This window comes from Microvirga terricola, assembly GCF_011777495.1.
Classification (GTDB): Bacteria; Pseudomonadota; Alphaproteobacteria; order Rhizobiales; family Beijerinckiaceae; genus Microvirga; species Microvirga terricola.
Map to the genome: position 1 here is coordinate 1 of NZ_JAATJS010000008.1, position 115,343 is coordinate 115,343.

Here is a 115,343-nt window from a genome sequence, read left to right on the forward strand (position 1 = left end):
GTGCGGCCGCGCCTTGTGTACGCGCGGATCGAACGCCGCGAGTTCGCCGCGCATCGCTTCGAGCGAGAGGCACATGGCGATGTCGGCGTGTTTCAGCAGCTGGCGCGCATCGTGCGTGGCGAGCGCGCCGAGCGCGAGCGATGTGGTCGAGCCGTTGATGAGGGCCGAGGCATCCTTCGCGCCGAGGTCGAAATCGGGATCGAACCCGGCCTTCGCAATGGCTTCGCGCGCGGGCAGGCGCTTGCCCTTATAGATCATCTCCGCTTCCGCAAAGCCGCAGACCGCACCGGCCATATGCGCCAGCGGCGCGAGATCGCCGGACGCGCCGACCGAGCCCTTTTGCGGAATGACGGGATGCAGGCCCGCATTGAGGAAGGCGATGAGCCGCTCGACAAGTTCGACGCGCGGGCCGGAATAATTGGAGGCGAAGGCATTGGCCCGCAACAGCATCATGGCGCGCGTCACGTCCTCGGCAAACGGCTCGCCGACGCCAGTGGCGTGCGCATAGACGGTTTTGCGCTGATAGGCCGCCATGTCGGCGATCAGCACGCGCTGGTCCTTGAACAGCCCGACGCCGGTGTTGAACGCATACATCAGCGGCGCATCGTCATGCATCCAGGTGCGGTCGATATAGGCCCGCGTCGCCGCGATGCGCTCGCGCGCTTGCGGGTGCAGAACCGCTTTCTCGAAGCGCCCCTTGCCGTTGGCGCGCGCCACGCGCACCACGTCGCGAATCTTAAGCTTAGCCCCGTCGACCTTCACCGGCATCGATACTTTCCCAACTCAAACTTCTTCACTGACGAGAACTGTTTCCTCGAATGGAATCCTTGTGTCGGCAACGAAGCAGGCGACGTTCTGCCCATCACTCTGTCGCATAAGCTCAGGCCGTTCCTTCCAGCAGCGGTCGGTGGCGAGACCGCAGCGGGGATTGAACGCACAGCCCGGCGGCGGATTGATGGGGCTCGGCACCTCGCCGCCAAGCGGCTTGCGGTCGCGATTGGGATCTTCGAGGTTCGGGATCGTATCGATCAGAAGCTTTGTGTAGGGATGCTGCGGATTGGCGAAGATCGCATTCGCCTCTCCCTCTTCCACGATGCGGCCGAGATACATGACCGCGACGCGGTCCGACATGTGTCGGACAACCGACAGATTATGACTGATGAAGACGTAGGTGAGGCCCAGTTCCTGCTGCAGCTTGCGCATCAGATTGAGAATTTGCGCCTGAACCGATACATCCAACGCCGAGGTCGGCTCATCGCAGACGAGGAATTCCGCTTCCGTTGCGAGCGCGCGCGCGATCGAGATGCGTTGACGTTGGCCACCGGAGAATTCGTGCGGATACTTCTCCCCGTCCCGCGGCGACAGACCAACCAACACCAGAAGCTCATCGACACGATCCCGCGTTGCGTCCTCGCCGGAGCGAAGGTTCAAGGTGCGGATCGGCTCGGCGATGATGTCGCGGACACGCCAGCGCGGATTGAGGCTGGCATAGGGGTCCTGAAAGATCATCTGGACCCGAGGACGCCCACCTTCTCCCGGAAAGCGGATCTCTCCGCTGGTCGGTCGATGAAGCCCGACCAGCAGTCGTGCCATGGTTGACTTGCCGCAGCCCGACTCGCCGACGAGGCTTACAGTCGTGCCGCGTTTCACCTCGAAACTGACTCCGTCCACAGCCCGCAGCGTGCGCCTGGGCTGACGTTCGATGAGGCGGTTCAACAGAGGCGCGGACACATCGAAAAGGCAGGTCACCTTATCCGCGACGACCATGATTTCAGCATTCTCAGGCGTCGCCATTCACCCCTCCCTGATGAAGCCAACAGGCAGCCGACATATTTTCTCCCACAGCCGCGAGCGGAGGACGCTGCTTCGCGCATCGGGGCCCGGCAAAGGAGCATCGTGGATGGAAGGCGCAGCCCTGTGGCATGGAATCGAGTCGCGGCATCGAACCGTCGATTTGGTTTAGGGCTTCGGCCCTGATCTTCAGGCTGGGGATCGAATTCATCAAGCCCTGCGTGTAGGGGTGGCGCGGGCGCTGAATGACATCGAGTGCCGGCCCGATTTCAACCACGCGTCCGGCATACATGACGGCGACGCGGTCCGCGGTCTCCGCGATGACACCCATATCGTGCGTGACGAGGAGGATTGCGGTTCCGTTCTCCCGGCAGAGCTGCTTCAACAAGGCCGTGATCTGCGCCTGGACCGATACGTCGAGCGCTGTGGTCGGCTCGTCGGCAATGATCAAGCTCGGTCCCGCTGCAAGCGCCAGAGCGATGACGACGCGCTGGCGCATGCCGCCGGAGAACTGATGTGGATAGTGGTCTATCCGCTGCTCCGCTCCGGGGATTCCGACCTGATTCAAAAGTTCTAGCGCCCGCGCCCGGGCCGCCTTCTTATCGAGACCGAGGTGATATCGGATGGTTTCGCAAAGCTGCTTCCCGACCGTGAAAAGCGGATGAAGACTGGTGAGCGGATCCTGAAAGATTGCTCCGATCTTGCGGCCTCTGACTCGCTGGCGCTCGCGGAGGGACAATGTGTCGATCCGCTCGCTCTCCAGCCATATTTCCCCGGCCGACAAACGCCCCGGTGGCTCGAGAAGACCGATGACCGACATGCCGGTCAAGGATTTTCCTGCGCCGGATTCACCGACCATCCCCAGGATCTCGCCCGGCGCGATGTCGAACGAGACACCCTCCGTAGCGGTCAGGAGGCCATGGCGGGTCGGAAATTCGACCCCAACATTGCGCACGCTCAGGACGGGCGTGCGGGACACAGCGGGCATCGAAGGCAAGCCTTTGTGTCCAGAGGAGGCTGTGAGCATCATGCTGTAGACCTCACGCGCTGATAACTCGATGAGAAGATTTCCTCGACCGGCGGATGATTGAGCGTCCGCTCGGGATAAAGCGAAATCAACCGGTCGAACTGGGCCTTGGCCTGTGCATGGGCGGCCGCTGGATCGAACCCGGGGACCTCTCCGTCCATCATGACGAAACGACCATCGATGACGACAGTGCTCACATCACGCCCCGATCCGCTCAGCATCAATGTCTGAATCGGATCAATCACCTGTCCGATCCGGTCATGAGAAAGATCGACAACGATAATGTCGGCTTTCGCCCCAGGTATCAGACGTCCGAGGTCCGGACGGCGCAGGGCATCCGCTCCGCCTAGCGTTGCGGCATCGAAATAATCCTCCGAGCGGACCGCCTCGACTGAGGCATCCATCACCCGCGCGAGCATCATACCGATCTGCATGTTATGGATCATATCGGGCGGCCAGGTATCCGTGCCCATGCCGATCCGAAGACCTTTCTTTTTATAGCGACCGAAGCTTTCGAGAGTGGAGCCGTGACGTGCGGACACGAGTGGGCAATGAACGATGGTCGCCCCCGAATCCTTGATGATCTCAAGATCGCGCCCTGCCCGCTCGATCCGGCTTGAGCCCGAAACATAGGTTCCGTGCGGCAGCAGCACCCGTTCCGATAGAAAGCCCAGGCTTTCCAACCACTCTGGCGGGCTCATACCGTGGGCGCTGACGACCCGGTCGTATTCGAGCTTGGATTGGCAGCAATGCAGCCGGATTGGGATGTCGAGATCCTTCGCGACCTCCGCGCTCCGGCGCAAGAGTTCCGGCGTGCAGGTCTCGATGCGGTCCGGCGCGAGCATTGCGCGCACAAGACCATCAGCGCGACCGTCAATTCTCTCCGCGAAGCGAACCGCATCCCGAAAGTTGGCGAGCCCCCTCTCCTCATCGATAAAGAAATCGATCCGCCCGTCATCGTGAACGAAGGTGTTGCCCGTGCGATAAGCAGGCCCCAGATAGACGCGCAGCCCAAAGGATTCGGCAATCTCCGCCGCGCCGTCAAACTCGTGCTCGGTCTCGCCCCATTCGCGATAGAAAAGGGACGCGATCGGCAACGCCGTCGTGATGCCGTTTCGGATCAATTGTGCGAAGGCATAGCGCTTTTGGAAGACAAGTTCCTCCGGCGTGTACATCTCGTACGGCCCGCGATCCATATAGGTCTTGGGCCAGATCCGACCTTTGCGCCAGGAAGGCTGATTGTCGAACGCGAGGATGGTGGTGTCGAGATCCGAGAGCGCATCGAGGTCGATGAAGCCCGGGCTGATGATGGCGTCACCATAAGAAATGCGGTGAGCGACCTCTCCCGGATATCTATGGCCGACGAACAGAATGCGATCCCGGTCGAAGACGACTTCCCCGTCCTCGAAGATGCGGTGACGCCCATCCAGATGCCCGATCACCCAGCGGCTCGACATCAGCACTGGCCCGTCGAAGCGACCCTTGGCCATAAGCTCTTTCGTCATGGTCACTCCGCCTCGATCAGGGCTTTTCCGTCGCGAGCGACGACGCGCCCGTTCTTGACAACAAGCTGGCGAGGAGCCCTTGTCACGATGGCCTCCGCAAGGATTTCCCCAGAGACGAGGACGAAATCGGCCTTGCAGCCGACATCAAGGCCATACCCCTGCAGATCCATGACCCGCGCGCCACCGAAGGTACAGGTGTCGAGAGCGCGCTCCACCTCGTCATCACGCCGGAAATTGTTCCGGAGACCGACGAGCATGGCGCGTTCGAGCATGTCGGCGTTGCCATAGGGCCCCCAGGTGTCACGCATGCCGTCGGTTCCCGCGCAAACCACGATGCCCGCCTCCTGCAATCGCTTCACCGGCGGCACGGGCCGGGAGGCCGGCCCCGACGTCATGATGTGAACCTGCGCGGCGGCGAGATCGTCGATCAATCTTGCCACGTAGTCCTGATCCGGCATGCCAAGGCAGAAGGCGTGACTGATCGTGACCTTGCCCTGCATCGACAAGCTTTTCGTTCGCTCGATGATCAGCTCAACCGAAAAGGCGCCGAGTTCGCCGGGCTCATGCAGATGAATGTCAACCGGACGCCCGAAGCGCTCGGCCAAGCCGAACACTACGTCGAGATGTCCCTTCGGGTCGCGGTCCATGGAGGAAGGATCGAGCCCGCCAACCACTTCCGCACCCATTTCCAGTGCAGCTTTCATCAGCTCGACAGTGCCTGGCCGCACGAGCATGCCGCTCTGCGGAAAGGCGACGATCTCGACATCAATGGCACCCTTGTAGCGCTCGCGGGTCGCCATGACGCCTTCGATACCGGCAAGACCGCATTCGGTATCAACGTCGACATGGGATCGGATGTGCGTCGTCCCCTTTGAGATGGAGAGCACAACCTGCCGAGCGGACTGCCGTACCGGATCGATGCCGAGAGCGCGTTTTTGGACGCGTTCGTTCTCGATCTTGTCGATCAGGCGCGGCCCCACGTCGTTGCGATACCAGGGCATCCCCAGGAGTGTCTTGTCGAGGTGAGTATGAGCCTCGACGAGGCCCGCAATCATGATGGCACCGCCGCCATCGATCATTTCGCGCGCGTTGGCGACATGATCTCCGACACTGGCAATCTTGCCATCGACAATTGCGACATTGACCGATGCTCCGGCATTTTGCCGAACATTCTTAATGACGAGGTCGGCCACGACCGGAGAGACTTCTTGAGCTTTATTCATTTGAGCCTCGGATTGAGTGCGTCACGGAGCCAATCGCCGAGGAGGTTCACGGCGAGAACGAGAATGCAGAGGTAGACGGAGGGGAACAGAATGACCCACCACTGACCGCTGAAGAGATATTGGTTGCCGATACGGATCAGGGTTCCAAGCGACGGCTGCGTCGCAGGCATTCCGAGACCCAGGAAGCTCAACGTCGCCTCGACCAGAATGGCAAGCCCGAGGTTGAGTGTCGCGGTGACCATCACCGGCGTAAGAGTGTTGGGCAGAATGTGAGACAGCATGATCTTGAGCGGCCGCACCCCGATCAGGGTCGCGGCCTGGACATATTCCTTCCGCCTTTCGACAAGTGTGGCGGCCCGGACAGTTCGGGCGTACTGCACCCAGCTCGTCATAGAGATCGCAAGCACGAGGATGAGAGCGGCCATCGCTTCGCGCAAGTTCGCTGGCAGGATCTGCCGGAACATGGAGGTTACCAGGATCGCCACCAGAATCGTCGGGATCGACAGGATCGTATCGCCGATACGCATGAGGAAGTTATCGATCCTGCCGCCAAAATAGCCTGCCGCCAGCCCGACCGTGATGCCGATCGCAAACGATAATGCCACTGTCGCCGCGCCGATCAGAAGCGATATGCGCGATCCGTAGAGGATCGCCGCAAGGACATCGCGTCCCTGGTTGTCGGTTCCGAGCAGGAACTCTTTCTGACCTTCGACTTCCCAGGCCGGTGGCAGCTCCGCATTGAGGAGATCGAGCTGAGCCATGTCGAAAGGATTCTGGGAGACGAGCAACGGCGCGAAAGCTGCACCGAGCACGATCAGGAGAAGGACAATAGCGGCGCCCAGGGCCAAGGGGCTGTGTTTCAGACTCCACCAAAGATCACTCTCCCGCCAGCGCGTGAGAAATGATCTTTGCGGATACGGTACGGCTGCGATCTGATTATGCTGCTGCATGGCTTGCTCCCATGGCGCCCTTGGCACGCAACCGCGGGTCGACGAACCCGTAAAGCAGGTCGACGACGGTGTTCAAAGCAACGAAGATGAAGGACACGATCACGAGATAGGCTGCCATCACCGGAATATCGACGAAGGTGACGGCCTGGATGAAGAGCATTCCCATCCCGGGCCACTGGAACACCGTCTCGGTGATGAGCGCGAAGGCGATCAGATTGCCGATCTGCATACCGGTAATGGTGATCACAGGCATGAGGCAGTTTCTGAGGCCATGCCGGAAGTAGATGATCCAGTTCGGCAGGCCGCGTGCCCTCGCAAACTTAATGAAATCCGTTCTCAACGTTTCCAGCATCTCCGCCCGAACGAGCCGGAGGACGAGCGTGATTTGAAAGAGAGCGAGCGTGATGGAGGGAAGAATGAGCGCCCGGCGCCCGCTCGACGTCAGAAGGCCAGTCGACCAGAAGCCGATATCAACTGTTTCTCCCCGCCCGAAGGCTGGAAGCCAACCGAGCTTGACCGAAAATAGGAGGATCAGAAAGATCCCTAAGGCAAAACTCGGTAGCGAAACCCCGACGATAGACGCGAATTGAACCGTCTCGGCCAGAACGCTTCGTCGATAGATCGCCGTTATGACGCCGAGCGGAATACCGATAATGAGCGACAGGGCGGTTGCGACGAGAACGAGCTCTAACGTGGCGGGGAAGCGCTCGCCAATCAGGGTCGAGACATCCTGCTGATTGCGAAATGAGATTCCAAAGTCGCCGTGCGCGGCGCGCGCGACGAACTTTCCGTACTGGATCAGGAATGAATCATTCAAGCCGAGGCGCTCGCGCAAGGCGTCGCGCTGTTCTTGGGTGGCTTGCTCGTTCAGCATCATATCGACGGGATCGCCGACAAAGCGGAAGATCAGAAAGGCGAGGAAAGCCACGGTGAGCATGACGCCGGCCGCACTGGCGATCCGGCGGAGAATGAAGGCGAGCATCGAAAACTCCCTGAGGGGGGCGTCCCGCGGCCATCGCGGGACGCCGAGGGATCGTCACTTCATGGTGGTGAGCCAGTGCCGGGCCTTGTTATCCGACAGTTGGACGATGTTCGTCACGTCGGTCCTGGCCGCCCACGCCATTGGCTGCTGATGCAGGGGGATGAACATCACGTCATCGCGCGCGATTTTGAGCGCTTGGTTCATCATGGCGATGCGTTTGGCTTGATCGAGTTCGCTCGCAGACTTGTCGGTGAGGTCGTCAATCGTCGCATTGCCCCATCCGCCCCAATTGAAGACGCCTGCCGTTCCGGTCTTGGAATGCAGAACCTGAACGAGAAGGCTGTAGGCATCGATCATCGGCTCATTTGCCCAGCCAAGCGTCGTAACGTCGAAGTCGCCCCTGACGCGCTTGGGATTTTGAATCGTCCGCGGACCGGAACTGAGCTGCGGCTTGAGACCTGCGCGAGACCACATGGACACGGCCGCCTGGCACAGCTCTTCCTCGTTGGTGTATGAATCCGTGGAGCAGACGAAGGAGAACTCGAACCCGTTCGGGTAGCCCGCGTCGGCGAGAAGCTTCTTGGCCTTATCCGCGTCGAAGGCCAAACGCGGTTCCATGTCGGCGGAATAGCCGGGAATGGCGGGGGCGACGATCGCCCCGGTATTGCGCGACAGACCACGCATGGCACGTTTCTGCATCTGGTCGATATTGATGGCGTAATAGAGCGCCTCGCGGACCCGCTTGTCCTTGAACGGATTGCGGTCCTTGATATCCGACTCGAAGAGCTTGTCGCGCATGTTCAACGCGAAGAAGACTGTTCTGAGTTCGGTGGTCTGGAGAACCTTGACACCCTCGGCCTGTTCGAGTCGCGCAAGATCCTGAAGCGGAGCGACGTTCGTGAAATTGATCTCGCCAGAGAGAAGCGCCGCGACACGGGTGGGCGCAGAAGCGATCGGGATCAATTCGATCCGGTCGATATTGTGCTTCTTCTTATCCCACCAGTTCTTGTTCTCGACGAACACGGTCTTGGCGTCGGGGCGCCGCGATTCCACTTTGAACGGACCAGTGCCATTCGCGTTGTGCGTCGGATAGCCCTCAACACCCTTGGCGGAATCGGTCGGGAGTTCCGCATTGTTTGTGACCAACCAATCCTTGTCGAAGATGAAGATGTTGGTCAGATCGTTGAGAAGCAGCGGATACGGGGCATTCAGTACGATATCCACCGTGTAGTCATCGACTTTCCGCGAATCTTTGTAGGCCGGGAGATTGCCTTTGAGGGGCGATGTGTCGTGACTAACGCGCTTCAGCGATGCAATGACGTCGTCTGAGGTGAAATCGGCGCCGTTGTGGAACTTGACGCCTTTGCGGAGATGAAAGCGCCAAACAGTCGGCTCCACGATCTCCCAGCGTTCCGCTAGGGCCGGCTCGATCTTGAGATTGGCGTCGTAGCGAACAAGGCCTTCATAGACGTGATTGAGAACGGATAGGGTAAAGGTTTCGCCGAAGGAGTAAGGGTCAAGCGACGCGATGTCGCGCGGTGCACCCCATTTCAACGTGGCCGCTGACGCCGGTGCCGCGAGCAGCAGCGCGGCTGCTGCGGCAAAGAGCGTTGATTTCAATGGTCGCATGGTCTTCCTCCCATGGTTGATCGAGTGATGGAAAGCGGAACGTCTAGGTCACAGTCCCTCTGTTGTTGTCGCCAGGACGTTCTGCGGTTGCGGGTTGCAGGCTACGTTGTGAACGCGCATCCGCGCGAGAGCCTCGACTTGAGCTAGGCTTGCATCGAGGGAATCGATCAAGGGAATTGTGAAGGCTTCGCGCAGCTCGTTTGCCAAGCCCGCGACGGCAGCACCGCCGATGATGACGGCATCCGCGCCGCACTCCATCGCGCGCCGGATTGCGGACGCAATGTGCTCCAATGCAAGCTGCCGGTTATTGGCCAAATCGAGCGCTTGGCCCGCAATCGGAATGATGCCGCAGCACCGATCATGCAGAGCGTTCGCCTTCAAATAGTCCTCAAGCATCGCGGGCCAGTGCTCGCCGACGGTGACAATGGCAAAGCGGCGTGCAACCTGAATCGCACAAAGGACCGAGGCCTCGGCCATGCCTATCACGGGAAAAGCGAAAATCTCCCGCGCTGCTGCGATGCCGGGCTCGCCGAAACAGGCGATGAGGCAAGCGTCGAATGTCGTCTTTTGGGCCGCTGCGCCTATGGTCGCCAGCACCGCGTGAGCAGCGATAGTCGCTTCGGCGCGTTGGGTAATGTAACCGGCCCCGAAACGGGCGGTTTCGCTTGAAACTGCCCAGTCCCCCCCGAGGAAGTCAGCGGCACAACGATCCAGCCGCGCTGTGAGGCTGGCGGTCGTATTGCCGTTCACGAGCAGGAGATGGCGCTGTTCTTTACCCATGCAGATTTAGTATACAATCTATGTATCCATTTCAAGTGGGAATGGGATGCAATACGCGATTGCTCGCACTGCCGCGCTTATCAGTCCGACCGGACATTAGAGTTCGTCACCGCTATCCCATTGATATATCGGCGAGACCCAGGGAGTGGCTCAGCCAACGCCGGTTTATGCTGGGCTTGGCGCTAACGCGCCGCCTTCGCACTGGAAGTCTCTCCTATCGGGTTTTGCATCCAGCCGCGCTTGGGTTATACCGTATGCGAATTGTATACGGCTGTCGCTCCGAACTTTTTTCGCGATGGATCTATCTATAGGGCTCAAATGCATACAAGATGGTGGAAATCCCACCCGGCACTTACTTCGATGTCTAACTCCCAGCGCAAGCCGAAATCCGCCCAGAGCCCCCGCGGAAAATCCGTCTATGAGGGGCTGCGCCGGGCGATCATCGAGCAGGCGCTGATGCCAGGCGACAAGCTGACGGAAGATCTCATCGGTGAGCGTTTCGGCGTCAGCCGCACCATCGTCCGGGCGGCCCTCGCGCGCCTTAACGCCGAGGGTCTCGTCGATCTCCCGCCCAATAAGGGCGCAGCCGTCGCACAACCAAGCTTGTCCGAAGCGCACGACATCTTCGAGGCCCGCGCCTGCGTGGAGCGCCAGGTTCTCACTCGCCTCGTCGAGAGAATCACCGACAAGGACATTCAGCTTCTTGAGCAGCACCTGGCCTTCGAGGCCAAGGCCAACTCCAATGATGGCCCCGCCTCGATCAGGCTCGCGGGCGAATTTCATATTCTTTTGGCCGAACTCTCCGGAAACAGCGTTCTGACTCGCTACGTGGACGAGCTCGTGTCTCGCTGCTCACTGATTCTCGCCCTCTATAGCCGCCCTCATTCCTCGGAATGCTCGGTCAACGAGCACCAGCAGATCATCAGCGCCCTGCGCGCCCGAGACGCGAGCCTCGCGATTAAGACGATGGACCACCATCTGCACGCGATCACAGAGAGAGCCCTGCTGTTCTCTGGCGAAGACCGCCATCGCGATATCCGGTCCATTCTCGATAAATACGCAACGTAATCTAAGATCAAGAGTCGATCTGGAGGCCCGCCTGCGTCGCGATAGTGCGATGCAGCAATAATCCCTGCATGTTTGAGCTGCGCCTTACTGCATTGGTAGCGCCGAAATCGTCACGCTTGGTCGGCAGACACTAGCAATACATCTTATCGAGGCCGATCTTTTTGGGGGATCGCTCAACAGCGTTGACGTTTATTATAGTGTATGCAAAACTTTCACGTATTGTATCCAATACCAAGCGATCCAGAAGGTTCTGTGGAGGCCTATGATGAATGCGAAAGTTGCAGCTGGCCTGTCCGTCGCCATCGGCGCCCTGCTCGGGTGGTCGGCGGAAGCAAAGACGCTGAGATGGTCGTCGCCGACGGACATCACGACGCTTGATCCGTATGCACATACGGAGAGCTTCACCACGAGCATGCTGCATCACGTTTTCGATCCTCTGGTGCGTCGTGGCCGCAACCTCGAGCTTGAGCCCGCGCTGGCAACAAGCTGGAAGACGATCAAGCCGGATACCTGGCGTTTCGAGTTGCGCCGCAATGTGAAGTTTCACAATGGCGACCCATTTACCGCCGACGACGTGGTCGCCTCCCTCACCCGCCTCCTGGATCCGAGTGCTCGCGCCCGCGGCAACATCGCGACCGTTCTTCGCGCCGAGAAGGTGAACGATTTCACGGTCGACATCGTCACAAACGGACCCTACCCGCTCCTGCTCAACGATCTCGCCGGCGTCTACATCATGGACAAAAAGTGGATGGAGGCGAACGGCGCGCTGAAGCCAGGCAACATCGCAACCGGTGTCACGACCGCGGCCTCGACCCAAGCCGTCGGCACAGGCCCGTTCAAGGTGGAATCCTACAAGCCGGATGCAGGCACGACCTTCGTCGTCAATCCCGATTGGTGGGACAAGCCGCAGCACAATCTCACCCGTATCGAGTTCAAGCCCGTCAAGTCGGATGCGACCCGCGTTGCCGCTCTGCTCTCGGGCGAACTCGACATGATTGCCCCCGCTCCGCTCCAGGACTTGCAGCGCATCGGTGCCGCACCAGGCTTCAAGGTGATAGAGGAGCCCTCGCTGCGCCTCATCATGCTCTCGCTCAATTTCAGGCCGGAGCTGAAAGCGATGCCGGGGCAGAAGAACCCGATGCTGGACCTTAAGGTGCGGCAGGCCATGTGGCACGCCGTCGACTTCGAGGCGATCAAGAAACGCGTCATGCGCGACAAGTCCCGTAACACGGGTACGCTCGTCGCGCCACCGGTGCCCGGCTATTCCAAGGACAACGACCAGCCCTTCGGATACGACGCGGATAAGGCAAAGAAACTGCTCGCCGAGGCTGGTCTCCCGAACGGGTTCAAGACCAAACTCAACTGCCCGAACGATCGCTACATCAACGATGAACAGATCTGTGTCGCCATCGCGTCTATGTGGACGAAGGTCGGAATCCAGACCGAGTTACAGACAGAGTCCCGCGCCACCTATTTCCCAAGACAGGACCGCGGGGAATTCGATGTCTCAATGCTGGGCTGGGCGACCCTGCCACCGATGGACGGCTTCAGCGCTCTCTCCTCACTCCTGACAGAACAGAAGGAGGGGTACGGCGGCTCTAATTCCAGCACCTTTACCAACCCGCAGATCGAGGATCTGACCCGTAAATCGGCGGTGGAACTCGACGAACCCAAGCGCCGCGCCATGGTTGAGGGAGCGCTGAAGGTCGCCAAGGACGCCGTGGCCTATATCCCGATCCATCAGCAGCCGGTCGCTTGGGCCGTGCGCGACGGCGTCGATGTGCCTCAGTTCCCAGACGAATACGTCCGTCTCTGGTTCGCTAACGTGAAGTGAGACTTACAAGGGCGCGCGGCTCGTCACTGGCGTGGCGGGCCGCCCGTAAAACCAATGTTAAAAGTCCTTCTTTCTCGCGTCGGCCAAGCAGCTCTCGTGATGCTCGTGGTCTCAGCTGTATCCTTCGTCATGTTCCGCTTTGTGGGCGACCCCGTGGCGACTATGTCGCGGGAGAATGCCACAGTCGAGGAAAAAGCCGAGCTGCGCCGCTCGCTGGGCCTCGACCAACCTTTGGTCATCCAATATGGACGCTTCCTGAGGCGCACGCTGCACGGCGATCTCGGGATCAGCTACCGCAATCAGCGGCCGGTGACGGCCCTCATCGCCGAACGCCTGCCCGCGACCCTCGAACTCGTCATTGTCGCCACGCTCCTCTCCCTTGCGCTCGGCATTCCGCTCGGTGTTCTCTGCGCCTTGAAGCCGAACAGTGTGGTCACGCGATTCATTCAGGCCGTGTCGCTCATCGGTATCTCGACGCCCACCTTCGTCACAGGCATCGTCCTTATCCTCGTCTTTGCCGTCAGCCTCGGCTGGCTGCCATCGTTCGGACGCGGCCAAGTGGTTGATCTCGGTTGGTGGACAACCGGATTTCTCACCTGGAGCGGGCTTAGGTCACTTCTCCTCCCCGGCATCACTCTCGCGCTCTATCAGCTCACGCTGATCATGCGTCTTGTGCGCGCGGAAATGATCGACGTGATGTCGACGGACTATATCCGCTTCGCCCGGGCGCGCGGCCTGCCGGCACACTACATTCATTTCCGTCTCGCATTGCGAAACGCGCTGATGCCGGTAATCACCGTCACTGGTCTTCAGATCGGTTCTCTCATCGCCTTCGCCATCGTGACGGAGACCGTATTCCAATGGCCAGGGATGGGGCTTTTGTTTATCCAAGCGGTCAGTTTCGTCGATATCCCGGTCATGGCAGCGTATCTTCTGTTCGTCGGCCTGCTCTTCGTCCTCATCAATACCGTGGTCGATATCCTCTACGCGGTTGTCGATCCGCGGCTGCGCGCGAGATCCGCATGAGAACCGTCGCATCACCAAGCCTTTTCTTTCGCATCGGCGCGCCGATCTCCGTCCTCGTGGCGGGGGCGCTCGCCCTCATCCTCATTGCCGGAGCGCTTCTCGCCTCCTGGATCGCACCCTACGATCCGACGAATCTCGCCAGCTTCGAGCTGCTCAACGCGGAGCTGCCTCCGGCCTTCATCGCTGACGGCGACAGCCGCTTCCTACTCGGCACGGATAACCAGGGTCGCGATCTGCTCTCGGCAATGCTCTATGGCGCGCGCGTCTCCATCATGATCGGCGGCGGTGCGGTGCTCGTCGCGGCGACTCTGGGTGTGGTTCTTGGTCTGCTGGCGGGTTATTTCGGCGGCAAGGTCGATGCGCTGATCATGCGTGTCGCCGACGTGATCTTAAGCTTCCCGACAATTCTCCTCGCGCTTCTCGTCAGCGGCCTCGCGCGAGCCCTCTTTCCGCAAGCCGCAACGGCCGAGTGGGCACCTGTCATCCTGATCTGCGCCATCGCGATCCACGAATGGGTGCAATATGCCCGCACGGTGCGCGCTGCAACGATGGTGGAGACCGCGAAGGACTATGTACGGGCCGGGAAAGTCATCGGCCTGCCCTCTCATCGCATCATGCTCCGGCACATTCTGCCCAACGTCATGAGCCCGGTGCTCGTGATCTCAACGATCAACCTGGCTGCAGCGGTACTGACGGAGGCAACACTCTCCTTTCTCGGCGTCGGCATGCCCCCAACTTACCCTTCGCTCGGCACCCTGATTCGGATCGGCAACGAGTTCGTGTTTTCCGGTATCTGGTGGATCGCCCTGTTCCCCGCGCTCGCGCTCGTGGTGCTCGTGCTGGCGGTCAACATCGTTGGAGATTGGCTCCGTGATCGCTTCAATCCCAAACTGCGGGTGAAACGATGAGCGCTCTCGTGCCTCCTATTCTCTCCATCGATAATCTCCGGGTCGAGTACCCCCTAGCAAATGGGGCCATATTCACCGCCGTCGAGAACGCGTCGCTCGTCATCCGGTCTGGAGAGATCCACGCGCTTGTCGGCGAATCCGGCGCCGGGAAGACCACCATCGGCAATGCCGTCATGGGGCTTCTCGAACGGCCCGGCCGCATTGCCGCCGGCAGCATCCATATCGGGGGCAAGCTTCTCGATCCGACGAAGGGTTCCGCAGAAGGTGTAGTGCTTGGGCGCGATGTCGGCGCCGTGTTCCAGGACCCGATGACGAGCCTCAACCCGTTGTTCACGGTCGAGAGCCAGCTGACGGAAACCATGCGCTCTCACCTGAAACTCGACAGGGCAGCGGCGCGGGCCCGGGCACTCTCCCTTCTCGAAGCAGTTGGCATTCCGGAACCCGAACGCCGGATCAAGGCCTATCCTCATCAGCTCGCGGGTGGTCAACGGCAGCGAGTGGTGATTGCGGCCGCCCTCTCCTGCGATCCCAAGCTGGTCGTAGCAGACGAACCGACGACAGCACTTGATGTCTCAGTGCAGGCGCAAATTCTCAAACTCCTGCGCGATCTCGCAGATACGCGTGGGATCGGCATCCTTCTCGTCACACACAACATGGGAGTAGTTGCGCAGATCGCCGACCGAGTCACCATCATGCATCGGGGCAAGGTGGTGGAGACAGGCCCGACCGCAGAAGTGCTTCGGCACCCAAAGGCCCCCTATGCGAAGGCCCTCATCGGCGCCGTGCCGCGGGTTGACATCCGGCTCGACCGTTTTCCGGTCCTTGGCGATGAAGGAAAGGGACGTGCCGCGGAAGCTCGCGCTGCCTTGCGAGCCAAGGCGGAGCGCGCGGATGAGAGCAGCGACGGTGCTCCAATTCTGTCCGTTGAGAATCTATGCGTCGACTACGTTACGAGCGGCTGGATTCCGGGATCGAGGGGACACCGTTTTCGCGCCGTCGACGGCGTCAGCTTCTCAGTTCGCAGCGGCGAGATCTTTGGTCTCGTAGGTGAATCCGGCTGTGGTAAAACCACCATCGCCAACGTCGTTTCCGGCCTCATAAAACCGACCGCCGGCCGCGTCGTCTATCGCGGACAACCGGTCGCCGGCGAGGGGGCAACGAGCCGAGTCGGCCCCTTACGCCAGGCGATCCAGATGATCTTTCAGGATCCGTATTCGTCTCTCAACGGACGCATGCGCATCGGCTCGATTCTCGCTGAACCGATCCTGTTTTACCGCCTCGCCGCAACGACCGCGGAAGCGAGGGACGACGTGGCGCGCCTGATCGAAGCAGTGGGGATCGAAGCCGAAGCGGCGGAGCGTTATCCGCACGCCTTTTCCGGCGGACAGAGACAACGTCTGTCGATCTCGCGCGCGCTCGGCGCCAGGCCGAAGCTTATCGTGTGCGACGAGCCGACATCCTCTCTCGACGTGTCCGTTCAGGCTCAGATTCTCAATCTGCTCAAGGATCTGCGCGACGCCACCGGGCTTACGCTCCTCTTCATCAGTCATGACCTCGCCGTCGTGCGTCAGATGTGCGACCGCGTCGCGGTGATGAAAAGCGGAAAGCTTGTCGAGGAAGCCGCTAGCGAAGCCCTCTTCGAGGCCCCGCAACATCCCTACACGAAAGAGCTGCTAGCGCTGGTTCCAACCCTCGAACGCATCCGCGGCGAAACCGAAGCCGCCTGATCGACCGGAGATTTGAATGGCTGATATCCTCATTATCAACGGCATCGTTGTCACCATGGATCCACAGCGGCGCGTCATCGAGAACGGCGCCGTCGCCATCGAGAAGGATCGGATCATCGCGGTCGGCACCACTGCCGAGATCACGGCCGCGCACGAGGCCGCGACGGTCATCGACGCCAAGAACAAGATTGTGATGCCGGGCCTGATCGATGGCCATGCCCATGCCGGACATGGATTCATCAAGACCATGGGCGGCGGCGACAGCCAACAATGGTATGATGCTTGCGGCGCAGCCTATACGGTCGCTTCCACACCTGAATTCTGGCGCGCGGAAGCGCGCCTCGCCGCACTTGAGCGTCTGCGCTTCGGCGTGACCACCGGTGTGTCGCTTCTCGGTGGGGGGGACACCATCCTGCGTACCGATGAGCCCGTTTACGGCGACGCCCATTGTGAGGGTGTCCGCGAAGTCGGCACCCGCTCCGTCGTGGCGGTCGGCCCCACTCGCCCCCCTCACCCGCGCACCTATGCACGTTTTGTGGACGGTAAAGCCGTCGAGCGTCCCGTGAGCTTCGAGGAGCAGTTCGCCACCTGCCAGAAACTGATCGAGACTTGGCACAAGAGCCATGGCGGCCGACTCAATATCGCTCTCATCACGCCGACATTGCGCAAAGAACATGCGCAGGACCTCGGGGCAGCAGATCTGGCCGAGGCGCGCCGCCAAGCGGTGATGACGGCGGACCTCGCCCGCGAGGCGGGACTGGTCTTCACGCAAGACGGACACAACAACGGGAGCGTTGCCTACGCGATGGAGCTCGGTATTCTTGGGCCCAGCGCTCTCCTTTCGCACTCAACGGATCTGACCGCGGATGAAATCCGCATTGTCGCGGACACAGGAACCCATATCGCGCACAATCCGAGCGCCATCGCATCGATTCTGGGACGCTGCCCGGTGCCGGAGCTTCTGGAAGCCGGTGCTAATGTGTGTCTCGGTTCCGACGCCACGGCGCCCGACCGGTCCGGCGACATGTTCCGCCACATGCAGCAATGCATGCATTACCACCGGACCTACTTCAAGGATCCGACCTGGCTGCCACCGGGTCGTGTTCTGGAGATGTGCACCATCGATGCCGCCAAGGCGCTCGGCATGGAGAAGGATATTGGCTCGCTCGAAGTCGGCAAGAAGGCGGACGTGGTGTTGCTCGACCTCCGCCGTCCGCATCTCTATCCCCTCAACATGCCGGTCTTCCGCCTGATCTATTTCGCCAACGGCAACGACGTTCACACAGTTATCGTGGACGGTCGCATCGCGCTGCAGAACCGCAAGGCCACCTTCGTCGACGAGGATGAAATCCTCGACGACGCCCAGCGCGAGACCGAGTTGATGCTGGATCGAACCGGCTTCCACTACATGCTCGAAACGCCTGAGACCTTCTGGAAGCACGTGCGCGCGACAGACCAAATCGAGAATTGACGAGCGACATGGGCTCTTCGGAGAGCGCCGAAGAGCCCAACCAGCCATTTCCCTGCAATGCGCCACCAGCCGGGGCGAGATGGTGGGCGCGCGCCGCAATTGCTTTCGATTTTCTTCTTTTGAGTTTTGATCATGACAAATAAGGCCGCCTCTGAAAATTCATTCTCGGCTCGTCGTTTGGCGAGCTTGATGGCGCTTTGTCTTCTCCTTGCAGCCTTCAATTTGCGCCCGGCTCTCACCAGCCTCGCGACGATGCTCGCCGAAATCCAGGCCTCCCTTCACGTCAGTGGCTTCTGGACCGGCGTCTTGACCACCGCACCTGTACTCTGCTTCGGGATCTTCGGGCCCCTCGCCCCTCTCGCTTCATCCCGGCTGGGCTTGGAGAAGACGACCGCTTTACTTCTTCTTCTTCTCGCGGCAGGTCTCGCGCTCCGCACGCTTCCCGACATCGTCCCGCTAGTTACGAGCGCGATCATGGCTGGCGCCGCAATTGGTATGATCGGCGTGCTGCTTCCGGTCATCATCCGCCGCGACTTCTCGCACCGCCTGGGGTTGGTGACGGGCCTCTACACGATGACGCTGAGCTTTGGCGGCGCTATCGGCGCCGGTTTCACACCCGTCGCAGCTCATGCTGGCACGTGGACGCTCGCTCTCGCGGCCTGGGGTCTTCCAGCCCTGGCAGGCGCCCTGCTCTGGAGCGTCCTCGCCAAGAGGCAAACAGGAACGACGCGAATTTCCAGGATCACTTCCTTCTCGATTTTGCTGCGCGACCCAATCGCTTGGCATGTCACAGCCTTCATGGGCCTTCAGGCAGCCCTTGCCTTCATCGTTCTCGGATGGCTCCCGACCCTACTGCTGGACCGAGGTCTTGGTGTGATCGATGCCGGATTCGTGACCTCTACTTCCATCATTTCGCAATTGGCGACCGCCTTACTCGTGCCGATGCTCGCAGCAAGGCGGCTATCGCCTTCCCTTCTGGTTCTCCTTGTGCTCGGCGCAACGGGCGCAGGTTTCCTCGGCCTTCTCTATGCCCCTCTCGCCACAAGATTTGCCTGGGCCGTTCTGCTCGGATTAGGCCAAGGCGGCCTATTCGGCCTCGCCCTTCTCTTCATCTCGCTCCGTTCGCCGTCGCCCGAGGCCGCTGCCATGCTATCCAGCATGTCGCAAAGTATCGGCTATCTGGCCGCATCCGCCGGCCCCTTTGCGGTCAGCGTCCTGCGCGACTTCTCCATCGACACCACAATGTTGTTCCTGGCGATTACACTGGTCGCCGCCTGGTCCGGCTGGCAAGCGGCCAAGCCGCGATACGTGCTGCGGCCATCAGCCGGAGCGCCGGCAGAGAGAGCGCCGGGAGGTGTTGTCTTCTAACAGATCCTAAAGCAGATCGTGAGCAGAGTTAGCTACGGCGGGCATTCATACGACGGCGCGTACCCGCTTTTGACTCGATGCGGAAGTTGCGGCGCACAGACGGAGCTGTCTCATTTTCGTTGTGGCTGGCGAATATGCTGCGCGATGATGTCCTTGAGGCGCGGAATATCACGGGCAGCGAGGGCGTCGACCATGGCATGATGCTCACGGCTTGACTGTTCGACGCGGGCTCGCGTGCTCCACTGTCCGGCCAGGGCTGATGATGTTCGGCCGCGGAGTTCCGTAACAAGATTCAGAAGCTCAGGGTTCGGGCACAAGCAGAGAAGCTCGCGATGAAAGGCGAGGTTTGCTTCGTACTGGTCCAGAATTGTCCCGTGGAGGATCATGTCATCGAACTGCCGGGCCCGCTCCCGAATACGCTCTACCGCAGGGGGCGTCGCATAGGACACGATGCTGTCGACGGCTGCTGTTTCCAGGATGACGCGCAGCTCAAGGATGTGAGCGGTCTGATCGCTGTCCGGCATAAAGACGTGGTAGCCGCGATTGGGCACATGCTGTACCAGACGCTTCTGCGTCAGATAGTCCAGGGCGCGCCGAACGTCCGGCCGGCCATATCCATAGCGGCTTTCAAGATCGATTTGCTTCAGCCACGTGCCCGGAGCAAACACGCCGGAGCGAACATCGCGCGCGATAAGATCGGCGACGGTCATCCAGGCCTTCCTTGGTAGCGCACCCGGTACGGCGTCGTTTGCTGTCACGTCGTGCTCCTCCCCTAGCGGTCAGCGCTACCCGCCCTTTAGGCACGCTTCCACGCAATCGCAACACCATTCAACAGCACTGCTCTTGCGTCTCTTCCGAGGTCGTGCATCATATTGGTACCAATTTTGGAAAATATCCAGCTGCCTCAGTTTTGAAGCCGCCCGGCCTCGAAGCAGGGTCATGCCAGCGGGAGAGTCAGGCCGTGTCTGCGAAAAATTCCTCGGAAATCTGGGATCTTGTCGAAGCCAAGCGTGAGGCGTTCTTTGCGCTCAGCGATCGCATTTGGGAGATGCCGGAGCTCAATTTTGAGGAATATCGCTCTTGTGCCGAGCACACGGCGATGTTGGAGCAGCAAGGTTTCCGGGTCAGTCCTGCGGTGGCCGATATGCCGACCGCCGTCATGGGCGAGGCAGGCGAGGACGGACCGGTGATCGCCATTCTGGGCGAATTCGATGCTCTGCCGGGCCTCAGCCAGGAGGCCGGAATTGCCGAGAAGCGGCCCATCACGGCAGGGGGCAATGGCCATGGTTGCGGGCACAACCTGCTCGGCAGCGGCGCGTTGATGGCAGCAACCGCGGTGAAGGATTATCTGGAAGCTCACGGCTTAAAGGGGCGCGTGCGCTACTATGGCTGTCCGGCAGAGGAAGGCGGCTCCGCCAAGGGTTTCATGGTGCGGGCGGGCGTCTTCGATGATGTCGATATTGCGATCTCCTGGCATCCGGCACCATTTGCCGGCGTCAACAATCCGATTTCGCTTGCCTGCAACGAAATCAACTTCCACTTCACCGGCCGCGCTTCGCACGCGGCGGCCTCACCCCATCTGGGGCGCAGCGCGCTCGATGCGGTGGAACTGATGAATGTTGGCGTCAATTACATGCGCGAGCACATGCCCAGCACTGCGCGCATTCATTACGCCGTCACGGATACGGGCGGCTCGGCTCCGAACGTGGTGCAGGCCAACGCAACGGTGCGCTATCTGATCCGCGCTCGTGACTTGCCGGAGATGCAGGGGTTGTTGAATCGGGTGAAGAAGATCGCTGAAGGTGCGGCGCTCATGACAGAGACGACGGTGCGCAGCGAGATCGTCAGCGGAGACGCCAACCTGGTCGGCAACACGCCTCTCGAACAGCTGATGCACCAGAACCTCGAGCGGCTTGGGCCGCCGATCTTCGACGAGCAGGACAAGGCCTTCGCGGCTGAGATCCAGAAGACTCTGACGGCGGAAGATATCAAATCCTCCTTTGCACGGTTTGGCCTCAAGCCGCGAATGGGCGTCCCACTGTGCGACATGATCTTCCCGCCGGAGAGTGGGGATGGAACGCTCGTGGGATCCACCGACGTCGGCTCCGTCAGCTGGGTCGTTCCCACCGTTCAGATGCGCGGTGCCACCTATGCCATCGGGACGCCGGGCCATTCCTGGCAGCTCGTGGCGCAAGGCAAAGCGCCTGCGGCCCACAAGGGGATGGAGCATGCGGCCAAGGTGATGGCTGCGACGGCCGTCGATCTCCTCCGCAGCCCGGCTCTGATCGAGGAGGCCAAAGCCGATTTCCGGGAGCGGTTATCCGGCACGCCTTTCATCAACCCCATCCCAGACGACGTGAACCCACCTCTTACAATGAAGGCGGACAAGCCCTAGAAGCTGCGTCTGAGAATCTCCGGCAAGGAGCCTTCACCCTGAGCCGCCAAGCGCGCTCATCAAGAACGATCAACAAAAAGGGACATCATGAAGACCATCGGTAAAATCGTGTTGCTTGCTATAGCTAGCGCGACACTCGTGCTTGGGCCGGGCGCTATGGCGCAGGAAAAGACCTGGACGAAGATCCGCATCGCGACCGAGGGAGCCTTTGCTCCTTGGAATTTCACGAAGCCAGACGGCACGCTCGATGGCTTCGAGATCGATCTCTACAAGGATCTTTGCAAGCGCATGAAGGTTGAATGCACGATTGAGGCGCAATCCTTCGACGGCATCATTCCGGCGCTGAATGCCGGAAAGTTCGACGCGATCATGGCCGGCATGTCCGCGACTGCCAAGCGCGAAGAGGTCATGGCTTTCTCGGAGGCCTACGGAACGACAGGACAGACTTTTGCCGTGCTGAAGTCCAGCTCTCTCGTCAACCTGCCGGAGAAGGGCAAAGCCTTCTCCTTGGCGACCAACGAAGCGGGTGTGGCCGCAGCCATCGAGGAACTCAAGCCGCTCCTGAAGGGCAAGATCATCGGCGTGCAGGGCTCTTCGATTGCCGCCAATTTCCTCGACAAGTACCTGAAGGGCACAGCGGAGATCCGCGAGTACAAGACCACGGAGCAGCACGATCTCGATCTCACGGCGGGGCGCATCGACACCATCATGGCTTCGACCGCGTATCTCTCCGGCGCTGCGGGTAAGGCTGGCAATGAAGAGATGACCATGGCCGGACCTCGCTTCCAGGGAGGCATGCTGGGCCGCGGAAGTTCCGTGGGATTGCGCAAAAGCGACCTGGAGCTGAAAGCCTTGTTCGACAAGGCGATTGCAGAAGCGAAAGCCGATGGGACGATCGAGAAGCTCTCGATCAAGTACTTCGGCTATGACGTCACGCCACGCTAGGTAACTCGGGTGATCGCGACACTATAGATGTCGCTCCCCATCTCAAACGTCGGGGGTCAAGATTGGCTCCGACGTTTGAGGCTTATCTCCTGCGATGAACGTAGGATTGCGAGAATGTTCCGCTGTTCCCTCTGCACGACATCTCGTCACGATCGATCCCACATCTCGTCGAAATTCTCGAATCTCCGCAGGAGCGGATCGTTGCGTGTGGGTTCGAGCCAAGGCAACAAACGGCGAAGAATGGGATTGATGACGGCCGACGTGTGCCGCACGTAGAGGTCAATCGGATCGAGCCGATGGCGTAGATGATATTTCGGGTCGTAGTTCAATCCACTGCTGCAATATGATCGGTAACCGTTGGCGATGGCCCACGCGATCACATCGCGGACCACGACGAAATAGAGATGCAGATCGAGTGCGACCGCATAATCGAGGCCAATGTACTCGCTATAGATGGTGTCGCTTTGGACCATGCAGAAGTTGAAGGCAATGACCTTGCCTAACTGACGCCAGACGAAAAAGCGGGACTTATCCGGCATGGCTCGGCCGAGCGCGCAAAGAAATTCCGGCGTCAATTTCTCGAAATGCTGCTTTGATCGCGTGTAGACTTGTAGATACAGCGGATAGATCTCGCCGATGATTGGCGTGATATCAGTTGCCAGGCTCATCTCGACCGGCGGCGCACGATCCAGAGCCCGGAACTTCCGACGCAGCTTTGCGCGCATCGGCGGATGGAGGGCACGGCTCATGTAGTCCTCGAAACTGTCATATTTGATCTCGAGGCGAGTCATTGGAAGGCTCGGTATCCGAGCAAATCCTGCCTGTATGAAGCACGCGAGAGTCGGCCGGTATTTCGCAGGAAATTCCTTCATTACTACGAGGCGTGCCTTCATTGCGCGTGCATGATGCACAATCGCGGACGCCAGTCGGCTCGCGCCCTCCCGGCGCGACGGTTCATCGGCACCGTCAAGATGACCCTCGCCAGCCACACACCCGACCATGAGGGTTCGCAGCTTCAAGAAGTCGGGCCACAGGCGCCGGATCGCAGCCACGACAGCTTGCATACGCGGGCCCGTCCCGGCAATCAGATCCTGATCGAGAACGAAGAACGGCTGAACGGTGTTGGGTTCGCCCTTATCGTCATGAATGATGAAGTACCGGTACTCGAATTCCGGATGAATCGTGTCCTCCACGATCTCGTAGAAGCGATGATCCTTGCGCTCGCTCGCGAATGCGGAAGTCCATCGACGGCACTGCGCCAGCGCAGCGCGCGTGACGACCGCCACGCGACCTCCCGACCCGGCGCAGGCCTTCGTTCGCGTCCCGGAAGCATACAAGGTTTGCTCGATAAACCTCAGCAATTCGGACGAACCACAAGCAGCTGTCAGATAAGATGCAGTTTAATGCTATATTGTGGCCGAAGTTTATACGGGCCGAACTAAGGAGCTCGGCCTGCACGCATTCGCATGGCTTGATCGATCATGGTCTTGCCGAGTGACCAGACCGCCCCCGGTACCCGCTGACTATCCGCGATCACCGTATCGAATGCAGCCTCAATCCAGTCACAGTCAGCTTCGCTGAGGGTAAGAGGCGGCAACAGTTTAATCGTGTGACTGCCGTGTCCAGCGACTTGTGCCAGGATTTTGTGGTCTCTGAACAACGGCACCGCGATAAGCTGGCAGAACAGCCCGGCGTTGACCGCCTCCACCATGGTCCAGGCCGCCTTCAGCTTCAACGAACGGGGTGGGCCGAACTCGATCCCGATCATCAGACCTTTACCGCGGACACTCTGCACGAACTCGTAGCGTCGGGCGATCTCGATAAAGGCGCCAAGCAAGCGGTCTCCCCGCCGCTGCGCGTTGTCGATCAGCCCTTCGCGCTCGATAACGTCGAGGGTCGCCAAACCCGCCGCCATTGCCAAGTCGTTCTTGGCGAATGTCGAACCATGGACCACTGCCCGGTCCATGCGATTGAAGACCTTGTCCAAGATCCACTCCCGCGCGAGCACCGCTCCTATGGGCACATGCCCGCCCGAGAGCGCTTTGGCCAAAAGCACCATGTCCGGTTCGACATCCCAGTGCTCGACGGCGAGGAACTTGCCGGTGCGCCCCAGCCCCGTCTGCACCTCATCGGCCACGAACAGGGTCCCATACTTCCTGCAAAGGGTCGCTGCGCCCTCAAGATAATCGTCAGAAGGAATGTTAACGCCCTTGCCCTGAATCGGCTCAACCACGAACGCGGCAACCTGTTTTGACTTGAGAGCCTGATCCAATGCGTCGAGATCGTTGAACGGCACCTTGACACAATCCGGCAGGAGAGGACCAAAGCCCGTTTGAAAAATCTCGTCTCCAGTGAGCGAAAGGGCGCCGTAAGTGAGGCCATGGAAAGCGTGGCTGCAAGACACGACACGCGTCCGGCCCGTCGCGGCGCGCGCAAACTTGATCGCCGCTTCGACCGCCTCTGCACCCGAATTGGCAAAGAACACTCTCTGGAGGTAGGGAGCGCGCTGCAGCAGCTTCTCGGCCAAGACGCCTGCCAGGGGGGAGACGTCCATTTGAACCAAGTTGGGCAAATCACCGTCGAGCACCGACTTGAGAGCGTCACGGATGGCGGGATGGTTCCGGCCCAGCGCGAACACACCCCAACCGCTCAGGAGATCGAGATAGCGGTCCCCGTTCCGATCAAAGAGATAGGCCCCCTGCCCCTGGCGAAATCCAACATCGTACCCCAGCGCCTGCAGTACCCTCACCATCTGCTCATTGAGATAGCGTGAGTGAAGCGTGTAGCGCTCAGCCTCCCGCTCCGTGTAGAGGGATGCGATATCAAGGGCCATGCTCGACTCCGCGACAGAAGCGACGAAAAGGTCACGCTATTCGTTGCTGCTGCAGGCGAGGTGGATCCTGGACTTCCAATTCAACTGGATCTTATGGTGCTGGTCCAGGTGCTCCATTACTCCCCCTTACGAGAATAGCGGAGAGAATGACATTTTCGAGACGTCGGTTTTCTAACGCGCTGGCACGGGGAGACTTACCTATCCCACAGGTGAAACCGGGCCAGCATTGCAGTTCCTTGCCCCGTTCTACTCGACAGCCCTAGCAATAACAATCGCGGCCATTCGGTGAGGACAACCCAAGCCTCTGATATATTTGTATAATTCCGCCATCGGAATGCGGTTGATTGTTTGGGACGCCCGAAAATAAGGATTCTCGCAGCCCATTCACGCGACGGCTTTACCCCGCTACAAAGCCCGCTGTCTTCCTTCGCACTATGGATCGCGATATGGCCGCCAGCGTTACCGACCGTTTTCTCCGTTACGTCGTCATCGACACCCAATCCGACGCCAAGTCTCAAACTCAACCCTCAACCGAGAAGCAGAAGAACCTCGGCCGCCTACTGGTCGAGGAACTGCTTGAGATCGGCATCTCCGACGCGCATCTCGACGAGCACGGCTATGTCTATGCGACCATTCCGGCAACGACGGCCAAGAACAACGTTCCCGTCATCTGCTTCTGTGCCCACATGGATACGGCACCGGATTTCAGTGGCGCGAACGTCAAGCCGCAGGTCGTCAGGAACTACCAGGGCGGCGACATCAAACTCCCCGGCGACCCGAACCAGATCATCCGCGTTGCCGACCACCCTGTGCTGAAGGACCAGATCGGCAACGACATCGTCACGTCGGACGGCACAACGCTGCTCGGCGCCGACGACAAGGCTGGAATCGCCGAAATCATGGCGGCGGCCGAACTCCTGATCAAGAACCCGGACATCAAGCACGGCGCGATCCGCATTCTCTTCACCACTGACGAGGAGATCGGCCGCGGGGTCGTCAAGGTTGATCTGAAAAAACTCGGCGCCGATTTCGGCTACACGATGGACGGCGAGACGGCCGGCACCATCGAGGACGAGACCTTCTCCGCCGATGGCGTGGAGATCGCCATTAAGGGTGTGGCGATGCATCCGGGCTTCGCCTTCGGCAAAATGGAAAACGCCATCAAGATCGCCGGCGCTATCATAGATCGCCTGCCGAAGAACCTGGCCCCCGAGATGACGACCGGCCGCGACGGCTTCATCCATCCGACCGGCGTTTCCGGCGTGATGGAAAAGGCGAACCTCAGTTTCATCATCCGCGACTTCACGGAGGATGGCCTCAAGAGCAAGGAAGCGCTTCTGGAAAATATCACCAAGGAGGTGATGAAAAGCCATCCGGGCTCCAGCTACACCTTCACGGTCAAGGAGCAGTACCGCAACATGAAGATCGTGCTCGACCGCAATCCGGAAATCGTCGATTACGCGCTGGAGGCGATCAAGCGGGCTGGCATGGAGCCGGTGCGCGGCAGCATTCGCGGCGGCACGGACGGTTCGCGCCTCTCTTTCATGGGCCTGCCCTGCGCCAATCTCTTCGCCGGCGGCCATGCCTTCCATTCCCCGCTCGAATTCGTCAGCAGCCAGGACATGGAAAAGGCCGTGAGGACCATCGTCGAACTGGCCAAGCTCTGGGAGGAGCGCGCGTAAGCGCCTCCTCGCCTTTGACTGTCGATGATCCGCTGCATCCATAAAATCATCGACCATGTGTCAGTAACGGACCGGGCGGTCGGCGCGCTGGGTTCGGCCTTATTGTAATGTTCGTGCAATCGTGCCGGGGTAAGCACTAACTTATTACAATGGCTGGAAATGCCGACTATGCGGATTCTGCTCGTAGAAGACGACCCTCAGATGGCCGACGCTCTGAGCGAAGCCCTCAGGAAGTATTCGGTACTCGTCGATAGAGTGGCAACTCTCGCCGAGGCGGAGGAGGCTGCCGCGTTGAGAAGCCATGACGCCGTCCTGCTTGATCGACGCCTGCCTGATGGGGACGGACTGAATCTGATCCCTCCCCTACGAGCCCAAGATCCCGGCGTGCCTGTGATTGTTCTGACAGCGCGGGGGGAGCTACGAGAAAAGGTCGTCGGGCTTGATGCCAGCGCGGACGACTATCTCGCGAAACCCTTTGCCGTAGAGGAACTGTTGGCTCGCTTGCGGGCGGTCCTCCGTCGCCCCGCCAACCTTTCTTCGGATGTCATTCGGGCAGGACGGCTTTCGTTTGACTGCCAGCAGCGTTCGGCGGGCATCGACGGTAAACCGCTTGAGCTTTCGCGGCGCGAGCTCCTCGTATTGGAGGCTCTCATGCGGCGCAAAGGTCGAACCGTGCAGCGGGCGACACTCGAAGAGGCAGTCTATGGTTTCGACGATGAAATCCAGTCTAACGCCCTTGATACCCACATTTCACGATTGCGCCGAAAGCTCGGTGACGCGAACTCTGGAATCGAGATCCATAGTGTCCGAGGTATCGGCTATCTCCTGAAGCAGGTCGCATGATCAGCTCTCCGGTACGATCTCTTACGCGGACACTCATATGGAGGCTCATTGCCTTCCAAATTGCGGGCCTCGTCCTCATTCTTGTCCTCGTGGTCGGAACCTTGTCCGCCACGGGCCTGCTCGTGAACCTTGAGACGGAAGACGAGACCATAGCCATCCTCCAAGAGGCACTTGCTCGGGACGAGAACAACGGTCTCTTGCTTCGTCCAACACCGGCGCTCGCTGACCTTCGCTCCAAGGTTCCTGACCACTGGTTCATTGTGCGCGATCAAAACGGGCAACGACTAGCCGAGGGACAGCCGCCATCCGTCTTCGCCCGTATCGGTGCGTCGCTCGACGAGATCGGGCAGGCCCGGCTCGGTTGGAACATGGCCGACGACAGCTCGTCTCGCCCCACCGCACGCATGAAATGGATCGACACCCAGGCCGGTCGCGTCCAAATCCTGACCGGGTCCGGGCCGCAAGTGACGCCACACAAAATTCTGATGGCGACGTCACTCGTCATCTCAAGCCTCATCCTACCGAGCCTAGTTCCCCTGATCATTGCAACAATTGTTGTGACCCCCGTCGTCATACGACGCGCCCTGGCCGGGCTGAGCGAGGCGGCCGCGCAAGCAAGGGATATCGACATCAACCAACTTCATACCCGTTTGTCGGCCGATGCCGTTCCCAGCGAAGCCGCGCCCTTGGTGCAGGCCATTAACGACGCACTGGACCGCCTCGAAAGAGAATATGAAGGGCAGCAACGATTCCTGATGGCTGCGGCCCATGAATTGCGGACGCCCATCGCAGTGTTGCAAGTCCGCCTTGAGTCGCTGGCCGAAGGGGCCGTCAAAGATCGACTCCTTGAAGCTCTCAACCGTCTTGCCAATCTGGCCGGGCAACTCCTCGATATCCAGCGCCTGTCCCAATCCGCACCGGAGTTTGCGCGCATCGACTTGGTTGATCTCGCTCGTCGCGTGGCGAGCGATCTCGCGCCTCTGGCAATTGCAGCGGGATATGAGCCGGCGCTTGAGTCCGACGTGGATGAGATGCCAATCGATGGCGATCAATCGTCCCTTGAAAGGGCCCTGACCAATCTCATCCAGAACGCCATTCAACATGGAGGACGGAGAGGAACGATTACGATCACCGTCGGATCGGATTACTCGATCTCGGTCACCGATGAGGGGGATGGCGTTCCGGCAGAACGCAACGAAGACATCTTCAAGCCGTTTCATCGGCTTCACCCCCAAAGAAGCGGCGCCGGGCTCGGGCTTCACCTGGTGCGTGAGATCGTCCGCCGCCACGGGGGCCGCATCACGGTGATCAACGTTCCGCACGGAGGTGCCTGTTTCCGTATGACGTTCCGCCCCCCGCGCCAGTCGGCATCAAGATAGATCTTCGCGACGGCTTCGCCCGCCCGTAGCCTCGTATCAATTGTCATACGCACAAATGGAAATACGTCGGCACGTAATGTCTATGTAATCGGGCACGGCCATTAAGGACCTATCCGAAGACGCGTAAACAGATCGCGCAATCAAAGGATCGGTCGATGCCCTCGAGTGACTTACTTCATTTCTTTAAGGCCTGGATTGCCGATCCCAAGTATGTCGGGGCGATTGCACCTTCGGGTAATGCGTTGGCGGAAGTCATCACGTCTGAGATAAGCCGAACCTCCGGCCCAGTTCTAGAGCTAGGCCCAGGAACCGGCGTCTTTACGGAGGCCTTGTTGAACAAGGGGCTTCGTCAGGAAGAACTCACGCTTATCGAGTACGGCTCCGATTTCGCGCGCCTTTTGCATCACCGCTTCCCGCGGGCGCGCGTCTTGTGGATGGATGCCTCGCGACTGGCGCATCATGGCCTCTTCGAGGGAGCGCCCTTGGGAGCTGTCGTCAGCGGCATTCCGCTCCTGAATCTTCCTCCACGAAAGATCATTAGAATCCTCTCAGGCTCCTTTCGGTACATGCGTCCAGGTGCCGCTTTCTACCAGTTCACATATGGCCCGAGATGCCCCATCTCTCGCCCGATGCTGGACCGACTTGGGCTCAAGGCATCCCCGGTCGGAAGAGCGATCGCCAACGTCCCGCCAGCCTCAGTGTATCCCATCACAGGACGTGGCGTTCGATTGCCCATTTAGCTGGGTCTCTCACAAAGGCCAGATACGCAGTTTCGTCGTCGCCGGCCAGGACGGTCGCCTGGTTGGCCGGGATTGCCATCCCTTCAGGTTTCGTTCGGTCATCAGCTCGGTTGCCGAAGATTGTCGGCACGGCAATGACCGGACATTTGGCAAGCCGCTTTTCCAGTTCGTCATATTTCAGGTCTCCAGCCGCGCGCGGCAATTATGGATGACGATGCTGACGCGGTCCGGATTGTAGAAGGACGCCGCCGTGCGGTCGAATGTGGCATCGTCGAAATTCCATTTCGGCGACGCGCTCCGCGCCCTGTCGGTAACATTCGCGCAGGTTCTTTCTGGCGAACGGAAGGCCGCTGCTCTGGCCATGCTCAGAATAGCGCCGCAGGCGAAGTTCCACCGGATCGAGCTTGAGCGCGACGAAAATCTCGTCCAGGGCGCAGACCTCTTCTCTTTTTCTGCCTAAACCACGCACATTGTCTATATCATGAAGATCGCCAACTGTTCCTTGAGGAGAGGGCGTCATGATTGTCAGCGATCAGAGCGATGTCGTCAGCTTTATCGAGGACATCCTCAAGCAGCGTGGCTGGAACCTTGAAACCATAGCGACACATGCATCGCTGGTTTTCCTGGCAGGCGACCGCGCTTACAAGCTGAAGCGTGCCGTCTCTTACCCCTATCTCGATTTTTCTACATCCGAGAAGCGCCTCGCTGCATGCCAGACGGAAGTCACACTGAACCGGCGGACGGCTCCCACGCTCTACCTCGGCGCTCGAATGATTACGCGGGATATGGCCGGCCAACTATCCTTCGACGGAGTCGGCTCTCTCGTTGATGCCGTGGTCGAAATGCGTCGCTTCGATCAGATGATGCTGTTCGATAACATGGCCCAACGTGGCGCGCTAACGCCCCAAATCATGACAGATCTCGCGCGGTGCATCGCCGCCTTTCATCGTGACGCGGCGAGCAGCGGAACCCATGGCGGCGCGGATGGGATCGCCGCCGTTCTTCACATCAATGACCGCTCTCTTCGCGCGACGGGCCTCGTCACCGGGGAGGAGGCAGATGCGTTTTTCGCACTTTTCAAGCAAACACTGGAGCGGCACATCGCACTTCTCGACATGCGGCGCGAAGCTGGAAAGGTCCGGCGCTGTCATGGCGATCTGATCTTGCGCAACATCTGTCTCGTGGACGGGATACCAACGATGTTCGACTGCATCGAGTTCGACGATTCGCTCGCGACAATCGATATCCTCTATGATCTCGCTTTCCTGCTGATGGATTTATGGCACCGCGATCAACGTGACCACGCCAATCTCGTGCTCAACCGATACCTCGACGAGTGCGACGAAGGCGACGGACTGCCCCTGATGCCTTTCTTTATGGCGATCCGCGCCGCGGTCAGAGCCCACGTTACGGCGGCGCAGATGGCCAGTGCGGACGCGAAGAATAAGCCAACGTTTGAGGCCGAAGCGCGGACCTACTTCGATCTCGCGTGCAAATTGCTGCAACCCGAGCCCGTAAGCCTGGTTGCAATCGGCGGCTTTAGCGGATCAGGGAAATCGACCGTCACCTCGCTTCTCGCCGCCTCTCTCGGGCCCGCCCCCGGCGCACGAACGCTCAACAGTGATCGAATACGCAAGAAGTTATATGGTGTCGCGGCTGAGACCCATCTTCCTGAGGCAGCCTATCAGGCAAGCGTGTCAGAGAAGGTTTACAACTTTCTCCGAAGGGAAGCTCGCCGCATTCTCGATACGGGTCACGGCGTCGTTGTGGACGCCGTCTTTGACCGTGCAGACGAGCGCGAGGCCATTCAACAAGTTGCCGAGCAGGGAAGCGTTCGTTTCCACGGCTTTTGGCTTGAGGCACCACGAGAAACGCTCATTTCCCGCCTGGCGGCCCGGCATCACGATCCATCCGACGCAACCGTTGAGGTGCTGGCAGGCCAGCGCCAGCGCGCTCACGGAGACATGACATGGAAACCCATTGATGCGTCGAGCGACCCAGCTCAAACGCGCGATCTTATCCGCGTCTCGATGAAGCTGAGGCACGCCGATACCTGATAACCATGGTTTACACGCGCTCTCACTCGACTTGAATTGTCACGGGGATGCGCACGAGATCGCGATCCCAGGTCACTGCACAATTCTTGAGCTGGTACCGGGTCAGATAGAGGAACCCGCGTTCACCAATATCCTCGAATGACGGTGTCCGAGCGCCGGGATCGATGAGAGAGGGGTAAAAATAGGCGTGCAGCTCATTGCACGATTTGTCCCAAAGCAGTTGCGCCTCCATGACGAGAGACGCATCCGACCAAGTCAGAAGGTCCGATGATGTCGAGGCAAATATCCCTTCCACCCAACGCCCCTCCAGGTTGCGGCGCCTGTCGCCAAACACCGCAAGGACCTTGCCGCTTTCGCGGTGCTTGACCATGCTACCAATCATGCGACCGATTGCATTCGGCGCGACGGGAGCACAGACATGGGCCCCCGGGTTCTCGACCGATTGCCGGAAGGGATCGACAAACTCAGCCGAGAAATCCGTTCCATTCCACGCCCGCCAGGAAAACGGATCATCAAGGTCTTTGGTGCGGATCAGACAGTTTCCGCGGCGCTGCGCCTTGTATCCATCCGCAAAGATAAATGCGTAGAACCATCCTTCGTGTTCGATGATGTTGGAAGGGTTTGCATAACCCACGCGCCCGTTGCGATCCGTCGGGAACCCATAAGGCAATGTTGCGACAACCGGCGGCCTCGACACCTCCAGGGGCTGAAAGCTTTGTCCGCCGTCACGCGAAACAAGAGCTGTGATGGTATTGAGCAAACAAGGACTGTAGCGACCGGCTGGGCATTGATCGGGGGTGCGCTCGCCTCTCAATTCAGTATGAGCGAGCGCGTAAACCGTCGTTCCATCGCGGGTATAGACGCCGCCGATCCAGCTGAGATCATCGAAATCAGACAGCCTGGCTGACCGTTTCCCCTCATACAACATGGAACACTTTGGCCGTACACCATCGAGGTCGGGCCCAACAAGAGCCCGATTGTCGTTGTGACTAACGACTAGGCTCACTTGCCCGGAAGCGCCGCGAAACGCGCGTGCCGGCGCGTCCGGCACGTTGTTCTTTGCGCATGCGTCCCGAGCCCACTCAAAAACCGTCTCAACAGGTCCATCGGGAACCACCATGAGGGACCGGTGCTCGGGCTTCTCGGCTCGAACACCGGCCCACAGGCTGCTCGCCGCCAGGAGGGAAACGGCGAGTAGCTCCAGCGTTCTCTTCGACCGGGCCATCAGGCAGCCTTTTGGGTCGGCTCCTGAACCCTCTGCATGACATCGACCATTTTGGTATCGACACCATTCTCCACCAGGAACTGCCGCATTTCGCGATAGGTGTGGTGGTAGGCACGGTTGAATTTGTCGAACAACGATTGATCCCAATACTCTTCGAGGTTGAAATCCTTGCCCGAGAAGACATCGAAGCTCGGGATCTGGAAGGTCTCGGCGAATTCCACCGTCCGACTGTCATAGGTGAAGTAGATGGAAGGCGTTCCGTTCGACAGGGCCATCAGATTGCCGTGCAGGCGATAGCCCAGGACGAGGTCCTTCTGCTGAACAAGGTCCTCATAGTCGGCCACGACATCCGAATAGAAAAGCCGCTCACGATGGAGCTTCTCCATCGTCTCGTCCATGTACCAGTCGGACACCCATTTGTTGGCGCGGAGAGCCGCAAAGGCTTCTTCCTTCTGCTCTTGCGTGCCAAAGACGATTTTCTTCTCCTCGACTTCGCCCTGCGCCATGAGGACGACGTCGAAGCGCTGCGCCAGGGATTTGACGAGATCGCGATGGAAGGTCAGGTAGCGCTTAATATCCTGCGCATAGGCCGGAGACACCTCTCGGCGCATAGTAATGCCCGCGTAACGGACCTTTTCGAGCGGCGGCAACTGGATTTTCATGTTGGGGTTGTTGCGCCGGAATGCCGTAGGGCAACCAATGATCCGCACGTTGCGAATGCCGATATCCCAGAGGACCTGAGCCGAGTAGGTGCCGCGCACACCGATGGAGGTGGTCGAATCCGCCATCATGCGGAGGACCGTCTTGGTCTCGTCGGAGAGCTCAAGCTTGCCCTTGACCGGCGCCTGAGCGCCGATGCCATAAGCGATGACCGGGATCTTCAACCTCTTCAGAACATCAATAGTCTGGCTCCAGCGCATGTCCTTGTGCACATAGTTGGAACCACGCAGGAAGACGTAATCATACTCCTCATTCAGCCGGTCGATGTCATCGAGATTCGGATTGGCAATAGGCAGAACGCCAAGCTTTTCGAAGTTCAGGAGCTTGAGGGATGAATCGAAGACGAAAGCGTCGCCGATATTATGATAATGATTGATATGGTTCTGAATCTCCTTGTAGCGATACCAGCGAACATTGTCGTGGTCATATACCTCGCCCGAGGGAATCATAACAAGAATGCGTGCCACTTTTGTCTCCTTAATTACTTATGGTTGGATTTCTCAGGGTATCGATTATGCCGAGCGCACCGAGCGAGAAGCTCCGCGATCCCGGCTGGCAGCGATGCTGTAATAGAGATCGAGATGCTGCTTCGCGCATTCGCGGAAATCGATTGGGCGCGTGATGCCGGTACGCAGACGCTCCCAGAGCGTCTCATCGGTCAGGGCTTCAACCATGCGGTCAACCAGATCCTCGGATGAGCCGGCACGGAAGTGCAGACCATCGACGCCATCGGTGATCTTTTCGGCCATTCCGCCGATGTTGCTGCAAATCATCGGCCGCCCGTGAAAGAAGGATTCCTGAATCACGATGGGCGAGTTCTCCCACCAGATTGAGGGAATGATGGTCCAATCAATGGAGCGCATCAGACGCGGCATTTCGCTGTTCTGGTAGGCACCGTAGAACCTTGCACGAGGCCCGGCCTGCTGGATGAGCTTCTCAATCTTCTCCTGAAAAACCTTGGGCTGCCTGTCGAGATTTCCGCCAAAGATCATGAGCTGCGCATCCTCGCCCCAGATCGCCTCCGGAATGCGAGCGACGGCGTCGAGCAGGACATCGACGCCCTTGAACGATGTGATTTGCCCAAAGTACCCGAAGCGGGCGCGCCGCCCGCCGGAGGCACCTATTCGCGGCGCAACCGGCGCGGATATATCCAAACCATTCTCGATGACGGTGAATTTGGAACGCTCCAGCCCCCAGTCAACGTAGCGGTCGACCAGAAACCGGCTTGGTGACACAAAATGATCGGCGACCTGGAGCAGACCGCGCACGAAATTCTCGCGACGCAGAAAGCGCGCCGGCGAGATATCAGGAAAACACGCGTTGCAATCCGCGGGTGAGGATTGACGGCAAAGGTTTGTGCTTCGCGTTTTCACCATCTGGCCATGATGGTGACAGATCGCGAGAAATTCGTGGAAAGTCACAACGATGACGGTATCAGGCAGTGCCCGGCGAACCGCATAGATGCACTCAAGCCCGAGTCCTATGAAGTGGTGAAAGTGGATCACATCCGGCTTGAGGTCCAGCACGACTCGAAGAAAATCCCGCTCAATTTCTTCGGTGTTGTGATTGGAAAGGAGGAAGTGATCATACTCGTCTGCATGATAGAGGAACTCACCCTCTTTCTGCCGCAGGCTGAGAAGAGCCGTTCCTCCGTGCCGGACGACAGGGTGCCCGACACGAGCCAGGTAGCGGGAGTTGACGCCCTCCGTCTCGTTGAGCCCCTTGTGGAGGTTGTAGGAGGCGATCTCCGCGCCACCGAGCGAGAAGCTCGGATGGCCGTGCGAGACGATTAGAATTCGCAGCGGGTCGTAAGTCATTCTGTCCCTCGCATATTGGAAACCAAGAGAGACCAGCGCCGGTCGAAACTCCAGTGATCGATCCGTTGCGTCAGCCGCGTCCGAGGCAGGTTGGCATCGGCAGGCACTACATCGGCGGCGATCATCTCCACTTCCGGCAACCAGAGGGATGGTGTGCCAGCGAGTCTCAGCTTGAGGCAGAGATCACGCACCTTCTCCTTGATGCTCAAATAAGACTGGCTGAATCCGCCGACATCCTGAAAGGCGGCTCTAGAGACCAAGCAACATGCAGGGGAGCCCGCCATGACCTCGATGGGCTCCGCGCCTCGGATCACGTCGCAAGGATACCCGAGAAAGCTGTCGACCAGTCTGCGCTCTCGCTGATCCAGGAGCGTACCGGCAAAGGAAATCGAATTGTCCTCGAAGACCACCGTCGGGCTCACCAGAACCTTGCCCGCGCGTGCCCTGTATGCACGTTCCATCACCGAGAACCATCCGTGAAGACGGGGTAGCGCTCCCGCGGAGAGAAGGGCCAGCGTCTCGCATTCCGTCGCATGCACCGCTGCATCCCACGCATCGCAGGCATCCTGAACGCCGTCAGCCGAGACAAGCCTTATGCCGAGACGATAGAAGCTTGCCAGGCGTTGGACCTCCAGCGCGATTTTTCCAAAGACCTCCGCCGGCACCGAGAGGATCATCGGCAAGTCGCGCGTATCGGGATCGAGCGCGAGAAGGACTAATGTCGTCAGGATCTCTTCCGACTCGAAACCTCCGCCGACAACGAGACCGGTCAGTACCGCGCTCTCATCGTAGCCGAAATCCCGGTGTTCTACGACACGCGGCTTCTGATGGTCGAGCGCCTGAAGCATCGGCCCAACATGGGCCTCGATTGCGGACGCGGCGGCAGCGGAGCGAGGATCGAGGACCGTTATCACCCGATCGAGCGTGCGCCGTGACGATGATTTCACCGCCTTGAGGGGATAGAACGCGGTTTCGTCGTCGAGAGAGAATTCAAAATAGACCGCGCAGTCGTTCGCGGCGGATAGCTTCGGAACAAAGGCCATGAAGCCATGGTCGTTCTGTTGCGGATCGAGCCTTTGAGCGAACGCGGCATCCTGTTGGAAGGCTGCCGTTACGTCCGGCCGAGCCAATCGCGTCCAGATCCCGTCAATCGCGACGGATTCCTTCCCGGCATGAAGCTTGACAGACTGAACCAAGTTATCCGGGTCGAGCATCCAGCCACAGACCAGCATGCCACCTTTCGGCAACTCCAGAACCATGTCCATGCCGATGCGAACCGGCTGCTTGAGGGTCGATACCGTATCCCGACCATCAAAACGCTCTCCCGCGCGTCGCAATGTCATCAGCGTCTCAGAACTAGCGTTCGCTCGCGGAATGGCGTCGCGAATATGAGCTGGCACATCGGTTGGCGCCAGATGGGTGCAGCGGTCATAAATATCGAGCGCAAGCCAGCCCTGACCACCTCGAAAAAACAGGCGCTTCAGGCCCCGCGTGTCAACGAGCGCCCCTCCGGTATCCAGGATTCCGACAAATCCATGTCCACGTCCGCCGAGATCATCGCGCTGAACAGCCGCGCTTCGGAACTCGCCCATGGAAAGCTGCCCGTGTGATGCGAGCAAATGCACCCGATCAGACGGTAGCCCGCTTGACCATCCCTGAAGGAAGACCTCTCCGGTATCGAGCGTGCCCATGACCTCGACAAATCCGTCATTGAGCGCTGCAGCGCTCAGCATCGCAAGCATGGCGGCAAGGCGCTTAGAGCTGGCTCCCCCTTTTAAAAGAGCATTGGCGACACCATCCGCGACACCGGAGAACTCTGGCCCGGCATCGCGCGATGTCATGCTCATGAACGTTTCCAAGGAAAGAGCTCGGCGGATCAATGTGTAGCGTACCGGCTGCTGTCCCTTGCGACGCATGACAACCGAGCGAACACGAACCCGACCGGCAACCTTGACCGGTATGACCGCGATGAAGCCGATGGCTGCTTCCGCCGACGCGCCGTTCCGTGTCCATGTGAAAACACTTGCGGTCATGGACATGGCCGGGTCGCCATTGAGCAGAACGGGTACGACACCCGGCATGGCGTCGGAAACTCCGCTGACAAGCACAAGGTCCTCCCCGATAGGGGCGGCCAACGCCGATTCTCCATCAACCGGAAGATCTAGCTCGGTACCGGAAAGGGCCGGAGCCACGGCAATGCTTTCGGCATGCGGGGGATGCGGCGGAAGTTCTTGTTGCATCGGAAGGCGTGCGGCAATCGTCATGTGGTCCCTATCGCATAGCGACGAAGAGAGTGGCGATGGCGCCGACCGCGGATACCGCCGTCAGCATTATGAGAATTGCTACGGCCCGGCGCATCGGCCGGTCGGCGGCGTTAGCGAGATCCTTGATGCGCTCGTCAAAGCTCGCGATTATCTGATCGAACCGCATCAAAAACAGTTCAACATCCGCAACGCGCTGGACCAATTCACCCTGGCTCGATCGCACGACTTCGAGCGCAGCGCCGACTCCATCCTCCTTCGAGGACATCTGCTCGACCTGCTCGGCGGTGCCGCGCATCGCCTCTGCCGCTTCTCGGAGAATAATCTGCGAACGGCGCTGAGCTGCAATGAGCACCTCAAGTTGATCCAAGACACGGTTGAGCGGAGCGCTGATGGCCGCTTCGGCGGCCCGCTCTCCTTGACTCGGCGCCGGGAGAACGACTTCTTCTCCTGTTGTACGTGAGAATGCCACGACTTCCAGGGCGTCAGGCTCATTCCCAACAGCGTCGGGCAGTTCGACCTCGAAAGCATAGGCGCCATCGCCGATGCCATTGCGTCGAAGATCGATGCGTGGGCGATCGGCCGTGGTCGAAGCAACCACACGACCTCGAAAGAGCACGCGAATGAGAATCCGTTCGTCGGGATGCCCGCGATCCCAAACCCAACCATAGAGCCGCCGGCTCTCGATGGTATCCAGCCGCCCCTGAATCTGGCTTGCTGGAGGCACGACTGGTGCAAGTGCCGCTTTGACTTCTGCGATGCTCATGTCGCTCTCATGCTGCCTGCGCCGAGTCGGCGATGCTGCGATAGAGGTGGAGATGCTGGTCCGCGACCTGCGCCATGTCGGGAGGAGAAGCTATTCCCTCGACAAGGGTCTTCCAGAGATCAAGCTCATCCATTGCTCGCCTCATCGCGCGAGCCAGCGCAACCGGATCATCGGGGCGGACGTGCAAGCCATTGACGCCATCAGCCACCGCTTCTGCCATTCCGCCGATGCCACTCGCGATGACGGGCCGGCGATGGAGAAAGGCCTCCTGGATAACGAGAGGCGAATTTTCCCACCAGATCGAAGGGACCACTACCCAGTCTACTGCTTCCATTAAGGCAGGCACTTCGTCACGCCGGTAAGGGCCGAGTTTTACAACTCGCACCCCGGCATCCCGCACGAGCTTTTCGATTTCCTCGACAAATCCTTCCGCCTGGAAGGGTGTCCCTCCATGGAGACGAAGCTCAAAACCCTCGACGCCCTCTGAGATCAGGAGGTGGCACGCCTTCAGAAGAACCGCGGCACCCTTCCAAGGGTTAATGTTGCCGAAATAACCGAATACCAGGCGCCGCCCATCGTGCGATTGTCGATGCGAAGCCGCTTGGGCTGCCGGGCGGCCATTCGCGACGACGTCGATCAATGCCGGCGACAAACCCCAGGCGATGAAGCGGTCTCTTATAAAGTGGCTGGGCGCAATAAAACGGTCGACTTGCGCGAACAGTGTTTTGAGATGCCGTTCACGCAGCAAAAAGCGATCTGGAGCAGTCTCTGGGAAGCAGGCATTGCAACGGTTCGGCGAAGCCTTCTCGCACCGCTCTCGGCCCCGTGGGCGCATCATCAGCCCGTCGTGAGCGCATATTGCGTAGTAGTCGTGCAGCGTGAGGACAATCCGAGCCTGGGGCAGGACACGCCGCACGATTGCAATGAACTCAACGCCGAGCAAAAGGATGTGATGGATGTGGACGACATCGGGGCGGAACTCCTTCAGCAGATTCTCAAGATGAGGAACGACGCCGTACGTATCGATCTGACTCAGATAGAAGTGATCGAAGTGGCCACTCCAGAGGATCACTTCATCTGGTGCGTCCCCGACAGCTTGGAAGCTCGTCCCCGGCCGCGGCTCGCGATGCACACGATTCGTCGCGGCGAGAAAAAGAGCCTCGATCCCTGGCCGGGATCGAAACTCGCGGAAAAGATCGTGCGAAAAGATCTCTGTTCCGCCCGGATGCAGATCAGGATGGTTATGCGCGACGGCGAGGATGCGCATGGTTACGCGGCTCCTGTTTTCGTTGCGACGATAATGTCCTGATAATGGGTGCTGTTGATGCCGCGCCAATGGCCCAAGTCCACGCGCTTTATATCGAGCCCTGCCGATCGGATCGCCTGCTTGATAACCGTCTTGTCGAAGCCGATGGCTGCAAGCGGCGCGGATGGATCACCGTACCATGTGCCTGCTTCCGCTCCAGGCGCAAACTGTGGTCTCGCTCCAGCGCGCTCCTGATCCCCTTCAAGGACGAGAAAGGCGGTCATGAACAGGCGGCCGCCCGGAGCGAGGAGCCGCATGGCCTCCCTTGCATAAGCGGCGATTTCCGAAAGAGGCAGGTGTGTCGCCACGGAAACCATCGCTATGAAATCGAAGCTCCCATCCAAAAATGGCAGGACAACCTCGTGGCCCACCAGAGAACCGCCCGGATTGTAGAGTTCGTGGGCGAGATCGATCTGGCAGAACCGGAACCGCGGATAAGCCGGTGTTATGTTCTTTACACACCACGCAATGCCCTCGCCGACGGGATCGACGCCCTCGTAGCAGCCGGTGGCTTCGTCGAGGTATTGGGTCAGAGGAAGCGCCATACGGCCGATCCCGCAGCCAATGTCGAGCACGCGATCTGACGGGCTGAGATCACCGATGCGGACGAAATGGCCGAGGAACTCTGCGCCTATCGCCTTGAAATTGCCATCGCCGACAAAAACATTCTCAGGCGCAGGAACTGGCAGAAAGCGATTGCGCTCGATCGCCTCCATCAACCAGGAGAGCCTGCTTTCCTCCGATAGTGCCGGCAGCGCTTCGTAAGCATTGATCCGATTTCCGACCTGAGCGTTCATGCTGCACTCCTCATTTTTGGGGGATAGGCATGGCCCTTCATCAGATTGGCGATCATGTCCCCCCAACGGGAGCCGTGCAGAGCGCAATTGTATTGCCAGGCAATGCCCTTCATGTACTCGGAATTGAGCGACATCGATTTTCGTTCGAGGTGATAGAGCTCGATGTTCGGGGCGTATAAAATTTTACGGCCGGCTGTCGCGATTTTGAGGCACAGGTCGCTGTCCTCGTAGTCGCCAATGACATAGTCCTCTGAGAAGCCACCGACCTTCTCAAACAGGTCGCGCGCCATGATAAGGCAAGCGCCTGTGACCGCGGGGACAACCCTCTCCTCTTTTGCGGGAGCATAGTGGCGTGGCATGCCTTTGAAGTAGTGATGATTGAGCCAGCGTCCGCGATGGTCGCGTGCGAAATACATTCCCGCGTGCTGAAGGGACCCGTCTTCAAACAAAAGCTTCGGGCCGACAGCGCCTACACGCTTGCGGCTGTCGAGCTTTGCGACAAGAGACGAAATCCACCCCGGCGCGAGCGGAATGACATCCGAATTGACAAGGGCTAACGCCCTTCCTCGGGCGATAGTGACCCCGGTATTGCATGCCCGCGCGTAACCGCCATTGCGATTCATGATAGCGAGGGTGACGGGCAGGCCATAGACCATGTGCAACCCGACCAGAAGATGATCGACCTCCGTTGCCTGGTCAGGCGAGTCCAAGACGTAGATCAGTTCGGCGTGCTCTCGGAACCAGGGATCTGTCGCGAATGCCGCAATCTGGAATCTCATAAAGTCTAAGACTTTGTAGAGAGGAACAATAATCGAGACTTTTGGGCGCACTGCCGGCTCGCCGATTTGACGGATGAGCGGTTGTCCCGTGATTGCACTCGCCTTCGCATGCAAGTCAGTGATGACCGGCGCCAGAATTTCGGCAAGCATCGTCTCATCAACATGATGCGCAGGAACCGCACGCAGCGCTGCAGCCCGGGCCTCCGCTGGGTCAGCAGGCTGCACAGGTGGGGTGAGAGAGTGGTAGGCGCCGGACTTCAGCAACAAGCGGAAGCGTGGCTGAAGAATGGGGGCATCCCCACTTGGAGATGGAGAGAGGGCGACAAAACCCATGGCGTTGACACGCCTAGAATCCTCTCCCCCGAGGTGGACAGGATAGCGGCGCAGCGCGCTCGTCAAATCGTGGATTGAGCCATCAGCGTCAATTGCTGCGATGCCAGCAGTTAGATTCAGCGGGTCTCGTAGCCAGCCCGCCACGAGCATTCCTGAGGGCGTCGGAAGCGCACACGTAATTTCCGCGGACAGGCTTGAGGACAAAGGTGAGCCAACCCGCTGCGGCTCCAGCGGTGCGTTCAGTTGCGTTTCAAGTGCTGCAGCCACGCCAAAAGGCGCGTATCGAGACAGTTCGATCAGAAGGTGTTCGCGCAGGCCGGCGGCACGCTTTGCCCGCTCGCGAAACCATTTCGTCAGTGGCGGTGGCTGCTTTCCTGGCTTGACGAGAGATCGGATCTGAAGCCCCTCGGGCCCCGTGAGAACAATGTAGGCATCGCGCCCACTGAGTTCCCTCCCCGGGGTGAGGAGGTGCATGATCTCGCTCTTGTCTTTCAAAGCACTCCGATGAGGAATGCCCTCGAGCCGACCAACATCGTCCCGCGTGACACGATAGATCGCGTCGATCTTACCGAATTCTGCGGCAGGGGTCGTTTGCAGGAGCACGATACCACCGACTGCACGCGCGACAACTCTTGCCAGCAACGGAGTCGATGGCAGTCTTTCCAGCAGGTCGAACAGAAGCTGGACGAACAATTTGTCGCGCTGTAGGTGGAAGAGGCCGCTCCAAAGATTCAACAATATCGAAGCGAGCATTACACGTGCCTGCGGATCCAGGTGTTCGGTCAGGTCCGCCGAATTGATCTCCGGAAGGGTCGCGTCGGGTTGAAGGGAGAGATTGGCCTTCAATCCAAGAGAGCCTGTCGACAGTGTGAGGTTCAGCGGCCCGCCGTCAGGGCAACGCAGTGCCCACAGCAAACGAGTCCCGCCATCGCAGCGAGCCAGTCGCAACGATGCCGTTGGCATGATGGACTTGCCTTCCGCGGCCGATAGCGGTGTCGGAGCCTGCACCGTTTGCGGAACATCCCACATCAACAGGACGACCCCACGGCCCAGAAGAACGGCCTGCGGCTGTGTCACCGGATCGAGCGTCGTTTCGGAAGATTCGAGCAGCGCCATCGCTTCCTTATGCCCCAGAGGTGGCACCGCAGCAGCGTGCTGCGGTGCCTAGTTGCGCTAGTGAACGGTGAAATAGTCGCCCGGATGGTGCTGAACGTCGGACGCATTGACGTTCACGAGTGTGATCGTGTCGCCATTGCCAAGATCGACGATCGTGTTGTGACCGACCTGATACAGGCGGCTCGCAAGGTCGCTGGCGGATGCGATATCCGTCCCGTTGATGCCCTTCGCGATCTGGAGAATGTCCTCTCCAACCTTGAAGTCCATCACGACATCGTTGCCGCCGCCGCCGCTGAACACGAACACATCGCGCCCCGAACCACCGATCAGGATATCGTCGCCCGCGCCGCCGTCGAGGATGTCGTTGCCCGAGCCACCGCGGAGAATATCGTCGCCGGCGCCGCCTTGTAGCAGATCGTTCCCCGAACCACCGTCGAGAGCGTCGTCGCCATCGCCGCCTTGCAGGATGTCATTGCCCGAGCCGCCATCGAGCATGTCGTTGCCAGTGCCGCCCTGCAGAATGTCATTGCCGTTGCCGCCGCGGAGATAGTCGTCCCCCGCGCCGCCTTGAAGGATATCGTCGTCGTTTCCGCCGAAGAGAATATCGTCGCCCGCACCGCCCTGCAGAAGATCGTTGCCGGCACCGCCGAAGAGAATGTCGTTGCCGCTGCCTCCGAAGAGCGCGTCGCTTCCATTGCCGCCGAACAGGATGTCATCGCCGTCGTCGCCGAACAGCGCATCGCTGCTATTGCCGCCGAAGATCAAGTCATCTCCCCCATGTCCGAAGATCACGTCGGGAGAGTTGGTGCCATGCAGTACGTCGTGGAAGGCACCACCCTCAAGAGTCGCCATATCTATCTCCTTGATGTCTAGGCCGGAGGGACGGTTGCCCGCCGGATCGTGTCGATCGACCAGAGCGAACGAGCGCATAGCGAATAAATCCAGGCACGCGGACGCCGAATTCGCATTCGCTACTCGCCGCACCGCAACATTGGTGAAATCAGAAAGAATTGTAAAGCTTAAAACGACAAGAACGACGAACTTTATCTTGTATATATACTATGTTTAAATTATTCAGAAATCCATTATTATTACATTATTGTTGTTAAAACAAAACATTTGCAAATTCGAAGCAAATTACTCCGCCACGCGTCCCCGCATCACGACTGAACCCATGTCGTGGATGCAAGAGCTGCTATTCGCGCGCAATCGGCCCGCCCGCCGAATAACCGTCGGCGAGGCGCTACGTGCCTATTTTCGTGTTGCGCGAGTTTCCGCTCTGAAGTGGCGGAGTCGCCTCTTATTCCTCTCGGAACGCGCGGTTGAAACTCTCGGTAACCGGCGCGATCAGATAATCGATCGCCCGGCGAGGCTTGTTGACGATCAAAACTTCGGCGGGCATTCCGGGATAGAGCTTGATGGCCGAATTCGCCGCGAGACTCTCCGGCGAAATTGATGCGCGAGCCACGAAGAATGCGGTGTCGCCGCGCTCGTCGACCTGTTGATCCGCCGCGACATAGGTCAGTGTACCCGACAGCGGCGGCAGGCTGCGGTTGTTGTATGCGGTCAGACGCACTTGGACGGGCGCTCCGACGCGCACCGAGTCGATGTCGCGCAGGCCAACCTTCGCCTCGACGATCAACGGCTCATGCTCGGGGACAATGTCGAGGATGGCCTGACCGGGAGCGATCACGCCGCCAGGAGTTCTTGTGCGGATGTTGGTCACGACGCCGGCCTGCGGCGAAACCACTTCGACCCGGCGCAGCACATCCGTCGCGGCGCTCATGCGCTCAACCGTATCCGCCAGCTCAAGCTGCGTCGCTTGAAGATCCGCCGCAACCTGTTGCTGGAAGTCATTTTCGAGCGACAGGATCTCCAGCTCGGCAGCACCTTTGGCTTGCTCCGCCTTTGCCTTGCGGGCGACGAGTTCTGCTCCGCGGCCAACCAGCTCGCTCTCCCGGGTCTGCAACTCCGTCAGACGGGGACGCGGCGCATAGCCCTTTTCGACGAGGCCCGCGACAGCGTTCAGCTCCCGACTCAATAGCTCCGATTGCCGGTTATTTGCCTCTGTTTGCGCGCGAATGGCGCTGAGTTCGGCTTCCTGCTGCTCGACCGTCTTCCGTTGGATCTCAACCCTCCGATCGAACATCTGCCGACGGGAGATGAAAACCTTTCGCTCTGCTTGAATCACATCCTGCGCAATGGCGGAGGAGGAATCCGGGAATACGATCTCCGCGGCATGCGATTGCTCGGCCCGAAGCCGCAGAAGCCGTGTTTCGAGGCCAAGCCTTTTGGCACGCAATTGTTCAAGGTCGGCCTTCGCCCGTGTATCATCCAGGCGTAATAGCGGCTGGCCGGCTTGAACCAGATCCCCCTCCTGAGCGAGCAACGCCTTCAGCATGCCACCTTCCCAATGGCTGACAGTCTTGCGTTTCGAATCCACCACGACAGTGGCCGTCGCTATGGCAGCGCTGTCGAGGTGAGCAGCGAAAGCCCAGCCGACAAACCCGCCGACGCCCGCAATGATTGCAACCAAGCCTGCAATGACCGGAGCCCTGAAGGAGGGGCCGCCTTGTTCCTCGCCCTCGAATCGTTCAACCCAGGTCTTCTGGTCGATCACGGGCTCAGAAAGCAGCGTATCGCGGTTCCGAACAAGGATTTGGGCCCCTGACATGTGACGTCCCCCTTTCCCTAAACCGCTCGAATGCCCGGAACAGCGTTGGCGGTTTTCTCGCCGGCGCCTTTCAAATCGACCACCGAGGCGCGGGGACCGAACTGGGCCACCCGCCCATCCTGCAGAACCAGCATTTTATCGACGACCTGCATGATGGAGGGGCGGTGCGCGATCAGAATGACGATCGCCCCATCTGCGCGCGCCGCCGCGATGGCTCGGAGAAGAGCCCGCTCACCTTCCGTGTCCAGATTGGCGTTGGGCTCATCGAGCACGATGAGGCGCGGCTTGCCATAAAGTGCGCGCGCCAGCGCGATTCGTTGGCGCTGCCCGCCGGAGAGCAGAAAATTTCCGTCCCCGAGGCGCGTATCGTAGCCCAGGGGGAAGCGTCCGATCATGTTGTGAACGTCGGCGAGGCGCGCCGCCTCCAGCACCAGACGCGGATCCTCGTTGCGCATCCTTGCGATGTTCTCACGGATCGATCCGTCGAGAAGCGATATGGCTTGCGGTAGATATCCCACCATGTCGCCGAAGGAATCGCGCTCCCACAGGAAGACATTATGGCCGTCGAGATAGATCCCCCCTGCCGTCGGCTTCAACACGCCAACGAGCAGGCGCGCGAGCGTTGACTTTCCGGCCGCCGATGGTCCCACGATCCCAAGCACCTCACCCGGCGAGAGCGAAAATGAAATGCCTTTGAGAACCGGGACATCCGCTCCTGGCGGGGCATACACCAACCGATCGACAACGAGATCGCCAACGGTACGTGGAGTCGGCTTCGTATCGCGGCTCGGCGTTTCGTTCTCGAGCAAGTCGCGAATGCGCTTCCACGCCGCCAACGCAAAGACCCATTGCCGCCAGCCATCCACCATTGAATCAAAGGGCAGCAGAAGACGTCCCATGATGATGCTGGAGGCGACCATCGAGCCGGGGCTCACCTCCTGCTTGATCACGAGCGTCGCGCCAACCGACAGCACGGCAATTTGCATCATGTAGCGGCATGTGCGCGTCAGCGACGACAGCGCCCGGCCACGAGTCGTCGCCGTATCGAGAAGATCGAGGGCGCGAAGCTGCGCCCCGCGCCACCGCCTTGCCAGGGCAGGCAGCATTCCCATCGCTTCGATGGCCTCGGCATGGCGAAGGCTCCCGCTGATTTCGCCGATGCCGGCAATAGCCGCCTCATTCGCCTTCTTGAGAGAGCGTCGTGTCAGAAGATCGGAGATCAGACTGAGCGCCACAATCAGCGTCGCCGAGGTCAGCGCAACCAGACCGTAAAGCGGATGCAGGGCGAAAAGAACGGCCAGAAAGATTGGGCACCAGATCGCCTCCAGCGGAACGCCGATCGCGCTGCCGGCGATAAAGGAGCGAATGTCGTTCAGATCGCGAATCGCTTGCCCGGCGCGCGCCGAGCCATGCTGCACGGAGGCCGCAACCGTTGCCTGCAGAACCGGAAGGTTCAGCCTGCGGACCACCATGCTGCCCATCACCTGAAAAGTCAGCGCCCGCACGAAATCGAGAACACCAAAAAGGACAAGGCCCGCGATCGCAATGACAATCAGCATCGCCAACGTGTCGAGGCTCTGACTGTTTACCACCCGGTCGTGCACCTGCAGCATGAACAGGGGAACGGTAAGCTGCAGGACGTTGATGATAGCGCTCAAGACGCCGGCGTAGACGACACCCATCACAAAGGCCTTGCGGCCGCGATGGATGAGATCGGCTGCATGTTCGGAAACAGTTACCTTGTGCATGCGCACCCTTTCTCGGGCGATATTTTCAACCAAAAACAGGGCTCATAAGAGTATTAACAAGGGGCAAATATGGGAATATTTCCACTAGTCTCGCCACTCGACAAATTTCAATACTATCATATGATAAAATCAGCGAATGTCATCTGGGGTACGGCATTTAAATTAAATAAAACAATGTAATACAACTTACAAGTTTGGGGAAAACGCCTCGGAAATAGTTCAAAATTCGAACTAAACACTTGAACCGTGGCAGGACAGCATGGAATATAAAATCAGCCAAGAAATGAGGTGCTTTCTGAAAGCGCCGCACGATAATCTGACTCACCTTCCGCCACTGCCGACCCCTCTGGGGGGCGGCACGCCACCAACGGATTCCATGACCACCGCAGAAGACATGTCCCCCGTTTCGCACCTCGATCTCTTACGGGTCGTGGAGCGCGTACACCGACGGTACCTTGATTTATTCCGGCTCGATCTGGGACGGCTTGGAGTGGACGAACTCAGCCCGTCGCAGGTCATGATGCTGTTCACGATCGGCGCCGACGAACTGACGGTTCGCGACCTCATCGACCGGGGCTACTATTTGGGCTCGAACGCATCCTACAACCTGAAGCGCCTCCTCGAGACAGGTCATATCGATCGCACCGCATCGGAGCGTGACCGGCGCTCCGCGCGCATCCGCTTGTCGGAAAAGGGGCGGAAGCTCTGCGAGGCCGTCCGGAAGATGGATGATTCCTATTACCGGCTGGTCGCGCGCAACGCCGAGGAGAAGCGCGAGCTCGAAATTGCCTTCAAAACCCTCCAGCGCCTTGAACAGGTCTGGACCGGGGCGCTTCGGTACGGCGGCACGCAGATCATCTGAGATGCCTTTTCCCGAGCGACTTGTGTCTCATATTATGCAAATCAACAGAAGAGCCTCTGTAGCCTTGCGCTACCGTGGAGCGCCATCAGCCAAGGGTACAGAACATGGCTAGGTTTCTTGTTACCGGCGGCGCCGGATATGTCGGCAGCCATACGGTTCTTGCACTCGTCGAACGCGGCGACGAGGTCGTCGTCATTGATGATCTGTCCCAGGGGCATCGCTCAGCGGTCCCTCAGGGCGTCGAGTTGATCGTCGAGGACATTGCCAACCGGAACCGACTGCAGGAAGTCTTTGCGGCGTGGCGCTTCGATGGCGTCCTCCACTTCGCAGCGCGTTCTCTCGTTGGCGAGAGTATGCGCGAACCTCTCCGCTACATTGCCGAGAATGTCAGCAACACGTTGCGCGTCGCCGAAGCGGCGATCAAGTCCGGCTGCAACCGCTTTGTCGTCTCTTCGACCGCGGCCTTGTTTGGTACGCCGGATCGCATCCCGATCGACGAAGACTCGAAGCTCGCGCCCCTCTCTCCATACGGGGAATCGAAACTCATGGCGGAACGTGGACTCGAGTGGGCGCAACAGATCCACGGTCTCAACTGGGCTGCCCTCCGCTACTTCAATGCCGCCGGCGCCGATCCGAAGGGACGGCTGGGAGAGGATCACGATCCCGAGACGCATCTGATCCCGCTGACGATCAATGCCGCACTCGGCCTGGGGACGGAGCTAACGATCTTCGGCAACACCTACGACACGGTCGATGGAACTGCCGTTCGCGACTATGTCCATGTGACGGACCTCGCGGATGCTCACTTGCGCATTCTCGACCGCCTCGCGGCCGGATTCAGTGGGCGCTACAATGTCGGCAACGGCACAGGCTATTCCGTCCTTCAGGTGATCGAAGCCGTGGAGCGCATCTCGGGCCGCAAGGTTCCCTACAAGATCGGCCCTCCGCGAGCGGGAGACCCGCCTGTTCTCGTCGCATCGCCCGCCCGCCTGCAGAAGGACACGGGTTGGAAGCCACAATACGCCTCGCTGGATGATATCGTGCAGACCGCCTGGAACTGGCGTGTGGCCCATCCATCAGGGTTTGGCGATTGACGGTCACCCGCCGACCGCTGCAAGGAAGCTATGAAGAACCCCGTGCCTCGCACGGGGTTCTTCTCGTATCGGCAATCCGATTCGGGAATGCGTCCCGTCGAAAGTTCCTCTCGACGCAGCAGGCGTAAAATCCCATTGTTGGTAGCCTCCCAGAATCGTGTTCGCTCTTGAGTACCCATGCCGTCCGTTTCATCGTCCCGGTCTTCAGCGCGTAAGCAAACCCCTTTGTCGGCGGATCTCAGCGCCGTCATCATGGCTGCAACGCCGGACGAGCCTCGCGTTCTGACCGTCCGCGCCACACCACAGCACCTTGATGGCCTTCCCTCCGGCCCCTTGCAGTCGGAGCACCGGACCTTGGAAATGGGCTTGCGCGCCTGGGTCGCTCAGCAAACGGAACTGAAACTCGGCTATGTCGAGCAGCTTTACACCTTCGGCGACCGGGACCGCGCGGAGGTAGCTTCCCCCAAAGCTGGGCACGCGCTCTCGATTGCCTATCTCGCCCTTGTCCGAGAGGCGCGCCCAGCGGGGCTGGCACATGCCACCTGGCGGAATTGGTACGACTACCTGCCATGGGAGGACTGGCGTGAGGGACGCCCCAAAGCCCTCGATGTCATCTCCCCTGCCCTGAGGACCTGGGTCCGCGAAGGGGGCAAGCCGCTCCGGCAGTTTCGTGAAGAGCGTGTAGAACTGACTTTCGGCCTTGAATCGGGCGCCTGGACGGATGAGCGCGTCCTCGAACGTTATGAACTCCTCTTCGAGGCCCGCCTCGTGCCTGAAGCGTTGCGTGAGGGCGGCCAGCCCTCTACGCCGAGGCCCAAGCTGGCCCCGGGTCAATCAATGGCGCTCGATTACCGCCGCATGCTGGCAACCGCCATTGGACGCCTGCGGGGCAAGATCAAGTATCGCCCCGTCATCTTCGAGTTGATGCCGAACGCGTTTACGTTACTGGAGCTCCAGCGGACGGTGGAGGCCCTTTCAGGCGTCCGACTGCACAAGCAGAACTTCCGCCGCTTGGTGGAAACACAAGGCCTCGCTGAGGAAACTGGGCAGACCACAACCGAGACGGGTGGGCGACCGGCGAGACTGGTGCGGTTCCGGCGTGAAGTCCTGGTCGAGCGCCCGGCGCCCGGCCTGCGCCTCCCAGGGACGCGACGCACCGACCTGTGATGAAATTACGGGTTGACGAAGGCTTATACTCAAATTTAGCATAACAAGCCGGCTTCCGATTTTATCCTTGTCTAACCCACTAATGCTCAGTTTGAGCATAGGAAACCATCATGGTCGATACCACGTCGCTATCCGCAGCGCCGCTCCCATTGCCCGACCTTTATGCGCGGGTCAGCCATCACATCCTCCCGATGGAATGGCCGGCTCTTGCGGGCGATATCGAGGCTATCCTCTCTCTCAAGCACGAGCGTAATGCCGTTATCCTCGCTCATAACTATCAGACGCCGGAGATCTTCCATACGGTCGCCGATATCGTCGGCGACAGCCTAGCGCTGGCGCGCGAAGCAGCAACCACCGACGCGGATATCATCGTCGTGGCCGGTGTGCATTTCATGGCTGAGACCGCCAAGCTCCTCAACCCGAACAAGACGGTTCTTATTCCGGACAGCAAGGCGGGCTGTTCCCTGGCGGAATCGATCACGGCCGAGGATGTCCGCAAGCTGCGCGCCCAACATCCTGGCGTACCCGTGGTCACCTACGTCAACACTTCGGCGGCAGTGAAGGCGGAATCTGACGTCTGCTGCACATCGGGTAACGCGAAGAAGGTGATCGAATCGCTTGGTGTTTCGAAAGTCATCATGCTTCCTGACGAGTTCCTCGCGCAAAATACGGCCGCGCAAATACCCGGGGTCGAGATCATCACATGGGCCGGTCACTGCGAGGTGCATGAGCGCTTCACGGCCGAGGACATCCGTTCCGTGCGCGAGAGCTACCCCGACGTCGTGGTGCTGGTCCATCCTGAAGCGCCGCCTGAAGTGGTGGCGGAGGCCGATTTTGCGGGCTCGACCGCTGGCATGATCGACTTCGTTGGCCAGAAGCGGCCCGGCCGCGTCGCCCTCGTGACGGAATGCTCTATGAGTGACAACGTCGCTGTCGAGTATCCCGAAGTCGAGTTCGTACGGCCGTGCAACCTGTGCCCGCACATGAAACGCATCACGTTGCCGAATATTCGGAAGGCACTTGAGCTGCGCCAGCACGAAGTCCTGATCGATCCCACTCTCGCCGCACGGGCGAGAATCGCCGTCGAGCGGATGTTGGCAGTTCGATAAGAGGCTTCCATGAAAGCGTCCCCGCAGGATCGCGTCATTGTCGTTGGAGGCGGGATCGCCGGCCTTGCCGCGGCCCTGCAGCTTGCTCCTTTACCGGTGATGCTGATCGTTGCATCGCCGCTCGGCGAACAAGCCTCGACGCCGTTGGCACAGGGCGGAATTGCAGCTGCTCTCGGAGAAGACGACGCTCCCGTCTTGCACGCCGAAGACACGCTCCGCGCGGGCGCGGGACTGAGCGATGCGGGCGTTGCCGAGAGGGTCGCGCGGGCCGCTCCGTCCTGCGTCGAATGGCTAGTGACCCTCGGCGCTCCCTTCGACCGACGTGAGTCGGAAGATCGCCTGATACTGGGGCTGGAGGCCGCGCATTCTCGTCGACGCATCGTTCACGCCGGAGGCGACAGAACCGGGAAGCGCGTCTTGGAGATTTTGATCCAGGCTGCGCGGGAGACAGAGTCCATCCAAATTCTGGAAGAGACGCGCGTTACCGATCTCGTGCTCGATTACAACCGCTCTATTGCCGGTGTTCTCTGCTTGCAGGCAGGAATGGACAAGCCCTTCGTGGTAATCGGACGGGCTGTTATCCTTGCCACCGGCGGAATTGGCGGGCTTTCCGCACACACGACCAATCCTCTTTCCTCGACAGGCGCTGGGCTTGCTATCGCGGCTCGCGCCGGTGCTGTCCTGCGCGATCTGGAATTCGTTCAGTTTCACCCGACCGCCATCGCGGTGGGCCTCGATCCGATGCCGCTTGCGACCGAAGCCCTGCGTGGTGAAGGCGCGGTTCTCATCAATGGTCGGGGCGAGCGCTTCATGCAGGACATTCCCGGCGCGGAGCTTGCTCCACGAGATGTCGTCGCTCGCACGATCTTCGCGCAGATTTTAGCCGGCGAGCGCGTCTTTCTGGATACCAGAGAGACTCTCGGCGAAACGATCCAAAAAAGATTTCCAGGAGTGGCCGCGCTTTGTAAGTTGGCAGGGATCGACCCGGTTCTGCAACCGATCCCCGTGCGCCCGGCGGCGCATTACCACATGGGTGGGATCAAGGTCGACAGCCACGGGCGCAGCTCTATCGAGGGCCTCTGGGCGTGTGGCGAAGTGGCCTCGACGGGCCTTCACGGCGCGAACCGCCTCGCGAGCAATTCGCTGCTGGAAGCATTGGCTTATGCCCGGTGGATTGCCGAGGATGTGAAGAGCGTTATCCCCCCGGCAAAAGTCTCATCGCCTTCCACCCGCCTGCAAGAGACACGTCGGCCCCGTCTGGCCTCACCACGGATCAGACAGATCATGGATCAGCAGGTCGGTGTTCTCCGCGAAGCCTCCGGCCTATCGAGCGCTATCCGTGAGCTGCGGGCAATGTTGTCGAATGAGACGACCGCGTCGAACGACGCAGCTCTCGTGAGCTTATTGATCGCGACTACCGCTTACAGGCGGCGCGAAAGCCGAGGTGCTCATCAGCGGCGGGACTATCCCGGTCAAATCGCAGCAAAAGAACAGGCGATCACGCTCGATGAAGCCCTTCGCATCGCAGCACAGATCGACAGAGAGACGACAGAGCCGGCAAGGAGAGTGGCATGAAAGTGGAAACCAGCGGATTGGAGAGTCTGGCGCCGCTACCGCGTTTGTTGGTCGAGCCTATCGTGCGAGCGGCCCTGCTCGAAGATTTCGGTCGCGCAGGCGATATCACGACGGATGCAGTCATCCCCGCAACGGCAACTCTGCAGGGGGCGATTGTCGCTCGTGAGCCTGGTATCGTGGCAGGCGTCGACGCCGCAGCCTTGGCCTTCACCTTGGTCGATCCCACGATTGTCGCCGTTGTCGAGCGCCCGGACGGCGCGCGGGTCGGCAAGGGTGAAGCGGTCATCAGGCTGGAAGGACCGGCCCGCAGCATTCTCTCAGCTGAACGCGTAGCGCTCAATGTGATGTGCCGGATGTCCGGTATCGCGACCGCGACGGCGAAGCTTGTTGAAGCCGTCAGGCCGCATGGCCATGCTCAGATCGTGTGCACCCGAAAAACCACTCCGAATCTTCGCGCCTTGGAAAAGCACGCCGTTCGCGCCGGAGGCGGATCAAACCACCGCTTCGGGCTCGATGATGCCGTCCTGATCAAGGACAACCATATTGCGATCGCCGGCAGCGTACGCACGGCTATCGAGAGGGCTCGCGCCACTGTGGGTCATCTCGTGAAGATCGAGGTCGAAGTCGATACGCTCGACCAACTTGACGAGGCGCTGGCTGTCGGCGTGGATGCGGTCCTGCTCGACAATATGGCTCCGGCCATGCTCTCCGAGGGGGTCAAGCGTGTCGGGAAAAGGGCCGTCACCGAAGCATCGGGACGGGTGACCCTCGAAACGGCCCCAAAGATTGCCGCGACCGGTGTGGACCTGATCTCGACCGGATGGATCACGCATAGTGCGCCGATCCTCGATCTTGGCCTCGATGTTTTCTGAGGCTCATCCCAATCTAAAAAGGGGCTTGACCTTCCCATGTGGGAACACTGCACCTTTGCTGCACTGACCTGAAACGGAGCATTCCCATGTGCAGCAGCCACCAACATTCTCATGATCACGCCTCCACCTCGGCGACCGGAGCGGGCCTTTCGGTGCGCGTCGAGGATATGACCTGCGGTCACTGCGCCGGTACGATCAAGAGCGCTATCGAAAGCTCGATTCCCGGCGCCAAGGTGACCGCGAGTCCTGAAGCTAAACTTGTGTCGGTCGAGGGCGCGTCCGATTTCGCCCAGATCAGCGGCATCATCACCCTCGCCGGCTACACCCCGACCCCGGCTCACTAAAGCGGAAGCGTCACGAAGCTTGAGAGGCTGCAGGTCCGCCCTGCAGCCTTTTCATTTTGGCCTCAAGGCCGAACCTTGGCGCCTCCGTGGTCGCAGGTGCTATGGTCCGCCAAGACCTCGAAAACTCGGCAATCGGCGATGCTTTTGCCGTCACAGCTCGCGACGATACGCTCCAGCTCCGCAGCGAGCTCTGTCAGGCGAGCAATCTTCCGGCGGACGGACTCAAGCTGCTGACGGGCAATTTCGTCGGCCTGCTCACACGGGGCCGATGGATTCTCGCCCAAGGCAATGAGTTGGCGGATCGCCTCGACGGCGAGGCCAAGCTCCCGCGCGTGCATGATGAAACGCAATCGCTCCACATGCTTGGCGAGATAGCGGCGCTGGTTGCCTTCCGTGCGCTCCGGCTCAGGAAGGAGGCCGATTCCCTCGTAAAAGCGGATCGTCTCGACCTTGCATCCGGTCACCGCCGCGACATGGCCGATCGAAAAAGTTCGCTCGAGCATGGACTTTCCTCTTGAACCTATAGTTACTAGAGGAATTAGGTTTGCCATCCGATGTCAACCTGCAACCTGACGCACTCGTGAGGAATCGGATGAACACCCCTCTCAGCAAAGCTCCTGCACACGACCGCGCTCATGACGCGTGCTGCAGTCACGACCACCCGCACGAGACAACTGCCCCGGCCGCCCCTGCATCGATCACGTGGAAGGTGGAAGGCATGGATTGCGGCAGTTGCTCCGCTACGATCCGCAAGGCTCTGGAGCGTCTTCCGGGCGTCTCCCAGATCGCGCTTTCCGTGACCAACGAGACCTTGACCCTGATTCTGGACGAGGAAAGGACCAAGGCATCCGAGATCGAGAAGCGGGTTGGCAAGCTTGGCTACAAGCCGACGCGGCTGCAGACCAAGGCGGAAAAGCAAGCCGATCATGCCCTCAGCAGCTGCGGACACGACCATGGGCATGCCCATGGTCACGATCATAGTGCGTGCGGGCATGATCATGGCGCGAACGGCCACAGCCATCATGGACACGATGAGACCCCTTCAGCCGATGCGCAGGTCTGGAAAGTCAGCGGGATGGATTGCGGAAGCTGCGCGGCCACGATCCGTACGACTCTTGAACGCCTGCCCGGCGTCTCGGGGATCAAGGTTTCCATTACGAACGAGACCTTGTCGCTGGTGCTCGACGAGGCCAAGACACCCGGCACGACGATCGAAAGCCAACTGAAAAACCTCGGCTATCAACCGAACCTGATGCGCGACGCCTCCACTCCCGCGAACGCATCAACGGTGAAGGCCGCTGAAAAACCCGCACCGCGCTGGTGGGCGACCCGCAAGGGCAAGATCGCCCTGACGTCGGGCCTGCTTGTCGTCGCGGCCTATGCTGCAAGCGTTGTGGTGCCAGAGGCCTCCCACTGGGTCTTCATTCTCGCAACGGTCATCGCTGCGGCCCCTGTGGCCCGCCGCGCCCTCATGGCCGCCATGGCGGGAGCGCCCTTCACGATCCAGATGCTGCTCACCATCGCAGCGGTCGGCGCTCTGTTCATCGGCGCTGCGGAAGAAGCAGCCATCGTCGTCTTCCTCTTCGCGGTCGGCGAAGTGCTCGAAGGCTTTGCCGCCGACAAGGCCAGAGCAGGCATCAAGGCTCTGGCGGCACTCGTCCCCAAGACGGCCATCGTCGAGGAAGCGGGCCAATTGCGCGAGGTTCCCGCGGATAGCCTGCGAGTTGGACAGGTCGTTCTCGTGCGTCCAGGAGACCGCGTGCCGGCTGACGGCAAGGTGATCGAGGGCACTTCGAGCGTCGATGAATCGCCCATCACGGGCGAGTCCATCCTCAAACTCAAAGAGCCGGGCGCCGATATCTTTTCTGGCTCCATCAACCACGATGGGGCCATCCGTGTCCGAGTCGAGCGCACGGCACAGGACAACATGATCGCGCGCATCATCGCCTTGGTGGAGGAAGCGCAGGAAGCGAAGGCTCCGACCGAGCGGCTCATCGATCGCTTCTCGCGCGTCTATATGCCCTTCATCGTCGGGCTCTCGGCTCTTGTGGCGGTTCTCCCTCCCCTGCTGATGGGTGGCGATTGGTCGACATGGATCTATCGCGGCCTGTCTCTTCTGCTGATCGGCTGCCCTTGCGCACTCGTCATCTCGGTGCCTGCGGCCATCGCATCGAGCCTCTCGACAGCAGCCCGCCATGGGCTCCTCCTGAAGGGCGGCGCCATCGTCGAAAGTCTTGCGAAAGCCCAAGTCGTCGCTTTCGACAAGACGGGCACTCTCACCCTCGGTCGCCCCTTTGTCACGGACGTCGTTGGTATCGGCGCGACCGAGAGCGAGGTTCTCGCCCTGGCCGGAGCCATCGAACGGGAGTCCAACCATCCTCTCGCGCAGGCGGTCGCTGCGCGCGTGGAGAAGGATGGCGTCTCTCTTGCGAGTGCCACGAACGTCCGAGCAATTCCGGGTCGCGGCATGGAAGGAACGATTGGATCGCAGCCGATCTTTATCGGCGCGCCACGCTTCGCGGCAGAACGGGCCGCCCCCGACACCAACCTGATCCGCCGGTTCGAAGCTCTTGAGGAAGAAGGCAAGACCGTTGCGCTCGTCGTCAAGGGAGGCACCGTTGCGGGGATCCTGGCTTTCCGCGATGAACCTCGGGCCGATGCGCAAAAGGGCCTTTCCGATCTCAAGGCGCTTGGCGTCGAGGCTGTCATGCTGACGGGTGACAACGCCAGGACAGGCCAGGCCATCGGACGCGCCCTGGGCATCGGCGTGCGCGCCGAGATGATGCCGAGCGACAAATCCGATGTCGTCCGTAAAATGGCAGAGAGCCGTCACACGCTGATGGTCGGTGACGGCATCAACGACGCTCCCGCGCTCGCGGCGGCCCATGTGGGTGTGGCTATGGGCTCCGGTACGGACGTAGCTCTCGAGGCCGCCGATGCAGCACTCCTGCGGAATCGGGTCACCGATCTCGCCGCGATGATCCGGCTGTCGCGTGCGACCATGGGCAACATCCGCCAGAACATCGCCATCGCACTCGGATTGAAGGCTCTCTTCCTTGTGACGACCGTCACGGGAATGACCGGGTTGTGGATGGCAATCATCGCCGATACGGGCGGCACTGTTCTCGTGACCTTGAATGCCCTGCGCCTTCTCGGCTTCTTCGGCTCCTGGCGCGGGGCGCAAGAGGCGCCGTCGCAGACCAACACTTCGCTTAAGGCCGCCGGACTACGAGCATGACTATCTCATATTTCCCGTATGCCCCAGCGAGTAGCGGCCCGGCTGTGGCCATACGGTGAGGCCATGCGGCGAGCGGCCGACTGGGATGGAGTGCACGGTGCCGGTCTTAGTGTCGATTGCATAGACAACGTCGTCAAAGCGACCCGAAAGCCAAAGGCGCTCTCCATCCGCGCTGACCTGCCCCATATCGGGACTGCCGCCTCCCGGAATGGGCCAAGTGCTCTCGACTGAGCGGGTCGCAAAATCGATGACCGACACGCTGCCGGGGCCGTTGCGGAGGCCATTGATGCGATGGGAGCCGCGATTGGTCGCATAAAGCTTGCGCCCATCGCGACTCGGATAAAGTCCATGGGTGCCGATTCCTGTCGGAATGAAGCCGATCTCCGACAGTGTTTCGCCGTCGATGACGAAAACACCATCGGCCATCATATCCGCGACATAGAAAGTCTTTCCGTCGGGCGAGATGCGAATGTCCTGAGGCATCCCTCCTTTCGACAACTTCAAGATCTGAACGGCATCCCCTTTTGAGAAATCAATTTTTGCAAGGCGGCCGCCAAACTCGCATGTGAAGATGGCATAGCGACCATCGATGGAAAAATCGGCGTGATTGATGCCGGGGCAGTCGCGAACATTCAGCGAGTGCCGCAAGGCCATTGTCTGCGGATCGCGGAACTCCAACCTCTTGTAGGCCTCGGCGACGATGATCGCGAAGGCACCGTTCGGCGTGAAGTACATATTGTAGGCATCGGGAACCGGAATCGGAGAGCCAGGCTTTCCTGTCTGCGGGTCGATTGGCACAAGGCTGCCCCCAGTACGACGCCCTTCACTGCTCTCCGTCACCCACAAGGTCTTAAGGTCCCAAGAAGGGACGACGTGTTGCGGGCTATGGCCAATTTTAAATCGATTGACGACCTCGAACGACGCGGGATCGATTACATAGACATCGCCGGACTTAACATTCGGGACATAGACGAGCGGCTTCAGTCCGTTGAGCGAAGGGTTGATCCGGTCGGCTGACGCCTCGCTGTAGAGGTTGCTGCGATCAACCGCCGGCGGCATGCCTGTGAAAGCCTCACGTCCCACCTGCGAGGCAGCAGATTCCGCCCGCGACGCCTCACCGGGGCAGAGCGTCATAAAGGCAGTGGCGCATCCCCCAATCAAGAAACGGACGCCACGCATGATCGTCTCCACGGACTCGTCACGTCGATCCGGCCTCTTACGTCATATGCGTGCAGGCCCTGATCCCATTAAAGCGCTGCGAGCGGCTTTGTTCAGAAAATTCGCCAAGGGCGAAAGCTTGGCTGGAGACGTCTGCGCCTCCAACCCCCACGACAATGGACAATGCCTTTACCCCGTTTTCACCACGACATGGCGAATGGCGGTGTAATCCTCAAGCGCATAAGTGCTCAGATTCTTGCCGTGGCAGCCACTTCTTAGAGTTTAGAACATGCTCATTGGCACTTTCGACTGATTCATGTCGCGAGTCTTGAAGAAATGGCATAGAAAGAGAGGGTCACCTCCTTCTCATGCAGATTACCTGATGTCATACGCCTTCGACCTCGGACGCAAAGTCGCCATTGTCACCGGAGCCAACACCGGTATCGGACAAGGGATCGCCCTTGCCCTCGCACAAGCAGGAGCCAGCGTCGTTGCGGTCGGGCGATCCTCGATGGATGAGACGCGAGAGCTGATCGCGCCGACAAAAGTGCCGTTCAGGGCGGTCGCGGCGGATCTTTCAAGCCTAGAACCGATTGAAAAGATCCTTGACGCAGCTGAGGATCTTGGACGTGTCGATATCCTCGTCAACAATGCCGGCATCATCCGCCGCGCGGATGCGATTGATTTTACGGAACAAGATTGGGACGACGTGATGAGTCTCAATCTCAAGACCACCTTCTTCTTCTGTCAGGCCGCCGCGCGGCGCATGCTGAAGGACGGACAAGGTGGAAAGATCATCAACATCGCTTCGCTTCTGTCGTTTCAAGGTGGAATCCGTGTTCCCTCCTACACAGCAAGCAAGAGCGGTGTGGCGGGATTGACAAAGCTGCTCGCGAACGAGTGGGCGGCGAAGGGCATCAACGTCAACGCGATCGCGCCGGGCTACATCGTGACCAACAATACTGAAGCCCTGAGGCAGGATGAGAAGCGAAGTGCCGAAATCCTGTCCCGCATTCCGGCAGGACGCTGGGGCCGCGCGGAGGATATCGGAGGTGCCGCGGTGTTCTTGTCGTCGCAAGCGGCGAACTACATCCACGGCACCGTCCTTCCCGTCGACGGAGGATGGTTGGCGCGCTAACGGGACCTAGTTGAGCTTTAGGATGGCACGGCAAGCCGCCCTATTTTTAGACGCCACTACGCGGAACAGAGCTTCCCGTCTCATCGAACACGTGGACCTCGCTTGGCAGCGCGATCCCAATCCTGTCGCCAACTGCGAACCGACCCTGCCCAGGCGCGGTCAGCGTGAAGCTCGTACCAAGATGCGTCTTGCCGTGAATCACAGTCTCCGCGCCAAGCTGCTCGACAAGGGAGATCTCAAGCGCCAAGGTCCCGTCGTCAACATCGGCAATGTCGACTTCATGTGGCCGTACGCCGAGCGTAATCGACGCCCCCGGCGCTAGATTGATGTCTGAAACGGGATGCCGCCGCCCGCCGACATCGAGCCCCGCGGGCGTGACACTCGCCTCGACGAAATTCATGCGAGGCGAGCCTATGAAACCGGCAACAAAGCGATTTGCAGGCCTATTGTAAAGCTCAAGCGGACTTCCGACCTGCTCAACGCGACCATCGCGCAGAACGACGATGCGATCGGCCAGCGTCATGGCCTCTGTCTGATCGTGGGTCACGTAGATCATCGTCGCAGCGAGACGCTTGTGAAGCGCCGCGAGCTCGGCCCGCATTACCACGCGCAGCTCCGCATCGAGATTTGACAGCGGTTCGTCGAGCAGAAAAATTCCGGGTCGCCGAACAATCGCGCGACCGATGGCGACACGCTGGCGTTGGCCTCCGGAAAGTTGGCCGGGCTTGCGATGGAGAAGCGGCTCAATCAGAAGCATCCGGGCCGCCTCCATGACCCGAGCCTCAATCTCCGCCTTTGGCATGCGGCTGTTCTCAAGGCCGAAAGCGAGATTTTGACGGACGCTCATATGCGGATAGAGAGCGTAAGACTGGAACACCATCGCGAGGCCACGATCGGCCGCTGACACGTCATTAACAACGCGGCCATCCAACCGGATCTCGCCGGCATTTGACGCCTCCAATCCCGCAATAATTCGCAGCAGGGTCGACTTTCCGCACCCCGAGGGGCCGACGAACACGACAAACTCGCCGTCTCGAACCTCAAGGTCGATGCCGTGCAGCACATTCACGGCCCCGAACTGTTTCGTGATCTGCTGTAAGGAGAGATGACTCACGGCGCTCTCTTTCCGACTAGGTTGGGCATCACTTCAGACCTGTACTCGCAATGCCACTGGTGATGTAGCGTTGAAGGAACAGGAATATGGCGGCGACGGGAAGGATCGAGAGAACGGTCATTGCAAGGACATAGTGCCATTGAACGTTCAACTCTCCAGAGAAGGCATTGAGGCCGACCTGAAGCGTATATTGCTCCTTGCGAGACAAAACGATAAGCGGCCACAGAAAGTCATTCCAGCGCCACATGATCGAAAAAATCGCGAGCACTGCGAGAGCCGGCGCCGCGAGCGGCAGCACGATGCGCCAGTAGATCTGCCACTCGGACGCCTTGTCCATGCGCGCCGCGTCGATCAATTCGTCCGGAATTGTCAGCATATATTGACGCAGGAGAAAAACGCCAGTCGGCGTTGCCACGGTGGGGAGGATCACTCCCCAAAGGGTATCAAAGAGGCGCATCTCGTTTACGACGAGATAGAGGGGTACCACGATCACCGACAGGGGCACCATGAGGGTCGCAAGAATGATCCCCAGAACCGCCGTACGGCCCTTGAACTCGTATTTGGACAGAGCGAACGCCGCCATGGAGTTGACGATCAGGGTAATGATGGTCGCCATGACCGTTACGAAAATCGAGTTCTGGAAGTAGCGCAGAAAATTGAACTGCTGCAGGGGCTCGGTGTAGTTCCCCGTCGCGAGCTTCACCTCCCGCTCCGGGCTACGCTTATCTATCGGCACGCGCACGAGTTCGCCCTGATTCGCAGGATCCACCATCTGCGCCATGAGACCGACACGACGCACCTGGGCGAGCACTCGCTCAGTGCCGTCGTCCTGCTTCACCCGGTAAAGCGGCAGCGGTTTGTCATAGCCCTGGACATTCGCCAAGCGGGCGTCGAGAGGCAACATCGTCGGCGGAAACTCGACCAGGTTCGCTGGCGTCTTGAACGATGAAAGAGCAAGCCAGACGATGGGGCCGAACATCAGGAACAGGCCTATCGCGAGCCAGAGATAGGACAGGACGTCAGTCCAGTGCCATCCTTTGCCGCCACGGCGCCGGAGCAAAAAGGTCGATATCGCATTCATGCACGCCCCTCCCGATTACGGCGGCTTGACGCCATCAGCTGCAGCAGCGTCAAGCCAACCAGAACCAAGCCCATAAGCATCGAGGCCGCGGAGGCGAGGCCCAGATTTCGGAGGACGTGAGCAAATCCGGTCTCATAAATGTACTGCGTGATGAATAGCGTACTCGTTCCTGGTCCCCCGCCGGTCAGAACATAGGCCTCGTCGAAGATCTGGACAGCACGGATCAGCACGAGAGTGATCACAACAAGAAGGTTGGGCCACAGAAGCGGTAGCGTGATCCTCCAGAAAGTCCGAAAGGCACGCGTCCCGTCCATCATCGCGGCCTCATAGAGATCGCGCGGAATGGCCTGCAAGCCGGCCAGAAGGATGAGTGCGTAAAAGCCAAGGTGTGCCCAGACCGACACGAAGATGGCCCAGAACATTGCCCAGTTGCGCTCCGCAAGCCACAGCGTCCGCTCCAACCCATATTCGACAAGAATGGCGTTAAGCAGCCCGTCGCGCTGCAGGATCCATTTCCAGATCAAGCCAACCACGACGGGCGACAGAAGCACCGGAAAAAAGAAGACGGCCCTCCAGAAGCCTCGACTGCGCATTTCTCGGTTCAGCACCAGCGCAGTGACGAGCGCCACCAACACAAGGACCGTCACCTGCACCACAACAAAGAAAACGGTGTTGTGGATGCTTTGCCAGAAGGCATCCTCACGGCAGGTCGCCGGTTGCGTGTAATCCGCGCAAGTGAGCAGCGTTTGATATTGCTCAAACCCGACAAAGTGGCGCTCCCCAAAAAAGATCGCCATGCCACCGGAGAACGAATAAGCGAAATTAATCGCGACGGGAACGAGAACGAAGATGCTGAAAATCAGCATGTTGGGAGCGAGAAAAACGGCTCCCATGCCTCCGATCCCAAACCGCTTCTGAATGAAGACCATGGGCGCATTCAGTGCCCCCATCAGAAAGTGCAGCGGTGCAGCCACGACACCGGACAGCGCCTGACTCTGTGTTTCACTCGCGACGCTCATTTTCGACATCCCCATTGGAGCGTATCGGCACGCCGGCACTCCCATTTGAGGGAATGCCGGCGAAAGCTTTAGCGAGAGGCCTCTGCGACCTTCTGCTTGATGTCGTCTTCGATGCGTGCGTACGCATCCGCCAACTGTGCCTCACGGGCCACGACCTGTCCAAGGCGGCTGATGACGGAAGCGTAGATCGCACCGGACCACTTGTAGCTCTGCATCTTGAGCGCGATCGGTGAGGCTGACTGCGTCGCTTTCAGGAAGATATCGAGCGACTTCTTCACATTCGGGTCCTTCGATTTGAAATCGACGCCTTTTGCAGCAACGCCCAGGTGCGCGGGGAGGAAGAGCGTGCGCTCAGAGAATTCGCGCACCACCGGCTCGCTCGCCAGATACTCTATCACACGCGCAACTTCCTTCGGATGCTGCGTGTACTTCACTGCGACTAGTCCCGCGCCGCCGGGCATGCCCGTGCAGGCAGCGGGTCCGCAAGGCTCAGTCCCCGCCGACCAATCGAACTTGTCGCCAATCTTCTGCGAAAACTGCGCAACCTGCCAGGAGCCCGAGAAGTAAACAGCGACCTGGCCGTTCACGAACTCATCATTGGCCCCCTTGTAGGTGGTGCCTGCAACGCCACCCCAGATCTCGCGGGGCATGGTGCCGTCCTTGTGCCAATCGGCAATGCCCTGCGCCATCGCCTTGAAGCCGTCATCGACGACGGCCGGCTTGCCATCGGCGCCGATCACCTTCGCGCCCATCGAAATGGCCGGGCCCATGAAGCGATGACCGGAGCGGTCGAAGGCGAGCGCGATCGGAACCTTCTGGTTCTGCGCCACCTTGCGCGCAGCCGCCGCCCACTCATCCCACGACGCCTTCTCACCCGGAACGGGAACACCTGCCTGCTCGAACAGAGTCGTATTGACCAGCGGCCCAGTGATCGTGAGCTGGGTCATGAAGCCGGGAAGAGCATTGCTGCCGTCTTCGCGCATCCAATCGAGCGTGTTGCTGAAATTTTTCTCGAAGATTGCAGCATCCTTCAAGTGCGAACGGAGATCCAGCCAGTGCTTGGCTTGGGACTTCAATTCCACGACGCGGACGATATCTGGACCACGGCCAGCCTCGAGCTGCACGGGAAGCTGGTCCTTGATGACACCGAAGGCCACATTATCGACGACGACCTTGATGTCCGGGTTCTGCGCCTCAAAGCGCTTCACCATGTCCTCCAGAACTTCGCCTTCATTGCCGTCGGAGTACCACATGATGCGGACCTCCGTGGCGGCGAGAGAAGTGGAAGCGGTAAACGTCAGCGCCAAGGCACTGAGCATTAACGTCTTGAAGCTTTTCATCATTTTCCTCCCATGATGAATCTCTGGCTCAGGCGGTTTTGAGTTCTTTTTCCCGCCATTGATCTTGGGAGGGCAGCACGACGCGCGTGCCCTCCGGAAAAGAGCGAAGGTCCCCGGACAACGTCCAATGCTTCGGGTCGATCGTTTCAGTCCCAACCCGAACGGTTGCGTCGGCATTGCAGACAACGGCGCCGAAATCGGGATCATTTAGTGTGATTGTTCCATCGGCTTCAGAAATCGAAAAACCGGCAAAGCGTTCACCGAAGGCCTTCAGGCTGCCTTCGGTCGCAACGTCCGAGAGACGGACGACCCACCGGCCCTCATGGCCCGGAAGACGGATCTCACATCCCGCCGTCGGCCCCGTGATAACCCGCTCAATGGGACCGCTGGCGATCAAGAGACAGAGACCATCGCCCGAGCGAACGAGAATGCGGTTTCCGTCATAGATGACCTCATCCATTTCGGATTCTGGCAACCAAGCATGGGTGAAGTTTGGTTGCGATCCGTGTGCTTTGAAATCCACCACGGCGAGCGATCGGTATTGTTGGACCCAAGGAACAGTGCCGCAGCCGCCCCAATAGGAAGGCCGTCCGTAGCCGCTGTGAATCACCTCGCCCGGATGATTGATCCAGATTTGTGCCTCCGGTTTGTCGCCGAGGCGCAGGTGGAGCATCGTCTCCTGATAACCCCACTCGCCTGCGCGATAGGCGGCGATGCTTCCGAGAGCGTAGCTTTTCGTCTTGAAGTGATAAAGAGAGGCGATCCCGTTTTCGCCCTGCTTGTAGCGCCACTCGTAGGCGTCATCGCCCTTGTAGTCGGCAATTGCTGCAAGGCGCGGGTCGATCTCCAACCCCTTTTCTGCGAAGCACAAAGCAAGCTGAGGGAGTGCGTGGAATCGGCGGCCGAGCCAACCCTTGCCGAAGGCGAGATACGAGATGCCCGACAATTCAAGGGTTCGCCCAGGGCGGAGCGTATGCTCATAGCTGCGCCCCTGAGAAGCGGTCATCAAGCCGTGATGGCTCGACAAGGCGATGATCTCAACGAGACGGCGGATGGCCGCTCCCGAACGCTCGCGGATCGCCGCATCCGGAGAAAGCGCGTAGAGCGCGCAGAGGCCTTTGAGATCGATGGGGAAATAGGGCGCCGAGTTCCACTCGGCCATCTCACACGCTTCGAAATGCGTGAGCCATTCCAGCAATCGCTGACGACCGATCTCCGCTTGCTCACGCCCTTTGCGGCCGGAGCGCTTGAAGGTCTCTTCGGGAAAGAGCGTTCCGGCCAGATGACAGGCCGTGTGAAAGAGCAGCGCGTGGTTCTCGCTGAAATACCACATCACATCGTTGCCCGGCTCGTCCATCCAATATCGGAACCGGAGAATGACATCATCCATGCGGGCTCGCGTTTGAGGCGAGATGCGATCAGGCCAAGCGATACGGCACCAGAGAAGCGGCACCAACAAGAAGTCGGCGCAGTCATGGCAATCGCCGACGATCGGAAGGCAGGAATCGATAATGCGGTCCGTCTCTTCCCCTCCTCGATCAAGCGCGAGCCGCGCAAGGGCGGCGACCATATCGCGCTCACCCTTCTCCGCCACGTGATCGAGAGCGATATGGGCGCGGGCTTTGAGATCGGAGGTTGGCGCTGGCGCATCATCCAGGTGGCAGATTTCAACGCCGAGAACACGGGTCGCCGTGAACGGTCCGTCTCTCAGTGTCACATCGAAGTGCCGAAAGTCGGCGGGCAAATCCTTGGTTCCGGCCAGTGAAATCCGTGTCTGTCCGGCCGGAAGCCGCTTGACGAGTTCGACGTTGCCCTCGGTCGACATGAAGTCGCCACGCACGTCCACGTGGACATCAAGCGTCTGACTTGCAGGCTGATCGAACACAACGACGACTTCGCCGCTGCTATAAAACGGCTTCTCGAACCGCATCCCCTCGAGCATGTGCTCGACAGCGGCGGCGCGCTCCCCTTCGATTGGCGTGGGCAACCCGACCGAGAGGCCTTGCCCCTGCACCAGTTCGAGGCTGAAGTAGTAACGAGCGTCGCGCTCGCAGAGATCCGCGAACCAGACGCGGATTTCATTGCGGCCGGCCTGGAGCGGAACCTCAACGACCGCGCTCTCTTCGAAGTTGCGTTGGTAGCGGGTCAGCTCGGCGATCCGCTTGCCATTCACCTCGAGAAACGCTCCGCCGCATGTCGAGAAGCGGAAGCGCGCGGTTTGAGCCTGCGCGCTTTCAAGCGTCGTTCGCGCCCAGCATTCAACCCGAGTCGCGCGAAACCAAAAACCGGAGAGATCGACGCGGGGGCTGCCAAAGGGAAACCACACGCGCTTGGCCTCGAATGAGGTGACAGGCGCCGGCGTTTTTCCGCGAAACGCGGCAATAAAATCCGTGCGGCAGGGATATTGATGCGGAATGAAGTTCCGATCCTTCGTGAGGAAGAAGAAGGCGTCCATCTTGCCTTCCATCGTGCGGTCAGGAACATCATAGCGCTCCTCATGCACGTCACCGATCTGCCAATGGCCGACAGCATCGCCGGACTTCAGAGGGACCGTCAGATACATGTTGTTGTTCATGATGAGCAGCCCTCTTTAGCGCAGCGTCCTGACGGGAACGGGATCAACGTCAGTGTATTCCTGGTTCTCGCCAGTCATGCCCCAGACGAAAGCATAAGGCCCCGTACCGGCACCCATATGGATCGACCACGCCGGAGAGAGAACGGCATCCCCGTCAGCAACGATCAGATGGCGCGTCTCGTCCGGCCGCCCCATCAGATGAATCACACGATCTTCCGGAGATAAATCGAAGTAGACATAGGCCTCCATCCGGCGCTCGTGCAGATGCGGCGGCATCGTATTCCAGGCGCTGCCCTGGGCGAGATCGGTGATCCCCATGAGCAGAAGCGCGGACGGCGCAACTTCCGGATGGATGTACATGCGTAATGTGCGCTTGTTGGAATTCTTCTCCGCACCGAGCTCAAGCAATTTCGACTCGGCTCGCGTGATGAGGCGATGCGGATAATCGACCTGCGAAGGGACGGAGTTCATATAGAAGCGGGCAGGGTTTTCCGGATCCCGACTCGAGAGCTTTAACTTTTGTGCGCTGCGCCCCACATAAAGGACATCGCGGTTATTAAGCTCAAACGATTGACCATCCACATCGACACGGCCAGGGCCGCCAAGATTGGCAATACCCATTTCGCGATACGACAGAAGATATGGCGTGCCGATTGCGGCCCCCTCACCGAACTCAACCGACTTCTTGACCGGCCGGCAGCCACCCAAAATCATGCGGTCGACGTGCGTATAGACAAGGCGCACTGCATCGTCCGGGAAGATCTTTTCGATCAGAAACGTCGAGCGAAGCTCCTCCGTGGACATGCCGGAAATTTTTTCCGGCCCCGCACCGTAAAGAACCTCGATCATTGGGCGGCCTCCAGCTGAAACGCGTCGGTGTGTCGAACCGCTTCGGCGAGGAGGAGAATTGCAAGCGCCTGGCCGTAAGCGGTCGGTTGGATGGGAATGTCGCGATAGAATTGCAGATCGTGGCCCATGCGCGTGCCATAAGACACATTCTGCACCGTGCCATGCTCATCGATATTGGCGAGCACGTATTCCAGCGCCCTCATGCCGGCCGCGCGCGCGTCCTCTCCCAAAACACCGAGCCGGGCTCCTTTCAGGAGGCCATAGCCGAAACCGGCCGTCGCCGATGTTTCGAGATAGGAAGTCGGGTCATCGACGAGGGTGTGCCAGGCTCCACTCTTGTGCTGGTAGCGCAAGAGAGCCGTAGTCTGACTGCGCAGGCAGCCAAGGAGAAAATCCTTGATACCCCCTTCAATGCCTCCGAGCTCGATGAAATCCAGCAAGCCTGCGGTCACCCAGGCATTGCCGCGCGCCCAACGGGCCCGCGCAAAGTTGTGCCGCCCTTCGAAAGTCCAGCCATGGAACCAAAGGCCGGTCTCGGTATCCGTCAGATAGTGAACGTGCAGAAGGAACTGCCGGATCGATTCACTGACAAGTTCGGACCTGCGGGCAGCGCGTCCGTAATTTGCGAGAAACAGGGCGACCATGAACAGCGTGTCGTCCCAGAGTTCGCCGGGATTGATGCTGTCCGAGACAATATGCTGAAAGCCCTGCTCTTCCGTCCGCGGCAAATCTTTCATGACCAGATCGGCCCACTCCTCTAGAGGCTTGTGCCATCGCTTATCGCGCGTGCGGTCCCACAGGACCGACAAAGCCAGCATAGGAGCCGTGGTATTGACGTTGGGAGGGGGCAATTTGCGCGCCAGCTGGCGCTCATACCAGTCTTCAACCAGCGCACGGTGCCGGTCGGCGCCCGTAAACTCCCAGTATCGGGCCAGTCCGTAGAGCCCGACGCCCTGCGGCCATTCCCAACCGTCAAAGCTGATGTAGTCCCCGGGGGTGCCGTCGAGATTGGGCTCGTGAAAAGTGCCGTCATGGCGCAAAGCGACCATTCCCTCGACCAAGCGGTCGAGTTGGCGAACGAGTCTTCCCCGCTCGAGCATGCGATGCCTCCCCGGCATATGTTCTCTTCTTATGAAAGAATTTTCACGATCCGAAATATTTGCGCAACATGAAAATTTTTTGCATAAGAGGATCATGAGCACGAACTCGTCCAAGTCCCCGCGGCCGTCGCTTGGCCGCAGCCGCCTGAGCGACATCGCCCGCGCCTGCGACGTGTCGATCAGCACCGTTTCCCGCGCCCTCGCCGGACACAAAGGCGTTCGGGAAGACGTCCGCGAAAGGATTATCGATGCCGCCAAAGCAGCACGATATCCGATGCCGACGTCCCTCTCGGGTGGTCGCATTGCGGTCTTTGCAAGTCCGGCGGCAATGACCGATTACAGCCGCTCGCAATTTACATGGCATGTTCTGGAGGGACTGAAATCGGCCGCAGCAGCGCATGACACCGAGATCTCGCTGATTCCGCTACAAGACACAGATGATCAGTATTCCGCCCTTGATGATGTGTTGGCGGACAAAGGCGTCAGGGGGGTTCTTCTTCTCACTGTCGACGATCCTCTGATCTTCGAGCGCGTGAGCGCCAGCGGCAAAGCGGCAGTCCTTATCAATGGCGACGATCCCTCAATGCGGATCTCAAGCATCAGCCCGTGCAATCGCTCTGCCTCCCGGCTTGCCTGCGACTATCTCGTTCGGCTCGGCCATCGACGCATTGCCTTCGTCATGAAGCCCGGACGCGTGACGATTCAACGGCGCCTGGAAGGCTGGGCGGATGCGCTGCAGGAGCATGGCATAGTAGCTCCCTCGCAGGATCTTGTGATCAAGGTGGACGACTGGACACCGGAATGCGCTGAAAGAGCGATCGGGGAGCGGCTCGACGGCAAGACGCTGAACGCTACCGCCCTGCTTTGCGCCGCGGACAGTCTCGCTCTCGGCGCCCTTTCGGCTTTGTCTTCGCGCAATATCCTCTGTCCGCAGGATGTGTCGGTTCTGGGTATCGACGACCTGCCGATCTCGGACCTCCTCAAGCCGCGTCTTACCACGATACATATCCCTGCCCGCGAGTTGGGTGAGACCGCAGTAGAAATGCTCATCGAGCTGGCGATGCAAGGGCAACGACTTATTCGGCGAACCGAATTGGCTTGCCGCCTCATCATGCGGGATTCGACGGCAGAAGCGCCGGACCGCGACATTCTCAGGAGAAAGGCGAAGCCAGCTCGCGCGGCGGTCTAAGCGAGACGTTCGACCGCGGGTCGGCGTACGGCCCTGCCGAGCTTTCATTACAACTTGGCAGTGGAACCGTCGGCTTAGAGCCCTCGTTAAAGTTCATGTCGAAAGCGGCGTGAACCGAGGATCAACTCATGGCCCCCCGCTCCTTCTGGAAGGGTTACCTGAAGCTCTCTCTTGTGACCTGTCCGGTTGCTATGGTCCCGGCTATTACCGAAAGCGAGAAGGTCCGGTTTCACACTCTGAACCGTTCAACGGGACACCGGGTCGAGAGTATCTACGTCGACTCCGGGACCAGCCAACCCGTTGACAAAGACGATCAGGTCAAAGGCTACCAAACCGGCGAAGGCGAGTACGTCATCCTGGAAGATACCGAGTTGGAATCGGTCGCGCTGGAGAGCACCCGAACCATCGATATCGAGATGTTCGTCCCGAAGGATGCGATCGGATCGGTTTGGTATGACCGGCCCCATTACCTCGTGCCTGACGATCCTGTTGGAGAGGAGGCCTTCTCCGTCATCCGTGATGCGATGGAGGCGACCGAGGTGGTCGGTATCTCACGACTCGTTCTGTATCGGCGGGAGCGGGCGGTCATGTTGGAACCACGTGAGCGTGGTATTGTTCTCTGGACTCTACGCTTCGGCGACGAGGTGCGTGACCCCGATCTTTACTTCGGGCCCATCAAAGCGCGGACAGTCGATACCAAAGTCATGTCACTGGTGTCGGCTCTGATCGACGAGCGGACAAGCGCTTGGACCGCCGACATGGCAAAAGACCCTGTTCAGGAACAGCTTCTCTCGCTTATTGCATCGAAGAAGAAAGGAAAGCGCCCATCAAAGCCCCGAAGGGCCGCCGAGCCACAGGCGAATAATGTCATCAACATCATGGATGCTTTGCAGAGAAGTCTGGCTGCGGAGGGGAAACGACCCAAAGGCAGAAAATAAGAACCAGAACGCTGAGACAGTCACGCGAAGGCGGATCCGCTTCTTTCGCCTTTAACGCGTGAAAACCCTCTCATGGGCAAGCCGTCTAAAAAGGGGAAGGCTCGCGGAGACGCGCGCTGGCGATCGCGGCCGCAGCACGATTGCTCACGCCAAAGTAGCGGAATATCGCCGCGAGGTGAATTTTCACCGTTCCGTTCCCGAGATTGAGAGCCGACGCGATCTCTTTGTTTGGCTTTCCTTGAACCAACAGTTCGAGAACATCCATTTGACGCGGGGTGAGCTGGCTTCGAGCCGAATACTGGCCAGACCGACCCATGATCGTTTCTGGAACCTGTGCCACATCGGCCAACGACGGTGGCACATAAATCCCCCCGTCAAGGATAAGGTTGAGCGCCGCGGTCAGTTCCGGGACATTCAAATTCTTCGGCAGATATCCATGCACGCCGGACTCAAGAGCCGAAATGATGCTGCGCTTGGAGTTTGAGGTCGATGCGACAGCCACTTTCGTCTCTGGGAAAGAGGCTCGGAGCGCCCGAAGCCCCATCGCGGCTTTCAATCCTGGGATGGAGAGATCCAGGATGGCAATGGAGACATCATCGCGCTCAAGAAGATGGTCCTTCGCATCGTCAAGGGAACGGACTTCCACTACGTCGGAGAAGCCAAGTTCGCGGGTCAGCAGGGTGCTGATGGCCATCCGAAAATAGACGTCGATGTCGGCGATGAGCGCGGTACGTTCAGTGTTTGCCACTGGGAACCTCCCCGACCAGAGGTCGATTTTGCTCAGTTACGGCGGAGCCTGCAAATCGTTGCACAACTTGCAGCATTTCGACGCCACTACCCTTCGTCAGCTTGCTCGCGGGCCCGCGAAACACCGTTATTGGCTCGCAGTTGCCGCACTGTACCCTCGACAACGTTAAAGATTTCTTCAGAGCAAGCTGAACGACTAGGTATTGGGTCGCCATGATTCGTTTCCTATGATGGGAACTGGCTTCGTGCGAAACGATGTCAATATTATATTATATCGTATCGCTTTTGAAGTGGTGTATCGTAGCGATCATCTGCGATACGTGAGGCGCAAGATCAGGTTGCCGGCGCCGCGCCAATTCCCTTCAAAACTTCCGAGGTCTCCAGGCGAAAATTTTGCGCCCTACCCCGCGTTCCGTGGTCAATAATCTATTGAAAATCCGCGAATAGACACCTAACGTCCAAGTAGCCGTTCGAGTTTTACGATTTGACGTCCTGGGTGAACCATGGAAGCACAGGCGGAGAAGCGACGTTCGAAGCGCGGGCGCACTTTGCTCGACGGCCGCGTCATCTTCAACAATCGTTGCTCGGTTATCGACTGTACCGTCAGGGATATCTCCGAGTCTGGAGCGCGAATCACATTCGCTCATCTTACTCAGCTCCCGTCGGAATTCGAACTTGACATTCCAAGGCGGGGCTCTGTCGTTCGCGCCCGAGTGATGTGGTCCAATGGCAAAGACGCTGGAATCGTCTTTATCGATTAACCGGAGTGCCCTGGATCACCGACCTGAAAAGCCGCACGGTCTCACGCGTCAGGCGATGAGTCTCTGAGGCAGCCGTTCCCGCGCCTTCCACTCCGCTCAACATTGCGCCCTCAAGGGATCGTTTGCGCTCGCGTCAGGATCGCGATGTTGTTGTTAATGATCGCATCCTCAGGACTCGCGGCAAGGGCCTGTCGAAACAAGGCGTTTGCCCGATTCGCATCACCCCGCAGCAAGTAGGAGTACCCGTGGTTGTTTAATAGCTGCGGGGTCTTTCCATTGATTTTGGCGGCTTGGTCGTACGCCCGATCTGCGAGATCAAATCGACCGAGTTGATCGTAACTCGCAGCAAGTCCTATCCAAGAGACACCATCGGCGGGCGCCTGCTCGACTGCCGATAGAAAATATCGCTCGGCAAGGGCGTAATTGCCACGTGCGAAATGCTCCCGCCCCAGTCGCTGCGGCTGGTCGGTGCTGACGTATTGTTCTTCCGTCGCCGCGACGACACCGAACCCGCCTGACCAACCCGTCGACTGACAGCCTGCGAGCATCAACGTTCCAGCCAGGAAGGCAAGCTTGACAGAGCGTTTCATCATTCGCCTACCTCGAGAACTTAGTGACAGTCACGCGCGTTATGGTCACCAGATGAGCTCACCGAACCCCACAAGTTTCCGGAACGGCGATTAACAGACACCTTGCCCCCCTTGAGCTTGGGAAGCCGCGCCCTCCCCACCGTCGTCATTGCCCCTGGCGCTGCCTTTCCCGCAGCGATAATTCTCAACGGCGCGCTGCATCCGTTGACCGTCGAACGCGATAGCCGTGTTGCGGGAGCTTGCAGGCCATGGATCAATGACATGCGTCACGATGTTGGTCTGCACCGCATTGCCGGCGCTGAACGCGATCGTGTTCTTGCGGTCGACATATTCGGCGCATCCGATCACCTGGCTGGCGATCACGGAAACGAGCGCCGCTCGAACCATGGAACCGAGGCTTACCATCGCTACCCTCCCCGTCAGTTTTTGACGCTCACCGGCACCGCCGCGCGCGCCGGAGGCTTCTTGACATTCACACGCTGCACGGCGGGCGCCGGGGCGTCCGGTTCCAGGATATGGCCGTAGGGTCCTGCGATGACCGTTCCATTCGCCGAGATCCATTGTTGAGCCGGCGATGCGGTGGAAGGATCGCGCGGCTTTGCGACCTCGGTCTGGCCAACCAGGAACAGGTCGAGGTCGTTCGCGGGCAGGGTCGAGTCGAGCGGGGTGGCGATCCTGTCGCCAGGTCGCGCGGGCTTGACGAGATGCGGCGTCACGATGACCACAAGCTCCGTCTCGCGGGATATGAACTCCGTGCTGCGGAACAACGCCCCGAGAACCGGAAGGGAGCCCAGCCACGGGAACTGTTCGATATTGCGCTCAGTGACGTTCTGCAGCAGGCCGGCCAGCGCGAAGCTCTGCCCGTCGCGAAGCTCGACCGTCGTTTTCGCGCGGCGCACGGTGAGGCCCGGAATTTCAATTCCACCCGTTTTGACCGACACGGTCGGATCGATGTCGCTGACCTCCGGCTCGAGCTTCAAGTTGATCAGGCCATTGGATAGGACCGTCGGTGTGAAGTTCAGCTTCACGCCGAATTCCTTATAGGTGACAGTGATGGTCGGTACGCCTCCCGACGTCGTGGTGGCTATCGGGATCGGGATCTCGCCGCCGGCACGGAACTCGGCGCTGTCACCCGACATGGCAACAAGATTGGGCTCGGCGAGGCGGCGGACCAGTCCCTTTGACTCCAGCGCGTCAATGGTCAGATCGAGCATGCGCGAATTGTTGGCGAAGCGTGCCAAGATTGTCGCGAATGGCGCTGCCGAACCAAGAAGGCTGTCCAGTATGAGGCCAGCGCCTTGTCCGGAGCCGGAGCCGCCTGACCCCGAGCTGTCTTGCACAGGGCCGCCATGCCCAACCGATGCCGCGCGCGTCTTGCCGCGATAATCATACCGGATTCCGAACTCGCGGCCGGCGCCGCGATTAACCTCGACGAAGCGAACCTTCAGCATCACCTGCTGCGGCGAGGCCACGCGGGTCGCGTTGATGACGCCACCCGGGGAATTCGCTCTGGCGATCTCCACCGCCCGATCGACCGTCGGCGCATCTGCAGCCGTTCCTTCAAGGATCAATTGATCGCCGCTGCTCCGGACCCGAATTCCGCTTGAACCGGCGCCAGCCGCTAGTTTCTCCGCGACACTTCCCGTGTCTGGGCCTATTTCGACATCGATGACGCCAATGATGCGCTTTGAGTCATCGAGTACGGAAATATTCGTCGTGCCAGTCTTCTTGCCAAGAATGTAGAGGCTTTGGTCGCTTAGGGGAATAACATCCGCGATTTCTGCAGAGCCAACTAGAACGTCCGTAAAGGCGTATTCGAGACGAAGCGCCTGGGATTTATTCACAGGCACCCGGATATGCATGAGCTTCGCCCGAGGAGCGGAACTGCCCTGGGCGAACGCGGGGGCGATAAGGTTGGTGCCGGACGTCGTTAAGGACGCATTTCCGAGAACAAGCACGGCGATAGCCGCTGCCAGCACCAACGTTCTCGAACTAGCCATGTCGCCTCCAAGGGACGCTGTCCAGTTTCGGTCAGCAGTTCCTGTTATGGTTAAATATGGTTAACAAAGGCTTACGAGCGGCCTGGCGGGGCGCAGGCAATTATTTAGAATCGAGACCAAGTTTTGCCGCGCTGATACCCCTCGATCAGCACTCGTTGGGAAGTGCGGGTCGCCACCTCATTAATGACGCTTTCGCCAATCATTAGTGAGGTTCCTAACCTGCAAGAGGCGGACGCCATGCGTGCGGCGATCATCGGCTTTCTTGTCCTGACCGGGCCGGCCCTTGCTCAAGAGGCGACTGACGGTATTAATCCGGGGACAGAAGTCAGAGGCGGCTTTCAGGTCGATAGTTATAACGGCGTTCGCGTATGGCGTCCGTTCCCGCCGCCGGCGACGCCAGTCATCGTTCGGCCCTCACCGCCAGCCAACTTCGTCATCAACCAAGCCGCGCCTGCGCAATCGGATATCTCACCTTACTACGACACGTTTCCCTTTCCCGCCCAGCAGCTCCGTCCAAGGTTACGGTTCCACCGTCCTCTGCTCCCCCCCGTGCACGCTCCGCGTGTTGCCCGTCCATTGCCGGCCGCGCCGATCGGCACTCCCCACTTCCGGCGCTAGATGCCAGCTAGGCCATTCGGCCGAATTGCCTTATGGCCTCGCTTCACTAAAATCGAGGTTCGATATTTCTGCGCTGCTTTAGCTCGACTGGGGACCTCTATGTCGACACCAGGGGCGTTACCAGGCGGGTAAAGGGCGCGTTGGCGCAGCAGAAAACAGAGCTGCAACAACGATTACGGGTTATAGGGGGCAGCAACATGAAGTCGCTCGCTTTCGTCCCATTCAGAGCCGTGTATGCGGCGGTTCGGGCACGCTTAGGCCGCTTCGCAACCAACCAGAGCGGTAACGTCGCGGTACTCACCGCCCTCGCACTCCCCGCTTTGATCGGAGCTACCGGGCTGGGGGTGGAAGCCTCCTATTGGTACCTTACCCAGCGTTCCATGCAAAATGCCGCCGATTCCGCAGTAATCGCCGCGGCGACGAACGGGACCGGGAATTACAAGGCAGAGGCCAAGGCGGCCGCAGCTAAATACGGCTTTGTGGACGGCGTGAACAATATCTCGGTAGTGGCGTCGAATACGGCGTCGTGCCCAGCCGGCGGGGCCAATTGTTACAGCGCCACGATTACGGGTTATGTGCCGCTGTTTCTGTCTCAGGTGGCTGGCTATAAGGGCGAGGTTGTCGGCAATGGCCCACCGCAAACAAAACTCAGTGCGACCGCTGTTGCGCGTCTCGATTTAATGCCGCGGGAGTATTGCGTTCTGGCGCTCGGGACGGAAGGTATCGCATTCGGGTCGAATGGCGCGCCGAAAGCCGACTTGGCCGGGTGCAGTATCATGTCGAATGCAGGCGCCCGCTGTAACGGTAACAACCTGGGCGCAGACTACGGCGACGCCGCGGGCAAGAATGAAGGTTGCGGGGTTGTCCAGCGATCAAATGTGCCTCCGCTGGCCGATCCGTACGCCGGATTGAGGTCGAACATTCCTCCCGATCCCTGCGGAGGCATGTATAGTAAGATGGGAAGTCCAAATTTCCCAGCCGCGAACACGTGGCACGGGACTGTCACACTTGGGTCTGGTCCCTACAACGTATGCGGCGACTTGGTGCTCGGAAGTGATGTTACGATCCATACACCGCCTCAGGGCGCCGTCCTCGTGATCTGGAACGGGCAGCTCTATACCGGCAAGAAGCCGAACGGCCGCACGTTGCGCACCGATGCCAACTCCGCTCTCACGATCGTCTTCACCGGGACAAACGCAGCTGGGTACACCCACACTCCGACCGGAGACGGCACCCTTGACTTCGCGGCACCAACTACCGGGCCTTGGAAAGGTATCGCCATCTATCAGGACCCGAACCTAACCACCGGCGTCAACATCACCGAAGCAGGGAATACCCCCACCTGGAAGATCACCGGGATGGTCTACCTGCCACACTCAAGCGTGACGCTGAGCGGCGTGGTCGACAAGTCCAGCGACGGCAAGTCATGCTTCGGCCTCGTCGTAGACAACCTGACCATCAACGGGACCGGCGCGATTATGGCGCATGGAGGTTGCGCCGAAGCAGGTGTTGACCTGCCCACCGGCACCGCGCCGACGGGACGCGGAGCACTGGTCCTCTAAATGTGACGCTCCACGATGGCGCATGTAGGCTGAAGATCATGAAGCTCATTCCGGCCGGGCGCGACAACCGCAATCGCAAGTTCAGCCAGCGCTCTCGTTCTCTCTGGAGCGACAATCGCGGCGTGGCTGGAATCGAGTTCGCCCTGGTCGCTGGCATTTTGTGCGTTCTCTTGCTGAACGGTATCGAGTTGGCTCGTTATGCCTATATCGCGATGCAAGTGCAGAATGCTGCGCAGATCGGCGCGCAATCGGCGTGGAAAGCATGCGACCCCACCAAGGAGCTGCCAGCGACGACCAAGTGTCCGGGACTGGGCGCTGCAGTTGTCAGAGCGATCAGGAGCACGACGCTCGGCGACGATGTCATGCTGCAGGAAAACTCTCCCTCAGAGGCCTATTACTGTCTCAATAATGCCAACGCTTTGATACCGGACGGTGGAATTCCTCTCGGAAGCAAGCCTTCCAACTGCAATACGATTGCAGGTGCTCAAGCCGGTCAACCGGGAGATTACATCAAGGTTGGTGTCACCTACGCGTACCAGCCACTGTTTCTTGACTTTACGGTGGGACGTTTCTTCGACGGAACGATCACCAAAACAACCCACATGCGGTTACTCTAAGACATGAGAGAAGGTTGGGCAAAAAAGGTGCGGGACGACGAGCGAGGCGCGACTGCGATCGAGTTCGCTCTGGTTGCGCCAGCTTTCCTTGCGCTCATCCTCGGCATATTCCAGTTGTCTCTGCTTGGACTTACCGTAGCAAGCCTCAATTATTCCGTGGAGAAGGCCGCGCGCTGCGATGCGATCTCGACGAAGTGTCCCGACGTCACGACCTACTATTTTGCCCCGGCCCCCATTCCAGTATTCACACACGACAAAGCCGCAGTCTGCGGCGCATCGGTCAGCGCGACTGTGACCTATCAGTTGAATGTGCTGATCTATCAAGCATCGATTCCGCTATCCGCGTCCGCATGTTTCCCCTAGAGAGACTGGTCGTGAATATCGCCGACCACGGGCGCTCCTAACGGGTCCTCACGCCTGTTCTAGAGCTTCATGATCTGGATGATCGCCGGCGTAAGAATAACGGCGAACAGGACGGGCAGGAAGAACACGATCATCGGCACGGTGAGCTTCGGTGGCAACGCAGCAGCTTTCTTCTCCGCCTCGCTCATTCTCATATCCCGGTTTTCTTGTGCTTGAACGCGAAGCGCTTGGCCGAGCGCAGTTCCATATTTTTCTGCTTGAATGAGGCTCGTGACGACACCTTTGACGCCGTCGAGCCCCGTGCGCTCAGCGAGATTCTCATACGCTTTGCGACGATCTTGCAGGTACGACAGCTCGGCCGTGGTTAAGCCCAACTCTTCCGCAAGCTCTACGGATTGAGAACCAATTTCTGCAGAAACCTTACGAAGGGCACCTTCGATGCCCATCCCGCTTTCAACGCTAATGAGCAAGAGATCAAGCGCGTCCGGCCATGATCTGCGGATCGAGATCTGTCGTTTCGTGATCTTGTTCTTCACATACAGCGGTGGAGCATAGTAGCCAAGCCCGGCTCCGGCCATGACAATCGCCAGCTTTACGAAAAGCGGGTACTCAAGGTGCAGGATGATGAAAACATACAAGACCATCAGAATAGCCATTCCGACCGGCGCGAGCTGTCGAACAGCGAGATAGGTCACAATCGGCCCCTCGCCGCGATACCCAGCCATCCGCAGCATCTTGACCGTCTCGCTATCCTCCGTTGCCGAGAGACTGAGATGATCAACGACAAGCTTGTAGATCCGCTTCGGTTCGCTCCTGAGAGATATCTGTCTTTCCTTGCCGTTTAAACGGCTACGCTCACGCACCCGAATGCGTTCACTTTCGCTGGTGACTTGAGCCATCCGATCGGTGAGGTGGTCGCGAACAAAATACGGCCAGGATACCACGAGCACGGCAGCGATAACCGCAATCGCGGCCGATAACGCGATGAGCATGTCCGCATTCGCGGTGACCAAAGCGATATCCATCCCGATCCTCAGAAATCAAAGTTGATCATCTTGCGCATCATCAATATGCCGAAGCCCATCCATACGGCACACGCAGCAAGAACCAGTTTGCCGACAAGGGTCGTGAACAACAGCGAGATGTAGCCCGGGGCGGAAAGGTACAACAGGCAGGTGACGACCACCGGCAGCGATCCTATGATGCCGGCAGAGGCCTTTGCCTCAGAGCTCATCGCTCGAATCCTGCTTGCCATTTTTTTTCGCTCTCGCAGGACCTTGGAGAGATTTCCAAGAGCCTCTGAAAGGTTGCCTCCCGAACGGCTCTGCAGCGAGATGACGATGGCGAAGAAATTGGCTTCCGCGACTGGAATACGTTCAGGAAGCCGTTGCACAGCTTGGTCCATTGGCACCCCCAAGGTCTGATCGTCCAGGATCACTCTGATCTCGCTCCGAACCGGCTCTTTTGCTTCTGCTGCGATGATCCTGAGGCAGTCAAGAAGAGGCAAACCCGCTTTGACACCGCGCACGATCACATCGACCGCATTCGGGAACTCGGCCGTGAAAGCCTTGAAGCGGTCAGCGCGTTTCTTAGTGACGTAAAAATGAGGCAACAAAAGTCCACCGGCGAGACCGAAACCCAAAGCGGGCAAAGGACTAACACCGAAAATGACAAGAGCAATCAACCATGAAATAACACCGGCAACGAGGCAGACAACGAGGTAAGTCCGCTTGCTCCAGTTCAAGCCGGCTTGCCGCATGCGAATTGCGAGTGATGGCTTCACCCCTTTTTTAGCCTTCTGCTGCTCTTCGAGATTTCTCAGCGTCGCTTCGATCGAGCGTTTCCGGGCTCCCTCATCGGCGCCACTAGCGCGACTGGCCGGCTCATCCCACCCTGCAACCGCGGCAAGCCGCCTGCCACTCTCCGAGCGCCGCCCGGTTCGGGCGTAAAGTAAAGAAACGACAATGCCGCCAACACAGAGCGCGGCAAGCACTGCAGCGACTACGGAGATAAGCTCCGGTGATAGCGTCGCTCCAACTTGCGCGAATGAAGGCATCACTCCGCCACCCTCTCGGCAGCATCGAGTGCCGCGGCGAGGCGCTTCTCCTCGCTGTAATAGCGGGCGCGATCCCAAAACTTGGGTCGGCCAACTCCGGTAGAACGATGCCGTCCAATGATGTTGCCCTGTGGGTCCTCGCCCTCGAGATCGTATACAAAGAGGTCCTGCGTGGTAATAATATCCCCTTCAAGACCAAGCACTTCGGTAATGTGCGTGATCCGACGCGAACCATCCCTCAAACGCGCCGCTTGAATGATGACATCGATAGAGGACACAATCATCTCGCGGATCGTCTTCGACGGCAGCGTGTAGCCACCCATCGTAATCATGGATTCCAGGCGGGAGAGTGCTTCTCGAGGGGAGTTCGCATGAAGGGTTCCCATCGAGCCATCATGGCCGGTATTCATCGCCTGGAGCAAATCAAAGGCCTCAGGGCCGCGCACCTCGCCGACGATGATGCGCTCGGGGCGCATGCGCAGGCAGTTCCTGACGAGGTCACGCATTGTGACCTGGCCTTCACCCTCGATATTGGGCGGGCGCGTCTCCAATCGAACGACGTGCGGCTGCTGCAACTGAAGTTCCGCTGCGTCCTCGCATGTGATTACGCGCTCGGACGGCTCGATATAAGCGGTGAGGCAGTTCAATAGCGTCGTCTTGCCTGAACCTGTGCCGCCCGAGATAAGGACATTACAACGGACGCGCCCGATGATTTGAAGGATCTGCGCTCCTTCCGGCGAGATGGCGCCGAATTTGACAAGCTGATCAAGCGTGAGCTTGTCCTTCTTGAATTTTCGGATCGTCAGGGTTGGCCCATCGATTGCCAACGGAAAGGCGATGACATTCACGCGCGATCCGTCGCCGAGACGCGCGTCGCAGATTGGGCTGGATTCGTCGACACGACGACCAACCTGGCTCACGATGCGCTGACAGATGTGGAGCAGCTGCGCATTGTCACGAAATTGGATGTCGGTCCGCTGCACTTTTCCGCCGACTTCGATGTAAACTGTATCTGCGCCGTTGACCATAATGTCAGCGATGTCATCGCGGGCGAGCAGCGGTTCGAGAGGTCCATAACCGAGAACGTCGTTGCAGATGTCCTGGAGGAGATCCGCCTGCTCGGAGACTGACATGACAATCTTGCGCGCATTCACAATATCAGCAACAATCTCTCCGATTGCATCGCGCGCCTCGATAGCATCCATTTTCGTCAGCTGCGAAACGTCGATGGCTTCAATCAGGGCCGCAAAAACCTGCCCCTTGAGCAGATAATATTCATCAGACTTCGCCGCTTGCGGACGAACCGCGGTGGCATCCGGCGGCCTGGATGCCGCCGTTGACGAGTCCACCGGGCGCACGCGCCCTTTTGGCGGAAGTGGATCCCTCCTGCCTTCTACCGGAGTTCGATCTGATGCTTCGGTGCTTTCTCGCCGCTGGAGGACCGCGATGTTACTCGAACTGTCACTCGACGGGCCTCTTTTGCCAAACATGCTGGGAGTTTCCTGTCCTTTTGCAGCAACCGTTTCTCACGCCGCCTTCGAGCCGAACTTCATCTTTCTGATCATTGAGCCGAGGTTGAATGGCCCTTTGCGACGGCTCGGCTTTTGCGCAACGATCCCGCCGGCGATTTCAGCGAATATCTTGGACGCATGTGCCTTCGCGGACACCTCCGCTACCATCTGACCTTCATTGGAGGCTGTCCCAAAGAGGTGCGGTTCAAAGGGGATGCAGGCGAGTAGTTCAAGTTGAACAGCCTTGGCAAATTCCGCGGGCTTGATCTCCGGCCGCTTTGCCACGCCAACTTGGTTCAAAATGAGTCTGGGCGGCGGATCATGGGGACGAGCTTGCCTTAGAAAGGTGATTAGGCTCTTGGCATTTCGAAGGTTGGCCAGATCGGGAACGGCAGTGATGATAATTTCATCAGCACCGACCAAAGCGTTTCTCGCCCAAGCGTTCCAGACATGCGGCATGTCCAGGATCAGGAACGGTACGCTCGATTGGGCGACCTCGATCAGCGGATCGACGGCATTCGCCGCGAGGTCATAACACCTGTCGAGGGTGCCAGGCGCGCGTAGCAGGCTGAAATGATCGCCGCATTTGGCGAGTAGACGGTCGAGCAGAACCTCGTCCAGGCGCCCCACATCTTCAATGGCCTCTGCAACACCCTGCCCAGCGTCGAGCCTGAAATCGAGACTCGCCGTGCCGAATGCCAGATCCATGTCTGCGAGAACAACGTTGGCGCTGAGGTCGCGCGCGATTGTCCATCCCACGTTATGCGCGATAGTGGAGGATCCAACACCGCCCTTGGCGCCCACGAAGGCGAGTGACTGCCCAAGCTTTTCAGCAGCAAACTCACCGTAGACTCCCGAGATGGCCGCGATGAGGGAAACGGGATCGACGGGCGCAAGCACATAATCGCTGACGCGCCGCCCCATCAACTCACGATAAAAACGCACATCGTTCGCGTGCCCGATCACGACCACTTTGGTACCGGTATCACAGACTTCGGCCAGCCGGTCGATATCGGCAAGAAAGGCCTCGGGTGCCGCCCGGCTCTCAATGATGATGAGCTGGGGCGTCGGCTCCTGATGGTAGAGTGAGACGGCTGCCGCAATCCCGCCCTCCCGAAGGGTGACCTGAGCGCGCGCCATCAGTCGATCAGAGGCGGCGCTCCTGATGACATCAGCGACATCGGGGCTGTCGCAGAAGGCGTGGATGCTAATGTACGGGATCCGCAAGGCCCCGCGACGATCCGGATTATCAGCGAGAGCCTGCACCTCGTGCCGCTCAGCCGATTGCACCGAAATCGGATCCAGGTCGACGGGCTCTGATCGCATCGTTGATCCAAAGTTGGTCATCTATGCTCACTCATGCCATGCGCATCATTGAATAATCGTGCCTTCACTCCGGACCTGGACTTCTTCGCTCTTCCCGGCCCGGAAGATCCTGACCCTGACGCCGCTCTCCGTTGAAGCCATTGGCTTTTCATCCGAATCTGCGATTGAGCGTAGAGCGAGAGAAAGAGTACCGGCGGCCTGGGCTGCGGAGATTGTCTCCGCTTCCATCGGGCTTACTTCCAGGGTCGCCGTCTTGCCCACGACGACCAACTGGCCCTTCGTTTCTTCAGCCTTCTGATCAACCGCCAGCACACGGAGATTTTTAAGAAGTATCCGGCTTCGATGCTCGGCTTTCCCATCTCCCCCGCTGGAGATGCTCTGGATCACATCGACACGATCGTTGGGAAGGATGAATCCGCCTGCCGTACTTTCTGCAGAGACGCGGATTGCCACAGCTCGCTTACCTGCCGGCAGCATGGAGGCGAGCATGCCGGAGGGGCCACGTAAAAGCTTCTCCTCTCGGATCGGCTCGCCGGCAATGAAATGGCTTCGCACGAGCACGCCATTGAGGGCGGTCAGCGCGTCCGGCTTGGCATCACGCGTAATGAAACCAGGACTAACGGCGTCTTTGGGCCAGGCCTGCCAACGCAGACTCTTCTGATCGAGCGCCTGCCCTTGGGCCAGATCCGCCGCCGAGACCAACACATCCGCGGTCTGTGCGGGGGGAGTTGGAGCAACCACGACAGTCTCACGCGACCGCGTGGAGAGCACGAGCCACGCAGCCATTCCACCGGCCCCGATTGCGATCACGAGAATGATGACGCGAAGCATGGTTGAAAACCCCCGTCCTTGATCAGGAAGGAACTTCCCAGCGAAGTCGCATCAGGCCAGGGTTTGCATCCAATGCGTTGCCGGAAAGACAAAAAGCGCCGCGGCTGCAATCGCGACTCCGTAGGGCACTCCGCCCCCCGGTGCATGCAACCGCATGATCCAAGGCACGGTAAGGCATTGTACGGGTAGAACCGTTAAACGAAACTGAAGAATGAGGATTGTGAAGATTCCGCCAAACAGCGCGGTATGGAGAACATAGGCAAGCGTATGATCTGCTCCAAGCCATAATGCAACAACGGCCGCGAGCTTGGCATCGCCGCCACCGACCCAACCGAAACCGAACAGAACAAACATGAAGAGCAAAATGCCGCCAGCGCTCGTAACGGCCCAACCGATCTCGCTCCAACCTACGCCTGAGAGCGGGGCGAAAACCGCGTAACTCGTGAGCAGAAAAAGGATCAACCGATTGCGGATCTGCATCGTCACGAGATCGGCTGCACCCGCCCATATGATGGCGACAACGAAGCACAGGCTTGCAATGTACTTCGCGATAATGGCGGCGGCCATGACCTAACTCGGTTATTTTATCGGCGAGAACGAAGCGGACAGAATTGCTGCCTGTCCGCTTCGAGGGCAAGCATATATCCTACTTGGCGGCTTCTTTAAGCTTATCGCTAACCTTGGTAAAGATGCCATCGAGACTGGTGCCGGCCGCTCCGAGCGCCGCAATGATCACCACCGAAATGAGACCAGCGATGAGGCCGTATTCGATGGCGGTTGCGCCGGACTCGTCTTTCACGAAACGCGTTACGAGAGACTTCATGATATTTGATCCTTGATCCGGATGAAGTTGCGCTGCCCCAGGTGGCAGCCTCAACACAAGTTCCATGACCCGGGATAGGTGGAAGTCGGAATCCTAGCCCTTGTGCTGCCTCATTTTCGCCTCTTTGGGATGAGTGTCGATTCAGCTGATTGGATTAGGCCGCGGGCGCGAGACATCAGCCAAATGGCCTAGGCCATCTCGGATTGACTCGTGAAAATAATAACTGGCCTGATACAGTGCCTTCGAACCGGAGTAGCGGGAGTGCTACACTTGCATCCGCTTTCGTCCGAGATGACAGGCTAGCAGTATCGTTAATTAACGGTACCTACAACTGCATTTCGAACAATAATAGCTCGAATTTCGAAATTAATTTCTCGCACCCTCTTAACGAACATGGTTGAAATGATAAAGCCGGCGGGCCAAGTCAGGGGAACCGGCTACGCGTCCTGCGTGGCAGTCATTCAGTTTGGCTGGGCAGCGCTGTAGGCTCAAGGAGAGCAGCGCCGCCGTGCGCTTTGGTCCCTCTTCCACCTCTCGCGCTGAGGAACGCTGGGAGAAGAGAGCGGCCTCCGCCCTTGAAAAAGAGTAATAATCGCTTAACGTTTCGCAACGCCCTCACATCGACTCATAATATGAAGAAAGTATGTGTTCTGCTCGGAATGCTGACGGCAAGTCAGGCATATGCGCAGGATTTTGAAGCCGGTCGGAACGGATGGCAGCTCGAACGCCTGTCGAGTGATTTTGCGCTTCTGCGGACGAACATCACCATCCCGTTGCAAGGGAACCGGTCAGGTCGGGAGGGGTTGCTCATCCTGACTTGCGAACCAGGCGCACGCCGGGTCCGGTTCCAGATCGGCGACATTCCCCGCAGCCCGAGCATCCGCGCATCGTCTCACGGTCGCGCAATTGTTCGAGGGTGGTTCCAGGATCGGGCAACCCCATCGTTCCCAATTTATCCGTCAGTCGACTTTTTTGGCGATGGAAGCTTCGAGTTCCGGGAAACGACAGGCTTCAGCGACTCGGTCATGCGCGGAATCCTGGATTTGCTTCGCAAAACGCCTGCTCGTCTCGAAGTGGTTCTGTTCAAAGGCGCAGAAACACGTGCGTTCCGAGCTGGAACGGCGATGCAGTTCAAAATGCACGATCTCGAGAATAGCCTGGGAAGTATCTACGGGTTTGAAGGTCTTTGCTTCCGCACCTGATGTCGGAGCGCCGCCCGATCCGACCGCCCCCGTTGACCAAGTAGTGTCGGAAGCGGCCTCGCCGGCAGCCAGAAGTCAGACCAGGGATCACTCGCTAGATGCGAAAGGCGAATGAGCGCATTATTCACTGTGAAGTAGGATGGCCCTGCCCCCCCGCTGAGCTCCTCCCACGCCAATGGCATCGAGACGGCGGCACCTGGCCTGGCACGCGTTGAATATGGCGCAATCGCTGTGGCACCACGGCCGTTGCGAAGATAGTCGACGAAAATCTTTCCTTTTCTTCGAGCTTTCGTGACCTTAGCGACAAATCGGCCAGGACTGTCGGATGCCATCGCTTCCGCAACTCTCTTCGTGAATGCCTTCACCTCACCCCAACGCGCGCGTGGTTTGAGGGCGCAGGCGACATGGAGGCCTTTGCCGCCCGATGTCTTGACGAAACTGGTCAACCCGACCGCGGAAAATCGGTCGCGAACCTCTTCTGCCGCGCTGACGACCGCATCCCACGGAACGTTTTCGGCAGGGTCGAGGTCCATGACGATCATATCAGGCTGCTCAAGAGCAGCTGTTGTCGAACCCCACGGGTGGATTTCAAGCGCACCTGCCTGAACAAGTTCAATCAGTCCGTCAAGATCGTCCACCACGATAAGCGGCTCGCCGCTCCGATCTTCCGGATCATGCGCACGCCGGACAAGGTGACTGAGCCCCTTCCATACATGCTTTTGAAAGAAGCACTGTTCCGCCACGCCGTCCGGGCAGCGCACGAGAGCAAGGGGGCGGTTCACGATGAAAGGAGACATTCGCTGCCAGACATCGGCATAATAGTCGGCCAGCCCCTCCTTTGTAACACCTGCGTCGGGCCAATAGAGTCGATCCGGATGCGAGAGCTTCACGGTTGATTTCGGCCTCGGAAGCGGCATCATTTTAAGCGTTTCGCGCACCACCTCTCGAGCAGGCTTATCTTCGCGCACTCCTCGAAAGGATGCATGACGAAGATTGCCATCCGCAGTCCAGCCGCGAAGCGCAATCTCGACGACCAATTCCGGGTTTACATATCGCACATGGCGTGCGGCCTCTGCATCGAGGGACCGCGCGAAAGGGCTGGAGGGAATTCTCATGTCCTCCAAGCGCCGATAGAGGTCCTGCGCTACGGTCGCCGTGTATCCTGTGCCCACGCGACCAACCGGTATTAGATTTCCCTTGTCGTAGTATCCAAGGACGAGCGAGCCGATGGCTTTGTGTGAGGTGGTGGAAGGAACGAAGCCGCATACGATCAGCTCCTGGCTCGCCGTACACTTCGATTTGGTCCAACTTTTGTTTCGCCCTTCGCGATAGGTAGAGGCACGCAGCTTCGAAACAATTCCTTCGAGACTCAGGCGACAGGCATGCTGCAAAACCACATCGCCGTCTTGCTCGAAATGAGCGCTGAAGCGTAGGCTCCCTCTGCCATCACCGAGAAATTGCCGCAGTATATTCTTGCGCTCGATCAGATGGACAGCGCGAAGATCGTATCCGTCGAGATGCAGAAGGTCGAAAGCATAGAAGATGAACCGATCGGTGCGCCCCTCACTTAGATCCGTTTGGAGCGATGGGAAATGCGAGGCGCCCGCCTCGTCTTCTACGACCAGTTCGCCGTCTATCAGAGCCTGTTCTACAGGAAGAGCACGAAAAGATGAGGCGACTTTCTTGCCGAGCTTCGCGGTCCAGTCCAAGGCCCCGCGTGTGAGAAAGGTGACCTGACCACGGCTTAGATGAGCTTGGAGACGATAGCCATCAAATTTGACCTCGTGGATCCAACGATCTCCGGCGGGGGGATCTGTGGCCAAGGCGGCTAGGCAAGGCTCGACGAAATCCGGCATTCGCCCCTTACGTATTCCTTTGAGTTTCGCGACGATGGCCGAGAAGGGCACGGTCTGGGTTGGTTCGATCTTTCCGGTTTTTGATGACCATCCCGGCGCCTCACCTGAGACGTCTTCAATCATGCGCCCTGTTTTCACGGACTCTGGTCTCTCGACGAGGATATCGGCTGCGCTCTTGGAGCGCGCCGCAGCGTCATCCGCTTTGATCAACAGCCAGTTTTCTCGCTTCTCTCGCGGCCGGCCGTTCATCCGCACCAGGTGCCAACGGCCTCTGAGCTTTTCACCCTTCAACTCGAAATCAAGATGTCCTTTGGCATATCCCCGATGCGGGTCGCCAACGGGCTGCCATTCACCGCGATCCCACACGATGACAGTGCCGCCGCCATATTCACCCTTTGGAATCGTTCCTTCAAAGTCTCCGTATTCCAGAGGATGATCCTCAACATGGACGGCAAGGCGCTTCTGGTCGGGAAGCAGACTGGGACCGCGGGCAATGGCCCAACTCTTGAGGACTCCATCCAACTCGAGACGCAGATCGTAGTGAAGGCGTCGTGCAGCATGTTTTTGAATGACGAAGCGATTTCCGGTCGTCGCGTCGACCGCGTGGCCCAGTGGTTCAGCGGTTTTCACGAAGTTGCGCTTCTTGCGGTAGGCCTCCAGCACCACGGATCAGCCTGCTTTCCGGCGATGCGATGTAGCGGCCCGTTTTCTGGAGTGCGGCTTCGCCTTGCGTGCGGTACGTTTCGCGGGAGTTGGACCGGGTGCGCCGGTTGGCTTGATCGCCCGTGCTGCCGGCACTTTGACGCCTGCACTTTGTCTCAAGGCGTCCATCAGGTTGACAACCTTGCTGGCGGGTGGCGCCTTCCGGGCCCGGATTGGCTTGCCCTCAACTTTTGCACGCACCAACTCTGTCAGCGCGGCCTCGTAGCGATCCCTGAATTCACGCGGATCGAAGGTTCCTCGCTTCATATCGATGATGTGTTTCGCGAGGTCGAGCATCTCGCCTTTCGTCTTGATCTCAGGGATCTCCTGAAATGCATCGGGCGCAGATCGTACTTGATAATTGAAATAGAGCGTCGTCGCGAGGAGGCCCGCTCCGTGGGGCCTGATGAGCAATGTCCGCAGGCGACGGAAGAGGACGGCTCGCGCCACTGCCATCACATTCTTTGCGCGCATACCATCCCGAATGACAGCAAAGGCTTGCTCAGCAAGATCGGTCGTCGGCGCCAAGTAGTAAGGCCGGTCGAAGTAGATATCATCGACATCGTGACATGCCACAAAGGCCTCAACAGAAAGAGCTTTGTCACTCTCTGGCAGAACGGCCGCAACCTCCTCAGCTTCGACAATGACATATTCATCATTGCCGATTTCATATCCTTTAACCTGGTTCTCGGCCGCAACTTCGTCTCCGGAGTCCGCGTCGACAAATTTGCGATGGACTCGATGACCCGTCTCGCGATTTAGAATATGAAACGCGACCCTCTCCGAAGTAGGCGCGGCTGTGTAGAGCGCGACCGGGCAGGCGAGCTCGGCAATTTTGAGGTAGCCTTTCCAGTTCGCCCGAGGCGTCACAACAAGACCTCCGAGTGATGTCGTTTTAACTCGGCTTGGCGGCACGCGTTCCATGACCGACACCGGTAGATCGAGTGGAATGCCCTTGCTGCCACAGGAGGCATTTCGATTGGATCGGAGAAGCTAAACGATACGGAGTTGGTTTGACTCGGACCAAAGCCCGCCTGGCCGCCTACCGGTTGTCCCGCGCCAGCTATCAAGGGGGTTTTTGTGCTAGGGCCACGATCTCTCACGGCGCGTACGACGGAATTTCGAACGAAATCGGAAGGTCTTTGCCTGATATGGGGAAGAAAATTTGCCGCCGGGCTGGCGACTATTTCTCTTGCCTTCAAACTTATTCAAGCTTGTGGGGGCGACAGGTCTCGTTTGTGCGGTACCGGAGGATCGCGTCGTGCCGAGCTTTCTGCGTGGAGACAAGTGGCGCTTTCTTGGCAAGGCTGGAATGGGAGAGCGTCGGGTTCCTGGCTTCGACTTCGGGGCAGCTCAATTGGTATCAGAATCTCAGGGGTTTACCTCTTTCGAACCTGGGGGCGAATTGTAATTGGCGGTGGCGGCGTTGCCACTGCGTAGGCCCTGTGTGCCTCCGCTACTCCCGACCTTCTACGCTAGGTCGATCATCTCCCGCGGCAGCGCGTTCATCACCTCTATTCCGTTCTCGGTGACAAGAAGCTGGTCCTCAATCATCAGCGCCCCGACGCCCTTGGCGTAAAACGGTGTTTCCATTGCGAGGACCATCCCGGGCTGTATCACGTCGTCATTGTTCGCCGAAATGAATGGCCATTCCTCGCTTCCGACGCTCGCACCAACGCCATGCCCGAAGTGGCCCCGATGGTATTCTGCGTAACCTGCCGCACGCATCTCCCCAAGAATGGCCGCATGCACCGCTCCAAACGTGGCGCCCGGACGGATTGCTTCAAGGCCAACATCAAACGCTGCGCTGAGCACATCGAAAATGTCCCTCGCAACCGACGATGGCCTGCCGAATGAGAACGTCCTCGCTCCGTCGGAGGAGTAGCCACTAACTAGGCAGCCAACATCGGCCTTGATGATTGATCCTCTCTCGACGACGCCGGATGCACCCCATGGATCCGGACCGATCGCGATGAAATCCCACGACCCCGTAAAATTGCTTATCCCAGCAACTTCCACGGCGCCCCTCACACCATCCCGCCAGGCTTCGGATAGTGCCTTAACCGAGGCGCCACTCCGCACTTCCGTCATCATGCGCCTCAATCCGGCTTCGGCCAAGGTCGAAGCCGTGCGTAAGTGAGCGATTTCGGGCGGGGATTTGATCGCCCGAAGGCGGCGGATCACATCGGAGCCGTCGATCCACCCGATCTGTGGTAGCTCCGCCTTTATGAATTCGAAGTCGGCAACGGGCAGGAAAGAGAAATCTGCGCCAACTCGTGCCGAGCCCATGCCCATCTCATACAGCGCCGCACGCAGCAGACTCAGAACACGCTTGATATCGAAGGTTTCCGGACGGGGATGAATGAGTCTCTGCTCGCGATAGGCCGCCGTCACTCTGTCCGGCGTCGGCATACCACCGGGAAGGGATGATAGATCGACGCAATCCACCCAGATTGGATGCTCCCGAACATCGATATCTGGAGCGAGCCTGCGAATGTTGGGGGCGGAGAGATCAGGAACGATTGCGATAATTGCATCGAACGGATCGGATGGGACAACCGCAATGGCCCCGCCAGCCTTCCGCCACATCGTCGCCACGCCGCCCGGCTGTCCCGTCGCATAGCGAAAATTCTCCGGTTGGAAGAGAACCAATGCATCCATTCCAGCTCTCGCCATCAAGGACCGGGCGCGCTCGCGATCAAAGCCGGACATAAGGAGATCTCCCAATAAGTCATGGAGCAGTACCACGGGCCAGAAGCTTGAGCGAGCCGAAAGCGAGCGTCCCGGGCCTGTGATTGAGCTTTGTCAATGCGGCGTGATGGGGTCACGGTCATGAGTAATCTTCCCATCAGGAAGAGAGAACCCCATGCCAGTCTTTGTCATGCTCACGCAGATTGAGCCCGAGGCCGTCCAGTCGCCTGGGGAACTCGAGGGTCTCGAACGCCAAGCGATGGCGAAAGTCCGGAAGGAGTGCCCGGATGTCGAATGGCATAGCAGCTACGCCGTCCTAGGGCCCCATGATTATCTTGATATCTTTACAGCCAAGGATATCGACACCGCGACCAAAGTTTCTACCTTGGTGCGCACGTTGGGGCATGCGCGAACGGAACTATGGCCGGCGGTTGAATGGACACATTTCAAAGATGTCGTCCGGACGCTTTCAAACTCCTGAGTTCTTCGCATGACAAGATCGCCGGTATCTCGCGCTGAGATCCTGACCTTGCTTGGCGACCTTTCCGACGAGGCGGTGGTTTCCATCATGGAGTCAGGCGCGACCTTAGAGGATATCGAGACCGCGCTGCAATGGGCCGCTAGCGAAGACGATGTGATGGGAAAGTCAGGGCACACCTTATCCGGCCCCGCGGCAGCGGTTTATGATATCCTTCTTGCGGAAAGCGACACCAACGGCGACCGCCTAAGATAAATATCGGCGGCGGCTTTGCATTGCTCCGCCTCGCGACATTGAGCGCGTGGGCGACGGCGCGACAGAGAATGACAAGGGTGCCAGATTCGAAGTCGACGCTCATCGATATCGTACTATGCGGTGACGTGATGTTGGGCCGCGGGATCGATCAGATCTTGCCCGCCCCTAGTGATCCGCAACTCTATGAGGGGTTCGCTACTTCAGCAATCGACTATGTGATGTTGGCTGAAGAAGCCAACGGACCCATTACCCGGCCTGCGCAACTCTCATATCCGTGGGGCTTTGCACTCGAAGAGTGGAGACACTCTCCTCCCGATCTCCGTATTATCAATCTGGAGACGAGCATTACTAGAAGCGACGCCTATATTCCGAAGGGGATCAACTATCGAGTGAGCCCGGCCAACGCGGCGGCTCTTGTGACAGCGGGCATCGATTGCTGCGTCCTCGCCAACAATCATGTGTTGGATTGGGGCGTTGCGGGCCTTCTAGAGACGTTGGCGGTTACCGAGCAGCTCGGCATTAGAACAGCCGGCGCTGGGAGAACCGTGGAAGAGGCGAGCGCTCCGGCTATCCTGGAAGTCAAGGGCAAGGGGCGAGTGGCGGTCTATTCCTTTGCATCCGAGACAAGCGGAACTCCGAGGAGTTGGGTCGCCACGCCACTCACGCCGGGAGTCAATCTTATTCCCGATCTTTCAAATTCCACTGTCAGGCAGATCACCGAACTCGTCGAAGCGACAAGACGTCCTGGAGATCTGATCATCATCTCGATTCATTGGGGCCCGAATTGGGGCTATGAGATCTCACCACAGCAACGGCGATTTGCCCATGCCCTTATTGATCAGGCAGGCGTCTCCATCGTTCATGGCCACTCGTCGCATCATCCGCAAGCGCTTGAGATATATCGCGACAGGCTCATCCTTTACGGCTGCGGCGACCTCTTGAACGACTACGAGGGAATTGCGGGATACGAGAGATATCGAGGTGATCTGTCGTTGGCTTACCGCGCGACACTCGATCCAAACCGCATGTCTCTGGTCAACCTCGAGATGACACCATTTCAGATCCGGCAACTCTCTCTTCACCAAGCATCCGCGCACGATACGGAATGGCTGGAGAACGTGCTAGCCCGGGAAAGCGCGCCGTTCGGCGTCACGGTGAGACTCGGGCGAAATCGCACGCTTCACGCGGTCTGCTCGACAAAAGCGTGTGATGAAAAGCTTGTCAGAGAGTAGCGTTCCACAGCGCAGCAGGATATCATCTCGCGCGCGAGAACCACTCGCGTTCAAGGCTCATCATTCGTATTAGAAGGCTGGATTTCATGTCGGACACCGCTTGGCGCCATCCAGTAGCGCCCATCTCTGCCGAGGAACGCCAAGGTCGCATCGGGCGCCTCAGGGGAAGCATGGAAGAGCATGGCGTCGGTGGCGTCCTTCTGGGGTCGACTGAGAGCTTGAGATATTTCACCGGCCTGGTGTGGCGGCCGAGCGAGCGTCTTCTCGGAGCCCTCATTACCCCCAAGTCCCTTACCTACATCGTCCCCGGGTTCGAGCGCACGAAAGTGGAATCCATGCCGATCATCCCTGGCGCGATTGCGACGTGGGAGGAGCATGAGAGTCCGTATCTGCTCGTCCGCGACCTTCTCAAGCCCAACCACCGCTTGGCGCTCGACGAGCAACTGCCCCTTTTCGCCTATCACGGCCTTGCCGCAGCGATCGGCTCAGACCGGCTCATCGACGCGGGCCCCTTGACCCGTCCTTTGAGGGCCCGCAAATCTCCAGCCGAGTTGGCGCTTATGGCCCAAGCCAAGACCATGACGATTGAGGTCCACCGGCGCGCTCATGCAGCACTTCAGCCTGGCATGCGTGCTTCCGAGGTTGTCGCATTTGTCGACTCACAACATCGGGATCTCGGCGCTGCAGGGTCGAGTTTCTGCATCGTGTCCTTCGGTGTCGCCACCTCTTTGCCTCATGGGGCCGATGGAGACCCTGCCCTTCAACGCGGCGATCTTATTCTCGTTGACACCGGTTGCCGGCTGGATGGCTACCATTCTGACATTACGCGAACCTACATGATCGATGAGCCGACCGCTGAGATCGAGCGCATCTGGAGAATACAGAAGGAAGCGCAGGCTGCTGCGTTCGCGGCTGCACAGGTGGGAGCGACCTGTGAGAGCGTCGACCGGGCCGCCCGCGCGGTCATCGAAGCGAACGGCCTCGGCCCAGATTATCGTCTTCCAGGACTGCCTCATCGCACAGGGCATGGAATTGGGCTGGAGATCCATGAGGCGCCCAACCTCGTTCGCGGCGACGGTACTGCCCTCGCGCCGGGAATGTGTTTCTCAAACGAACCGATGATCGTCGTACCCGATCAGTTCGGTGTTCGCCTTGAGGATCATTTTTACATGACTGAGGATGGAGCACGCTGGTTCACGGAACCTCAGGCGAGTCTGACAGAGCCTTTTGCCGGAGTCGCGCCCTTCCCCCCTCGCGCTTAGTGCTGATGGATGGATCGACCGAGCGGTGGTCACCTTGACCTCCGCCTCTATGACGACCGCGTCAAGTCAGAACCGGCGGGGTGAGAAAGGCGTAGCGTCCACCGGTCCTCGTCGGTTGGAGATCTTCGCCGCCACTATCTCGGCGGTCACCGCGGCTTGTGTGAGACCATAGTGACCATGGCCGAACGCATACACGACTCTCTCGTCCCCGCGCGCGCTCCCGATCACCGGGAGAGAATCCGGAATAGAGGGGCGGAACCCCATCCAACGACGAGCAGGAATCCGAGAATCGAGATGCGGTAAAAAGTGTTTCAGGCGCGCGATCATCGCATCGGCTCGACGATGGTTGGCGGGCGCATCAAGTCCTGCGAATTCGACCGCGCCGCCAATCCGATCGCCGATATCGAGGGGCGTCGTCACAAACCCCTCGCCTTCGAACATGACCGGCCGGCTCAAGCCGAAAGTACCTGTTGGGAACGTGGCGTTGTATCCCCTCTCGGTGTCGAGCGGGATAGCATCGCCAAGTGACTTTGCGATGAGCTTCGACCACGCTCCTGCTGCGAGCACCACCCGATCGGAGAGAATGCCAACATCACTGACGTCGGTTACGACATGAACCGCGTCGTTGGCCGGCCTGATCGCGCGAGCTTCGGCGCGCACATGTCGGGCTCCTCTCGCAAGCGCAGCTGCCATCAATTCAGTCGCCAGCGTCGCCGGGTCGGAGACATGACACATGCCGGGATAGATGACGCCAACTGGAGCATTGTAGAGGCTTGGTTCCAGCGTTTTAAGATCACCTGAACCGATCATCTCAAACGGAATGTCAAATTCGCGCTGGCGGCGAAGGACATTTTTCGCCTTCGCAAAGGCCTCCTGGCTCCGCCATACCGAGAGAGTGCCGCGTTCACGCAAGTGATGCCGCAGGCCGCAAATCTCAAGCCGCCGCAGCCAGGCCGGCAGAGCCTCAGCATTGATTGAACGGATGGCCTCGATGCTGGCCTCGATCCGCTGAGGTGATGAAGCCCGTAGGAAGCGGACCAGCCACGGGGCAAGCCGCGGTAAATAGCCGGGCCGGATCGCGAGCGGTCCAAGCGGATCGAGAAGCCAACGGGGTACGTGGCTCCAAATCTTCGGCGAAGCAAGCGGCATGATATCGCAGTGAGCGATCCATCCGGCATTCGCATCCGTGGCTCTTCCAGATTTGTCACCTGGATCAACGAGCGTGACCTCATGCCCCTCGTCGAGGAGCGCGTGAGCCGTCGTTATTCCAACGATACCGGCCCCGATAATGGTCACTCGCATCGTGCATCCTATTCTTATCGTCGGAAGGCCACGTCATTCAGCTGTTCTTGATGTCGTCGACTACTTGAAATCCGAGAGCGAACGGATCGCGCTCATCGATGACAATGGTATTGAACCCTGTCACCCGCGCCCAACCCTCGATGGACGGAATGATCGCATCGCGATCCCCGACCTTTGCCCGCCCTTCGATGCGGCCGGTGAAGGTCGATCCGATGATGCTCTCGTGCACGAATGCGTCGCCTTCCACGAGCGCGCCCTTGGCGGCAAGATGAGCCATCCGGGCGGAGGTTCCCGTGCCGCAGGGAGACCGATCAATGGCCTTGTCGCCATAGAAGACCGCGTTGCGCGCTGTGCCCTCAGGGGTTTGCGGACGTCCCGTCCAGAGGACATGGGTTAGCCGGTTAATCGCCGGATTCTCTGGGTGAGAGATCTTATGGCGTTTGTTGAAATCTTCCCGCAGCTTCGGACTCCAACGCAGCACGTCGGAAGGATTGATCGCCGAAAGGTCCGAATAAAGCTCCTGCGGTTCTACGATAGCATAGAAATTGCCACCGTAGGCCACGTCGACCTTCAACCAACCCAGCCCCTCGACTTCGACATCATAGCCCGTCCCATACAAGAACGACGGGATATTGGTGATGCGGACTCGTTCGACGAACGGGCCGTTCTGCTCGTAGCGGGCTTCGACAACGCCGGCAGGCGTATCAAGTCTCAGAATGCCGGGCGCCTTCGGGTGAATGAGACCATTCTCGAGCGCAATGGTTACCGTGCCAATCGTGCCATGACCACACATCGGCAGACATCCGGAGGTTTCGATAAACAGGATGCCAACGTCGCAATCTGCGCGCGTCGGTGGATAGAGGATCGAGCCGGACATCATGTCGTGCCCTCTGGGTTCGAACATCAAACCCGTTCGGATCCAATCATATTCGGCAAGGAAGTGCTGACGGCGGTCGAACATCGTCGCGCCGTTCAGCTGCGGGATACTGCCCCCGGCAACGACTCTAACCGGGTTCCCACAGGTGTGACCATCGATGCAGAAAAACGTATGACGCGCCATGACGTAAGCTCGTACCCAATCGGCATATTGAGGATAAGAAGAGCGGCGAGCCAGGGGGCTCGCCGCCGGGATCGTTCTAAGCTGCCGACTTCAATCCGACGTCGGGAAGTTTCGGCCGGTTTTTGAGGGCCGCCGCCATCATTCGCTCAACCTCTTCACGCTCGTTCGCGCTGAGGGGAAGGCGCGGCGGACGCGTCAGATAAGACCCTCGACCCACGATGTGCTCACACAGTTTGATGCATTGCACGAGATCGGGGCGCGCGTCCAAGTGCAGCAAGGGCATGAACCAGTCGTAGAGCGCCCTCGCCTCCTCATACCGCCCCGCCTTTGCGAGGCGGAACAGAGTCTCGCCCTCTCGCGGGAAAGCATTCGACATGCCGGAGATCCAGCCGGCGGCGCCCAGCATCACACTTTCCACGACAACATCGTCAAGGCCGGCGAACAACACGAACCGGTCGCCGACCATATTTCTCGTGTCGGTGAAGCGACGGGTGTCCCCGGACGAATCCTTGAAGCAGACAATGTTCTCGCAATCTGCGAGGGAAACTAGGATATCCGGCGTCACATCGTTCTTATAGATGGGCGGATTGTTGTAAACCATGATCGGCAGATCGGTCGCCTTCGCGACCCCGCGAAAGTGCGCCGCCGTCTCATGGGGCTTGGACGAGTAAACCAAGGCGGGCATCACCATGACGCCGTCGAGACCGATGCGCTCCGCTTCCTGGGCCACCTCAGAAGCGAATGCAGTCGTAAACTCTGCGACACCTGCGATCACGGGGACCCTGCCCCCCGAAGCATCCTTGGCGGCCTCCATCACCGCGATCTTCTCGGAACGCGAGAGGGAGCAATTCTCTCCGACCGTACCGCAAACGATGAGGCCGGACACGCCGTCGTCGATCAGGCCCCCCATTACCCTGCGCGTCGCCTCGATATCGAGGTCGAAATTCGGCTTAAATTGCGTGGTGACTGCTGGGAAGACGCCTTCCCATCCAATTTTCCTGGCCACTCTACCTCTCTCCTCTAAACGATCTTGCATCCCAGCAATGTAGATTGTATAAAATCTATGATGTCAAGACACCTCGTTGACCATGGTGCTAAGGGGAAGGGCTCTCCCACGTCCCTGATTTGTGAATCGAATGGAACCCAAGGCCGTAACCCCACCCAGTCCAGCCAAGAAAACTCTCCGGCACCGGACGATCTCCGGTGCCGTGGCTGAGGCTTTGCGGCAGCGGATCCTCAACGGTGAGTTTGCGGCTGGGTTTCAGCTTCGTCAGGATGCCCTTGCCGATGAGTTCGGCGTCAGCCGAATTCCGGTACGAGAGGCCCTGATGCAGCTCGAGGCCGAGGGGCTGGTGAAGATTCATCCCCATCGGGGCGCGATAGTCTCCGAACTCTCGTTAGGCGAGATCGACGAGCTGTTCGAACTGCGCACGCTGCTCGAACCGCGCCTCCTCAAGGCCTCCGCACCTCGCCTCACGGAAAGCGACTATGTCAGGCTGAACGGCATTTTAGAAGAGTACGGCTCAGAACTACGGGCAAAGCATGTCGGTCGCTGGGGAGAGCTGAACACGGAGCTGCACATGCTGCTCTACCGCCACGCCGAGCGGCCTAAATCTATCGCCATAGTCGCCAACCTCCTCCAGGAGTGCGACAGGCATACTCGCCTTCAGTTATCCCTGACCGGAGGCATGGAGCGGGCCGAGGAAGAACACGCTGAAATCGTCAAGCTGTGCGCGGAGGGGCAAGTCGATGCGGCATGCTCTCTCTTGAAACATCACATCGAGCATGTCGGCAAGTCCTTGCGAGAGTTTCTGCGAACTCGGCAGAAGGCGTAAAGCCTATCCTGCATCCTGCCTCGTCCCAGTCGTGCGCTTAGCTCGAAGCGACGAGCCCCATCGGAGGCGTAGCCGAAGAATGGCTCGCCTTGCCGTAAAGCCCGCGATTGACGGGATCTGGCGACAGGGCATCCGTGAGACCGATGACGGTTTCCGCTGCCCCCAGGAGCAACGCGCCGTCGGGCATCATGATATTGGTCAACCGTTCTAGGACGTCGGTCTTGGTCGTCTTATCGAAATAAATGAGAACGTTTCGACAATAGATGATGTCGAACGGACCGAGATGATTGAAACCCTTGATGAGATTGAGAGGCCAGTAGTCAACCTTGGCGCGGATATGCGGCGCAATCTGCCATTGATCCCCAACCTGAGTGAAGTATTTCAGCAGCATCTGGATCGGGAGCCCGCGCTGCACCTCGAACTGGTTATAAAGACCGGCCTTTGCCTTCTCGAGAACCTCGGTCGAGATATCGGTCGCCAGGATTTCGAATTGCCATCCGGCGGTCCGTGCAGAGGCTTGGTCAAGCAACATCGCAAGCGAATAGGGTTCCTGGCCAGTCGAGGCCGCTGCACACCAGATCCGCAGCTTACGCGTCGAGGCTCTCGCAGCAAGAAAGCGCGGGAGCAAGACATCTCGGAAGAGGTCGAAAGGCCCCTTGTCCCGAAAAAAGAATGTTTCGTTTGTCGTCATCGCCTCGACGACCGCTGTTTCAAGGTCGCTCCGGCGCCCTGACCTCAGCTGTGCAACGAGAAGCGAGAGATTGTCGATTCCCGACTGCCGGCAAACAGTTCCGAGCCGGCTCTCGACGAGATAACGCTTGTCGACCGTCAAGGAGAGCCCTGAGCGGGTCTTCAGAAAGGCGCAGAGAAATTCAAAATCGAGTTCCGTCATAGGGTCGATCCGGTGATGTAGCCCTTGACCGCGGGCCCGATGGCTTCGAGGGGAAGGATGTCATGCGCGAGGCCAGCCTTTGCGACCCCTCCGGGCATGCCCCACACGGTGCTTGTGGCTTCGTCTTGAGCGAGAACCATCGCGCCGGTAGCGACAAGAGCTCGTGCACCTTGCGTCCCGTCCGATCCCATGCCTGTCAGAACCACCGCAAGGGCCGCAGGGCCAAGTACAGTGGCAGCATCGCGAAAAAGCACATCCACGGCAGGGCGGCAGAAATTGACAGGAGGGCGGTCGTCAAGGCGGATGACGGGATGCGCCGGACCAGATGAGATCCCCATGTGACGCCCACCGGGCGCCACAAAGATATTTCCGGGTAGAACTCCTTCGCCATCACGCGGCTCACAGACCCGCATCCCGAGAAGAGCACGGAGGTGATCGGCAAACACCGCCGTAAACATTGCCGGCATGTGCTGGACAATGAGGATCGGAACACGTTGCGCCACCGGACCAAGGCTCGTCAAAACCTCTTCAATGGCCCTTGGCCCCCCTGTCGAGGCGCCAATCAAGAGATATTGTGGGCGCGAATGGGCGGGCTTAGCCGCCGGGCGCAGGTACGTTGCAGCGGGAGCGGAAACCGCGTCAGCGCTTCTCGCTCGCGATCCCGCATGCGCCTTGAGTTTCTCGACAAGGTCGCAGCGAAAATCTTCCGATGTGCTAGCCTGCCGATTGCTCTCGGGCTTTGCAAGATAGTCGACCGCACCGAGAGAGAGACACTTGAGCGAAATCTCGGCATTGCGCTGTGTGAGCGTCGAGATCACGATCACCTTGATGCCGGGCTGCCTCTTGAGAAGCAATGGAAGTGCGGCAACGCCATCCATTTCCGGCATCTCAAGGTCGAGAAGCACGATGTCGGGCTTGAACCGGTCCAACGCATCCACTGCGATCCGGCCATTCGCAGCGGTCGTGACAACATCGAATTGCCCGGCCTCCGTCAGCCAGCGGGCGATGAGACCACGAATGACGACGCTGTCGTCGACCACCATCACGCGCGTGCGGCTCCTTCCAGGGGGAGCGGTTGAGGCCACGGGGTCGATGCTCATGAAAGAAACTCAAAAATCGTGTGATCGTGACGGACGGCCAAAATAGGCAAAGCGCTATAGGGCCCCGACCTCCTGAAATTTGGCCGTCAAAATGTCCTTGTCGAAGGGCTTCATGATGTACTCGTCTGCCCCCGCCTCGAGCGCCCGCGAGATATGGGCGATGTCATTCTCGGTCGTGCAGAAGACGATTTTGGGCCGCTCTCCGCCCGGCAGGCGGCGGAAGCGGGTCAGGAACTCATATCCATCCATCACGGGCATGTTCCAGTCGAGCAGAACGACATCGGGCATGTCCGCTAGGCAGATGGAAAGCGCCTTCTCGCCATCCTCCGCCTCAGAAACGCGAAAATTCATTTCCTCCAAAATCCGGCGGGATACTTTGCGGATCACGGATGAATCGTCGACCACGAGACAATGCTGCATAAATTCAAAACTCCTGAATCCGGCATCGACGGCCCATCGCCTCGTTCCGGTAGGATCATGTCGAACCTAGCATAGTCGGTAATCTGTCGTGGGGCTGGCGCGCTCTAGCTTATTTCATCGCGCTGCGTCGGAACGCGCGGAAGTACTCAACAGCCGCTTACTTGACCGCATGCCGTGCGGCCCGCTCTCTCCGTTGGATAAATACCCTTCATCAAGGAACTAATTCCCCGCATATGGGTCACACAGTTAGGGAATGTGTGAGCTTTGTTGCGGTGAGATCTATTTGCCGTTGACGGCGAATCGCCCGAACGGCATTTTCGAACTGCCTACTGATTCGGGGAGGGCGACCGAAGATCCAAGCACACGCGATCTTAAAGCAAAGTAAAAAACAAGTCGGCCGCGCGCCATGACGGCGACACGGCGGCATTCTCTCAGTGCTTGCGTTCATACAACCGTTTTTGGGCCGGGGGGCTTGATACATGTACATCGTCGTCGATGAGCGACAGATGGTGACGGCGGGATACGTCGCCAGTTTCGACCGGGAGGGCGTTTCCTCCCTCGGGCTGTTCTCGGGTGAGTTCAAGGACTGGCTTGGAGCCGCCTCCAATTCCGATCTTGAAGCCGTGCAGGGCTTCCTCCTCGGCGATTTCCAGGACCGCATGACCTGCGCCGACGTCATCCGGCGCCATTCCCGCGCTCCGATCATCGCCTTGAGCGAAGTTCGGTCCCTCGAACAGACCCTCGAACTGCTGGCCGCCAACATCGACGATGTGGTGCGCAAGCCCGTCCATGTGCGCGAGATCCTCGCCCGCTCCGAAGCCATCTGGCGGCGCATGAGCGGCGCCCCGACATCCGAGCGGCCTGAGCGCCTCAAGGTCTATTTCGATGGCCGCGATCCCGAGATCGATGGCGAGAGCCTGGTTCTGCCGCGGCGCGAGCGCCACATCCTCGAATATCTCGTTCGCAACCGCGGCCGCCGCCTGACCAAGACGCAGATCTTCAACGCCATCTACGGCATCTACAGCAACGATGTCGAGGAGAGCGTCATCGAGGGCCATGTCAGCAAGCTGCGCAAGAAGCTCAGACAGCGTCTCGGCTACGATCCCATCGAAGCCAAAAGATACATCGGATATATTTTCGTCGGATAAACTCAGCGTACCAGTGGCGAGATGACATGTCTCTGCGGCGCACAGCATAAGGCGCGCCCTCACGAATTGCTTTTCATTCGACATTTTTGATGAGTTTCGGAGTCTTCCCACTTCCATGATGCGCGTACGGTCGATCGCCCCCGTCACAGTCCAGTATGCAAGCGACTCGCTGCCTGGGCAGGCCGAGGGAATGCATATCGTTGCCCACAAGAACCGGTGGTCTCGCGTCACTCTGAAATTTGACGATATCGAACCCGGCACCTGGTGCGAATTCAGCTTCGAGATCAGCTGGCATCCGGATGAGCAGGCGCGCGCCGCTCACGACTTTGCTGCTGTAGGCGTTTCATTTCTCGCAGGCGATGGATCGGACCTCGACTTCGGTCATGTCCCAGGGCTAACGCGGTCTCAGATCGACCCACATAGCGATTATGTTCTCGGGCCCGTCTATCTCGAAGAGAATCCCGGTCACGTTGGGGCACACAAAGTTCGGTTCTGTTTTTTGGCTCCTGCCCCAACGCGGCAGATCCTTATCTCGGTCCGTAGCTGGCGCAACACGCACCCCTTCCAAATTGCTCGCACAACACTGCGACAATTCATTCATGCGGATCTGACAGCCTCCAGTGGTGAGGGGGAGCCAGGATCTCACGGGGATCTCACACAGCCTCTGCGATCTCCTCACAACCACAAACAATTACTGTCGGATCCCGTCTGGTTCCGCTATGCCCTCGTCCAGGGCAGGCCCCTGTCGGTTCGCGGGCAGATACTCGCACCGGATGGGTCGCAAGATGGCGCTTTGGTGCGGATCATATTTCGAGATTCCCAGGACGAGATCATTGCGCCGCCCTACCCTGGCATCGCTATGATTCCTGCGCTCGGCGCATTCATCAATATTCCCGCCAGTACCCGCGCCCGGCGGTTCACGTTGGATCTTTCTCCTCCGGCACAGGCAGTCTCCGTCGAACTGGGGTTCCAGGCAAAGCGCAATGACGCGCCCGTCAATTTGATTGTCCCGCTCGAAGTATCGACCGCCGACGATATTCTACGAGAGGCCATATCCGAAGAGACGCAGGATGCGGCACAGTTCCTTGAACGCCTCGCCGCAAAGCTGGATCTCGTTAGAGAACCAAACGCTAGCGTTGATCTGAAGGCGCTTCTGGACGAGGAAGCGCCAGGCCCGCTTCTTCTCGTAACGCAACGCCGGCTCCGAGCACTGCAGCGAGGAGACCGCCGCCAAGTTTCATTGAATCGGTTACAGCTCAGCGCGTTCTCTCCTTGGCGCATTCCTGAGGATCTCACTTGGAGTGAAGACCCATTCCATTCGCTGGCATGGCGGCTGGAATTTCAGTCCCTGTCTTGGCTCCTTGACCTCACGGTCGGGGCGAATCCGAAAGACTTAGCTCATGCGCTGCAATTGGCTCTTTCATGGTCACGGAGTAATTCTTCGGGCGAGCTCGCGGATAGCATAAGTGCCCATCCGCTGCCTCTGGCTGCGCGCGCCGAGGCGTTCCTCGAACTTCTTTCAATAAGCCTGAGAGCCGAAGCGAAGGTTACTTCCTCGACCCGTCTCGCCCTCGTTGGAGAAGTTGTGCGGCATTGCTTCGCCCTGGCACAAATTCTCAGCCAGAACATTTTCTCGCATTCGATCTATCAAATTCACGTCGCAAGCGCTCTTCTCGCGCTCGCACACGCGCTACGGCGTTTTCCGCTGTCGAGCCACTGGGCTTCTGTCGCGCTGTCTCACCTGAATGACGGATTTGATGAACTGTTAGATCCGGATGGCACTCTGAATGAGCCATCGCAGCATTATCGGCTGGAGATCATCTCGCTGGGCCTCATCCTGACAACCATTCTCGAGGAGATTCCCGAGGCAAAGAACTTCGTTCGCTCTCTTGCGCCCAGGCTGAAGGCAGCTCTGCTGAATGCAATCATCCTCGCCGACCCCGCGGGCATGCTGCCTCCATTTGGTGATACGCCATCCGGCCTCCATCACGCATCCTGGCTTAATCGGCTTATCGCATCTTATGGGCAGTCAGTCAGCTCCGACCGCCGCATTAAGGCTGCGCTCTCCTATCCACGCGGCGCTAAGGTACTTGCTCTCCCCTCCACGGGCGCCATTGTTGCACGGCACTATGAGCCCGGCGCGGAGTGGGGACATTTCTGCGCCAACATCCCGCAACAAGGCGCATGTCACGGGCACAATGACTGTACCTCGTTCGTTTACTCTTCCGCCGGTGTCCGGTGGATCACAGACCCGGGTGGTGCGCGCGAGTTCGAAAGCGGCCCTATTCGACAATATCTGACGGTGTCGCGGACCCATAACATCGCAATCCCCGACCGGCGGGAGCAAACGGCGGGAGTTGCGTGGATCCGGTCGATCACCAAAGTTGACGGCGCCAACGTTTTCGAGGTCGCGAGCAACGTCAATGGCCCTGACTATGACCATCGCCGGATCTTCGTGTGCGCCCGCGACTTGGCCGCGATCGCTGTCTTCGATTCCTTCGAAACCTCCGATCGCCCTCTATCGACGGAAGGTTTTCTCCATTTCGAGCCTGAGGTCGCTGTAACCCTCTTCAATCAGCATTTGATCATGGGTTTCCGGGACGAGAAGAAGCTTCGGATCGTCCCTCGTGCGGTGACCGGTCGCCTTGCCGGCATCGAGGTCATCCACGGGTCGAACGAACGCCCGTCGTCTGTCCAGGGCTTCGTCTCGCGTCGCCCGGGGTCGATAGAGGCTGCGGGCGTTCTACGTTATGCCTTTGCGGGACAAGGCCGCGTCTGCGGTGGCGTCGTGATAGCGACGACCGAGGATAGCCTTAAAACGATCACGGGCATCATCGAAACCGAAAAAGTGGGCGCGCTCCTCAGAGCTCCTTAGAGGCAGCTAGGCTGATTATCGGCTATGATCGAATGTCTTCTTTGCCGACAAAGTTGAAATTCTCGATGAGAACGTCTTTGACGATGTCGGCTCCCAACCGCTCATTGACGCTAACTCTAATGTTCTTCAAGAGCGCCGAAACGTCATACTTCGACAACTTCCTAAAATCTAACTTCTCGTCAGTGTAAATCTGCCGAAAAGTCTCGTCGATGATGAACGTGTTCGGCGGAACGGGGAGACTACGGAGTGTCTTGGCGTCAGCTGTGAAAACGAGGTTGGCTACTACGTACCCCTGCACCGCCCCTTCTGCTATGATGGGAACGTTGATGACGCGCACCTTCTGGTACTCGAGGCCTTCGAGATACTCTTCCTTTTTCGCGAATTTGACCCCTGTGCCCCAATAGACAGCGGCATAGCAGGATATCAGCGTGATGGCGCAGATCCAAAACCCGGTGACCAGAATTCTCGCCATCCCGTCTTAACCTCATGCGTAGGCGTTGGCCGAGTAAGTGCCGTCCGATTCAGCATTCTTGATCGCGCTGGCGATGATTTCGGCCACCTCCCGAACCGCCCGAAGATGCATTCCGATAGCAGAATGATTCCGCTCGAGCTTCGTCCGCAATTGCGCCAACCGCGCAGCGGTACTTTCGTCGAGCGTCGTGCCCTCGACTGTGCGCGCCAGTCGACTTAATTCCAAGAGACTTTGGCTCTTGCGCCGATTGAAATCTTCCTGATCCATCGGGCCACGTGAGAGCAATGCAACTGTCTCCGCCTCGATTATCTCTTCAAGGCGTTCAATAGATTGAATGATCATGTTTATCTCGTGGTCCGTTTGATAAGCGGGAGAAAGGCCTATAGGTCGCCGACAGAATCCGGACGCTCGGACCGAGGAAGCGGCGCATCCGACTGGGGACCCGTTGAGGGATGTGCCGCGAACACCTTCTTCGCGATCCCGATTCCACCCGCCTTTGCGATCTGCGCGCCGATCTGCTCCGCCATCATGGATTTCCACACACTTCCCGCGGTGCCCTTGCCAAACACGTTCTCCGAATCTTTCGGCAACATGCTCTCGATGAAGCTTTGCAGAATGAAGGCCTCGAACTTCTGGTACGCTTCAAGCGGTTTTCCGGCGGAACCGGCCGCATCGCTTCGAATGACGTTGCGGGCCGAATATAAGTCCATTCTTAACGGAGCGGTCGAGCGCATGGCCGCTCCATCCAGAACGCTTCCGAAATCAGTGTCCTCTGCTCGGGAAGCCTCCGAAAGCCTGCTTGCAGCAGCCTGATATCTCGTCGGATTGGCGGCGAGCGCCACCTCCTGAATGATATCGGATGGCAGATTGATTCCCATGGATAGCTTCCGCGATCCCCTGTTTACCATTCACCGGATAGCACTCAGAGCTTACGGGAGGCTTGCGCGCGCGAAGCGAGCCCGTCCAGCAGCCGGAGCAAGCTGTCCTTCTCGGCCGCCCGCTGACTTTCAAGGGAAAGCGCATCGCTGAAGCGCTCCATCCTTTTTGCCTGCATGGCGCGATCGCGGGTGACCTTAATCTGCGCTGTCTCGGCCTGCCGCAATTGGTCTTCTTCTCTCGCGAGATTGTTAAGACGGCGAGCGGTCGGCTCGACGAACAGGCCATGCAACGGGTCCTCATTATTCAGCGCCTCAATTAGCACGACTTGAGCACCTTGGAGATCCGTTATCTGGCGCTGAAGCACCGCGAGCTTCCACTCCGAAATCCTGTGCAGTTGCTCCTGCACTTTCCGCAAGCGCTCAACTTTCTCAAGGTGCTGCTTAGGCATAACTTTTCAACCCTGAGCCACCCAGGCTACAAACCCGGCCATGAAGAGTGACATGAAATCTTTCAGCAAAAAATAGATCATGAATAGCCCCCCGATCAGCACAAACGGCGTCGAGAGGAAGTAGACCGGGATGAGAGGCGTTAGCTTATTTGCAATCCCGACTGCAAGATTGACGATGACCGAGTACACAATGAACGGACTGCTGATCTGCAGCGTCAGCAGAAACGCGGCGGAAATTTGGTCTGTCAGCTGTATCAAGGAGACTTGGGCGCCAAAGCCTTGCCCTAGCGGGATTCTGGAGTATGAAACCAGGAGCCCGCGGAAAATCTCCCATTGCAAATCGGAGAGAAAGAACAGGACGGTCGCGACCATCATCACAAGCGACCCGATTGCCGGCATTGACTCCGCTTCGTCGATGGAGGTTCCTGGGATGCTGCCGAACCCAATCGCCATGGCAATCGCCGTCATCATCGTCTGCAGCGCCATAAAATAGACCCGACCGAGCAGGCCGATCAAAAGTCCGGTCACGGTCTCAGACGCGATAAGGCCGAAGATCACAAAGTCACTCTGATTCTCAAGGCTCCCGGAGACCTTGCCAACGATCAGAGGCGATAGCGCGAGCGTAACCGCCAGCGCAATAAAGAGCCTCACCTGGGGTGGCATGCGTGCGCTAGACAGTCCGGGCACGATCAGAATGCATCCGCCGACCCGGCAGAAGATCAGAAAAACAGCAATCAATGTTGCAGGCGTGATGTTCGTCACGAAACGGTCCCGAGGGACTTGATTTCGACGCCGCGCGCGATCTCCAGATGCGACAGAACCGGCAGAGTCGAGAATAGCCGCTCGATGATCATTCTGACATAGGGGCGCGCATCGGGGGCCGTAACAAGCGCGAAGGTATGCGCTTCTTTCATTTTCTGCTTGATCGCTTCGGATGCCTCTGTTCCGAATTGCTCGACGAGGCGAGGGTCGATGTCGAACTCGATGACCTCGCCCTTGGCATCGCGTTTTAGGCTTTGATGAAAGGCCAAATCCCACCGATTGCCGAGGCGCAGCACATTCAGCACCCCATCTTCAGCGAGATCCCCACAGATCTGCTGTGCAATGCGCATCCTGACGTGCTCGACGACCTGTTCCGAACGCCGGGCATGCGGCGCGATTTCGGCAATGGCCTCCAGAATGAGATGCAGATTGCGGATGGACACTCTTTCCGCGAGAAGAAGCTTCAGAACGGCTTGCAGGCCGGAGTAGGAAATCTGAGAGGGGCATATATCGTCAATGAGCCGCTTATATTCCGGATCAAGCCTGTCCAGCAGCGCGCGCATATCCTTGTAGGATAGAAGGTGCGGAAGATTGTTCCGGATGACTTCGCTCAGATGCGTCAGCAGGACCGAATTGCTATCGACCGGATTGAATCCGCCACGCTTAACTTCACTGACATAGGCATCGGAGATCCACATGGCTTTCATGCCAAAGGCCGGTTCCCGGACCTCGTCGCCGGGAACGTCCGGCGTGGGTCCGTCTCCAAGGATAACCAGAAGTTCGCCAGGCCGCGTTTCCTGCGATGCGACGACCGTACCATGGATTTTGATCTGGTAGCTCTTGGGCGCGATGTTGAGGCTGTCGGAGAGCTTGATATCCGGAACAACGAAACCGTATTGCTGCGCGAACTTCCGGCGCATCTTGCTCACACGATGGGCCAGATCGCCGTGCGAGCTTAGGAGTTGCACAGCGAGATGCTTGCCAAGGCAGAGTTCGATCTCCGCCGTTTTGAGAGACTCTTTAACCGAGTCGCGCGCCTCGGTCCGGTTCTTTTCTTCTTCGGCCGCCGCCTTGGCACTGGCCGCAGCCTTCTGCTCAGCCAATCGACGCGGTATCGTATAGGCGACGAATGCTAGCAGCAATCCGAGGGCCGTGAAGGGCACAAGCGGCAGTCCCGGCACGAGAGCGAAGACAAACATCAGAGCCGCGGCAACGGTCAGAGCGCGTGGGTAGGCGCCAAGCTGACCAAGAACCGCCTGTTCGGCCGGTCCTCGTGTCCCCCCCTTCGAGACCAGAAGACCGGCCGCGAGCGAGACGACAAGAGCCGGGATTTGAGCGACCAGACCGTCACCGACAGACAGCTTGGTGAATACATCGGCAGCCTTTGAAAGAGGCATCCCGTGCCGCGTGACACCGATAATGATACCGCCGAAGATATTGACGGCGATCGTAATCAGGCTTGCGACGGCCTCCCCGCGCACGAACTTCGAGGCGCCGTCCATAGAGCCGAAGAAGGCGCTCTCCTCCTCCAGCTCCCGCCGGCGTTGCTGGGCCTCCTTTTCGTCGATCAGGCCAGCGGAAAGATCCGCATCAATGGCCATTTGTTTGCCGGGGATCGCATCCAACGTGAAGCGCGCCCCAACCTCAGCGATGCGGGTCGCGCCCTTCGTGATGACGAGAAAGTTCACCGTGATCAGAATAATGAAAACAACGAGGCCGATTACGAAGTCGCCGCTCATGACGAACTGCGAGAAACCGTTGATGACATGGCCTGCTGCGGAGACGCCCTGATGCCCATTGGCCAGGATCAGGCGTGTCGTCGCGATACCAAGCGCCAAACGCAATAGCGTTACGATAAGAAGTACCGTCGGGAACGAGGAGAATTCCAGCGGCTTCTGAATCCAAAGCGCGACCATCAAGATCAGGACCGACAACGCAATGGAGAGCGCGAGCCCCATGTCGATCAGGAATGCCGGGATAGGGAGGAACAGGATCGCGAGAATGCAGACGATGCCGCCCGCGAAAGCAATATCTCGGCTTTTGTTGCGCTCTAGGCTTGCAACCTGGCTAGTCGCCATATGGGCTCAATTCCCTCTTCACGCTCAACCCGAGCTGAATCGGCCATCAAGCTTGCGCGAGCGTCCCCTGCCCGTGAGATCGGCTGCGGCGCAAGGCTACCCGTGTTGGCCTAGAACCCTGTGGTGATCCTGCTATAGACCTGCTCCGTGAAGGTGAAAATCTGTGACCCTACGAACGATCCGGTCAAAAGGGTCACAAGCAGAATCGCAATGATCTTGGGGATGAATGTCAGCGTGACTTCCTGAATCTGTGTCAGCGCCTGGAGGAGAGCGATGCAGATTCCCACCACCATCGCCGCTCCGACCGCCGGACCGGCCGCTATGATGATCGTCCAGATCGCTGTCCGGACGAGTTCTAACGCATCGACCTCATTCATTGTCAGCTGATCGTAACACCGGGGCCGAGGAGGATTTCATTTCCATTCCCCAGATTGGCCAGTGCCCCGTCATTGGTAATTCGCACGGAGACCACTTTGCCGGTCGTTGCCCCATCCGCCGAGGTGACGGTGCGCCCAATTACGGCGTCGGCCTGGGTCAACGCAGAGGAGGAGAGTAACGCGTCAAGTTTTGAGTTACCGATCATGGTCTGCTCAACTTGGGAAAAGGTCGCTAGTTGAGCCATATAATCGGTCGATTTCATGGGATCCGTCGGATCCTGGTTCTTCATTTGCTCAAGGAGCAACTTGAGAAAGGTATTGTAATTGAGGGTTGGGGTTGATGCCGGGGTGGCGGACTTTTTGTTGGACTGCTGGGTTGCATTCGTGGCCGCAATTGAACTGACGTCCATTTCTGATTCCTCGCTATGCTGCCTGAATTGGCTTAGCTTCGGGCTCGCCCGGGAGAATGGCGCTCTCCATCACAAACAACCCCCGAATGATCTTGAGGGCATCAAAGGCACGACCAGCGTCGATCATTTCTGCTGCGTGCTTCAGCCCGTTTATGATCTCACGATGTGTAAAGAGCTTTTGGGTTTCCCGATGAAGGTCCTCATAAACCGATTTCGCTTTTTCGGAATTACTCGGATCAATCAGAAGGGCCTGAGCGACGAAGTACAGCTGTCGCAAGGGCGTCGTCGCGTCCTCGACTTGAAGCACATGATTTTCGAGTAGAAATGTGGCGTCGTTCAAGAGCTCGATCGACACCTTCCGGTCGACCCTGAGAACGGCGCCATTAATGAAGATTCGTTCGCCCGCCTTGAGCGACAGATGCATGGATTTGCTCATCGCAAGCCATCACGGATCATCGTATTGATATCGATAAGTCCCCCGAAGCTGGACGACTGACCTTGGCGAATTCGGTCGACCTCTTTCATGATCCAAAGACCGACTGACACCAGTTGCGCGCGCAGCGTCTCCGGCAATCCGTTCTCTTGGCTCACCAGGTCGTCAATCAGGAGGCCCCAGAGTCTTTGAACGAAGAAGAGGGCATCTGCGCCCTCTTTCGAGTTCGCTCCGGTGGCGCTCGCGGTATTGAGCAGGTCTATTGCCCGGTCGAAGGCAAGTTTCTCCCGTTCGCGGCATCCATCGGATGCATCCTCCAGAATTTCGGCATAGGAAAATCGGTACATGATGCCACCATCAAGCGGGGTTACAGATAGTTGATAAGGCTGATCTGACGTAATTGGGACGTGAGCGAATAGGACATCTGGATTTGAGTCGTCAGAGCATCGACTCTTGTTTTCGCCTCACCAGGATCGACCTCTTCCAACCTGCCGACGCCCTGGTCCAGAATGTTCTTCTGAAGCCCCATGCGCTCATTGGCCTCGGTCACTCTCTTCTCTGCCGTGCCGAGTTGCGCTTGAATGTCGACAACTCCGTTGTTTGCGTACCCTAGTGTCGATATCATCTTGTCGACGATGACCTGTTGCGCTTCGGTCCTCAGTCCGGAAAGGCCAAGATCCGCTGCCATGGTGTAGGCCATAGCGAGGTTACGCATCGCATCCTGATTGGCGTTCGTCGAAGTTTCGATTTTCTCGGTCGCGGAAATCCGGCTCTCGATATTTTGGTTTGATGCACTCGACCAAGTACCCTGCCAGTTCACCGGATCGAAGAGCGTCGCGAACGCTCCGTTCAGGAAGGTATCCATCTGAGCTGCGGTGATGTTGAACGCCGCCGGATCCGTTTGCGAGACTCCGAAAGCCGCCATGAAGGCGGCGTCGACCGCGGCCTTTGTCGCTGAGGGAGGAACATCCGTATACTCAGTCACAGGCTTTTGCTTCGTGTTCGTTCCCGCAAAGATATATTGCCCGCCGGTCGACTTGTTCAGCTCGGATACCAGAGCCGTAAGTTGGATCTTTGCGCCATCCTGCACCGTTTTGGCGCCGCGTTCCAACGGTGGAACCGACAGAAGAGAGTTTAGAAAGGACTCGGCGGATGTGCGGATATTATCGAGGGCTGACTTCGTTCCGCCAAGCCGGAGGGAGACGGTCCCATTGCTGTCGATCAAGGCATCTAGTTCTGCGCGCTCCTGACGAAGCGTAATCGCCTGACCTGTGCGCGAACCCAGAGCAAGCCCGACATCAGCGTGTCGCCCAGTAACAATCTCTTGATTGGCCTTTGCAAGATCGGCTTGCAGTTTGTTCACCGCGCTACGTGGTGAATTCCAGAGATTCAATGTGGATATGAAACTCGTCTTCATGGACTTATCTCACCGCGCTCAACAGCGTTCTGAGCATCTCATCGATCACCGAAATGAGCTTTGCTGACGCAGCATATGACTTCTCGAGCTGCAACATCATCGCAGTCTCATCGTCGGTGTTGACGCCCGTTGCATTTGACAGCGCCTCTGAGGCACGCCCAAGGAGCGTTGTTTGATAACTGGCGGCGGTCGCAGCATCCTTGCGCGTAGCCTCAAGCCAGCCCGCAGACGAGGCCGCAAATCCCTGAAGGCTTGCCGTCGCGCCCAGGCCGAGAGTGGGATCGAATGCCCGGTCGGATGCGATCTTGTCACCGAGCTCGTACAAGCGATCGGAGAAGGCCGCATTGGTGCCTGGCGCGCTCGGATTATAGACGTAGCTCGCACCGTTGACCCCTCCGTCCCGGAGCAAATCAAGGTTTCCCCCTTGGTCTGGATCAACGAGTGCATTGATACTGATCGTTCCCGCGAGCCCCTTCAGTGCCGCGCCGGACGGCAGAGCCGGCCCTCCGGGATAAGTGAAGAGGCCTGGGCTATCCGGAAGAACTGGGACTGCCGATTGATCGCTCTCGGCAAAAGCCTCGACCAGCCCTCTCGCGACCTCGTCCAGCTGCGCTTGATACGCGGGAGCGATGTCGTCGCGCACGGTCGCCAGACCAACGATCCGCCCGGAGTGCAGCGGCATGGGAGCGCCGGCCCCTGTTACCTGGACCCCATCGATGTAGACGGCGGATCCGACGGTCCCAGCGCTGTATGTATGGGTCGGATTGAACGTAACTGAGCGGGCCGTCTTTTCAAACAGCGCGACGCCACTTTCGGTATAGATGGCGACGTCGTTGTTATCCCGCGTGGCAATGGTGATTCCCATCTCCTCGGAGAGCTGTGCGAGGATGTGGTCGCGCGTATCGAGGCTATCAGTGACATCCGCCCCGGAGGCTGTCCCTTTCACAACGGCCCTGTTCACCGTTTCGAACTGACGCAGGAGGTCATTGACGCGGTTGACTGATTCAACCATCTCGGCATCCGCGTCCTCGCGGACCTTCTGTATGGTCTTCGTCGCGTCATTGAGCGCCGCAGCCAAATCACTCGCTCGCGTCAAAACTGCCTTTGCGAGGATCGGATTATCAGCCTCCTTCGCGTATTGCTGTAACGCCGAGTTAAGGGCCCCGATCCGGGCAGCTGGCGACTGATTGAGCGCCGTGTCGCTAACAGTCTGCTTGAGCCTGTCTAGCCCATCCGAAATCGCCTGCTTCCCCGCAAGATCCGATGTCGCCCCCAGCATCTTAAAGAAGAGCGCGGGGTCGCTGGCACGGGTGATCGACACTCTCGCCGATCCACCGCCGGTGACGAGAGTCGCGATCTTTCGGGAATAGGAAGGATCTGTCGCGCCAGCAGTATTGCGCGACACAACTGCCAGCTGCGAAGATGACGCTTGGAGCGATGAACGCGCAGTATTCAGCGCAAGTGATAAGGCCATGATATCAGGCTCCAGCAATGGCCACAGGAAGAACTCAACGCTTGAGGCTCATGAGAACGTCAAGAAGTTCGGACCCAGTTTGAAACACTTTGGAGTTCGCCGTGTATCCTGTCTGAGCCTCAATCATCGCGGTCAGTTCGGTGCCAATATCGACGTTCGACTGCTCCAATGCGCCAACCGCAATTTTGCCCAAACCACCCTGCTCCGCAAATCCGACCTGAATGCCGCCGGAGTCGATGCTCGCCTCATAAACGTTTCCGGCACGGGGCGTCAGATTGTCAGGGCTGGGTACGTTCGCGAGCGGAATCTTGTAGGCCGCGATGCGCGTACCATCTTCATAAACCGCATAGACGGTGCCGTCGGATCCGAACTCCGCTCCCTTGACTGCGGTTGGGGCATTGCCGTTCGCCGCACCCTTGACGTCGTATTCTCCTGCGAGCTGCGTCATGCCCGCCATATCGAGAGTAAATGGCTGACCGTTGGGGATGGTAAACGCCATGGAACTGGCGCCAGTCAATTGACCCATCACATCGAAAGTCAGCGTCGCCGGCCCTGCAAGAGGCGTCGCTGGGAAGCTCGCCGGATTGGCTGCGTCGAACACAGCCACCTCCCAAGTGTTCGCTGACGACTTCGTTAAATAGATATCGAGCGTCACCTTATTGCCGACATTGTCATAGGTGACGAGGGACGACTTCTTCGAGAAAGTGGCGCCCGCCGGCGGGCGGCTCGCTGCTGGCACTGCGGCCTCTGAGAACGGGAGATTTCCGGTGACCATACCGTCAGTGGAGGGGCGCGCCTGCATCGCCATCGACGAGACATTGACAGGCACCAAGCCGCTAAGGCTATTCAGCGCAACATTGGGCGCGCCGCCGGCGAGGCTGTAGCCAAGAAGCTGGAAGCCCGCGGCATTGACCAGGTTGCCTGACGGACCATCGATGACGAAGTTTCCGGCGCGCGTCAGATAGGGTGTCCCAGACTTATCCGATACGACGAAGAAGCCGTTGCCGGAGA

Annotated in this window: 103 protein-coding genes and 2 pseudogenes (1 of these 105 running past the window's edge); 38 read left to right on the plus strand and 67 right to left on the minus strand. The window is 59.1% G+C overall.

Features of this window, described 5'->3' with window-relative positions; genetic code table 11:
• The 9 genes from HB375_RS17105 to HB375_RS17145 all read right to left on the minus strand — a co-directional run.
• Positions 1-768: aromatic amino acid ammonia-lyase (locus HB375_RS17105; RefSeq protein ID WP_167674261.1), on the minus strand; the 768-nt coding region annotated here is incomplete at its 3' end.
• Between the two features lie 15 nt (positions 769-783).
• Positions 784-1,794 (minus strand): ABC transporter ATP-binding protein, encoded by a 1,011-nt coding sequence (locus HB375_RS17110; protein ID WP_281409358.1) that lies wholly within the window; start codon positions 1,792-1,794, stop codon positions 784-786.
• Entirely contained in the window at positions 1,781-2,779 is a 999-nt protein-coding gene (locus HB375_RS17115) for an ABC transporter ATP-binding protein (RefSeq protein ID WP_167674262.1), read from the minus strand. The genes HB375_RS17110 and HB375_RS17115 overlap by 14 nt, the downstream gene beginning before the upstream one ends.
• A gap of 38 nt (positions 2,780-2,817) precedes the next feature.
• Positions 2,818-4,323: an amidohydrolase family protein gene (locus HB375_RS17120; protein WP_167674263.1), complete on the minus strand. Its 1,506-nt coding sequence runs from the start codon at positions 4,321-4,323 to the stop codon at positions 2,818-2,820.
• A gap of 2 nt (positions 4,324-4,325) precedes the next feature.
• Positions 4,326-5,516 carry an amidohydrolase family protein gene (locus tag HB375_RS17125; protein ID WP_343232439.1) on the minus strand — a complete coding sequence of 397 codons (1,191 nt, stop codon included), beginning with the start codon at positions 5,514-5,516 and terminating at the stop codon, positions 4,326-4,328.
• Positions 5,517-5,542: 26 nt separating this feature from the next.
• Positions 5,543-6,496 (minus strand): ABC transporter permease, encoded by a 954-nt coding sequence (locus tag HB375_RS17130; RefSeq protein WP_167674267.1) that lies wholly within the window; start codon positions 6,494-6,496, stop codon positions 5,543-5,545.
• Positions 6,483-7,478, minus strand: a complete 996-nt coding sequence (locus HB375_RS17135) for an ABC transporter permease (protein WP_167674269.1) — start codon at positions 7,476-7,478, stop codon at positions 6,483-6,485. Before HB375_RS17135 ends, HB375_RS17130 begins: the two co-directional genes overlap by 14 nt.
• A 54-nt stretch (positions 7,479-7,532) precedes the next feature.
• Positions 7,533-9,107, minus strand: coding sequence for an ABC transporter substrate-binding protein (locus HB375_RS17140; RefSeq protein WP_167674271.1), 1,575 nt, complete (start codon positions 9,105-9,107; stop codon positions 7,533-7,535).
• Between the two features lie 48 nt (positions 9,108-9,155).
• A complete protein-coding gene (locus tag HB375_RS17145; protein WP_167674273.1) occupies positions 9,156-9,887 on the minus strand; it encodes an aspartate/glutamate racemase family protein in 732 nt (243 codons plus the stop codon).
• A gap of 360 nt (positions 9,888-10,247) precedes the next feature.
• Between HB375_RS17145 and HB375_RS17150 the strand changes: the two genes are divergently transcribed.
• The 7 genes from HB375_RS17150 (at position 10,248) to HB375_RS17180 (ending at position 19,289) form a co-directional block, all read left to right on the plus strand.
• The gene (locus tag HB375_RS17150) at positions 10,248-10,955 is read left to right on the plus strand and encodes a GntR family transcriptional regulator (protein ID WP_167674275.1); all 708 of its coding nucleotides are present in this window, start codon (positions 10,248-10,250) and stop codon (positions 10,953-10,955) included.
• A gap of 265 nt (positions 10,956-11,220) precedes the next feature.
• Positions 11,221-12,789 carry an ABC transporter substrate-binding protein gene (locus HB375_RS17155; protein ID WP_167674278.1) on the plus strand — a complete coding sequence of 523 codons (1,569 nt, stop codon included), beginning with the start codon at positions 11,221-11,223 and terminating at the stop codon, positions 12,787-12,789.
• 54 nt (positions 12,790-12,843) lie between these two features.
• Positions 12,844-13,815, plus strand: a complete 972-nt coding sequence (locus HB375_RS17160) for an ABC transporter permease (RefSeq protein WP_167674280.1) — start codon at positions 12,844-12,846, stop codon at positions 13,813-13,815.
• Positions 13,812-14,723 (plus strand): ABC transporter permease, encoded by a 912-nt coding sequence (locus HB375_RS17165; protein WP_167674282.1) that lies wholly within the window; start codon positions 13,812-13,814, stop codon positions 14,721-14,723. The genes HB375_RS17160 and HB375_RS17165 overlap by 4 nt, the downstream gene beginning before the upstream one ends.
• A complete protein-coding gene (locus tag HB375_RS17170) occupies positions 14,720-16,450 on the plus strand; it encodes a dipeptide ABC transporter ATP-binding protein (RefSeq protein WP_167674285.1) in 1,731 nt (576 codons plus the stop codon). Before HB375_RS17165 ends, HB375_RS17170 begins: the two co-directional genes overlap by 4 nt.
• Before the next feature lie 16 nt (positions 16,451-16,466).
• Positions 16,467-17,921: an amidohydrolase family protein gene (locus HB375_RS17175; RefSeq protein WP_167674287.1), complete on the plus strand. Its 1,455-nt coding sequence runs from the start codon at positions 16,467-16,469 to the stop codon at positions 17,919-17,921.
• A 189-nt stretch (positions 17,922-18,110) separates the two neighbouring features.
• On the plus strand, positions 18,111-19,289 hold the full coding sequence (locus HB375_RS17180; RefSeq protein WP_167674289.1) for an MFS transporter: 1,179 nt from the start codon (positions 18,111-18,113) through the stop codon (positions 19,287-19,289).
• Between the two features lie 110 nt (positions 19,290-19,399).
• On the opposite strand, the gene HB375_RS17185 is transcribed toward HB375_RS17180, so the two are convergent.
• Entirely contained in the window at positions 19,400-19,999 is a 600-nt protein-coding gene (locus HB375_RS17185) for a GntR family transcriptional regulator (protein ID WP_167674290.1), read from the minus strand.
• Between the two features lie 251 nt (positions 20,000-20,250).
• On the opposite strand from HB375_RS17185, the gene HB375_RS17190 reads away from it, so the two are divergent.
• Together HB375_RS17190 and HB375_RS17195 are read left to right on the plus strand one after the other, a co-directional pair.
• Positions 20,251-21,684, plus strand: a complete 1,434-nt coding sequence (locus HB375_RS17190; protein ID WP_167674292.1) for an amidohydrolase — start codon at positions 20,251-20,253, stop codon at positions 21,682-21,684.
• Between the two features lie 87 nt (positions 21,685-21,771).
• Entirely contained in the window at positions 21,772-22,629 is an 858-nt protein-coding gene (locus HB375_RS17195; protein ID WP_167674294.1) for a transporter substrate-binding domain-containing protein, read from the plus strand.
• Positions 22,630-22,775: 146 nt separating this feature from the next.
• On the opposite strand, the gene HB375_RS17200 is transcribed toward HB375_RS17195, so the two are convergent.
• Positions 22,776-23,915, minus strand: a complete 1,140-nt coding sequence (locus tag HB375_RS17200; protein WP_167674296.1) for a GNAT family N-acetyltransferase — start codon at positions 23,913-23,915, stop codon at positions 22,776-22,778.
• Between the two features lie 152 nt (positions 23,916-24,067).
• Positions 24,068-25,462 (minus strand): aspartate aminotransferase family protein, encoded by a 1,395-nt coding sequence (locus HB375_RS17205; protein WP_167674299.1) that lies wholly within the window; start codon positions 25,460-25,462, stop codon positions 24,068-24,070.
• 446 nt (positions 25,463-25,908) lie between these two features.
• Between HB375_RS17205 and pepT the strand changes: the two genes are divergently transcribed.
• From pepT to HB375_RS17225, 4 genes are all read left to right on the plus strand, one after another.
• Positions 25,909-27,144 (plus strand): peptidase T, encoded by a 1,236-nt coding sequence (pepT, locus tag HB375_RS17210; RefSeq protein ID WP_167674301.1) that lies wholly within the window; start codon positions 25,909-25,911, stop codon positions 27,142-27,144.
• A 168-nt stretch (positions 27,145-27,312) separates the two neighbouring features.
• Entirely contained in the window at positions 27,313-27,987 is a 675-nt protein-coding gene (locus HB375_RS17215; RefSeq protein WP_167674303.1) for a response regulator, read from the plus strand.
• Between the two features lie 122 nt (positions 27,988-28,109).
• Positions 28,110-29,366, plus strand: a complete 1,257-nt coding sequence (locus HB375_RS17220) for a sensor histidine kinase (protein WP_343232436.1) — start codon at positions 28,110-28,112, stop codon at positions 29,364-29,366.
• Between the two features lie 155 nt (positions 29,367-29,521).
• Positions 29,522-30,106 carry a class I SAM-dependent methyltransferase gene (locus HB375_RS17225; protein WP_167674307.1) on the plus strand — a complete coding sequence of 195 codons (585 nt, stop codon included), beginning with the start codon at positions 29,522-29,524 and terminating at the stop codon, positions 30,104-30,106.
• Between the two features lie 118 nt (positions 30,107-30,224).
• Here the strand turns inward: HB375_RS17225 and HB375_RS17230 are convergent.
• Positions 30,225-30,406, minus strand: a pseudogene (locus HB375_RS17230) (alpha/beta hydrolase); the annotation flags it as partial.
• Here HB375_RS17230 and HB375_RS17235 point away from each other — a divergent pair.
• Both HB375_RS17235 and HB375_RS17240 read left to right on the plus strand, forming a co-directional pair.
• On the plus strand, positions 30,357-30,566 hold the full coding sequence (locus HB375_RS17235) for a hypothetical protein (protein ID WP_167674260.1): 210 nt from the start codon (positions 30,357-30,359) through the stop codon (positions 30,564-30,566). The pseudogene HB375_RS17230 and the gene HB375_RS17235 sit on opposite strands and share 50 nt — an antisense overlap.
• A gap of 58 nt (positions 30,567-30,624) precedes the next feature.
• A complete protein-coding gene (locus HB375_RS17240; RefSeq protein ID WP_167674309.1) occupies positions 30,625-32,163 on the plus strand; it encodes a bifunctional aminoglycoside phosphotransferase/ATP-binding protein in 1,539 nt (512 codons plus the stop codon).
• 22 nt (positions 32,164-32,185) lie between these two features.
• Here the strand turns inward: HB375_RS17240 and HB375_RS17245 are convergent, their stop codons facing one another.
• The 11 genes from HB375_RS17245 to HB375_RS17295 all read right to left on the minus strand — a co-directional run bounded on the left by HB375_RS17245 (position 32,186) and on the right by HB375_RS17295 (position 47,705).
• Positions 32,186-33,388, minus strand: coding sequence for a hypothetical protein (locus HB375_RS17245; protein ID WP_167674311.1), 1,203 nt, complete (start codon positions 33,386-33,388; stop codon positions 32,186-32,188).
• Positions 33,388-34,575: a polysaccharide pyruvyl transferase family protein gene (locus HB375_RS17250; RefSeq protein ID WP_167674313.1), complete on the minus strand. Its 1,188-nt coding sequence runs from the start codon at positions 34,573-34,575 to the stop codon at positions 33,388-33,390. Before HB375_RS17250 ends, HB375_RS17245 begins: the two co-directional genes overlap by 1 nt.
• A 45-nt stretch (positions 34,576-34,620) precedes the next feature.
• On the minus strand, positions 34,621-35,925 hold the full coding sequence (locus HB375_RS17255) for a glycosyltransferase family 4 protein (RefSeq protein WP_167674315.1): 1,305 nt from the start codon (positions 35,923-35,925) through the stop codon (positions 34,621-34,623).
• A complete protein-coding gene (locus tag HB375_RS17260) occupies positions 35,922-38,060 on the minus strand; it encodes a glycosyltransferase family 2 protein (protein WP_205800253.1) in 2,139 nt (712 codons plus the stop codon). The genes HB375_RS17255 and HB375_RS17260 overlap by 4 nt, the downstream gene beginning before the upstream one ends.
• 136 nt (positions 38,061-38,196) lie before the next feature.
• A complete protein-coding gene (locus HB375_RS17265) occupies positions 38,197-38,952 on the minus strand; it encodes a hypothetical protein (protein ID WP_167674318.1) in 756 nt (251 codons plus the stop codon).
• A 7-nt stretch (positions 38,953-38,959) separates the two neighbouring features.
• Positions 38,960-40,219 carry a glycosyltransferase family 4 protein gene (locus HB375_RS17270; protein ID WP_167674321.1) on the minus strand — a complete coding sequence of 420 codons (1,260 nt, stop codon included), beginning with the start codon at positions 40,217-40,219 and terminating at the stop codon, positions 38,960-38,962.
• A 2-nt stretch (positions 40,220-40,221) separates the two neighbouring features.
• Positions 40,222-41,055, minus strand: a complete 834-nt coding sequence (locus HB375_RS17275) for a class I SAM-dependent methyltransferase (protein WP_167674323.1) — start codon at positions 41,053-41,055, stop codon at positions 40,222-40,224.
• Complete coding sequence (locus HB375_RS17280) at positions 41,052-43,283, minus strand: glycosyltransferase (RefSeq protein ID WP_167674325.1); 2,232 nt, start codon at positions 43,281-43,283, stop codon at positions 41,052-41,054. The genes HB375_RS17275 and HB375_RS17280 overlap by 4 nt, the downstream gene beginning before the upstream one ends.
• Before the next feature lie 57 nt (positions 43,284-43,340).
• Positions 43,341-44,135, minus strand: coding sequence for a calcium-binding protein (locus HB375_RS17285; RefSeq protein ID WP_167674327.1), 795 nt, complete (start codon positions 44,133-44,135; stop codon positions 43,341-43,343).
• A gap of 448 nt (positions 44,136-44,583) precedes the next feature.
• Positions 44,584-45,957, minus strand: a complete 1,374-nt coding sequence (locus HB375_RS17290; protein ID WP_167674329.1) for an HlyD family type I secretion periplasmic adaptor subunit — start codon at positions 45,955-45,957, stop codon at positions 44,584-44,586.
• Between the two features lie 17 nt (positions 45,958-45,974).
• A complete protein-coding gene (locus tag HB375_RS17295; RefSeq protein WP_167674331.1) occupies positions 45,975-47,705 on the minus strand; it encodes a type I secretion system permease/ATPase in 1,731 nt (576 codons plus the stop codon).
• A gap of 376 nt (positions 47,706-48,081) precedes the next feature.
• On the opposite strand from HB375_RS17295, the gene HB375_RS17300 reads away from it, so the two are divergent.
• The 7 genes from HB375_RS17300 (at position 48,082) to HB375_RS17330 (ending at position 54,728) form a co-directional block, all read left to right on the plus strand.
• Complete coding sequence (locus HB375_RS17300; RefSeq protein ID WP_167674333.1) at positions 48,082-48,567, plus strand: MarR family transcriptional regulator; 486 nt, start codon at positions 48,082-48,084, stop codon at positions 48,565-48,567.
• A gap of 104 nt (positions 48,568-48,671) precedes the next feature.
• Entirely contained in the window at positions 48,672-49,661 is a 990-nt protein-coding gene (gene galE, locus HB375_RS17305; RefSeq protein WP_167674335.1) for a UDP-glucose 4-epimerase GalE, read from the plus strand.
• 177 nt (positions 49,662-49,838) lie between these two features.
• The gene (locus HB375_RS17310) at positions 49,839-50,828 is read left to right on the plus strand and encodes an NUDIX hydrolase (protein WP_167674337.1); all 990 of its coding nucleotides are present in this window, start codon (positions 49,839-49,841) and stop codon (positions 50,826-50,828) included.
• Between the two features lie 110 nt (positions 50,829-50,938).
• Entirely contained in the window at positions 50,939-51,937 is a 999-nt protein-coding gene (nadA, locus tag HB375_RS17315; protein WP_167674339.1) for a quinolinate synthase NadA, read from the plus strand.
• Positions 51,938-51,946: 9 nt separating this feature from the next.
• Entirely contained in the window at positions 51,947-53,512 is a 1,566-nt protein-coding gene (locus HB375_RS17320; RefSeq protein ID WP_167674341.1) for an L-aspartate oxidase, read from the plus strand.
• Positions 53,509-54,384: a carboxylating nicotinate-nucleotide diphosphorylase gene (nadC, locus tag HB375_RS17325; RefSeq protein WP_167674343.1), complete on the plus strand. Its 876-nt coding sequence runs from the start codon at positions 53,509-53,511 to the stop codon at positions 54,382-54,384. The genes HB375_RS17320 and nadC overlap by 4 nt, the downstream gene beginning before the upstream one ends.
• Before the next feature lie 86 nt (positions 54,385-54,470).
• A complete protein-coding gene (locus tag HB375_RS17330; protein WP_167674345.1) occupies positions 54,471-54,728 on the plus strand; it encodes a heavy-metal-associated domain-containing protein in 258 nt (85 codons plus the stop codon).
• Between the two features lie 62 nt (positions 54,729-54,790).
• Here the strand turns inward: HB375_RS17330 and HB375_RS17335 are convergent, their stop codons facing one another.
• Positions 54,791-55,231, minus strand: coding sequence for a MerR family transcriptional regulator (locus HB375_RS17335; RefSeq protein WP_167674347.1), 441 nt, complete (start codon positions 55,229-55,231; stop codon positions 54,791-54,793).
• 89 nt (positions 55,232-55,320) lie between these two features.
• Between HB375_RS17335 and HB375_RS17340 the strand changes: the two genes are divergently transcribed.
• A complete protein-coding gene (locus HB375_RS17340) occupies positions 55,321-57,966 on the plus strand; it encodes a heavy metal translocating P-type ATPase (protein WP_167674349.1) in 2,646 nt (881 codons plus the stop codon).
• On the opposite strand, the gene HB375_RS17345 is transcribed toward HB375_RS17340, so the two are convergent.
• On the minus strand, positions 57,967-59,145 hold the full coding sequence (locus HB375_RS17345) for a YncE family protein (RefSeq protein ID WP_205800254.1): 1,179 nt from the start codon (positions 59,143-59,145) through the stop codon (positions 57,967-57,969).
• Between the two features lie 361 nt (positions 59,146-59,506).
• Here HB375_RS17345 and kduD point away from each other — a divergent pair, with 361 nt between their 5' ends.
• Positions 59,507-60,262 (plus strand): 2-dehydro-3-deoxy-D-gluconate 5-dehydrogenase KduD, encoded by a 756-nt coding sequence (gene kduD, locus HB375_RS17350; RefSeq protein ID WP_167674351.1) that lies wholly within the window; start codon positions 59,507-59,509, stop codon positions 60,260-60,262.
• A gap of 46 nt (positions 60,263-60,308) precedes the next feature.
• On the opposite strand, the gene HB375_RS17355 is transcribed toward kduD, so the two are convergent.
• From HB375_RS17355 to bglB, 7 genes are read right to left on the minus strand one after another with little or no spacing between them, the layout of a single operon-like run.
• Positions 60,309-61,376 (minus strand): sn-glycerol-3-phosphate ABC transporter ATP-binding protein UgpC, encoded by a 1,068-nt coding sequence (locus tag HB375_RS17355; RefSeq protein WP_167674354.1) that lies wholly within the window; start codon positions 61,374-61,376, stop codon positions 60,309-60,311.
• Between the two features lie 28 nt (positions 61,377-61,404).
• Complete coding sequence (locus tag HB375_RS17360; protein WP_167674356.1) at positions 61,405-62,457, minus strand: carbohydrate ABC transporter permease; 1,053 nt, start codon at positions 62,455-62,457, stop codon at positions 61,405-61,407.
• Positions 62,454-63,485 (minus strand): carbohydrate ABC transporter permease, encoded by a 1,032-nt coding sequence (locus tag HB375_RS17365; protein WP_167674358.1) that lies wholly within the window; start codon positions 63,483-63,485, stop codon positions 62,454-62,456. Before HB375_RS17365 ends, HB375_RS17360 begins: the two co-directional genes overlap by 4 nt.
• A 59-nt stretch (positions 63,486-63,544) precedes the next feature.
• Complete coding sequence (locus HB375_RS17370; RefSeq protein ID WP_167674360.1) at positions 63,545-64,816, minus strand: ABC transporter substrate-binding protein; 1,272 nt, start codon at positions 64,814-64,816, stop codon at positions 63,545-63,547.
• Between the two features lie 28 nt (positions 64,817-64,844).
• On the minus strand, positions 64,845-67,391 hold the full coding sequence (locus tag HB375_RS17375; RefSeq protein WP_205800255.1) for a hypothetical protein: 2,547 nt from the start codon (positions 67,389-67,391) through the stop codon (positions 64,845-64,847).
• A 15-nt stretch (positions 67,392-67,406) separates the two neighbouring features.
• Positions 67,407-68,240: a 5-dehydro-4-deoxy-D-glucuronate isomerase gene (gene kduI / locus HB375_RS17380; RefSeq protein WP_167674362.1), complete on the minus strand. Its 834-nt coding sequence runs from the start codon at positions 68,238-68,240 to the stop codon at positions 67,407-67,409.
• Positions 68,237-69,340, minus strand: a complete 1,104-nt coding sequence (bglB, locus tag HB375_RS17385; protein WP_167674365.1) for a beta-galactosidase BglB — start codon at positions 69,338-69,340, stop codon at positions 68,237-68,239. Before bglB ends, kduI begins: the two co-directional genes overlap by 4 nt.
• Between bglB and HB375_RS17390 the strand changes: the two genes are divergently transcribed.
• Positions 69,339-70,529, plus strand: a complete 1,191-nt coding sequence (locus tag HB375_RS17390) for a LacI family DNA-binding transcriptional regulator (protein ID WP_246728574.1) — start codon at positions 69,339-69,341, stop codon at positions 70,527-70,529. The genes bglB and HB375_RS17390 overlap by 2 nt on opposite strands.
• A gap of 128 nt (positions 70,530-70,657) precedes the next feature.
• Positions 70,658-71,467 (plus strand): non-homologous end joining protein Ku, encoded by an 810-nt coding sequence (gene ku, locus HB375_RS17395; protein WP_167674368.1) that lies wholly within the window; start codon positions 70,658-70,660, stop codon positions 71,465-71,467.
• Between the two features lie 85 nt (positions 71,468-71,552).
• Here ku (HB375_RS17395) and HB375_RS17400 read toward each other — a convergent pair whose 3' ends face one another.
• Positions 71,553-72,215: a LuxR C-terminal-related transcriptional regulator gene (locus HB375_RS17400; protein ID WP_343232437.1), complete on the minus strand. Its 663-nt coding sequence runs from the start codon at positions 72,213-72,215 to the stop codon at positions 71,553-71,555.
• A gap of 502 nt (positions 72,216-72,717) precedes the next feature.
• On the opposite strand from HB375_RS17400, the gene HB375_RS18615 reads away from it, so the two are divergent.
• Positions 72,718-72,975, plus strand: a complete 258-nt coding sequence (locus HB375_RS18615; RefSeq protein ID WP_167674369.1) for a PilZ domain-containing protein — start codon at positions 72,718-72,720, stop codon at positions 72,973-72,975.
• A gap of 110 nt (positions 72,976-73,085) precedes the next feature.
• Here HB375_RS18615 and HB375_RS17410 read toward each other — a convergent pair whose 3' ends face one another.
• The 3 genes from HB375_RS17410 to HB375_RS17420 form a co-directional block, all read right to left on the minus strand.
• Positions 73,086-73,568 carry a tetratricopeptide repeat protein gene (locus HB375_RS17410; RefSeq protein ID WP_246728575.1) on the minus strand — a complete coding sequence of 161 codons (483 nt, stop codon included), beginning with the start codon at positions 73,566-73,568 and terminating at the stop codon, positions 73,086-73,088.
• 87 nt (positions 73,569-73,655) lie between these two features.
• Positions 73,656-73,970: a pilus assembly protein gene (locus HB375_RS17415; RefSeq protein ID WP_167674370.1), complete on the minus strand. Its 315-nt coding sequence runs from the start codon at positions 73,968-73,970 to the stop codon at positions 73,656-73,658.
• A 14-nt stretch (positions 73,971-73,984) separates the two neighbouring features.
• Positions 73,985-75,565 carry a type II and III secretion system protein family protein gene (locus HB375_RS17420; RefSeq protein ID WP_167674371.1) on the minus strand — a complete coding sequence of 527 codons (1,581 nt, stop codon included), beginning with the start codon at positions 75,563-75,565 and terminating at the stop codon, positions 73,985-73,987.
• A gap of 815 nt (positions 75,566-76,380) precedes the next feature.
• Here HB375_RS17420 and HB375_RS17425 point away from each other — a divergent pair.
• Genes HB375_RS17425 through HB375_RS17435 form a run of 3 tightly spaced genes read left to right on the plus strand, consistent with a single transcriptional unit; the run spans position 76,381 to position 78,725 of the window.
• Entirely contained in the window at positions 76,381-77,745 is a 1,365-nt protein-coding gene (locus HB375_RS17425; RefSeq protein WP_167674372.1) for a pilus assembly protein TadG-related protein, read from the plus strand.
• 38 nt (positions 77,746-77,783) lie between these two features.
• A complete protein-coding gene (locus HB375_RS17430; protein WP_167674373.1) occupies positions 77,784-78,362 on the plus strand; it encodes a TadE/TadG family type IV pilus assembly protein in 579 nt (192 codons plus the stop codon).
• Between the two features lie 3 nt (positions 78,363-78,365).
• Entirely contained in the window at positions 78,366-78,725 is a 360-nt protein-coding gene (locus tag HB375_RS17435; RefSeq protein WP_167674374.1) for a TadE/TadG family type IV pilus assembly protein, read from the plus strand.
• A 59-nt stretch (positions 78,726-78,784) separates the two neighbouring features.
• On the opposite strand, the gene HB375_RS17440 is transcribed toward HB375_RS17435, so the two are convergent.
• The 7 genes from HB375_RS17440 to HB375_RS17470 form a co-directional block, all read right to left on the minus strand.
• The gene (locus HB375_RS17440; protein WP_167674375.1) at positions 78,785-79,750 is read right to left on the minus strand and encodes a type II secretion system F family protein; all 966 of its coding nucleotides are present in this window, start codon (positions 79,748-79,750) and stop codon (positions 78,785-78,787) included.
• 8 nt (positions 79,751-79,758) lie between these two features.
• Complete coding sequence (locus HB375_RS17445; protein ID WP_167674424.1) at positions 79,759-80,781, minus strand: type II secretion system F family protein; 1,023 nt, start codon at positions 80,779-80,781, stop codon at positions 79,759-79,761.
• Positions 80,781-82,139: a TadA family conjugal transfer-associated ATPase gene (locus HB375_RS17450; protein ID WP_425515194.1), complete on the minus strand. Its 1,359-nt coding sequence runs from the start codon at positions 82,137-82,139 to the stop codon at positions 80,781-80,783. Before HB375_RS17450 ends, HB375_RS17445 begins: the two co-directional genes overlap by 1 nt.
• 168 nt (positions 82,140-82,307) lie before the next feature.
• Positions 82,308-83,639 carry a CpaE/TadZ family protein gene (locus tag HB375_RS17455; RefSeq protein ID WP_246728576.1) on the minus strand — a complete coding sequence of 444 codons (1,332 nt, stop codon included), beginning with the start codon at positions 83,637-83,639 and terminating at the stop codon, positions 82,308-82,310.
• Between the two features lie 24 nt (positions 83,640-83,663).
• Positions 83,664-84,449: a Flp pilus assembly protein CpaB gene (cpaB, locus tag HB375_RS17460; protein WP_167674377.1), complete on the minus strand. Its 786-nt coding sequence runs from the start codon at positions 84,447-84,449 to the stop codon at positions 83,664-83,666.
• A gap of 51 nt (positions 84,450-84,500) precedes the next feature.
• Positions 84,501-85,016 (minus strand): A24 family peptidase, encoded by a 516-nt coding sequence (locus HB375_RS17465; protein ID WP_167674378.1) that lies wholly within the window; start codon positions 85,014-85,016, stop codon positions 84,501-84,503.
• Between the two features lie 79 nt (positions 85,017-85,095).
• Positions 85,096-85,272 (minus strand): Flp family type IVb pilin, encoded by a 177-nt coding sequence (locus tag HB375_RS17470; RefSeq protein WP_167674379.1) that lies wholly within the window; start codon positions 85,270-85,272, stop codon positions 85,096-85,098.
• Between the two features lie 575 nt (positions 85,273-85,847).
• On the opposite strand from HB375_RS17470, the gene HB375_RS17475 reads away from it, so the two are divergent.
• Positions 85,848-86,474, plus strand: a complete 627-nt coding sequence (locus HB375_RS17475; protein WP_167674380.1) for a hypothetical protein — start codon at positions 85,848-85,850, stop codon at positions 86,472-86,474.
• Here HB375_RS17475 and ligD read toward each other — a convergent pair.
• The 4 genes and pseudogenes from ligD to HB375_RS18545 all read right to left on the minus strand — a co-directional run.
• Positions 86,441-88,996 (minus strand): DNA ligase D, encoded by a 2,556-nt coding sequence (gene ligD, locus HB375_RS17480; protein ID WP_167674381.1) that lies wholly within the window; start codon positions 88,994-88,996, stop codon positions 86,441-86,443. The two genes, HB375_RS17475 and ligD, sit on opposite strands and share 34 nt — an antisense overlap.
• Positions 88,997-88,999: 3 nt before the next feature.
• Complete coding sequence (gene ku, locus HB375_RS17485; RefSeq protein WP_205800256.1) at positions 89,000-89,956, minus strand: non-homologous end joining protein Ku; 957 nt, start codon at positions 89,954-89,956, stop codon at positions 89,000-89,002.
• 546 nt (positions 89,957-90,502) lie between these two features.
• On the minus strand, positions 90,503-91,444 hold the full coding sequence (locus HB375_RS17490) for a M24 family metallopeptidase (RefSeq protein WP_343232440.1): 942 nt from the start codon (positions 91,442-91,444) through the stop codon (positions 90,503-90,505).
• A gap of 129 nt (positions 91,445-91,573) precedes the next feature.
• A pseudogene (locus tag HB375_RS18545) lies at positions 91,574-91,744 on the minus strand (aminopeptidase P family N-terminal domain-containing protein); the annotation flags it as partial.
• A gap of 154 nt (positions 91,745-91,898) precedes the next feature.
• Between HB375_RS18545 and HB375_RS17495 the strand changes: the two are divergent.
• The 4 genes from HB375_RS17495 to HB375_RS17510 all read left to right on the plus strand — a co-directional run bounded on the left by HB375_RS17495 (position 91,899) and on the right by HB375_RS17510 (position 94,950).
• Positions 91,899-92,204: a GYD domain-containing protein gene (locus tag HB375_RS17495; RefSeq protein ID WP_167674383.1), complete on the plus strand. Its 306-nt coding sequence runs from the start codon at positions 91,899-91,901 to the stop codon at positions 92,202-92,204.
• Between the two features lie 9 nt (positions 92,205-92,213).
• Entirely contained in the window at positions 92,214-92,456 is a 243-nt protein-coding gene (locus HB375_RS17500) for a hypothetical protein (RefSeq protein ID WP_167674384.1), read from the plus strand.
• Positions 92,457-92,524: 68 nt separating this feature from the next.
• Positions 92,525-93,688 (plus strand): CapA family protein, encoded by a 1,164-nt coding sequence (locus HB375_RS17505; protein WP_167674385.1) that lies wholly within the window; start codon positions 92,525-92,527, stop codon positions 93,686-93,688.
• A gap of 86 nt (positions 93,689-93,774) precedes the next feature.
• A complete protein-coding gene (locus HB375_RS17510; protein ID WP_167674386.1) occupies positions 93,775-94,950 on the plus strand; it encodes a M24 family metallopeptidase in 1,176 nt (391 codons plus the stop codon).
• Positions 94,951-95,016: 66 nt separating this feature from the next.
• Here HB375_RS17510 and HB375_RS17515 read toward each other — a convergent pair whose 3' ends face one another.
• From HB375_RS17515 to HB375_RS17525, 3 genes are all read right to left on the minus strand, one after another.
• Entirely contained in the window at positions 95,017-96,252 is a 1,236-nt protein-coding gene (locus HB375_RS17515) for an NAD(P)/FAD-dependent oxidoreductase (protein WP_167674387.1), read from the minus strand.
• A gap of 37 nt (positions 96,253-96,289) precedes the next feature.
• The gene (locus HB375_RS17520) at positions 96,290-97,312 is read right to left on the minus strand and encodes a 4-hydroxyproline epimerase (protein ID WP_167674388.1); all 1,023 of its coding nucleotides are present in this window, start codon (positions 97,310-97,312) and stop codon (positions 96,290-96,292) included.
• 76 nt (positions 97,313-97,388) lie between these two features.
• The gene (locus tag HB375_RS17525; protein ID WP_167674389.1) at positions 97,389-98,318 is read right to left on the minus strand and encodes a dihydrodipicolinate synthase family protein; all 930 of its coding nucleotides are present in this window, start codon (positions 98,316-98,318) and stop codon (positions 97,389-97,391) included.
• 130 nt (positions 98,319-98,448) lie between these two features.
• Between HB375_RS17525 and HB375_RS17530 the strand changes: the two genes are divergently transcribed.
• Positions 98,449-99,147, plus strand: a complete 699-nt coding sequence (locus HB375_RS17530) for a GntR family transcriptional regulator (RefSeq protein ID WP_167674390.1) — start codon at positions 98,449-98,451, stop codon at positions 99,145-99,147.
• A 37-nt stretch (positions 99,148-99,184) separates the two neighbouring features.
• On the opposite strand, the gene HB375_RS17535 is transcribed toward HB375_RS17530, so the two are convergent.
• From HB375_RS17535 to HB375_RS17545, 3 genes are read right to left on the minus strand one after another with little or no spacing between them, the layout of a single operon-like run.
• Positions 99,185-100,039 (minus strand): CheR family methyltransferase, encoded by an 855-nt coding sequence (locus HB375_RS17535; protein WP_167674391.1) that lies wholly within the window; start codon positions 100,037-100,039, stop codon positions 99,185-99,187.
• Positions 100,036-101,139, minus strand: coding sequence for a protein-glutamate methylesterase/protein-glutamine glutaminase (locus tag HB375_RS17540; RefSeq protein WP_167674392.1), 1,104 nt, complete (start codon positions 101,137-101,139; stop codon positions 100,036-100,038). The genes HB375_RS17535 and HB375_RS17540 overlap by 4 nt, the downstream gene beginning before the upstream one ends.
• Before the next feature lie 54 nt (positions 101,140-101,193).
• Complete coding sequence (locus HB375_RS17545) at positions 101,194-101,559, minus strand: response regulator (RefSeq protein WP_167674393.1); 366 nt, start codon at positions 101,557-101,559, stop codon at positions 101,194-101,196.
• A gap of 479 nt (positions 101,560-102,038) precedes the next feature.
• Here HB375_RS17545 and HB375_RS17550 point away from each other — a divergent pair, with 479 nt between their 5' ends.
• Both HB375_RS17550 and HB375_RS17555 read left to right on the plus strand, forming a co-directional pair.
• Positions 102,039-102,707 carry a response regulator transcription factor gene (locus HB375_RS17550; RefSeq protein WP_167674394.1) on the plus strand — a complete coding sequence of 223 codons (669 nt, stop codon included), beginning with the start codon at positions 102,039-102,041 and terminating at the stop codon, positions 102,705-102,707.
• Between the two features lie 190 nt (positions 102,708-102,897).
• Positions 102,898-105,582 carry a heparinase II/III domain-containing protein gene (locus tag HB375_RS17555; RefSeq protein ID WP_167674395.1) on the plus strand — a complete coding sequence of 895 codons (2,685 nt, stop codon included), beginning with the start codon at positions 102,898-102,900 and terminating at the stop codon, positions 105,580-105,582.
• 22 nt (positions 105,583-105,604) lie between these two features.
• Here the strand turns inward: HB375_RS17555 and HB375_RS17560 are convergent, their stop codons facing one another.
• From HB375_RS17560 to HB375_RS17620, 13 genes are all read right to left on the minus strand, one after another.
• Positions 105,605-106,054: a hypothetical protein gene (locus HB375_RS17560; RefSeq protein ID WP_167674396.1), complete on the minus strand. Its 450-nt coding sequence runs from the start codon at positions 106,052-106,054 to the stop codon at positions 105,605-105,607.
• Between the two features lie 12 nt (positions 106,055-106,066).
• The gene (locus HB375_RS17565) at positions 106,067-106,396 is read right to left on the minus strand and encodes a flagellar protein FlgN (RefSeq protein ID WP_167674397.1); all 330 of its coding nucleotides are present in this window, start codon (positions 106,394-106,396) and stop codon (positions 106,067-106,069) included.
• Between the two features lie 38 nt (positions 106,397-106,434).
• Entirely contained in the window at positions 106,435-106,932 is a 498-nt protein-coding gene (locus tag HB375_RS17570) for a rod-binding protein (RefSeq protein WP_167674398.1), read from the minus strand.
• Between the two features lie 44 nt (positions 106,933-106,976).
• Positions 106,977-107,381, minus strand: coding sequence for a hypothetical protein (locus HB375_RS17575; protein WP_167674399.1), 405 nt, complete (start codon positions 107,379-107,381; stop codon positions 106,977-106,979).
• A gap of 6 nt (positions 107,382-107,387) precedes the next feature.
• A complete protein-coding gene (gene fliR, locus HB375_RS17580; RefSeq protein WP_167674400.1) occupies positions 107,388-108,143 on the minus strand; it encodes a flagellar biosynthesis protein FliR in 756 nt (251 codons plus the stop codon).
• Complete coding sequence (gene flhA / locus HB375_RS17585; RefSeq protein ID WP_167674401.1) at positions 108,140-110,221, minus strand: flagellar biosynthesis protein FlhA; 2,082 nt, start codon at positions 110,219-110,221, stop codon at positions 108,140-108,142. The genes fliR and flhA overlap by 4 nt, the downstream gene beginning before the upstream one ends.
• A gap of 110 nt (positions 110,222-110,331) precedes the next feature.
• Positions 110,332-110,598: a flagellar biosynthesis protein FliQ gene (gene fliQ, locus HB375_RS17590; protein WP_167674402.1), complete on the minus strand. Its 267-nt coding sequence runs from the start codon at positions 110,596-110,598 to the stop codon at positions 110,332-110,334.
• A 2-nt stretch (positions 110,599-110,600) separates the two neighbouring features.
• Positions 110,601-111,008 carry a flagellar hook assembly protein FlgD gene (gene flgD, locus HB375_RS17595; RefSeq protein ID WP_167674403.1) on the minus strand — a complete coding sequence of 136 codons (408 nt, stop codon included), beginning with the start codon at positions 111,006-111,008 and terminating at the stop codon, positions 110,601-110,603.
• A 13-nt stretch (positions 111,009-111,021) separates the two neighbouring features.
• Complete coding sequence (flbT, locus tag HB375_RS17600; RefSeq protein ID WP_167674404.1) at positions 111,022-111,432, minus strand: flagellar biosynthesis repressor FlbT; 411 nt, start codon at positions 111,430-111,432, stop codon at positions 111,022-111,024.
• A gap of 8 nt (positions 111,433-111,440) precedes the next feature.
• Complete coding sequence (gene flaF, locus HB375_RS17605; RefSeq protein WP_167674405.1) at positions 111,441-111,788, minus strand: flagellar biosynthesis regulator FlaF; 348 nt, start codon at positions 111,786-111,788, stop codon at positions 111,441-111,443.
• A gap of 20 nt (positions 111,789-111,808) precedes the next feature.
• The gene (locus HB375_RS17610; RefSeq protein ID WP_167674406.1) at positions 111,809-112,858 is read right to left on the minus strand and encodes a flagellar hook-associated family protein; all 1,050 of its coding nucleotides are present in this window, start codon (positions 112,856-112,858) and stop codon (positions 111,809-111,811) included.
• A 4-nt stretch (positions 112,859-112,862) separates the two neighbouring features.
• The gene (flgK, locus tag HB375_RS17615; protein ID WP_167674407.1) at positions 112,863-114,332 is read right to left on the minus strand and encodes a flagellar hook-associated protein FlgK; all 1,470 of its coding nucleotides are present in this window, start codon (positions 114,330-114,332) and stop codon (positions 112,863-112,865) included.
• A gap of 34 nt (positions 114,333-114,366) precedes the next feature.
• Positions 114,367-115,343: the 3' portion of a flagellar hook protein FlgE gene (locus HB375_RS17620; protein ID WP_167674408.1), read on the minus strand. Its footprint extends 253 nt past the window's final position; 977 of the gene's 1,230 nt are visible here — the last part of the coding sequence; its start codon lies off the right edge, out of view; its stop codon occupies positions 114,367-114,369.

Excerpts from the sequence above, each read along its gene's own strand:
- HB375_RS17110 (WP_281409358.1), bottom strand. The coding sequence starts at position 1,794 with ATGGCGACGCCTGAGAATGCTGAAATCATGGTCGTCGCGGATAAGGTG.
- HB375_RS17115 (WP_167674262.1), bottom strand. The coding sequence starts at position 2,779 with ATGCCCGCTGTGTCCCGCACGCCCGTCCTGAGCGTGCGCAATGTTGGG.
- HB375_RS17120 (WP_167674263.1), bottom strand. The coding sequence starts at position 4,323 with ATGACGAAAGAGCTTATGGCCAAGGGTCGCTTCGACGGGCCAGTGCTG.
- HB375_RS17130 (WP_167674267.1), bottom strand. The coding sequence starts at position 6,496 with ATGCAGCAGCATAATCAGATCGCAGCCGTACCGTATCCGCAAAGATCA.
- HB375_RS17135 (WP_167674269.1), bottom strand. The coding sequence starts at position 7,478 with ATGCTCGCCTTCATTCTCCGCCGGATCGCCAGTGCGGCCGGCGTCATG.
- HB375_RS17140 (WP_167674271.1), bottom strand. The coding sequence starts at position 9,107 with ATGCGACCATTGAAATCAACGCTCTTTGCCGCAGCAGCCGCGCTGCTG.
- HB375_RS17145 (WP_167674273.1), bottom strand. The coding sequence starts at position 9,887 with ATGGGTAAAGAACAGCGCCATCTCCTGCTCGTGAACGGCAATACGACC.
- HB375_RS17150 (WP_167674275.1), top strand. The coding sequence starts at position 10,248 with ATGTCTAACTCCCAGCGCAAGCCGAAATCCGCCCAGAGCCCCCGCGGA.
- HB375_RS17155 (WP_167674278.1), top strand. The coding sequence starts at position 11,221 with ATGAATGCGAAAGTTGCAGCTGGCCTGTCCGTCGCCATCGGCGCCCTG.
- HB375_RS17160 (WP_167674280.1), top strand. The coding sequence starts at position 12,844 with ATGTTAAAAGTCCTTCTTTCTCGCGTCGGCCAAGCAGCTCTCGTGATG.
- HB375_RS17165 (WP_167674282.1), top strand. The coding sequence starts at position 13,812 with ATGAGAACCGTCGCATCACCAAGCCTTTTCTTTCGCATCGGCGCGCCG.
- HB375_RS17170 (WP_167674285.1), top strand. The coding sequence starts at position 14,720 with ATGAGCGCTCTCGTGCCTCCTATTCTCTCCATCGATAATCTCCGGGTC.
- HB375_RS17175 (WP_167674287.1), top strand. The coding sequence starts at position 16,467 with ATGGCTGATATCCTCATTATCAACGGCATCGTTGTCACCATGGATCCA.
- HB375_RS17180 (WP_167674289.1), top strand. The coding sequence starts at position 18,111 with ATGGCGCTTTGTCTTCTCCTTGCAGCCTTCAATTTGCGCCCGGCTCTC.
- HB375_RS17185 (WP_167674290.1), bottom strand. The coding sequence starts at position 19,999 with ATGACCGTCGCCGATCTTATCGCGCGCGATGTTCGCTCCGGCGTGTTT.
- HB375_RS17195 (WP_167674294.1), top strand. The coding sequence starts at position 21,772 with ATGAAGACCATCGGTAAAATCGTGTTGCTTGCTATAGCTAGCGCGACA.
- HB375_RS17205 (WP_167674299.1), bottom strand. The coding sequence starts at position 25,462 with ATGGCCCTTGATATCGCATCCCTCTACACGGAGCGGGAGGCTGAGCGC.
- pepT (WP_167674301.1), top strand. The coding sequence starts at position 25,909 with ATGGCCGCCAGCGTTACCGACCGTTTTCTCCGTTACGTCGTCATCGAC.
- HB375_RS17215 (WP_167674303.1), top strand. The coding sequence starts at position 27,313 with ATGCGGATTCTGCTCGTAGAAGACGACCCTCAGATGGCCGACGCTCTG.
- HB375_RS17225 (WP_167674307.1), top strand. The coding sequence starts at position 29,522 with ATGCCCTCGAGTGACTTACTTCATTTCTTTAAGGCCTGGATTGCCGAT.
- HB375_RS17240 (WP_167674309.1), top strand. The coding sequence starts at position 30,625 with ATGATTGTCAGCGATCAGAGCGATGTCGTCAGCTTTATCGAGGACATC.
- HB375_RS17245 (WP_167674311.1), bottom strand. The coding sequence starts at position 33,388 with ATGGCCCGGTCGAAGAGAACGCTGGAGCTACTCGCCGTTTCCCTCCTG.
- HB375_RS17255 (WP_167674315.1), bottom strand. The coding sequence starts at position 35,925 with ATGACTTACGACCCGCTGCGAATTCTAATCGTCTCGCACGGCCATCCG.
- HB375_RS17265 (WP_167674318.1), bottom strand. The coding sequence starts at position 38,952 with ATGAGCATCGCAGAAGTCAAAGCGGCACTTGCACCAGTCGTGCCTCCA.
- HB375_RS17270 (WP_167674321.1), bottom strand. The coding sequence starts at position 40,219 with ATGCGCATCCTCGCCGTCGCGCATAACCATCCTGATCTGCATCCGGGC.
- HB375_RS17275 (WP_167674323.1), bottom strand. The coding sequence starts at position 41,055 with ATGAACGCTCAGGTCGGAAATCGGATCAATGCTTACGAAGCGCTGCCG.
- HB375_RS17280 (WP_167674325.1), bottom strand. The coding sequence starts at position 43,283 with ATGGCGCTGCTCGAATCTTCCGAAACGACGCTCGATCCGGTGACACAG.
- HB375_RS17285 (WP_167674327.1), bottom strand. The coding sequence starts at position 44,135 with ATGGCGACTCTTGAGGGTGGTGCCTTCCACGACGTACTGCATGGCACC.
- HB375_RS17290 (WP_167674329.1), bottom strand. The coding sequence starts at position 45,957 with ATGTCAGGGGCCCAAATCCTTGTTCGGAACCGCGATACGCTGCTTTCT.
- HB375_RS17295 (WP_167674331.1), bottom strand. The coding sequence starts at position 47,705 with ATGCACAAGGTAACTGTTTCCGAACATGCAGCCGATCTCATCCATCGC.
- HB375_RS17300 (WP_167674333.1), top strand. The coding sequence starts at position 48,082 with ATGACCACCGCAGAAGACATGTCCCCCGTTTCGCACCTCGATCTCTTA.
- galE (WP_167674335.1), top strand. The coding sequence starts at position 48,672 with ATGGCTAGGTTTCTTGTTACCGGCGGCGCCGGATATGTCGGCAGCCAT.
- HB375_RS17310 (WP_167674337.1), top strand. The coding sequence starts at position 49,839 with ATGCCGTCCGTTTCATCGTCCCGGTCTTCAGCGCGTAAGCAAACCCCT.
- nadA (WP_167674339.1), top strand. The coding sequence starts at position 50,939 with ATGGTCGATACCACGTCGCTATCCGCAGCGCCGCTCCCATTGCCCGAC.
- HB375_RS17320 (WP_167674341.1), top strand. The coding sequence starts at position 51,947 with ATGAAAGCGTCCCCGCAGGATCGCGTCATTGTCGTTGGAGGCGGGATC.
- nadC (WP_167674343.1), top strand. The coding sequence starts at position 53,509 with ATGAAAGTGGAAACCAGCGGATTGGAGAGTCTGGCGCCGCTACCGCGT.
- HB375_RS17330 (WP_167674345.1), top strand. The coding sequence starts at position 54,471 with ATGTGCAGCAGCCACCAACATTCTCATGATCACGCCTCCACCTCGGCG.
- HB375_RS17335 (WP_167674347.1), bottom strand. The coding sequence starts at position 55,231 with ATGCTCGAGCGAACTTTTTCGATCGGCCATGTCGCGGCGGTGACCGGA.
- HB375_RS17340 (WP_167674349.1), top strand. The coding sequence starts at position 55,321 with ATGAACACCCCTCTCAGCAAAGCTCCTGCACACGACCGCGCTCATGAC.
- HB375_RS17345 (WP_205800254.1), bottom strand. The coding sequence starts at position 59,145 with ATGCGTGGCGTCCGTTTCTTGATTGGGGGATGCGCCACTGCCTTTATG.
- kduD (WP_167674351.1), top strand. The coding sequence starts at position 59,507 with ATGTCATACGCCTTCGACCTCGGACGCAAAGTCGCCATTGTCACCGGA.
- HB375_RS17360 (WP_167674356.1), bottom strand. The coding sequence starts at position 62,457 with ATGAATGCGATATCGACCTTTTTGCTCCGGCGCCGTGGCGGCAAAGGA.
- HB375_RS17365 (WP_167674358.1), bottom strand. The coding sequence starts at position 63,485 with ATGTCGAAAATGAGCGTCGCGAGTGAAACACAGAGTCAGGCGCTGTCC.
- HB375_RS17370 (WP_167674360.1), bottom strand. The coding sequence starts at position 64,816 with ATGAAAAGCTTCAAGACGTTAATGCTCAGTGCCTTGGCGCTGACGTTT.
- HB375_RS17375 (WP_205800255.1), bottom strand. The coding sequence starts at position 67,391 with ATGAACAACAACATGTATCTGACGGTCCCTCTGAAGTCCGGCGATGCT.
- kduI (WP_167674362.1), bottom strand. The coding sequence starts at position 68,240 with ATGATCGAGGTTCTTTACGGTGCGGGGCCGGAAAAAATTTCCGGCATG.
- HB375_RS17390 (WP_246728574.1), top strand. The coding sequence starts at position 69,339 with ATGCGATGCCTCCCCGGCATATGTTCTCTTCTTATGAAAGAATTTTCA.
- bglB (WP_167674365.1), bottom strand. The coding sequence starts at position 69,340 with ATGCTCGAGCGGGGAAGACTCGTTCGCCAACTCGACCGCTTGGTCGAG.
- ku (WP_167674368.1), top strand. The coding sequence starts at position 70,658 with ATGGCCCCCCGCTCCTTCTGGAAGGGTTACCTGAAGCTCTCTCTTGTG.
- HB375_RS18615 (WP_167674369.1), top strand. The coding sequence starts at position 72,718 with ATGGAAGCACAGGCGGAGAAGCGACGTTCGAAGCGCGGGCGCACTTTG.
- HB375_RS17410 (WP_246728575.1), bottom strand. The coding sequence starts at position 73,568 with ATGATGAAACGCTCTGTCAAGCTTGCCTTCCTGGCTGGAACGTTGATG.
- HB375_RS17415 (WP_167674370.1), bottom strand. The coding sequence starts at position 73,970 with ATGGTAAGCCTCGGTTCCATGGTTCGAGCGGCGCTCGTTTCCGTGATC.
- HB375_RS17420 (WP_167674371.1), bottom strand. The coding sequence starts at position 75,565 with ATGGCTAGTTCGAGAACGTTGGTGCTGGCAGCGGCTATCGCCGTGCTT.
- HB375_RS17425 (WP_167674372.1), top strand. The coding sequence starts at position 76,381 with ATGAAGTCGCTCGCTTTCGTCCCATTCAGAGCCGTGTATGCGGCGGTT.
- HB375_RS17430 (WP_167674373.1), top strand. The coding sequence starts at position 77,784 with ATGAAGCTCATTCCGGCCGGGCGCGACAACCGCAATCGCAAGTTCAGC.
- HB375_RS17435 (WP_167674374.1), top strand. The coding sequence starts at position 78,366 with ATGAGAGAAGGTTGGGCAAAAAAGGTGCGGGACGACGAGCGAGGCGCG.
- HB375_RS17440 (WP_167674375.1), bottom strand. The coding sequence starts at position 79,750 with ATGGATATCGCTTTGGTCACCGCGAATGCGGACATGCTCATCGCGTTA.
- HB375_RS17445 (WP_167674424.1), bottom strand. The coding sequence starts at position 80,781 with ATGCCTTCATTCGCGCAAGTTGGAGCGACGCTATCACCGGAGCTTATC.
- HB375_RS17455 (WP_246728576.1), bottom strand. The coding sequence starts at position 83,639 with ATGACCAACTTTGGATCAACGATGCGATCAGAGCCCGTCGACCTGGAT.
- cpaB (WP_167674377.1), bottom strand. The coding sequence starts at position 84,449 with ATGCTTCGCGTCATCATTCTCGTGATCGCAATCGGGGCCGGTGGAATG.
- HB375_RS17465 (WP_167674378.1), bottom strand. The coding sequence starts at position 85,016 with ATGGCCGCCGCCATTATCGCGAAGTACATTGCAAGCCTGTGCTTCGTT.
- HB375_RS17470 (WP_167674379.1), bottom strand. The coding sequence starts at position 85,272 with ATGAAGTCTCTCGTAACGCGTTTCGTGAAAGACGAGTCCGGCGCAACC.
- ku (WP_205800256.1), bottom strand. The coding sequence starts at position 89,956 with ATGGAACGCGTGCCGCCAAGCCGAGTTAAAACGACATCACTCGGAGGT.
- HB375_RS17490 (WP_343232440.1), bottom strand. The coding sequence starts at position 91,444 with ATGCCGACGCCGGACAGAGTGACGGCGGCCTATCGCGAGCAGAGACTC.
- HB375_RS17495 (WP_167674383.1), top strand. The coding sequence starts at position 91,899 with ATGCCAGTCTTTGTCATGCTCACGCAGATTGAGCCCGAGGCCGTCCAG.
- HB375_RS17500 (WP_167674384.1), top strand. The coding sequence starts at position 92,214 with ATGACAAGATCGCCGGTATCTCGCGCTGAGATCCTGACCTTGCTTGGC.
- HB375_RS17505 (WP_167674385.1), top strand. The coding sequence starts at position 92,525 with ATGACAAGGGTGCCAGATTCGAAGTCGACGCTCATCGATATCGTACTA.
- HB375_RS17510 (WP_167674386.1), top strand. The coding sequence starts at position 93,775 with ATGTCGGACACCGCTTGGCGCCATCCAGTAGCGCCCATCTCTGCCGAG.
- HB375_RS17515 (WP_167674387.1), bottom strand. The coding sequence starts at position 96,252 with ATGCGAGTGACCATTATCGGGGCCGGTATCGTTGGAATAACGACGGCT.
- HB375_RS17520 (WP_167674388.1), bottom strand. The coding sequence starts at position 97,312 with ATGGCGCGTCATACGTTTTTCTGCATCGATGGTCACACCTGTGGGAAC.
- HB375_RS17530 (WP_167674390.1), top strand. The coding sequence starts at position 98,449 with ATGGAACCCAAGGCCGTAACCCCACCCAGTCCAGCCAAGAAAACTCTC.
- HB375_RS17535 (WP_167674391.1), bottom strand. The coding sequence starts at position 100,039 with ATGACGGAACTCGATTTTGAATTTCTCTGCGCCTTTCTGAAGACCCGC.
- HB375_RS17540 (WP_167674392.1), bottom strand. The coding sequence starts at position 101,139 with ATGAGCATCGACCCCGTGGCCTCAACCGCTCCCCCTGGAAGGAGCCGC.
- HB375_RS17545 (WP_167674393.1), bottom strand. The coding sequence starts at position 101,559 with ATGCAGCATTGTCTCGTGGTCGACGATTCATCCGTGATCCGCAAAGTA.
- HB375_RS17550 (WP_167674394.1), top strand. The coding sequence starts at position 102,039 with ATGTACATCGTCGTCGATGAGCGACAGATGGTGACGGCGGGATACGTC.
- HB375_RS17555 (WP_167674395.1), top strand. The coding sequence starts at position 102,898 with ATGCATATCGTTGCCCACAAGAACCGGTGGTCTCGCGTCACTCTGAAA.
- HB375_RS17560 (WP_167674396.1), bottom strand. The coding sequence starts at position 106,054 with ATGGCGAGAATTCTGGTCACCGGGTTTTGGATCTGCGCCATCACGCTG.
- HB375_RS17565 (WP_167674397.1), bottom strand. The coding sequence starts at position 106,396 with ATGATCATTCAATCTATTGAACGCCTTGAAGAGATAATCGAGGCGGAG.
- HB375_RS17570 (WP_167674398.1), bottom strand. The coding sequence starts at position 106,932 with ATGGGAATCAATCTGCCATCCGATATCATTCAGGAGGTGGCGCTCGCC.
- HB375_RS17575 (WP_167674399.1), bottom strand. The coding sequence starts at position 107,381 with ATGCCTAAGCAGCACCTTGAGAAAGTTGAGCGCTTGCGGAAAGTGCAG.
- flhA (WP_167674401.1), bottom strand. The coding sequence starts at position 110,221 with ATGGCGACTAGCCAGGTTGCAAGCCTAGAGCGCAACAAAAGCCGAGAT.
- fliQ (WP_167674402.1), bottom strand. The coding sequence starts at position 110,598 with ATGAATGAGGTCGATGCGTTAGAACTCGTCCGGACAGCGATCTGGACG.
- flgD (WP_167674403.1), bottom strand. The coding sequence starts at position 111,008 with ATGGACGTCAGTTCAATTGCGGCCACGAATGCAACCCAGCAGTCCAAC.
- flbT (WP_167674404.1), bottom strand. The coding sequence starts at position 111,432 with ATGCATCTGTCGCTCAAGGCGGGCGAACGAATCTTCATTAATGGCGCC.
- flaF (WP_167674405.1), bottom strand. The coding sequence starts at position 111,788 with ATGTACCGATTTTCCTATGCCGAAATTCTGGAGGATGCATCCGATGGA.
- HB375_RS17610 (WP_167674406.1), bottom strand. The coding sequence starts at position 112,858 with ATGAAGACGAGTTTCATATCCACATTGAATCTCTGGAATTCACCACGT.
- flgK (WP_167674407.1), bottom strand. The coding sequence starts at position 114,332 with ATGGCCTTATCACTTGCGCTGAATACTGCGCGTTCATCGCTCCAAGCG.